Here is a 115343-nt window from a genome sequence, read left to right as displayed (position 1 = left end):
TTTTAGACTATGCGCCTGATTGTCATCTAGTTTTTGTCGACTGAGCACTTGTACGGTAACGGGAGCATCGCTTAATGCTCGCTTTGAACGGGTAGCAGTAACAACAATAGTTTCCAATTCTACCTTTGGTATGTCTAGGTCGAGATTCACCTGCGTAGGGGTCACATTGCCCAAAATTGCTGGTATAGGGCTATTCATTGCAGGGCTACCAGATACTAAGGGGGCCGCATTCGCTGATAATGGCACCAGCGTAGTAAATGCTAAGGCAATCCCGAGCGCTAATGGATGCCGATATAATGGGGGGTATAGGATAGATTCTGCCGTACTAGCGGGGCTTTTGGGGAGCTTTAATAGGAGAGTCAGCATGAATAAAAAACCAAGTAATAGGTGAAAGTTAGGGAAGGATATTTATTAAATATTAGCTTTGACTCATCAGTCTTATATAAAAAACGATGCAGAAGAAATAGGTTACAGAACTGGATATAGTGAGTAACAATCAGCAATATAATAATGCAAATGATAACTATTATCAATATATAAATAATAATAATTATCATTTGCATTTATAAAAAATACGGTCATAATATGACTTAAGTTAAGTGCATTACGGCTGTGCCTACAGAAATAGCAGCTATTATTATTAAAAGATTAATAAATTATTCTAAACTACAGTCGTATGTATACACCGCTGACTCTTATAAAATACAAAGATAGTTCATCATCTCTTTCACGTAAAATCTTTCACTCAAATTATAGTTATTGAATTTTTATGGATAATCCTATGAGCAACCCCTTACCCCAAGTATCTACAGTTACCCTGTCATTGTCCAAAAAAGACAATGCCCTTTGGCAAGCTTATCAAGATAAAAAATCGCAAACCTCAATGCTATTTCCAACCGAAGGTGCGTTCAGTTTAGGGGTAAGTGAATTTGAGCTGATGTCGGCATCGCCTAATAGTGAGTATATGGGCGACCAATGCAAAGCGGTACTGGAGCAATTGGAGACCTTTAGCCAAGTCGAGAGTATCGTAAGAAACGAGTTAGCAGTACACGAAAAACAAGGCCAGTATCATAACCTCAAGCTCGGTGAAAAGATGGGCATAGCCCTTAATATTGGCGGTCTGGATTTGCGTTTTTTTATGTGGCGTTGGCGCTACATGCTAGCCGTGAGTGATACCAGCCGCGCAGACAAACCCTCTTATAGTATCCAGTTTTATAATGAGCAAGGTGACGCTATTGATAAGGTCTACTTACGGGATATGTCACAAGATGCGGTTATGCGCTGGCAAGATATGGTTGAGCAGCAGATTGCCACCGTCACTGATCGTGAGCTAACTTTAGAAGTAAAAGATGAGCTTGAAGAGTGGCAATACAAAGTACTATCTGCTGATAAGCGTGATGAGTTACAGCGCAGATGGCGCAAAATGACAGATGTCCATCAATTTTATTATTTACTAAACAAGTTACAGATTGATCGTGCTAGCAGCTATCGACAAGCTCCTGAGCACAGTGCCTATCCGCTAAGTATCGACGCCGTCGTTGCTACTTTTGAGCAAGCGCGTGATAGTGCGTGTCCGATTATGATTTTCGTCGGTAATAGCGGTATGGTACAGATTCAGACTGGGACAGTGCATACGCTAAAACGTATTGGTGACTGGTTTAATGTCCTTGATAAAAGCCATAATAATTTTACTTTGCACCTTAAAGACCAAGCCTTGGGGCAAGTATGGTGCGTTAAACGTCCAACTAAAGACGGTGTCGTAACTTGTATTGAGGGCTTCGATAATAAGGGGGTTAGTATCTTCAGTTTATTTGGTCAACGTATTGAGGGTACGCCTGAGCTTGAAGCATGGCGAACCATCACCGCAAACATTGTTGCCAAGTATGCGCAATCCTCAACTACGCAGGATTCAAACGCACTGAAACTTGCTATTGAGAGTGCGCTGCTATGTCCTTAGTTCCATTCAGTACAGATCACCAGCCTATGCCAAAATCTGATTTTTATCTTAAACGCCCGCTAATAGCGGTGCTACTAGTTAGTGCTTTTACGCTACCGACCTTGTCAGCTCAAGCTTATGATCGCATTGTGGCCATGAGTCCTGACGTCGCCGATGTGATTGTCGCCTTAGGCAATACCAGCAAAATAGTCGGTAAAGATGCTACTAATAGCAATCCGGCCTTAAACAAGGTTCCAGCAGTTGGTATGCATCGCAACATCACTGCTGAGTCTGTATTGGCTGTCGAGCCCGACTTAGTGCTTGGTAGTTACATGGTACAGCCAGTTAGTGTCTATCAACGCTTGAATGGTCTCAATGTTAAAGCGGTAAACGTCGCCCCTAAAGAAGGCGTAGATTACTTCGCTAGCAGTATCAAAGCTATTGGGATCTACATCGGCAAAAAGTCCCAAGGTGCTACGCTTGCTAACAGCTGGAGCAAAGGTATGAGTCCAATGAAGCACACAGGCAAGCGTTATTTACTTAGCTATGACGGTCGTATTGTAGCGGGTAAAGGTACAGTCGGCGATGAGCTAATTCGACGCGCAGGGGGGATCAATGCAGCCAATGTCTCAGGATTAAAGCCGATGTCGCGCGAAGGGTGGCTAGCGGCCAAACCTGATGTCATTATTATTGCCGATCATAACCGAGCAGTAGTTGGCGGAGTTAATAAATTTAGTCATCGTCCGGAGATTGCCGCTAGTGCAGCTGGTCAAAGTGGCGGGGTACATTTTTGGCCAGCCGATGAGTTTTTGCGTTACAGCTTAGACTCACCGCAAGTGCTCAAAAAGCTTAACGCTACTGGCAAGTAACCAACTTAACGCTCAATCATTAGGATTTCGGCACAGTCTATGGATTTAATACTGCACTTTTAGTCGGTTATTGCTATTGGTTGCGCTAAAACGACTCTTCTACAACAGTTTCTAGTGAATCTAGTGAATCTAGTGAATTGGGCATGGCGTTGATTTCGCGGTTATAAATTCCATTATTGCAGCATTTTATTTCTACTTTCAAATAAGACGATAGCTAGTATGGCAAATACACTAACCACAACTACTCCTGTGTCAGCCACAAAATACAAATACAGAATCTATTACCTGATTGCCGCTTTAGGCTCGGTGCTGCTGATTTGGTTAGCGCTAGGTATTGGCTTTGGTAAATGGTCGAGCCCGACTGGCCTTGATGAGACCATTTGGCACTTACGTTATCCCCGTGTGGCGACCGCTCTGCTGGTGGGGATGGCGTTGTCAGTTAGTGGGGCAGCGCTGCAAGCTTTGTTCGAGAATCCACTAGCAGACCCTAGTCTTATCGGTACTTCGGGTGGGGCGGCGCTGGGGGTAGTACTAGTTCTAGCATTAGGCTACGGTGGTGTCGGTATACCGTTGGCGGCCTTTACAGGCAGCGTGTTGGTTTGCTTATTCATTCTTGCCTGTCATCGCTGGTTAGGGGGCGGTCAAATGGGGCTATTAATCTTAGGGTTTGTCATCAGTGCATTTTGTGCCGCCGTGGTCAGTCTGATTTTATTTATGTCAGATGATATGGTTCTTAGAAGTGCTACCAATTGGCTATCTGGAAGTATGGCGGAGGCAGGCTTCGTGCCCCTGCGCTATTCAATCTTTTCTATGATATTGGGTTTGGTTATCTTGTTGCCATTAGGTCGTCAGCTTGATGGGTTAATGCTTGGTGAAATGGCCGCAAAATCTTTGGGTATCAAAGTAGGGTTAACGCGTTGTATGGTGGTTATTGCTTCGGCGTTATTGACGGGCGCAGCAGTATCTTTGGCAGGAGTAATTGGATTCATTGGTATGATGGTGCCAAATCTTTTGGCTATTTTGTTCGGTGGCGGCCGCATGCGGTTAATGATTTGGTCAGGGTGGTTAGGGGCTATGCTGCTACTGATTATCGATGGTATGGCGCGGCACGTTGCTTATCCGATCGATGTCCCTGTAGGTGTTGTATTGGCGCTGCTTGGTGGCCCCTTCTTTATTTGGCTGTTCGTACGTAGTAGCCGTCGCTGACGCAGGATAGTGAGTTATGTTTAAGTCGTTTTTTACCCCTTTAAAACCTAAAGCTTTGGTAAGTTGCGAGTCCAGTGCGCTGTTAACTATGCAAGATATTCGTATTACTCATGGCAAAAAAATACTGTTAAGTGTCGATAAGTTGACGCTTCCTAGTCAAAAGCTAATCGCTTTTATAGGGCCTAATGGCGCGGGTAAAAGTACCTTGTTACACGCTATTTTGGGTCAACATACGGGCTCTGGACTAACCAATGATGGGCAGATTAGGGTGCAAGGCCAGTCGATCACTGAGGTGATGCATCAGGGGCATATTGCTTGGGTGGGGCAGCATGAGCGTTTTGAGCTACCCTTGACCGTGCTCGATTATGTATTATTAGGAGTGTCGCCCAACCTCGCTTGGTATCAGCAGCCAAAATCTCAGCACATCAGTCATGCCAAAAATTTACTACAAGACTTTGAGCTCAATAACCTAATAACTTCTCGGGTACAGACTTTATCAGGTGGTGAAAAGCAACGCTTAGCTATTGTGCGTGCGCTAATGCAAGATACTCAAGTTATGATGTTCGATGAGCCTACCAATCACTTAGATATCCGTCATCAGCGCTTTTTATTAAAATATCTGCACGGCTTAGTACGTCATCAGCGTAAAAGCATCTTAGTGGTATTGCATGATCTGACCCATGCGCATCGTTATACTGACGAGGTAGTGCTACTGAACGAGGGTAAGGTAGTCGCACAAGGGTCTCCCGATACCGTAATGAGTCGAGCGCAGTTAAGTCAGGTTTATAACGTCGATATCAAAGCGCACTATACCGAAGATGGCTTAGTCTTTGTCTAAGACTTACTAGGCTACTATGGTGGCCTGACAAGAGGCGCTAGATCACGGTATGAATTTAGCAGGTTTTATAGTGGGGTAAATAAAAAACCTCCTAATCACTGGAGATTAGGAGGTTTTTAATAGCTTAACGCACAAACTAACTGCTGGTCATTACTGATTGTTTATTTGGTTTTGCATCATTGACTAATGATTATGCTGTGGCTGTAGGAGAGTGTAAAGTAAATAAGTTTAGCATCGGTATAAGTTCAAGTGAGTGTAGGCGTGCTGCTTGATCATAAATATTAGCCGTGACAATCAACTCGTCAGGCTGATATTTGGCTATAAAATCAGCAAGCTTAGGCTGTACAGTTGCCACTGAACCGACAAAGGATACTGATAACGCACTATCTACCATTGCTTTTTCACTTGGATTCCAAATGCTATCCATGTCGTATACTGGCTTGGGCATTTGCCCACGCTCATTGCGACGTAAGCGTACAAAGCTTTGCTGCGCTGAGCTAAAGTGATAGTTCGCAGTAGCGTCATCATCAGCTAGTAATACATTGGCCGCTAGCATTACATAAGGCTTATTAAGATAAGCTGAGGGTTTGAACTGTTCACGATAAGCGGTGATAGCATGCTCTAGCATTTGCGGGGCAAAATGTGAGGCAAAAACGTACGGTAGTCCTAAATGCGCGGCTAAAGTTGCGCCAAATAATGATGAGCCCAAAATCCAGAGCGGTATATTCGATTTAGCACCAGGAAAGGCTTGTACTGGACTGTCATCAGTATCGTCGCCTAGTAGATATAATAATTCTTGAACGTCATTAGGGAAACGCTCAGCATCGCTCATCTGCCGACGTAATGCTTGAAAAGTAGCGCCGTCAGTACCAGGTGCCCGGCCCAGACCTAAATCGATACGATCACCATATAGTGCTTTTAGAGTGCCGAACTGTTCGGCGACTACTAAGGGTGCATGGTTTGGCAGCATGATACCGCCGGAGCCAATGCGAATACTTTGTGTTTGGCTACCAATGTGCGATAGCAAGACTGAAGTTGCCGCACTAGCAATACCAGCCATATTATGGTGTTCTGCCATCCAATAACGGTTTAAGCCAACCTGCTCAGATTTTTTGGCAATTTCAACGGTTTGCGCTATACCGTCAGCGATGGTGCTACCCGTTGGCACAGGGGCTAAATCTAAAAAGGATAAAGGGATAGTAGTGTTCATAACTTACCTATTTTTATAATGTCAGTTTCCACCAGATAATAGTGATGACATTGCTATGGGATTAAAAGCGTTTCCTAGCTTATTGTGGCGGTCTTTGATATACCGTCTATTGAGAGCTTTGAGCGCTTAACCCTTAACATAATGGGGCAGTTATTATAGATATAAAGGACAGGGTTCATTATGATAACAATTCTTAATAAGATTTAATAAATTAGTAGGCTGCAGTGACTAATTTAAGCGACTTTTACCTTAAGGTTTTACAGTGTACAGCTTATAAATATCAAAAAAAGGTCTCACTATCAACAAATAGCGAGACCTTAATTTTTAACATTAGCCGCTTATAGTCCATCAACCGCTACCCAAATAGCAGCTATTAAATTTCACCTTTATGATCAAACTGCTTTTGACAGAGCTCTATAAAAGCACGTCCATATTGACGAATTTCGGCATCATCACGTACCGCCATCCAACTAGTAAAGCGGCCAAAGTGATCAACTGGAATAGCAGTGAGGTTATGGTAATGACTAGGCTCAAAGGCCATTTCAGCGATAATACCAATCCCCAAGCCCAGTCCTACATAAGTACTAATCACGTCTGCGTCGAGCGCCGCTAGTACAATATCAGGCTCTAGACCAGCTGCTTCAAAAGTTTTATCAATAGCTCCGCGACCGGTAAATCCACCATGATAAGTGACGATCGGATAACTGGCAAGCGTCGGTAAGTCAATACTCTCGGCACCTGCAAGCTCATGGTCACTAGGCAAAATAATACGATGTGACCAATCATAATAACGATAGCAGCGTAGATAATTATTATGTAGTAAGGATTCAGTAGCGATACCAATATCAGCTTGGCCACGAATAACCATTTGGGCGATAGTCTCGGGATCTGCTTGTTGTAGTATTAGGTTTACCTTTGGAAAGCGCGCTTTAAACTCTTTGACCACTTGCGGTAATACATAGCGTGCTTGGGTATGAGTAGTGGCAATCGTTAAAGTACCCGTATTAGGGTTATTAAAATCAAGGCTTAAGTTCTCAATGGTACGTATTTCAGCAAATATGGCTTCAATATGGGGTAGCAGGGCAGTACCCATAGTGGTCAGGCCAGTAAGCCGTTTGCCTTGACGAACGAATACTTCAGTTTTGAGTTGGTTTTCCAGCGCAGCAATATGCTTAGATAAGCTCGATTGACTGGTGTGCAGCACTATCGCTGCTTGGCTTAAATTATAACCATTTATGACCGTATGCCATACCGTCTCCAACTGCTTAAGTTGAATCTGTAGATGCCGCTGATTGACTACTACATCGATTGCCATGTTACTTCCTATTAATTAGTGCTTGTTGATTATTTCTTATAAAATAGTGTTTGTTAATTAGTGCTTATTAAATGCGTTAGTAGCTATTTATGCTTATCAGCAACTATGGATATCATTCAGTAGGTTGAGGGTCGACTGTGGCATACCCTTTAACTCAAACGCAACCAGCGCCTAGTGTAAAACAAAGTTATTATTCTTGTATATAATAAAAAGATATCTGCTTATATTATTTTGGAATATATAATTTTAACAAGGATGAGCTGTTAAGAAGGCTAATGTTTTAAGCTAAGCAGTACTAAGAGAAGTTTTTTAATAAAAAAACAGCCACCTTAAGTAAGGTGGCTGTTTTAGTTAACGTTAAGTAGTAACGGAGTGCTATCGATTAAAAGCGATCTGCATTCATTACTTTGTTCCAAGCTTTAGTGAAGTCATTGACAAATTTTCCTAAGTTGTCGTCTTGGGCATATAACTCAGCGTAAGAACGCAAGATAGAGTTAGATCCAAACACTAAGTCGACACGAGTAGCTTGCCATTTAACTTTACCAGTACCGCGCTCGCGTATTTCATACAAGTTGGCCGTATGCCCTGCGTCACCATTGTTATTGAGGGGGTGCCAAGTAAGATTCATATCCGTTAAGTTAACGAAGAAATCATTGCTAAGCACGCCAGCACGGTCAGTGAAGACCCCATGCTGCTCATGATCATAGTTAGTATCTAGGACACGCATACCACCGATGAGGACGGTCATTTCAGGAGCAGTGAGTCCCATCAACTGAGTACGATCAAGTAACATCTCTTCAGGTGACACAGCATAGTTTTCTTTTACCCAGTTGCGGTAGCCATCATGGCGGGGCTCAAGGTCGTCAAATGACTCACTATCAGTCATTTCATCAGTTGCATCGCCACGCCAAGCACTGAAGGGTATGCTAGTCTCTACTCCAGCTTCAGCAGCTGCTTGCTCAATAGCAGTGTTACCGGCTAATACGATAAGGTCAGCTAAACTGACTTCTTTGCTAAAAGCAGTCTGAATGTTAGTCAAAGCCGCAAGTACACGTTGCAATTGCTCAGGCTCATTAGCGACCCAGTCTTTTTGGGGTGCTAAGCTAATTCGAGCACCATTAGCACCGCCACGAATGTCAGAACCACGGAAAGTACGAGCGCTATCCCAAGCCGTGATGATTAGTTCACGACGACTAAAAGTGTCATTGTCGATATTTGCCAAAATTTCTGCTTTTAGGTTGGCGATATCGTCAGCGCTCAAGTCAGCGTTGCTTGCTGGGATAGGATCTTGCCAAATAAAATCTTCAGCTGGGACGTCAGCCCCTAAATAACGTGATTTTGGCCCTAAGTCACGGTGAGTCAATTTGAACCAAGCTTTAGCAAATACTTCATCGAAGTATTCTGGGTTTTGATGAAAGTTCTCTGAAATCTTACGATAAGCAGGATCTTTAATCATCGCCATATCGGCATCAGTCATGATAGGGTTGCGGCGTATGCTAGGATCATGAGCATCTAAAGGTTTGTCTTCTTCTTTAATATCAGTAGGTTCCCATTGCCATGCGCCTGCTGGACTCTTAGTTAGCTCCCAGTTATGATTGAATAGCAGTTCAAAGTACTCATAATCCCATTGGGTAGGATGAGTCGTCCAAGCGCCCTCGATACCACTAGAAACGGTATCGCCTGCGTTGCCACTACCGTTAGGGTTACGCCAGCCTAGACCTTGCTCATTGATACCAGCAGCTTCAGGCTCATCTTCTAGAACAGTGGCATCGCCGTTACCATGACATTTACCAACGGTGTGACCACCAGCAGTTAAAGCCACAGTCTCTTCATCATTCATCGACATACGCGCAAATGTAGTGCGAATATCTTGGGCAGTTTTTAGGGGATCAGGGTTACCATCAACACCTTCAGGGTTAACATAAATTAGACCCATTTGTACCGCAGCTAGTGGGTTTTCGAGTGAGGTACGCACAGTATCATCGTCATAGCGATTTTTAGTTGCAGCGAGCCATTCACGTTCAGAACCCCAATAGATATCTTTTTCTGGATGCCAGATATCAGCACGACCACCAGCGAAACCTAAAGTTTTGAAGCCCATTGACTCATAAGCCATGTTACCAGCTAAAATCATAAGATCGGCCCAAGACAACTTATTACCATATTTTTTCTTCATTGGCCAAAGCAAACGACGAGCTTTATCTAAATTGACGTTATCCGGCCAGCTGTTAAGGGGGGCAAAACGCTGATTACCAGTGCTCGCACCACCGCGACCATCTGAGTTACGATAAGTACCAGCTGAATGCCAAGCCATACGAATCATTAGACCACCGTAATGCCCCCAATCTGCTGGCCACCACTGTTGTGAGTCAGTCATTAAATCTTTGAGGTCTTGTTTAACGGCTTCTAGATCTAACTGTTTAAAAGCTTCAGCATAATCAAAATCAGCACCCATTGGGTCTGTTTTGTGATCTTGCTGATGTAAGATATCTAAATTTAGAGCATTAGGCCACCAGTCTGTCGCTGTAGAGGCATGAGTAGTATGGGCTTGATGCATAACTGGACAGCCACCCATGCTAGGGCGTTGCGGAGCTTGTGATTGATCAACGTTTTCACTATGTATGGTCGGACCTTGGCCATCGCCAAGATTGTAGGCGGTATTGCTGCTAGTATCGTTAGAGGTCGAATTACTCATCTGCCTTCTCCTTTGTGAAAATTAAATAGGCTACTTTAATAAAAAATAGCCTGAGTCGCTATCGTTATCGATCACTACATATTATAGAGTTATTTCGATTTATAAAACTAATATATAATAATTATATGTTTTAAATTATCAATCGTTGTTTAGAGGATAGTTATTGTCTGAAGTAGTGGCTTGTGTGTTACCTCGAAATAGAGCGAGATGAAATGTGACTATCAACATTGGCGCAAGTTTATGCTACATGGTGTTACGGCTATGATAGATAAAACACAAATAGAGCTCCTATAAGCTTGCTAGTGCAAATATATCGCTATAAAGTCTAGTCAAAATAAGCGTTCTCAAGTACCATAATTCAATTTTGTCATAAGTCCTGTTTTTTTAGTGCAGCGTCAGTTGTTTTATCATTAGTATAACCATCTCATAGATAATGAGTAGATGATAAAAGTTACGTCCTGTTGTGTTCTTTGTTGCAAATTTTAGCGAGTCATTATGTCTGCTGTTCAATCTACTCCGCCAGTTGCTAAAAAATCTTGGTCTGACGCGTTTAAGTCTTTTTCAGATATTCGGGTCATGATCATACTATTTCTTGGCTTTTCAGCAGGCGTACCTATTCTATTAGTTTTTTCAAGCTTATCATTATGGCTTAGTGAAGCGGGCCTTGAAACCGGTGTCATAACCATGTTTGGTTGGGCAGGACTGGGTTATTCTTTTAAGTTTATTTGGGCACCTCTAATAGACTCTATGCCATTGCCATTTTTGACCAAATGGTTAGGTAGGCGTCGGGCGTGGATGTTTGTCTCACAGCTGATGATATTGGTTGCTATTTTTATTATGGCTAGTGTCGATCCTGTGGTTGAGAATGTACTTTGGGTTATGGCGCTGGGTGCAGTTTTACTAGGTTTTTCATCAGCCACTCAAGACATCGTAGTTGACTCTTATCGTATTGAGTTAGCAGAGGCTGAATTACAAGCCACCTTATCCTCAGTGTACGTGGCCGGCTATCGTATTGGTATGATCGTTGCAGGAGCAGGCGCACTATATTTGGCCAGTTATTTTGGCTCATCTGAGCAGCTTTACAACTATGAGGCTTGGCGCAATACTTACTATACGATGATGGCTGTAATGTCAGTTGGGCTACTAACTACTTTTGCTATTTACGAGCCAACTGCCGAAACGTTGCAACTAAATAAGCAAAAAAGAAACCTAAAGGCCTTTTCTATCTATGCTGCTTTTTTGCTCATTCCAGGGATTATTTATGGACTACCAGTATTTATAAGTACCTTTTCTACTAGGTTATTGAATAGACCTCTAACCTTAATACCGGATGAATTTTTGCCTGCTATAAATACGTACTTCTTAATTGTGACCGCATGTGCACCCTTTTTATTGATATATTTTCTGTTAAACCAACCTAAAATAGTTAACAAAGTGGCCTCAGTTGTACAGTCTCGTAATGATAATATTAGAATATTATTTCTATTTATCTTATCGGTTGTGGCGTTTATAGCTGCTTTTGTAGTGATAGGTAAAGTATTTGACGAAGCTGAAGGGGTGTTTCTAAAGTTCTTAATAGAAGTGGTGAGATTGCTAGGTAGTTTGGCTGTAGCTACTGCTGTTGGGTATGCGCTTATAGCGGTTGGACTAGCCAAAAAAGAAGTCGCAAAACGCTTATGGGTAGACCCTATCGCTGATTTCTTTCGACGTTATGGCAAGCAAGCAATACTACTATTATTACTGATAGGTTTTTACCGAGTGTCAGATATTGTAGCGGGTAATCTATCGAACGTTTTCTACGCCAAAATGGGCTTCACTAAGATTCAGATCGCTGATGCGGTCAAGTTCTTAGGCTTGTTTATGACGATTGGAGGTGGTTTTTTAGGCGGTCTGGTCGCTCAAAAAATGAAAATGATGCATGTAATGCTCATTGGTGCCATAGCATCGAGTACCACTAATTTGTTATTTATTTTATTAACCTATCATCCAGGGGACATGAATTATATGTACTTGGCAGTGGTTGTTGATAACTTAGCGGCAGGCTTTGCTACTGCAGTGTTTATTGCCTTTTTATCCGCATTAACTTCTGTTAAGTTTACGGCTGTGCAATACGCTATATTTTCGTCATTAATGACGCTGTTTCCAAAAGTGCTAGGCGGCTATTCTGGTGGTATTTCAGATAATGTGGGCTTTGCTAACTTCTTCTTAATTACTTTTTTAATTGGTATACCTGTTTTGATACTGATTTATTTAGTTGATAAACATGTCGTCATTGGCGATAACGATGATATTTATGATAATGACGACTCTTTATTGACCAAAACTAATGAGCTACCGCGCGCATCAGAGTAGCTCATTATTGCTATAGATATTAATATGGATATTAACCTAGATATCTACATGAATATTAACAGCAATATTAAGAGAAATATCAACATTAACTGTTCAGTAGTTAAGAGCCAACTATGACTATGACTATGCTTAGCGTTCAGCAAATCAAACAGCAGGCAGCAACCACGGCTAAAGCGTTAGCCGTGCCAGCGTTTTGGTTTACTGATTGGCTGCTTTATGTCATCGATAAGCCAGCGTTATTTTTGATCACTGATGAACACTATCACCTCACAGTTAGCGAGCTTGCCCAATTTAATGCTGGCGTGACTAAGATGGAGCAGGGCATACCACTAGCTTATCTAACTGGTCAGCAGGAGTTTTGGTCGCTTAGCTTCCAAGTTAATGAGCATACCCTTATCCCGAGACCAGATACTGAGGTTTTGGTTGAGCAAGTGCTTGACTGGATAAATGCTCAGCACAAGATTAACTCTGCAAATACGCAAGCCCATACAGTAATACCGAAACGACTACTTGATTTAGGTACGGGTTCAGGGTGTATTGCTATTAGCCTGGCTCACGAATTAAAGCGAGCCAACTTTCAAGTTGTGGCCGTTGATCTTTCGCTAGAGGCACTAAAAGTAGCTACTGCTAATGCTCAGCTAAACAGTATTGACAATATTAAGTTTGTGCCTAGTCGTTGGTATAGTGAACTGTCTACTGATGCCAGCCAGCTGTTTGATATTATCGTCTCTAACCCCCCTTATATAGATGAAGCCGATGAGCATTTAGCCCGCTTACAAGCAGAACCAATCAGTGCTTTGAGTGCGGCCAACAAGGGTTTGGCAGATATAGAGCATATAGTACAACAGGCCCCGCAATATCTACAACTCGGTGGCCTACTAGCTATCGAGCATGGTTTTGATCAAGGATTAGCTGTGCGCCAATTGTTGGTTGATAGCGGTTTTGATAGCGTGCAAACCGTTAAGGATTTTGGCGGTAACGATAGGGTAACGCTTGGGCAGCTTGTTCCTTAACTGCTTTTTTGAAAAATCCCTTTTAACGACAAGCTTTAAGCTTATTTTTGCAGCACAGTTTTTTAGTCAAGCTTCTAAGCTTAGTTCTTCTATTATTAGCTTTGGTACTCAATATGATGCAGTCAACAGATAATCAGTCGCTAACCGATGATGAGCTACTTCGCTATACTCGGCAAATATTGCTCGATGGTTGGGATATTGACGCTCAGCTGCGTCTAAAGTCTGCACGTATCGTGATGATTGGCGCTGGTGGCCTTGGCTGCCCAGCTTCAGAAACTTTAGTACGGGCAGGTCTTGGGCAACTGCATCTAATAGATGACGATGTGATTGAGGCCAGCAACTTACAACGTCAGACTTTGTTTTTGCCAGAAGATATTGGTCAAGCCAAAGCGTTGACTGCAGCGAAGATGTTAAACACTATTAACCCGTTGATAAAGGCTTGTGGAACCGTTGCGCGTCTCAGCATAGACAATGCTTATGAGCTACTTGATATGGCTTCAGGCTTACCTGATCTGTTATTAGACTGCACTGATAATTTCGCTACTCGTGATATCATTAATCGCATTAGTGTGCGCTATAAAATTCCGTTATTATCTGCCTCAGCCATAGCGATGGAGGGACAGTTGGCACTGTTCGAGCCGCAATTAAATACCGGCTGTTACCATTGTGTATTTGGTGATGCTACGGTTGCTAATGCAGCCGCTAGTAATCAAGATGAACAGACAGCAGATGAGCGAACTTGTGCCAATTCAGGGGTGTTAGCTAGTACTACTGTAATTATGGGTAGCCTACAGGCTAATGCTGCCTTACAATATTTAGGCTTGAGTAAAAACCCGCTAGCAGGCAAGCTGTTATTATGGGATGGTAGCCGCATGCAGCAACGGCTGATGGGTTATCGACTCGATGAGCACTGTGCGGTGTGCCGTGAGTTAACTTAGTGTTAGCTACGTCTACTAAGCTTAAGCTCGGATTTTTAAGATATGTTTTTAAGCTTATATTTTTGAACTATGTTTTAAACTAAGTTCTTTAAGCTATGTTTGCTACTAGCCTTTTTTATCGATTATTATCATAGTTTTATCAATAGCGATTATGACCGCCTAACTCATTGAGCAGTCATTCTATTATCTCTCTTATTAATAAAGTTGTCCTTTATGAAAATTCATCGCCCCCACTTATTAAAACACACCTTTAATGTGATGAATCGTATTCGTCAGACCGCCAGCGTAGCAGGACTATCTGCGTTCCGAGTCGCTACTGGTGAAAAACCTGATGCGCAATTATTAAAAGAAACTTTTGAACAGTTAGGCACCACTTATATCAAAATAGGTCAGTTTATTGCCAGTACGCCCTCGTTATTTCCGCGTGAATATGTCGAAGCTTTTCAAAGCTGTTTAGATCAGACTACGCCACTGTCTTATGCTTATATCGAGCAAGTATTAACCGCAGAGCTAGCCGTCTATGGTCAAACGCTAGCCGATCAGTTCGCGTATATCGATAAAGAACCCCTTGCATCGGCTTCTATTGCCCAAGTTCATGCGGCACGGCTGCATAACGGTGATGAAGTAGTATTAAAGGTGCAAAAGCCTGATGTCGAAACTATTATGCAGACTGACTTAGGGGTGCTGCATGCAGTGACTAAAATGCTTGAGCTTATGATGCCTTCGATGAAGTTCGCTAGTATTGCGCCGATTATTGATGAGATTCGTTTGCGCATGTTGGCGGAAACCGACTTTATTGCCGAAGCGCAAAACATTCGCGACTTTCAGCAGTTTTTGGCGGTGTCAGGTAATACACGAGTTATTGCGCCAAAAGTCTATGATGAATTCACTACTAAGCGCGTATTAACTATGAGCCGCTTGCGTGGCATCTCTATGGTCGATGAAACAGCCATGCGTCAGTATTGCAGTGATCCTGCGCAAGTGATGGCCGATACTCTCAATACTTGGTTTGCCAGTTTGATGCTATGCAATAGTTTCCACGCCGATTTACATGCTGGTAATCTAATGCTGTTAACTGATGGCCGTATTGGCTTTTTGGATTTCGGTATTGTTGGTAAATTAAAGGCTGAGAGCTGGCGTGCTTGTATGGGCATGATGCAAGCTTTACAAACTAACGATTATCAGGCTATGGCTCAGCACATGATCGATATGGAGATGACTCATAAACATAAACAAGTAGATGTGTCTGCTTTAGCGGAAGACTTGCAGCGAATGATGAAGACTATTATGGCGGAAGATATTAGCTTCACTAATGGTGTGCCTATTAATGTAAAAGAGCAAGCGGATGAGCTCAATAAAATGATGCTTGAGATCGTCGATGTCGGTAAACGTCATGGTATCCATTTCCCACGTGACTTTGCGCTATTGACTAAGCAGCTGTTATATTTTGACCGTTTTATGCGTACTTTAGCTCCAGATATGGATATGTTTAGCGATAATCGGGTAGCGATGTTAGGACAAAATGACTCAGTAATGACTGCGTCGAAATTTATTGCTTCTTAGTCAAAGGGTGGTCCTATCGAAGTGTTGGCAATATCAATGCTAAGGTATTGATACTAAACTACTAATAGCAAGTTATCAGTACTAAGATATTGATACTAAATTATTCAAAACCAAGATACTGCGCTGATTGCTGTGAGTTGGAATAAACTGGGTCTATCATGACGACTATATCTCGCCGCTCTATCATACCAACTATTACTAACCAAACCGCCATTGCTTGGATAGGACTATACTGTCTGGCTGTGGCGATGGGTTATGGTCGCTTCTTATTTACCGCCACTTTGCCCGATATTATGACTCAGCTAACGCTGTCGACTACTATTGCAGGCTGGCTAGCATCGATCAATTATATCGGCTACTTTATCGGGGCGCTGATTGCGATGTTTGTACCGCAGCGCCTTACTTGGCAAGCGTTAATGATGGGTATGATTGTCAGTATAGTCTCTACGACACTGCTGGTGACACCGCATCTGCCCTTGAGCTTATGGTATATTATTCGTCTGCTAGCAGGCATTGCTAGTGGCATCGGTCTGATATTGGGCTCGTCTTTTATAATTCAAAAGTTCAGTCCAGCACGACGCTCTTTGCTATCAACGGTGCATTATGCTGGGATCGGTACAGGAATCAGCGCCTCTGCTATCTTGACTTGGTGGCTATTGACGTTGGGCTACCATTTCAATGTGATCTGGCTAGTTGCTGGGATAACTAGTCTGCCGCTATTAGTATTGTTATATGCAATACGCCCTATAAAGACAGACGCAACTAAGTTAACCGCTGATATTAAATACCCTTCTATAAAACAAACCTATTTTAATTTTAAGCGCTCATTATACGAGGCAGTAGTAGGGCATACTAAAGCTATTGCTCTATTAGCTGGTAGCTATGTGCTGGCTGGGTTCGGTTATATTACTTCAGCGACCTTTTTGCCAGTCATGGCGACGCAACAGCTCGCTAATCAAACTTACGCTGGGCTACTCATTTGGCTGATAGTAGGTATCTTTGCGATGCTCTCTAATCCACTTTGGGGTGCACTTGCCAAACGCATTGGCGAGATTAACACCTTGATTGGTCTGACCGTACTGCAAGCTATCGGTATGTTCATCCCTTCATTATTCGATGGGGCGCTAGGGTTATATAGCAATGCGGTTATCTTGGGCTTGAGCTTCGCCGGTATGGTATCGATGACCCTTAATATTATTAAGAATATCAATCCTGCCTTTTCAAATTTACTGATGGGAATGGCGACTTTAGCTTATGCGGCAGGTCAGTTTGTCGGGCCCTTAGTGACTGTAGCGTTGGCAGGAAAGGATGATAACTTTAATGCAGGTTTACTAGTTGCTGGTGTCGGCTTAGTGATAGGTGTAGTGTTGCTGCTATTATTTCGTCGCCAGCCGCAGCGTATAGAGCAAGACTGATTGCTGACGCCTTATACCGCTAGTTGCTAGCTGACAATACCACGCTGTCATCGATAAGTTTATCTAGCGGATTGCAATTTACTTTGTAAACTCTGCAAAGTTAGTTCGCGCTGACTATACTTCTAGTGAATATCTCACGTAGCTCAAAACTAGTATGTACTTGTGCGACTCCTTCAATGCGATTGAGTCTATGCAATAAAAACTCTTCATAATGGGCCATGTCGCGTACGCGTACTTTAATCAAATAGTCTTCGCTACGCCCAGTAACGATACTACAGCTAATCACTTCATCGAAGCTTTTTACCTTGCTTTCGAACTGCTCAAAGCGCTCTGCGGTATGACGATCCATACTAACAGAGATAAAAATAGCTAGGGGATAACCGAGCTTTTGCGCATCAGTCTGCAAGTGATAGCCGGTAATAATACCGCTGTCTTCTAAGCGCTTAACTCGTCTTGCACAAGGAGTAGCGGACAGGTTGACTTGTTCGGCAAGCTCAGTGATACTCATTCTTGCGTCAGTCTGTAATAAACGCAATAACTGCTTATCAGTCTCATCAATAATTATAGATAGTTGGCTGCTTTTATCATTACTTTGCATTACGAGACTTAATTTTAGCGGATTTAGCTAATTATAATGCTTAAGTCGATGTTTATCACTAATATGGTGCTATATTAAGTCAAATTAAGCAGTTTTTCACTTAATAAACTTTGCTATTATAATCGTATAAACTTTTATTATCTCGTATGATAGCCTCACTATTTAAATTACAACGGTAGTAAAACCTACGCAACTTGCTACCTTATCTAAGGATTGATTATGTCTCAACAAGCCCCACATCATGCTAAATCTACTTCTGCAAAGATCAGCCCAAAACATGCGGCTTTTGATTTTCAAAAATATCGTCCATTCGCTTTTACGCCTTCATTACCAGATCGCACTTGGCCGAGTAAAACCCTTGAAAAGTCGCCAATCTGGGCAAGCGTAGATCTGCGTGACGGTAACCAAGCTTTGATTGATCCGATGACTATCGAACAAAAAATGCGTTTCTTTAAGACATTAGTTGGTGTTGGTTTTAAAGAGATTGAAATTGGTTTTCCGTCGGCGGCGCAAGTGGAGTTTGATTTTGCTCGAAAGTTGATCGAAGAGAACCATGTTCCTGAAGATGTAACTTTGCAAGTATTAGTGCAAGCCCGTGAGCATTTGATCGCTCGCACTTTTGAATCCTTAGCTGGTGCTAAGCGTGCTATCGTCCATGTTTATAATTCCACTTGTCGTATCCAGCGTGAAAAAGTCTACGGCAAAGATAAGGCTGAGATTAAAGAAATTGCTATAGCAGGTGCTAATCTATTAGTACAATATGCGGCCAAATATCCTGAAACTGAGTGGGTATTTCAGTATTCGCCTGAGAGCTTTAGCCAAACCGAAACTGAGTATGCAGTAGAAGTTTGTGATGCGGTTTGTGAAGTTTGGAAACCTGAAACTGGTCAAGAGGTGATTTTGAACTTGCCAGCGACGGTTGAGGCTTCTATGCCTAACGTCTTCGCCGATCAAGTTGAATACTTCTGTCGCCACCTTGCCAAACGCGAGCACGTGACTATCAGTCTCCATACTCATAATGACCGTGGCTGTGCAGTAGCTGCCGCTGAGCTTGGTGTACTTGCTGGTGCTGATCGTATCGAGGGCACACTATTAGGTAATGGTGAGCGTACTGGTAATATGGATATCATGGTCATGGCTATGAACTTATTTAGCCAAGGCATAGATCCAGAGCTGGATTTCAGTGACATGAGTGAGATCGTGCAAGTGGTGAGCGAGTGTAATAACTTGCCAGTGCACCCACGCCATCCGTATGTTGGTGAGCTAGTATTTACCGCCTTTAGCGGCTCGCATCAGGACGCTATCAAGAAATCTCTTGATTATAATGAGCAGCATAAAGAGCAAACGGATAACGTTTGGGACGTCGCTTATCTACCAATAGATCCTGCACACATAGGTCGCAGCTATCAAGATGTAGTGCGTATTAACAGCCAATCAGGTAAAGGCGGCGTGGCTTATATTTTACAGCGCAATTACGGCTTTAACTTGCCACGCTGGATGCAAATCGACTTTAGTGGTGTCGTGCAAAAGCAAGCAGAAAGCACCGCGCGCGAGTTGCAAAATGATGAGATCTTGCAGACTTTCGAAAACACTTATTTGCAGCAAGGTGATTTTGATTTACTGGATTACAGCGTTAATAATAAAGCCGGTGAAGTGTTCTTTAACGGTCAAGTACAGATGAACAGTGAGACCATCACTATTGAAGGCACTGGTAATGGGCCTCTATCCTCATTTATTAATGGCTTAGCCCAGCACACTGGTAAGTCGTTACACATCATCAACTATGCAGAGCATGCGATTAATCCGCAGCATAGTGCCAGCAATGGTAATAGCATTGATGATGACAACAATAGCGATAACAAAACCAATGCTAATGCCGCAGCTTATATCCAGCTTAATGTAGATGGCGACGTCTACTCAGGTATCGGCACTTGTAGCAGCACAGTATCCGCTATGCTAAAAGGCGCCTTATCAGCCTTTGCACAAGCAACTAGCAAAGCGGCCGCTTAAAGTAAAATATTAACTTTTAGCTAGTGTTCTAGTTGCTTTCAACTAGCAATACAGTTAAAAGCGTCGTTAAAAGTATAGCCATTACTGTAGTTACGGTAATAGCTATAAATATAACGCTCTATCGCAAGCCTTAAACCCGCTTAAGATGGGGCGTTATTTTTTTGTCTTAAGCCAGCCAAGTTTATGTCTGTAGACTGATTTTGGCTAAGGTTGCTATACCTAGTAAAGGCAAGCTTAAAGCTGTAGTTTACCGCTAGTGGCTAATAGCATAATGTTACTTGTGTTTTTGTGGTGTAGGACTTACGCTATTAAGCGGATGATCTCTTAGTATAAATAAAAAGGTTAATTATGGAACCGCTCTCTTTTGCTTCTTTTACCTTAGCTGGTATCTTGTCAACTTTTCCAACTGCCGGTGAGCAAGTCAGCCAAGCAGTGATTACTACTCATATTAGTCCCGCAATTGCTGGGCAGTGGGAGATTGATCTAGAGAGGACGCAGGCGATGAGCGAGCGAGTAGCAAATATAGCAAAAGCTGCTGAGAAGCCAGAGCTGAGCGCTGGCAAAGCGCTTGGTAGCGAATCAACCAACGAGGTAGCCGAGGGGGTATTTGACCGCAGTGAGCGTCGTATCGTCAAACCTACGCCTGATGGCATGCTCATAAGTGATAACGCTAAGATCATAGCTAGCCAAAACATCAAAGCGGCTTCAGTACGCAATAATCAATGCCGCGAGTTATATAATTTCGGTGCAGACAATGAGATGTTAGCCGTTAGCGGTAAAGAGCTTACTTATGGCCGCTATCTAATTACCCATCGCGAAGAGGGCTTGCCTATTATCGCTATGAAAACTACCTATGATAATAATCAGCCCGACTGTTCGGGCAATCAAGTGGATCAAACTAACGATGCTTTGATAGCTTTTTTAAAGCATGATGGTAATAATATGCAGTGGTGTGCAGATTCTGAAGGTGAGGAATGTTTTATGGACTTTTATAGAGTACTGCCTTAAGTGTTCTAATAAACAGCTTAACTTGTATAACCAGAGTAATTTTTCATAGCAAAGTAATTTTTAAAAGCAAAGCATTTTCTATAAGTAAGTTAATATTAATGGCCATAATAAGGCTATGATTCCTTACAATAGTAAAGTTAAAATTTAGTAGTTCAAACAATATGCCAGACAATAAAAAACCGCTATCTACTAGAGATAGTGGTTTTTTTATTTAAAGCCTATTAATCAACAGTATCTACTTATGAATTTTCGACACTACCTAATCAACAGGTAATTAAGCCGTTTTTTTAGGTTCTTTTGGCTTCAATAGTTCTTTTTCTAAATAATGAATATTCTGCGCTCTTTCAACAAAATTTTCGTCAGATAAAATAACATCACGATGCAGAGGAACGTTGGTTTTGATCCCTTCGATGATTAACTCATCTAGAGCATGTAAGGTCTTGGCTATAGCTTGTTGACGAGTCTGACCATGGCAAATAAGCTTGCCAATCAACGAGTCATAATAGCTAGGAATCTCATAGCCTGGGTATAGATGAGAGTCAAAACGCACGCCGGCTCCGCTAGGGGCAAACAACTGAGTAACTGTACCTGGTGAAGGAGCAAAAGTAGTAGCATCTTCAGCATTGATACGACATTCAATAGCGTGGCCTTGAATCTCAATATCACTCTGGCGATAAGATAATCCATAACCCGCTGCAATTTTCAGCTGTTCAACGACTACATCAATACCTGTAATCATCTCAGTGATAGGATGCTCGACCTGAACCCGAGTATTCATTTCAATAAAGAAAAATTGATCATTCTCAAATAAGAATTCAAAAGTACCAGCACCGCGATATTTAACTAACTCACAAGCTTTGACACAAGCATCTAAGATAGGCTGACGTACATCATCAGGGATATCAGGAGCAGGGGCTTCTTCTAGTACTTTTTGATGGCGACGCTGTAGTGAACAATCACGATCATACAGATGGATAGCATTACCGTTACCATCCCCCAGCACTTGGATTTCGACGTGACGTGGGTTTTGTAGATAGCGTTCCATATAGACTGTGTCGTCACCGAACCAGAGCTCTGCTTCTTGCTTGGCGGCTTGTACTTGACTGACTACCTCGTCAAAACGTTCAACAACACGCATACCACGACCACCGCCGCCAGAGGCTGCTTTGATCAATAGTGGAAAACCGATGTTACGGGCTTGCTCTTCAGCATTATGTATAGTAACCGCACCCACTGAACCGGGTACGGTAGGCACGCCAGCTTTTTTCATGGCATTGATAGCTGAGACCTTATTGCCCATTAGGCGAATATGATCAGCATTAGGACCGACAAAGGTTAACCCTGCTTCCTCAACACGCTCAGCAAATTCAGCACTTTCGGCTAAAAAACCATAGCCGGGATGGACAGCATCCGCACCAGAGATTTCAGCAGCAGTCAAAATAGTACTGATATCGAGATAGCTCTGATTGGCATTAGGTTTACCAATACATATGGCTTCGTCAACGAAACGTAGATGCATTAGATTTTCGTCAGCAGTAGAGTAGACGCCTACAGTTTCGATACCAAGCGCTTTACAAGCGCGAACGATACGTAGGGCAATCTCACCTCGGTTGGCGATGAGCAGTTTTTTTATCATGGGGTCATCCTTGTCAAAGCGGAGTTGACTGATACGGTTGTCACTGGTTGCCAGTCACAGTGTACAGGGGCCATGAGACCCTAGCGTTTAACACAGCAACCTCGGTAACACCTTATCAATCATAAAGGTAGAGTCGGGCAGGTACTATTTGGCTTATCTATAGACTTAGGGTTAATAACTAGTATTAACCCAAGGCACTAAAGCTTAAGCTTTATAGCGTACAACGGGCTGACCAAACTGTACAACCTCAGAGTTATCCACTAAGATTTCATCGATGATACCGCTCTGAGTAGCTTCAAGTGGGTTCATGATTTTCATAGCTTCGATGATACCAATAGTGTCACCAGCTTTAACCTGCTGACCAACCTTTACAAACGGTGGATCATTAGGAGTAGGAGCTGAATAAAACACACCGACCATTGGCGAGTTTTCAACCTTACCCGCTTTAGCAGCAGGTTTTGTAGTAGCCGCTACTGGTGCTACACCAGCAGTAGGTGCAGCCATCATGGTTGGAGCAGGGGCCTCATAATGACGAGTTAAACTGATATGCTCATCGTCTGAACTAACTTCTAGATTGACTAGTTCGTTCTCTTCCATGAGCGCTATTAGGGTGCGTATTTTTTCAATATCCATAGTTTTTATAAGACCTTATACTGAGGTTAAAAAGATTATAAGAAAAAACAAAGGTGATTACTTAAAAAAGCGATTTAAAAAGGCTGCTAATTAACAACTTCGTCATCAAAAGAGCAATGGGCTCAATAGTGTAACAAGATATAGTTTAAGCAATTGCTCATGATACCTATATTCGTCTCAATGAGCAATCAATGTACAGTTGTTAACTGGGTTTTTTACATAATTTTAACGACCGCTTAACTATTGCTAGAATTTAGCTTAGTGTTGTAGCATTTTTAAAGCTCTAGATGTAGGCGTGTGTCAAAACACATCGCTCAGCTCCGTAACTTAAGACCATCAACATCTCTGCATTTATCATAGTCTAACTGACTGAGTAGCGCTAGCATTGATTAGCAGCTGTTTTACTGAGACTGATAGCCTAGTAAGAAATCTATTTTACAGTCACTGCTAAAAAAAGCCGCTGCACCCCATGGCACAACGACTTTTATTTACAATAGTTGACTATTTACAACTTCAGGACTCTATGATTGCCATAGATGTCGATAAGGGTCATCTGCGCTCTAAGCCCATTGGCTTTGTAAGCGTTTTTGTTGATAGCGTAAACGTAGCGTCAGTAGAATTGAAGATAAAAATAGACCAGTAATTAGTGCCATCCAAAAGCCTTGCGCCCCTATATTAGTATAGCGTACTAAATAAATACCTAATGGCAACGCCACTATCCAATAGCAAAACAGCGTCACCCACATAGGGACAGTAGTGTCTTGCATGCCACGTAGGATGCCGGCGATATTAACCTGCCAGCCATCAAACAACTGATAAGCTAGGGCAAAGATTAATAGGTGCATCGCTTGCGCCCGTACTTGTGGGTTGTCAGTGAAGGCAGCTGCTAAATAAGGTCTAAATAACCAAATTCCTAGCATACAAGTGAGAGCGATAAGGATAGTCCAGATAAGCCCGGTAGTTTGGACATGGCGTAGCGCCAGCAGGTTCTTCCCACCGAAGCGATTAGAGACCATGATAGTTAGGGCCATAGCTACGGAAATAGGTATCATAAACAGCTGACCGGTCACCGATAGCGCCACTTGGTGCGAGGCAGTAGCTATCTCCCCTAAGGGACTGATAATGATTGCTCCTAAGCTAAAAAGACTAGCTTCAAAGAAGATAGAAATACCAATAGGTATCCCTAACTTAAGTAGCTTAGTGATCTGCACACGATTAGGCGCCGTAAAGTTTTGAAAGAACCGGGTTTTGGCAAATTGCTGACGTTTAGTAAAGGCAGTATAAGCGGCTAATAGTAATACGGTTATCCATAACACAATAGCCGTGGCAATCCCGCAACCAGCGCCGCCCATCTCAGGCATGCCATAAAGTCCATGAATAAAAATATAGTTGAGTGGGATATCTGCTAATAAGCCAATTATACTGATAACGGTCACTGGCTCCGGACGACCAAGCGCCTCGCAGTAGCTGCGTAGCACGGCATACACTGCCATAGCAGGGAAACCAAAGGACACGCCATGTAAGTATTGTGCGGCTATAGGTTGGATGTTTTCTGGGACGCCCATAAGCGCCAGTACATTGGGCATGAGATTGACAATAATAAAACCAACAATACCGATTACTGCCGCTGTCCATAAGGATTGCTGGGTAATGTGCGGGACTTGATGTTGGTTGTTTTGGCCTATTGCCTCGCCAATAAGTGGGGTCGTGGCAATCAAAATTCCGGTTGCTAGGAGAAATAGCGGCAGCCAAATACCTGAGCCGACAGCGACTGCAGCCAAATCAAGGGCAGAGACTTGTCCAGCCATGATAGCGTCGACGACACCAAGTGCGGCTTGGCAAAACTGGGTAACTAAGATAGGTAGCGCTAGTACGCCTAAGCGTAAGCTATAGCTCTTAAAATCGGTAAAGGATATCGGCAAAGCCATGGTTAGCAACTTTTCATTATTTACGATGGTTATAGATGGTTAATATTAAGGTTTGACCTTAAAAGTCGAGTACAGTCACTGCTGGCACGCTATAACAGTGAGTATAATAGAAACAGTATCAGTAATTTTATAGCATTAACTACCAAGTACCAAAACTGCTAGTCACTAAAATAAAAATAACCCGTCAATTCAAAGAGTGAATTGACAGGTCGAAAGCTAACAGATCATCAAAATGATAACTAGGCACGATGGTAAACAAGCTACGCTATGATGTCAACGTTTTCAACAAAGCTTTGCAAAGTGAGCCTGCTTGCTTATCTTTTAAGCTACCTGCAAAAGTGGTTTATAGTCTCAATTCCTGAGTCATTAAGGTATTTAATATCAAAAAACTCTAAATTATCTAGACTGCCACTAACTTTACCAACAATATAGTAGTCTACTTTAATAGCAGAGTTAACACCTATCGAGTGGTTAATAAGTTTGCCTGCACTCTGAGCTATTGCCAATCAGGACTTGATAAAGTGACTATAATTATTATTAAGTTATACCTTAATAGTAAAATAATTAAATGATAATGAGTCTATCGTTAGAACTTTTTTGTTTATTCACTAATAGTATTATCACTGAATATTAACTGTGGACGTATCAAGGTCGCGCCTGATCTGTTTCAGACATAAATTGCCGCAATTTTGTGACCATGATTTTTGGCATGCTGCTCTTTGGTTGACGCTCATAAATAAGCTCCAATAAACATAAACGCTTAAAATAGTCTGTTATAAGTAGTTCCACTATAGGAGTCTATTTTAAGTGGTTGATTAACTCAAGTAACGATCTTATTTGTCGGTACTACTGGGGTATACCTTAACAACTCGAGATATGCATGCCAACACTCTAAAAACGCAGTTCCTAAATAAAGAATTACCTAAACAGCAAGACTGTATAATAAAAAAGGTCTCGCTCCTGTATTTATAGTAGCGAGACCTTTTAATTAGATAGCATTGATATCAATACTTATATTTTACGGTTGACGCTATATATCTGACCGTTTGCCATGCTTAAGCTCATGACACCATAGTCCGCTTTAGCCTGCCAGTCATAGCTCACCTTAGGGTCAGTACTATTAACATAACGTGCGCCAGAAGCAGACACTGCTTGATTTAAGGTGATTTTTTTATTGTTTATACCAACTTTAGGCAAAGTCACGTTTAGGTTGGCAACTTGACCATTAGCTGAATAGGCCGCCATAACTTGACCATTATCTTGACAAGACATAGTAGTCGTTTGAGCAGTGCTAGTCATAGGTGCGTTAGTAGCACAAGCAGCTAGTAATAACATAACAGGGGCCGTAGCGAGTAGTTTTTTCATAACAATCCTCATGGATAAATATTCGGTTAGAAGTCAAATAATTAAAGAAAGTTATGATATCGAAAACTAAAATTGTCGTTGTTAAATTTTGCTGTAAATGGTTATATTTAAGCTATATCTAGCACTTGCCATTGCTTATTATCTTGATGAAAGTACCACGTCATTATTATAGGCGGGAGCAGGCTTAGCCAAATACTATAAGTGATCGATAGCCCTTGCGCTACTACGGTATGGCTCAGAAAAATAATACAGGTGGCAAAAATAAGAGCGGTCATATTGTGACTTGATTTTCGGCACATCAAGGTTCGAAGTAAGGTTAGGGTCACTAAAAAGCCAAATAGCATTATCATCAATAATCCCATAGCATAAGGCTGGGTGACCGTACGATTCAGAGTATCTGCCCAAGCATCGGTCACTAAATTAAGCGCGCTGCCTAACGCTGCAAGCGTAGCGAAAAAAAAGTGCCCATAGCCAAATAAGAATAAATCATAACGACGACGCTCATTGTCCAAAATAGTACCAAACGGGATCGTAAAATAGAGCCACCATAAGGCAAAAACCAATGCCACAAGGCTTGAACCTAATAATATAATAGCGCTAGCAGCAGAATCGGAGTTGACTAAAAAGGTTCGAATGCTGTTACTGACCCCTAGCACGCCTTCGCCTAAAACAATAATGGTCAACAGACCATAACGTTCCGCCATGTGATGAGGATGCCAATTGATGTTCTGTGAGGCACGCGCCCATATTGGCATCAATAATTCAGCGGCTATAAATAAAAATAACGCAGGCGTTTGTATCGAAGCAGGTAGAAACAACCAAAGTATCCAAACACTTTGTAGCGTTAGTAAGCCAATAATACTGCGACCAGCCACCCGTTTGTGACCTTCTACTTGTCGATAGACACGCGCCACCACTGGCTACAGCTGGCCAATCGCATGATCGCGTAACCAGTGACTCCTGTCCATGTTAGTCCTTGCTCAAAAAACTGATTGATGTTGGCTGCGATCATTAATGAGCCAAACATTTGCATCATCACGGAAAGACGATAATACCAATCATCAGGATCATACCCTGAGGCAAACCAAGTAAAGCTTGTCCAAGCATTCCATAAAATAAAGAAAGCTATGATAAAAGTCAAAAACCCTAAAAAGTCATGCTCAAGCAAGCGCTGGTAAAGGCCGCTTGCTGCTGCTGAAACAGCAATCACATAAACTAAATCAAACAATAACTCTAGCGTAGTTGAGGGTCGATTGGGTTCATTGGGATCGCGGGCGCTTATTGTATTAATGGCAGGTATAGTAATCATTTAAGCTTGTCTATTAAGTGTCGAGCCGTAAATGCTTATCAAAACTTATCCCAGTACGGATTATCACCAAAACGTTCAGCGATAAAATCAATCAAATAACGACAACGCTGCGATAAAAAGCGATTTTTAGGATAGACCGCATAAGCGTTTAAAGTGGGTAATTGATATTGCTGCAGGATCGGCACAAGCTCACCACTGGTTAAGGCTTTATAAGTAATAAAAGTTGGCAGAAAAGCAATACCATGACCTTTGACTGCCATTTCACGCAAAAAGTCCCCATTATTGGCTTTTATTTTACCGTTTACGGCTACTTGATGCTTCTTACCTTGCTCATCTATCAGTTCTATCGTGCTAGATTTGCTCATACCATATTGTACAAACTCATGTTCTGTCAGATCGTCAAAAGTCTTTGGCGTACCCATTCTCTCTAAATATTCGGGACTGGCGCATAATACATAATGAATCAGTGCTAGACGTTTGGCTTGATAACTGGAATCTTGCAACTCTCTAATACGAATCGCTAACTCAAATCCCTCCTCAATCAAATCAGTATGTCGATCAGAAAAATCCAGTTCAAAATTTAACTCAGGATGCTGATTGGCGTATTCATCAATAACATCGTTTAAATGCATCAGACCAAAGGACAACGGTGCAGTCATCTTTAATGTTCCTTCGATACGCGTCGGAGTACCACTTGTCTCTTCATTCAGCGCATCCACTTCACTGAGTATATGGTTCACCTTTTGATAATACTGCTCACCGGCTTGGGTTAAGTTTGATTGACGCGTGGTTCGGCTAATCAATTGACTACCCAAGCGCGTCTCTAACTCCTTTAAACGACGGCTTACCGCAGATTTTGCGATATTCAGTTGCTCGGCAGCCTTGGTAATACTGCCTGCTTCGACAATACGCACAAACATTGCCATATCTTCTAATTGTCCCATGTAAACCACCTCTTGATTGTTCTTTAAATAAGAACTTATATTTGTAATCATCACGGTTTATCTAGTTATAAGCAACGAATACAATAGTACCGTCGCATAATCAAATAAAAGCTTAAAAAAACATTCTATTACTGGAGAAAACCCATGGACAAACTGCAAGCGTTAAGTGCGCCAATTGGACGCCTTTTTTTATCAATGATTTTTATCTTTTCAGGCTTTACTAAAATTACTAGCTACGCGGCCACTCAAGGTTATATGGAATCAATGGGTGTGCCTGGGATGCTGTTACCTTTGGTTATCGCGGTTGAACTTTTCGGCGGCCTTGCTATTCTCTTTGGTTTCAAAGCGCGTTTCGTTGCTATTTTACTGGTTGGATTCAATATTATATCAGCGCTGCTTTTCCATCAATTCTGGATAGATGAATCACAGATGAACCCTTTCATGAAAAACATTGCGATGGCGGGTGGTTTCTTGATGATATTTGCTCATGGAGCAGGTGCTTATTCAATTGATAACAGTAATCATCGCAGAATATAGTAGAGTAAATGGCTTATAAAATATCGTTTTATCATCATAATCAAGGAGCCGCTATGAGCGCAGCCATAAACATCGCCTTAATTATTGGCAGCTTGCGAAAAGAATCTATCAATCGTAAATTTGCAGAATATATGGTGTCGCAGATGCCTGAAAGCGTGACTATAAAAGAAGTCTATATCGCAGATTTACCCCTTTACAATCAGGATTATGATGATACAGCTATCGATAGCTATGAGCGTGTGCGTCAGCAGCTGACAGGCGCTGATGCCGTATTAATTGTCACACCAGAGCATAACCGCACTATGCCTGCCGCCTTGAAAAATGTCGTAGATATTGCCTCACGTCCTTATAAAGAAAGCGTGTGGACCCATAAAAAACTTGCGGTAGTGACGGCCTCGTCAGGCAGTTTTGGCGGTATTAATAGTGGCCTTGATGTCAGAAAAAGTATGCAAATGCTCTCGGCAAAAATGATGATTGATCCTGAAATTCATTTAAGTCGTGCAACTGACAGCTTAAATGACGATGGTAGTGTTAGCCCGCGCACACAGAAATTCTTACAGCGCTTTGTGACTGATTTCGTGGATTTTGCAGGAAATACCAGTGCCTAAAGCTGTCGCTGATAACAACACTCTAGATCGTAAGACACCAAGCTTTTGGCAACGCTATCAAGCGCCTATACTATTAACGATAGTTGGTGGGGCGATTGATACCATTGGCTTTATCACTTTATTTGGCTTTTTTACCGCTCATGTCACGGGTAACTTAGTACTGGCTGGTAGCGGTTTGGTTAAAGGTGAAGATGGCTTGTGGATCAAGCTGGCATCGGTGCCACTTTTTATAATAACGGTAGTTATTACCAAAATATATATTGATAAAAGTCAGAGGCAAACGTTAGTACTTAGTCATTTGTTCTTGGCAGAAGCGCTATTTTTGAGCGCATTTATGATAGCAGGATTGTCCTTTCAACCTTTCACTAAAGCAGGCGATATAACCGTCGCCATCACTGGTGGCTTAGGTTTAACCGCACTTGCTATTCGTAATACGGCTAGTAAAACAGTCATCAAACATATGAGTCCTACGGTATTAATGACGGGTAATACGACTCAACTGGGTATTGGTCTGTCAGATTATATTGCCAACCGTAGCGCTGATAATGCCAAAAAATTGGGGCATAGCGCGGCATTGGTTATCAGCTTTGTGATTGGCGCGCTACTCGGTGCGGTGCTGTACGTGAATCTCAGTTATTGGGCAGTCGGTTTGTTTGTCATTCCTGTGTTGTACTTATCACTACTAGCACGTAATTCAGAGTTCTTACAGCATATTAGTTAATAAAAGTTCTACCGTTACTGAGTAATGCCATTAATCGTAAAAAGCCATGATGATTTATCATGGCTTTTTTTATGCATATTGTCTTAGGCTTTCGCACCATGAAACACCGAATCGGCTTGGTATTCTGGATGCTTATCAATGTAAGACTTCACATAAGGACAAGTTGGCTTTACGCGCAGTTTTCTAGCGGCTGCACAATCTAAGATAACCTTAACTAAGTAGCCTGCAATACCGCGACCACTAAGCGCTTCTGGTAATAAAGTGTGCTTATATTCAATACCCTTCTCACCTTATGAGGTGGTAAAAAACTCATAGTCTTCAAAGGCAATTTGATCATCAATATGAATCTCAAAGCGATTTTGGCTTTTATTGTCGATCACATCGTAATGCGTTGTATGCTGATTTGACATTGTTATTCTCTCTTTGTAATTAATATTTTTGCACCTGTCTATTGGTACTAATGGGTGACGCGAATTATGGCGTGACTATTATATTAGGTTAATTCCAAGCATCTATTGTTCTATAAATAAGAATAGTCATTTGCAACAATCATTGTTTATCTATATGTAGTCAACAATTATAATAGACCCATAGCTTAAATAAGCAACCAATTATAAAGGATAACTTATGAAAACACTTTATCATGCCGCCGACTCTCGTGGCAACGCTGATCACGGTTGGCTTAAAAGCCGTCATACTTTTAGCTTCGCCAACTATCTTAATCCAGAGCGTATGGGCTTTGGTGCGCTACGAGTCATTAACGATGATTTTGTAATTGGTGGTCAAGGCTTTGGTCAGCACTCACATCGCGATATGGAGATTATCAGTATTCCCCTATCTGGCAAGCTTGGTCATGGCGATAATATCGGTCACGAAGGTATTATCGAAACTGGTGAGATTCAGGTCATGTCAGCGGGCACAGGTATTACTCATAGTGAGATGAATGGTGATGCCAACGAGCCAGTCAAGTTCCTACAAATCTGGGTGATACCTAACAAAATGGGTGTGACACCGCGTTATCAGCAAGTGCGTATGGATGAGCACATGAAAGCTAATGAGTTCAACCAAGTGCTATCGCCAAACGCAGACGACGCTGGGGTTTGGATTCATCAGAACGCTTGGTTCCATATGGGTAATTTCGACAAAGGCGTTACCGAAACTTATGACCTGAAAGATGCTAATAATGGTGTCTACGTGTTAGTACTAGAAGGTAGTGTCACGATTAACGGTAACACTTTAGCTACTCGCGATGGTTTAGGCGTTTGGGATACTAAAAGCTTCATAATGGATGCTACTGAGGACTCTAGAGTATTGTTAATGGAAGTACCGATGCAGTAAAGATAGGGCCTAAGGCTAGATGCTGGGTTAAAAACCCAGCCTACTTTAAACAATTAATAATCGATAACAAGAGGTAGATAATGAGTATTCAAACCCTAGAGCCAAGGCTTGCTGATGTTGGCGGTATTCTGATTGCGCGCCTGCTCCCTAATAAAGGCAAAGAACCTATCGGTGCTTGGTGCTTTTTAGATCATGCAGGCCCCGCTGAGTTTGGTGAGCAAGAGCCAGGATTACAGGTAGGTCGTCATCCACATACTAACTTGCAGACCTTTACCTGGATGTTAGAAGGCGAAGTATTGCACAAAGATAGCTTAGGTAATGAGAAAGTGATTACTAAAAACGAAGTCAATCTAATGACGGCTGGAACAGGTCTGACCCAAGGTATTAGTCATACTGAGCAGAGCGTCTTTCCAGAAAACGGTGGCTCAGATGAGGCAGCACGTGCTCTACATGCCGTGCAATTATGGATTGCACTACCGACTGATCAGCAGATTGAACGCAGCTTTCATCATTATCCTGAGCTGCCAACGTGGACCGAAAATGACGTCAAATTGACTTTGACTACGGGTAGCTATACTAATACGGCAAGAGAGACTTATACCGCGCCAACCCTGCAATACTCAAAGCTAGTCGGTATCGATGTTGATTTTATACAAGACAGTGAGGTGACCCTTAACTTGTATAAAGGCTTTGAGCACGGCATATTAGTCGTCGTCGGTGAGGTTGCGCTTAAAGACAAAACCTATCAGCAAGATGAGCTCATTCGCTTTGATGAGGCTGATATTACCGATAAGCGTAACGTGAAAATTAGCGCTAAAAAAGGCACACGCGTCATGTTTTTAGGCGGTGAGCCTTTAGATCAAAAAGTACTGCTATGGTGGAACTTCGTCGCTGATAGTAAGGAAGAGATCGAGCAATCAATTATCGATTGGAACAACGGTCATGAGCGCTTTGGTGAAGTGGACTCAGATATGAAACGCTTACCAGCGCCTGAATTACCTCAAGGCTTTAAAGGTTAAAGTCTAAGGGTTAATACTTTTATCATTTAATAAATTTTAATTTAAACCTAACGGAGAAAACTATGTCAAATTTAAAAGACTTACAACAACTAGCCGAAAAGCGTCGTTCTATCTATGCACTAAGCGATCAGCTACCCGTTTCTAATGATGAAGTGGTTAAGCTGGTTGAGCATGCAGTCTTGCACACGCCATCCGCTTTTAACTCACAGTCCGCGCGTATCGTGGTGTTATTCGGTGAAGATCATAAAAAATTATGGGACATCACTGAAGAGACACTTAAGGTTATCGTCGGTGATGACGAGAAGTTCCAAGGTACTAAAGATAAAATCGTAGGCTTTAGAGCGGGTGCGGGGACAGTATTGTTCTTCGAGGACAAAGGCGTCGTGAGAAACATGCAAGAAGCAGCACCTCTATATGCGGATAAGTTCCCAATTTGGGCACATCAGACCAGTGCTATGCATCAATATGTGATTTGGACAGCATTAGCGAGCTTAGATATCGGCGCTAACTTGCAGCATTATAATCCAGTCATCGATCAGAGAGTTGCTGATGCATGGAATATCGCTGATGATTGGGAGTTGAACGCTCAAATGGTATTCGGTTCTATTGATCAGCCAGCAGGCGAAAAAGCGTTTCAGCCTGTAGAAGAGCGTATGAAAGTATTTGGCTAATATATTAGCTTTGAATACAATATAACCAATGAAGCTGCTATGAATATATCTGAGCGGTTTTATTGGTTTTTTTATATTTATAGACTGGAGTAATACAATGGATGTTTTTGATGCCCAAGCGCTGCAAAAAAAGTATGAGCGTTGGCACGAGCTAAATGAACAGATGCAAGATGCTCAGGAAAAATGGCTAGAAGCCAGTACATTATTATCTGAGCTTCAAACTTACTATCAGAGTGAGCAGTGGAGAGACGATCATGAAAACAAGGTGATGGTTGAGTGTACAGATAATAGGTATTCCATCACTAGTGAAGACGCTCTTTGGAGTGCGTTAACCGATCATCAAGAACAGGCAATTCGTTGGATGAGGCTAGGACTCAATGTTATAGACCGTTGATTTTAAACCTTGTTTTTCAAAGCAATATATATTAACCGTCTCTTCTATACTGAAAATAGTGTAATAGGAGTTAAAAACAAGAAGCTTATGTTTTCTAAGGTTTTCTATTGCTTCAATATTGAGTGTTCTATTTAAGCGGTAATCAGACTCAAGCACATATAAGTAAGATGACTGCTCGCAAACCCATCTCCAAAAAGTTCATTATTTCCATAAAATACTATTCCCATAACAGCGCTTATGGTAAATAAAAATAATGATCCAAAAGCTCACTAAATTTACACCACAAATTACACTGTGGCTATCTCAGCGAGTTAAAACATTGATACTATTCGCCTATAGTCAAAGGTTCAAGCCCTCACTAAGGAACCGAACCAGTAAGAAAATCTGATTGATTCTTATAGCTATATCTTATTCATAGTCCTCTAACAACTCTAAGCTTTCAGCCATATCCATTATCGCTTGCCAGTGCTTAGGTTCAAGGGGAATAACCGTCAATTGCTGACAGCCTTTTCTAAGTAATAAAGAATCTTCAAGAGCCGGTATGAATTTAATAGCAGATAAGGGTAAGGTTTCTATCAAGGCCTGCTCAAAAGTAACCTCCACCATATACCAGCGTGGCTGTTCTTCGGTCGCTATAGGGTCATAATGGCGATGTTCAGGATGGAACTGACTGGGATCAGGGTAGCCCGCCTTACTGATAGTCATGATTCCAGCGACACCAGAGGGTTTGGCGCTTGAATGATAAAAAATCACTTGATCACCGACTTTCATATCATCACGCATAAAATTTCGGGCACGATAGTTACGTACGCCGTCCCAAGTATCAGTCCCCATGCGGCGCAGGTCGTCAATACCAAAAAACTTAGGATTAGATTTCATTAACCAATACGCCATGCTTGATGTCCTTTTTTCACTGTTGTTAGAATATTATCAATATCTGCCAACCATTTTGCCTATAAGTGTAGACGGTTAGTATTAGCGTTTGTTACTGGTTATGTTATCAATATAGCCTATTTCAGCTCTTATCTTTATCACTCATTGTTTTTTTAGCAGACAACCACTATTAATCAAATATCATCAAAGCTTTGCTTTTATTGGTTTAGCCGTTACTCTAGCCAGCCACATCTACTGCTCAATGCAGTCTTGCAACTATAAGTTTATCCTATGTCAATATCTCAACCTGATACTAATAACAATATTCATAAAGCTGAGGCTAAGCAAGATAATGCAAGCTTGCCTATTATAAAAGCGTTAGATATTCCGCTAGCGCTGTACATTCATATTCCATGGTGCGTAAAAAAGTGCCCTTATTGTGACTTTAATTCACATGAGTTACCAGTGGATAGTGAGCAGGCGCTGGATGAGAGATATGATGAGTATGTAGATGCGCTACTGCTAGATGCAAAACTGCAGCAGCCCTTGACTCAAGGACGTCAGGTCAGCTCAATATTTATTGGTGGGGGCACGCCGTCGTTATTGCCTATTTTGCAATATCAGCGCCTATTTGCTGGATTACGTCAGATCTTTGACTTTGCTGATGATATCGAAATTACTATGGAAGCTAATCCCGGAACCTTAGAGCACGCGCCGTTTGCTGAATATCTAAAGGTAGGAATTAATCGATTGTCCATAGGAGTACAAAGCTTCTCTGCGGAGAAGCTAGTAACGCTTGGGCGTATCCATGATCCTATGCAAGCTGTAACGGCCATTAAAGCTGCACGCGAAGCTGGCTTTACCCGAGTCAATGTAGACTTGATGCATGGCTTACCGCAGCAAACCCTCGTTGAGGCGCTACATGACATCCAAACCGCCCATGATACGGGTGCCACGCATATCTCATGGTATCAGCTAACTATCGAGCCTAATACAGTATTTTATCGAAGTCAGCCCATCTTGCCCGATGAGGATGACTTGGCAGATATTGAGCAGGCAGGCAATGCGCTACTACAAAGTTTAGGCTATAGCAATTATGAAGTATCGGCATGGGCGGGGAGGTTAGATCAGCCTTGTCGTCATAATGTGAATTACTGGCAATTTGGTGATTACTTGGCGATTGGAGCGGGGGCGCACGGCAAAGTGACGGTTAGTGATGATCAGTCAAAACGCTTAGCAAATATACTATCAGGCTCGATATTAAAGGGTGCATCATCGCTACAGCCCGATATTTATCGCTTTAGTAAATCACGACTACCGAAAGATTATGTTGCTTATCAACACTTATCAGACCTGACTGTAGATAGCTCTTTTATAGCGGATACAAGCAAGAAAAGTGCGCCTAAAATGGTTGACTGGCATACGATTGCTAGTGACGAATTAGTTAGTGAGTTTATGCTCAATGCCTTACGCTTGCATACTGGGGTAAGTTGGCAATTATTTACTCAGCGCACTGGCTTGGCTTATAGAAACATTGCAGCGAAAGTAGATAAGCTGGTGAACCAAGGCTTGTTGGTCGCTAGTACAGATAGACTGCAACCGACTAAGCTGGGTCAGCGCTATCTCAATCAAATCCTGCGAGAGTTTCTGTGATTACCAAATCACATAGTGGGGCCTAAGCCGTATCTTTAAGCAAAAAAAGGCTTACCAAATGGTAAGCCTTTTATAACTTCTAAGTAGCAGTAGCTTAGATTTTTTTCTGTACTTCTTTAGCAGTACCAGTTACGGCATCGCCAGCGCTTGATACGTCTTGGCCAAAACCTTTGAATGTGTTACAACCAGTCAATACAAACATAGCAGCTAAAGATGCGATAATTACTTTTTTCATAATATTTTCCTCAAAATGGATGGATAGTGCAGGTAAAACAAATGACGCTAAGCGCTTTGCTTGAGCATTATTTATCAAATATTGAATAGGTAGTTCTATGAAGAGATTAAATATCAATCTTAACATATGCTTGCTATCCGACACAGACATCATAATAAAAGTTAAAAAATATGCAAAGTATCAAAGTGTAATTATTACTAATAAACTGTAACTTTTGATTACCGTGATCAGCTTTAAATCGCTATCTCTGTAAATTTCTATAGACAGTTACTGAGCTTGCAACATCATAAAATATATTTTTGCATTATACTACAGCTGTCAATTTTTGGTCTTTTTTTAATTTATGGAAACTCTATGACCATTCATATCGTGCTAGTAGCACCAAAGATGCCTAGCAATACTGGTAACATCATTCGATTATGTGCTAATAGTGGTGCGCAACTACATTTAGTGCAGCCGCTAGGTTTTGAGCTAGATGACAAAAAGTTGCGTCGAGCAGGGCTTGATTATCATGAATATGCTCAGTTGCAAGTTCATGATAATTGGGCAGCCGCTAAGCAGGCTCTAATCGCTTCTGACTGTCACATTATTACTGCCTTGACTACTAAACTTAGCAAGCCCTTCTACGATTATAGCTTTACTGAACAGGCTGATGCTGCTCAAGCTAATGTTAGCAATGTCGCTTTAGTATTTGGCTCTGAAACAGCTGGGTTAGTTGATGAGATACGAGAAGACATTGGTGTTAATAATTGGCTAAGACTACCAATGCTGCCTGATTCGCGCAGCTTAAATCTGTCTAACAGCGTAGCAATATGTCTCTATGAAGTATGGCGACAGCAGGGCTTCAATGGTGACAACGGTCGCAGCACTGGTTATGATACTTTGACTGTCTATGATGCCAAATAGCGAGTTTAACTGAGCTGGCTTAAAAAAAGCCAGTTCAACGATGAGTTAACTACGCTGAGAGCTGAATCTAGAGAAGCTGAAAAAGTATATATAAAATGCTGCTAACTACTAACTATTAATTACTAACTATAAACAGTTTGGTGGTTTAGGTAGACCAGCTAAGCGATTGACATGACGCGCCACCAATCCAGTGTTAAATAGCTGCTGTAGCTTTTGGTTACTGATGTCGTGCTCAGGTAAGGTCTGCTGTAGCCATTTGATCAGTGGACGAGTAGCAGGAGCATGATTGAATTTATCAAAAAATTTGCGAACTTGCTGTAAAACGGCTAAATGCTCGCCACTTAGCTCAACCTCTAAAGTATCGGCGAGTTGCTGGGCGATAGCTGCTGTCCAAATATTATGATTACAGAGATGGCCGTCTTCGTCCAATACTAAGGGGGTGGCGTTACTAAGCTCAGCATCACTTTTATTACAGTCCCTATTATACGCGCTACAAGCCGTGCCAGTTACCTCAGCATTTAAGGTTTTATCGGTCATAAGGCAATAGTCACTACTTTATCGAACGGCTGACTGTCAGCATAATCACCTAGAGTCAAAGCCACCCATTCACTATCGGTCAATATAGCGGTGAGCTTGCTATCAAGATTGAGTCGAACTGCGGTATCACTACTAAGTTGCGCCACATCATCAGCTAAGGCATAGATGGCTTTGATATCTACTATATCGGCATCATCGAGATAAGCGGTTAACCATGCAACAAAAGCCACTGTTGAACCGAGCAAGATAATACTGTCACCGTCCTGCCAAGTAAGAGCCATCTCACTAGTACAGCTTCTTAGGGTATCCATCGTGCTATGTAATTGATATAGAGTTGCCATGCAAGTGTCCGTTTTTACAAAATAGAGAGGCTAAAAGCGCTTGGGATAAGGTTTGCAATAACCCCTAAAAGGTTAATATTTGCTCGAAGTCTTGGCTATTAACTACTTCAGGAATGAGCGTTAACTGGCTAGCTAAGTCGATAGGCACCATACCTGTCAGCCAACCGCTAAAGACATCATTAGGTAGCCAAGCTGCTGGCATGTCATATAATTCTAGCGATTGAATCATGCCGTGCAAGCGTGATTTAGGCTGCATCAATAAGCCAAACACTGGCGCATCTAAATAAAGCTGCACTTGATGACCAAAAGTCGCTAAGGTTAAGGCCAGTGCGCAGCCCTCATAGCTTGCCATCTCAGTCGGAGTACGCAGCTGAATCAGTAACTTCATTATTTATCCTTACTTAGGCTTTGATGTGGCTTGCCATTGTTATGGTTATTGCTTGATTGCCATTTTTGCTAAAACTGTATTAGACGGCAGTCACTTTGCATCATCATAGCCAGATCACTTAAGCCGACTAAGTCAAAACCTTGAGCGACATTATTACCCTGTAATTGATGACGGGCGCTATTATCGCTATCACTAACACCACGACTAAGGGCAGTGCTGACACAGACAGCTAAGGGTAACTTATAGCGCTGCGCAAGTGCTTGCCACTGTTGGGTTAGATTGGCTTGATCGGCAGATTGCCAACGTAGGCGATTGGCTATATGGGCGGCATCCGCATAAAAGAAAAGCTTTAAGGGTGTACAAGCGACCTCACTGCTGTCAGAGATCTGAGTTTGATTACTAGTATTTACTTCAGCCGCTTGTTCAACGAAAGCACGAGCGTAGCGCAATGCTAGCTCAGCGAGTGGATGGCTAGGATCTTTGGTAATTAACAATAGCGGAGTAACAGTAGTCATAAGCGTAGCATCACAAGTTGTCGGGTTTTATGGTTGTTCATTGTTATTAATAGTCACTGAAGAATATTATTAAGTCATTTTTAACGTTATTGAGTCTATTATGACAAAGATAGATGCCCAAGCAAAGCGCAGTGTCGCCTCATAGAGTGATGTGGTTATTTTATTGGGTATCGACTGGAGCATTAGTGTCGACATCAGCAACTTTCACCATTTGCTTGCCGATATTCTCACCTTCGAATAAGCCAATAAAGGCTGAAGGTATATTTTCAAAACCTTTTATCAGGTTTTCTCTGTAGGTCATTTTACCTTCATTATACCATTGACTAAGCTGCTGTTTAGCAGCATCGAATTCATCGGCAAAATCATAAACCACAAAGCCTTCCATACGAGCGCTTTTTTTGATCAAATGATGCATAGGGCGTGGGCCTTGTGGTACTTCACCGTGGTTATAATCAGCGATTTGCCCACAGATAGCGATGCGGGCATGCTCATTAATATTAGCGAATACAGCATCGAATAGCTCACCACCGACATTATCAAAGAACACATCGACACCATCCGGACAGGCTTGTTTGATAGCCGCTTGCATATCAGTAGTTTGATGATAATCAATAGCTTTATCTACGCCTAAGTCATCTTGTAGATAGTCTATCTTTTTAGCAGAGCCAGCAATGCCGATAACTCTACAGCCTTTAATGCGTGCAATCTGTACGGCGATACTGCCTACTGAGCCTGCGGCACCAGATACTACTACGGTTTCACCTTGTTTAATCTGGCCAATTTTTAGCATACCGAAATAAGCCGCTAAGCCTGGTATGCCAAGCATGCTTACTGCGGTTGAAATCGGTGCGATATCCGGATCTACTTTTTCAAGAGTATCTACAGCAAAGCTCTGATACTTTTTCCAAGCTAAGCGACCATGAACGATATCGCCTTTCTTAAAATCTTCACTAGCACTATCGATGACTTGTGCCACACTTCTACTAGTAATAGCCTTATCAATCGGAAATTTGTTACCCGCATTATCGCTATCGCCTTTATCCATGAAGCCGCGCATACCCGGATCAACGGATACATAGATACTTTTTAGCAGTACCTCGCCAGCTTGGCAGTCAGGCATATCGATATCTTCAAGTCTAAAAGTCTGTTGATTCACTTGATCTTTAGGATGCTGAGCCAAGACGATCTGTTTATTTTGTTGTGAATTATTCATTTTAATATCCTTTGTTTTATGTTTTATGTTTTATGTTTTTCTAAAGCTTTACTATGATGGGCAATTGTTCAATAATTATTTATTAACTAAACATCGCCTATAATAAAAACTGTTGGTTTTGATGAGCTTTTAATATTAGCTAGCATTTATTAGAGCAGGTTGCTAAGAGCTATTAAGAGCAGCTAGCCTATTTAAGGCTTTATTAAAGCTCGCATCTAAAGTATGGCTCTACCTTGATAATAAACCGCTTCACGTTTGGGTAGACGGGCGACCGCTTCCGCTGAACAAGAGGCTTTGACTAATATAAAATTAGCATCGGCACCTACATAAGGCCAAACTTGCTGGCCTTGATCATCTAAGGGTAAAGTTTGCTTATTATTAGTAGCCATCTGTAAGGCACGATTTAGACAATATTCGTCAGTCCAACCATAAAGTTGCGCGCATAAATTGGCCTTTTGTAGCATGTCACCTAAGCCAAAGGGCGAAAAATTATCCATCAAGTTATCGGTACCGGTTAGCACTTTAACGTGATGTTTCAATAAAGTAGGAATAGGTAGCGCATTTTGACCTATAGGCACACTAGTGACAATACCGATACCATATTCTGCGAACTCAGCGGCTAGATGCTCAAGCTCTAGTGGCGGTAGCATTGCCAGAGCATAAGCATGAGTGATAAAGGTTTTACCTTGTAGAGCTTTGTTTTCTTTAACCCGTTTTATCATGTGCTCCATGACCGCTTTGCCAGAGGGTAAGTCTTCATGCAGATGTATATCAACGCCTTTGTCATAATCTAAGGCGATATCGAACATGATATCTAAAGACTTTTTCGCATCGTCATCTACAATCGTCGGATCAAGACCACCGATAAAGTCGATGTCCATCTGGGCCGCTTCTCGTAATAAGCTCTCAGATTTTGAATAGAGAATACCGTGCTGCGGAAAAGCCACAATTTCCCAGTTAAAACTGTCTTTATAATGGTCTAAGGCTAATAGCAAGTGCTCTAAGCTTTTGAGACCGCTGACTGGGTCTACATTGCAATGACAGCGTGCAAAAGTAGAGCCGTGACTTTGCATTAGTTGGATAGCGAGCTCAGCTCTGTGTTGCGAGTTAGGTAATAACTTAGGAATTAGTTTTTCTTCCAAGCTAATCATATCTTTGATACTGCCAGTCCACGGCGCTGCTTGCCAAGCACCACCATAATATGTTTTATCGATATGGATGTGCATATCTTGAAAAGTAGGTAGCATCAACAAACCGTTAGCATCAACGTTGTCTGAATAGTTCTGTAAATCGTCATTCGAATTACTAGGTAAGCTGGCAGAGCTTATGGCTGGTTTTTTAGTTATCTGTTGAATAGTGCCGTTGGTGACTATAATATCAAAAATAGCCGTTTGGGTAGCGATGACTTGTTGCTGGTCATCATAAATAAAGCCGGTTTCTAAGCGGACATTACTTAGCAAAAAATCATTATTGGTTATAGAGTTAAGCCTAGTAGGCGACATAGAATACTCACTTAGAATCATGGCATGGATTATTTTAAGATAGCGTTGCAAAATATTTAACCAAGTTACGGCTAAGTATTTTTATGGACCCTCAGACAACGGCTAGATCGGTCATGCTCAGGGTATTTATGCTACCATAAAGCTGGTTCAATCCAAGAGTGTCAACGTTGTTAAAAGTAATTTTATGCTAAGCACTGTTGCTGTAGATGTCTTTATAATTTTCTAGGAATAATTTTAGGTCATTATAGGCTTAGACACTTACCACTACGATTAGTAGGTTTTGTTCAGTTAACATAATGCTTGCTGCGGTCACTAATATTTAAATAAAAATTAGTGCCACTACTGGTCAAAGCTCAGCTTTAACTATGGTTTTAATGATTTTAAATCTCAATATTCTCAACTATCTCGCCAGGAGTTTGTGTCACTATGTCCTCTGCTACATCCAGTCATAAAGACTACCAGCCAACACCTGAGCAGCTACAAGTTTTGCAAACCGCCAGTGAGTTCGCTTATCAAATATGGGACAGTCGGACCATATCCTGTCAGACATTTTTACGCAGCTACCCATTAGAGCAGACGCTTACTCGCCAGCAGATCGACGATTTGATTCAAGATTATACTCTAGATGAGAATTATCAGCTGGCTGATGAGAGTAAGGTGATGAGTGGCTTACGCCATTTACGTATGCTGATGATGATGCGTTGGATTTGGCAAGATGCTTTGGCTCTCATTAAGCTTGAACAATTAACGGATGAGCTCTCTGACTTCGCTGATGGCTGTCTGTTATTTGCCAAGAGTTATACTTATCAGCAGTTAGTATCTAAGTATGGTCAACCCACTTTTATCAATGCGCAAGGCAAGCCACAAGTCGATGATATGGCTATTATGGCGATGGGAAAATTAGGCGCGCAAGAGCTTAATTTGTCCAGTGATATTGATCTGATTTTTATCCATCAAGGTCGCGGCGAGACTGATGGGGATAAATTAAAAGGCACGCGTAGTATTGATAATAAGCGCTTTATGACTCGTCTAGGTCAAGGGGTCATTAGGCTGCTTGATAATAATACGGCTGACGGTTTTGTGTTTCGAGTAGACATGCGCTTGCGTCCTTGGGGCGACGGTAGTGACTTGGCGATTCATCTGTCAGCATTACAGAAATATTTTAGCAATCATGGTCGTGCATGGGAGCGTTTTGCTTGGTTGAAGGCGCGAGTAGTGGGTCAAATTGAATCACCGTTTTATGATGAAATACAGGCAATGATAAAGCCCTTTGTTTTTCGTTATTATGTGGATTACAGTGCGTTTTCAGCACTGCGTGAAATGAAATCCTTGATTCAAAATCAAGTGGCGCAGCGTGAGGATTTGGATAATATTAAGCTGGGTGCTGGTGGTATTCGTGATATTGAATTTATTGTGCAAGCCTTTCAGCTTATTTACGGTGGACGTCAGCCGCAGTTACAGGTCAAGTCTTGTCTACAAGCTATGCAAGCTTTGTATGAGCTTGAATACTTCGAGCCGCTGACTTATGAGAAACTGCAAGCCGCTTATCGATTTTTGCGTCGTCTTGAGCACGCTATTCAGGCTATTAATGATCAGCAGACCCAGCGACTACCTCATGATGAGTTTTGGCAGCATAACCTAGCGTTAACTTTAGGCTTTGCCGACTGGTCGGCCTTGTTAGTAACCTTAAATGATCATCGAGAAGATGTTAACGCGCCATTCGAGCGTATGGTGACGGAACGGCAAATGCCAACGCAAGAAGACAGTACCCTTGAGCCTGCTAATATTGCTCAGCAAATCGCCCAACTTGATACCGTGCTGACGGAACAGAGCCGAGCGCAGTTAGATGCTTTTTGGCAGTCAAAAATGGTGGCAAACCTCAGTGATGAAGCCAGATCCCGTTTGGATGCAGCTTATCCTGTAGTGTTGCATGCCTTGCTTGCTCATCAACAACAGCAACAGCTAGCCAATACCGCCTTGCCCCGATTGATCACTTTATTAGAAGCTATTTGTCGGCGTTCTATCTACTTAGTCATGCTGGCTGAAAATCCCAATGCGACCGTCGAGCTGATTCCCATGCTATCGGCAAGCCCCTGGATTGCTAATGAGCTGGCGCTATACCCGGTATTGCTCGACACCTTTCTACAGCAGCGCTATCGCCACTTACCGGATAAGCCTGAGCTGCGTGATATATTGCGTCAACGCCTGCTGCGCGTAGAGCGTGATGACGAAGAGGAGCTGCTAAGCGTACTACGGCTGTTTAAAAAGAATCAAGTGTTAGCGGTAGCGGCCAGCGATGTACTGGCGGAAAGACCGATCATGAAAGTATCTGACTCGTTGACTTTTATTGCCGCTGTGGTATTAGAAGCGGCGCTTGAGCGTGGTTTTTCTGAGCTAGTTAGACGTTATGGTTATCCTATTGGTCAAGACGGAGATCCAGTAACAGAGGCCGATTGCGGCTTTGCTATTATCGGCTATGGCAAACTTGGCGGGCTTGAGCTTTCTTATTCTTCTGATTTAGACTTAGTGTTTTTGCACAAGATAAAAGAGCAGGGCATGACGACTGGTGAGACTTCCGTTAGTGGTATGAAGTTTGCCGCTCGTTTGGCACAAAAGTTAATGACTTATCTAAACACTCAGACTCGAGATGGTCGCGCTTATGAGATAGATATGCGCCTACGACCATCTGGCAATGCGGGGATGATGGTAGTCTCCTGTCATGCGTTTGAGACTTATCAGTTGAGTAAAGCTTGGTCTTGGGAGCATCAAGCGCTAGTTCGTGCACGGGCAATATGTGGTGATAAAAGGGTGATGGCACGCTTTTGTGATATTCGCCGTGAAGTACTAGCGCTGCCACGCACCTTAGATGAAGTGCGCATAGAAGTGACTAGTATGCGTATAAAAATGCAAAAGCATTTAGGCACTAGCCAGTGGGAACAACAAGAAGGTAAGTTTCATTTAAAACAAGATGCAGGCGGTATCGTTGATATCGAGTTCTTAGCGCAGTTTGCAGTATTGGCTTATTCTCATGACTATCCTAGCTTGACCAAATGGAGTGATAACGTACGTATCTTTGAGGAAATGGCATTACTGGGTATTTGGAGCACTGGGATCTGTCAAGACTTGACTGATGCTTATCTGCGTATTCGTGCTGCCAGCCATCAGTTAGCACTCTCCGAACAATCACTGCTAGTAGATGAAGGATTATGGGTGGAAACGCGCACTTTAGTACAAGGTCAGTGGCAGCGTTTGATGGGTGTTTAGCATAAATAAAAGCCCTGTAAGGGTAAACTAAAAGATTTCATTTGCGATAGCTGCTGGTGATATAATCTCTCGCAGCTTGCAACAATAACTCGCTTAACTGTTATAGCACTCAAGCAATCGAGCAGTAAACTAGATAATAAAATCACGATAAAAATTAAAACTTAACATAAAACTCAACATACAAGTTAGACGTTAGCGCTAGCATAAGGAATATCGAATGAACATGGCAACACAAGACGGCAAGCTTTGGATGAATGGCACGATGATCGATCAGCCCGATGCCAAAATTCATGTACTTACTCATAGTTTGCACTATGGTATCGCCGTATTTGAAGGGGTTCGTGCTTATCAAACTGCTGATAAGCGTACGGCTGTATTTCGTCTAAAAGATCATGTAGATCGTCTGTTAGGCTCAGCAAAAATCTTCCAAATGCAAGTGCCTTTTGATGCTGCAACTCTTGAGCAAGCACACAAAGATGTAGTCAAACAGAATAACTTAGCAGAAGCCTATATCCGTCCATTAATATGGATTGGCGCTGAGAAATTGGGCTTAGCAGCTCATGATAATAGTATCAATGCTATGGTTGCTGCTTGGCATTGGGGCGCTTATCTTGGTGAGGAGGGCATCCAAAATGGTATCCGAGTCAAGACTTCCTCTTATACTCATCATCTGCCAAATGTCACCATGTGTAAGGCCAAAGCCTCAAGTAACTATCCGGTGTCTATCATGGCTAACCGTGAAGTGACTCGTAACGGCTATGATGAAGCGATCATGATGGATTCACAAGGCTATGTATGCCAAGGGTCAGGTGAGAACTTATTCTTAGTCAAAGATGGTGAGCTACATACACCAGATCTAGCAGGCGGAGCCTTAGATGGTATTACTCGTCGTAGTATCATTCAATTCGCTAACGATTTAGGCATTAAAGTCACTGAGCGTCGTATCACTCGTGACGAGTTTTACTTAGCCGATGAAATATTTATGACAGGTACTGCTGCTGAAGTCACTCCTATTCGTGAATACGATGACCGCACTATTGGTAACGGTGGTCGTGGCCCATTGACTGAAAAACTGCAAACCTTGTACTTCGATGTGGTTCATGGCCGCAACGAGCAATATATGGACTGGTTAAGCTTTATTGACTAAGCTTTAGTAACTAGGTTTGTTAAGCTAGAGTTTTTTAATTAAAGCTTTTTAGCTAAGAAGAGCGCCAATAAAAAGCCAAGACTTGTTACGAGTCTTGGCTTTTTATTGGGCTAAAGTAAAAAAATAATTATAGTCTACATAGCTACGATATCAGACCAACGCACCAACCTAACTTGCTGTTGCTGTAATAAGTCTTCAAATTGATTGCTCATCAACCAGGCAAATTCGCGCTCACGTGCCCCCTTAATTTCATCTTGCCAGCTATTATCAGGGACAGCAGGATGGCACATTAGTAAAGTAGTCGTTACATCACGTGGTAAAGACAACGGTACAGAATGAATAGGCGGGGTGGTCGACCCATACTGAGCATAAGTCCCCGAAGACTCAAAAGTAAAAGACTCGATATATAAACCTGGCTGCAGATATCTAGTCCGTGGAGCTGCACTCAGCCATTTGTCCCATAGGGCTGCTAGCTGCTGGCTAGTAACATCAAAACCATAAACCCCACCGAATTTATCATTAGTAGCGATATTATGCTGCCGACATAGTTTATTCCATACTCGACCGCCAAGAGAATAGATAACCCAAGACTTAAAGTCGTTAACAAGAGGAGTGGTCACGCGCGCGCTAATAGCATGATGCGAGCTTTTATTTGCCTTATCATTGCTACTACCATAACGGCTAGTTAACTCTTGGATCAAACGCTCGCGTATGATCGGGAACTGATGAATGTGCTGATGACCATCAATAAATGCTGGCGCACGATTGAATTTATCTTCAAAACTATCTAACTGATGCTGGATAACCTCAGTCACTTGCATGGGTTTTAATCGACGTAAATAGCTAGCTATAATCAAAGACTTAAGCGTAGCACTTAGCGTTGATGGGTAGACACCAGTCAAATCTAAATGGAGACCAATATCGACATTCATTTCAGCCAGCTTAGTGATATCGCTATCACTGATATTGCCGCCGACCATATAGCTACTAGCACCAATAATTCCGCGCTCAGCCAAACGTATTACCGCCTTATTGACAGCGTGTGATAGTCCTAAGTCATCAACGTTAATGATGACCGCGCGGGCGTTATTAGGAGGAGAGCTCACGTTATTTTGAGCCTTATTATTTTGAGAGGTGTTATTCATGATTTAAATGCCCAAAGTTTACCTAATGCAAAAGTCATCACGGTGATAATACCAGTGACTACCAACCATATTATTATGTAATAACGCTCACCGAACCAGCTTAGTCCTAAGACAAATAAACTCTGATTGGCTATAAAACCCAGTAATGAACTGGCAAACCATTTTAGTAGTATTGGTAATGAAAGGCGCCAAGATGAAGGTGCTTTGTTAGCGTTGGCACGACGATTTTTTTTATAGTCATAGTTATTGCCATTATAATTATTACCATCATAGTCATCGTTATTAAAACTATGTTTATCAGTACTATTGTTGGACTGACTAAAAGTAAGATAAAAATGGCCAAAAAAACTAACAATAAAAGCTATTAAAAAGGCGACAACATTAGCCCATGCCGGACCAACAGTAGTAAAGTTTACAACGCTTATAAGTATCAAAAAATGCACTAAAGCTGCACTAGCACCAACAGCTAAAAACCATAATGCTTGCTGCGATGCTGACTGAGTTATAGCAATTTTATTCATTATTGTTCGTTGTTTTGTTTGGTTAAAGAAGTGGATATCTCATAGCTATTAATGCTGATGTCACGAGTTATGCCATTATTGTTATCGGTGCTACTAATAGCTTCATCAATTAAGTATAAAGGGCGCTGTTTTACTTCTTCGTAGAGACGACCGACATATTCGCCAATGACTCCAATGCAGACTAGCTGAATACCAGTGGAGAACATAATGCCAGCGGCAACAGTGGCCCAGCCAGCGACGTCACTGCCAAACAATAAGGTTTCGATAACGATGTAAAGACCATATAAAAAAGCTAGTGCTGACACTATAAAGCCCATACGTGATATCAAGCGTAAAGGTTTTTGCGAAAAAGAAGTAATACCTACTAAGGCCAACTCAAATAGACTACCAAAGTTAAACTTACTCTCGCCAGTATCGCGATTATCAGCAGTGAAGGGCAAATAAACCGTATTGAAACCTACCCAAGCATATAAGCCTTTCATAAAACGTTGACGCTCAGGCAATGAGCGCAGCGCCATTACTACCTTACGATTCATCACTCGAAAGTCGCCAGCATTGGGGCGAATCTCGTAACGCTGACGGTCTTGGATAAACAAGTAAAAACTACGCTTTAAAGTTTTAGCCAGTTTGCTCTCATGAGGACGGTTAGCCTGAATACCGGCAACCATGTCAATATTAGACTGCTCAATCATGCTAAGCATTTGGGCTAATACTGGCAAAGGATGTTGGCCATCGGCATCTATCATTGCTACTAACTCACCTTCTGCTCGGGCAAGCCCAGCACTCAGCGCTGGCTCTTTACCAAAGTTACGTGATAAACGTAATAAAATCAGCTCAGTGTTATTAGGCCGACTCGGCATTAAAGTTGTCACTACTTCTAATAGATGATCACTACTACCATCGTCAACGATGATGATCTCACAGCTTAGGCGCTTATGGTTATTTTTATCAGCAGTATCGTCGGCTTTAGGCGTAGCTAATGCTGCGGCAAACTCAAATACTTGTGGTAAGAACGCCTGTAACGCTTCAGCATCATTGTAGGCTGGCATAATGATAGACAAGTACGGTAAGTAACTATAATCCTGCGACATGAAAAACTCGTTAAGGTTACAAAGAGGATTGAGGGTTTATTATTAGGGTGTGATGGTTCTAATTAGTAACTACTTAATATAATAGATGGATAGCCTTTGATTACAGGCTATCTAGGATATATAGGCTACTTAGCACAGTTGCTGGGAATATAAGCAACCCAGTTTATGGCTAACGGCTCAGTGATATTTGTATCTCGCCAAGCCATTCTCCATTGACCTTGTTGCTTAGTCAATAAATTAGAGTTGGTTGCACTTTCTTGCTGATTAGCCGTACTTACAGCTACTTCCTCTAGCAAAGGCAAAACGATATCGTCTTGTTTATAACTATTAGTATTAGCACCAGTTTCCTGCCAGATTACTAGAGTACCGTTTTGTTGTAAGCGCTCAGTATTCATCCATGGTGAATGGCTAGCAGGGCCTGATATCATTTGTGAGGGAAAACCGTTATTCATAGCCACTAAAGCACCAAGCCAGCGATCACCTGATACACTGTCTAATGGACAATTACTCAAAGACTGCCAAGTAGCTTGTGCTTGTGCCGCAAGTGCCTGTTCTGGCCATTGCATCCTTGATGGCTTATCGCGTATCTTATCACCAAACCCTACGTATATCACTGTCAATACCGTAGCGAGTATCAACCAAATAATAAGCGCCTTAGTTATCTTGATCGTAGTTAGCTTTTGGCTGGCAGGGGTGATAAAGGAGGCCGCAAGAAGTCCTGATAGCGCCCACATCGGCATACCCCACATATCACGCAGACCTATGCCAAATACTAAGCTCAATATGATTAGTACCCCTATAGGAGCCAGCCAAAGATACCAAAGCAAAGAGGCACCCTTTGGCAAGCTATGCTTATAGTCGCTAATAGCCAATAAGCGTTTACGATTAAATAATAATATCAGCAGTAACGGAATATGAGCCACTAGTTGGGCGACGATAAAGCTTAGCCAACTAAAATGACGCTTAATGTTATCGGCAGCTTCACCCACATCATGGGCGCGGCCACTGGCATAACCGAAGGGCAGCCAGTCATGGCTTACTAGCCAATATAAGTGCGGTGCAAATATAGCCAGCATAATAAAGGCTGCTAACCAAGGCTGTGGCTGTTTTAATAGCGGCCACTGTCTTGGCAGAATCAAGTATAGCGCCATCGGTAGCAGCAAAAATACTACGCTGTACTTAGTGAGCATACCAAGGCCACCCAACACCCCTAGTAATAGCCAGTCGGTTAGACGGTTGCGAGTTAAGGCTTGATAAAAAGCTAAATACAATCCGGCCCAAATAGGAAATTGAGCTACATTATGATTAAACTCAAGGCTAGGGTAAGTATAATAAACTACTGCCAAAGTCAGCACGCTGCCCAACAGTGCAATAGCTTGTGACCAAATTTGCTTGCCCAGCTGATAAACTAAAAAAAGCGTTAATATTACATAGAGCTGGCTGAGTAAGTAGGGGCCAACATGACCAAAAATTTTATAGAAGCTGTATAATACCCAAGATGAAAATGGGGGATGCTTGTAATAACCCCATTGCCATTCGCTGCCCCAGTTGATACCTTCACTGACATCGAATGGTACGCTACTAGCAAGAAAGACTGGGGCGATTGACCAAATCAGGAAATAAACCAATAACAATAGACCAAATCTTTGCCATTGCTGTAAGTTACTTTTGCCAGTATTGCTACTATCTTTAAAATCACCATCTTTAGAAGTAGAACTGGAGAGAAGTTCGTTATCAGGGGTCATATTTGAACTCTTCTTATCATGCAAAGGTTTGGAGTCATTTTGAGGTTGCTCGACATAACACTATGTCATGAGCGACTCTAAATAGTTTGGATGATAGTATAAAGTCTATTGCTAGTAAGTCATAGTCAGAGTTATCATTCTATCTAAATTTATAGATATAGCTAAATTCAATTATTGACTAAATAATTGCGCCGTCTGTAAAAGCATGATGTGATAATTTTTTGTTTTCTAATATCGTTATAAACTTATGAGAACGTCTTATGAACAATGACACTATCCGAATATTTGTTGGTTGTGATCCTAATAACTGTGATTTAGAACAAATGATGGTATTGGACTACAGTATTCATAAACATACTAGTGCGCCTGTTGAAATCGTATGGATGCAGCTATCACGTGATCCTCAGAGCTACTGGTACTCTAACCCTGAAACGGGTGAGGGCTGGAATACTACTAAATGGGCCACCCCTTTTTCAGGATTTCGTTGGGCAGTTCCGGAGTATTGTAACTACTCTGGAAGAGCAATATATATGGATGCCGACGTTATTGTTTTAGGCGATTTAGCCAAATTATGGCAGCATCCTATTGCTGGGCAAGCTATCGTTGCAGCCAAAACAAAAGCTGATATGACACGTTTATGTACTTGTATCTGGGATTGTAGTAAAGCACAAAATGTTATCCTGCCTATGGAACAGCTTAAGATGGATGCTGACGGTCATCAAAAAATGATGGACTTACTAAAAGAAAAAGCGCAATTGGTGCAACCGTATCAAGACAGCTATAACTGTGTCGATGGAGAAGAGCTGGCAATCGAAGATATCAAAATACTGCATTACTCAGATATGGGCACTCAGTTTAGCCATAAATATGCGTTAGCAAGAGTTGAGAAGGAAGGCTTTGAGCATTGGTTTGATGGCAAAGTAATACCGCACCCTAGATCAGAGCTTATTGAATTGTTCGATAGCTATTATAACGATGCCCTTGCTGCTGGTTACCAGTTAGATAACTATAGAGTGCAACCTTTTGGCAGCTTTCCAAAAAAGACTCATAAGCGCTATAAAGGTAATAAAGTAACTCGGGCAAATGAGTCTAAGTCGTTTCTATCACGTTTATTTAATCGTTAAACTACCAATGAAGCTACTAATAATGGTTAAAAGAAGGTAGCATGCGAAATTAGTAATCTAATATAACTTAATTTAATGAGTGCCAGATGTCTGCTATCTTATCAAAAAAAGATAAAATCGTTTTGTCTATCAACTCTTTACAAGGCGCAGGTGCCGAGCGTTTTGTATTAACTATAGGGGCAGCTTTTCATCAATTAGGATTTGATGTCCACGTATTAACCTTTAATTCTAAAGTTGAGTTTACCTTAAATGAAAACTTAACTTACCATTTAATTGACTATGAGCGCTATAGGTGGCTACCTAAAGGTAAGATTCGCAATTCGGTCATTGCTCGAACCGTTGATCAATACATAGGCAAAAAAATTGGTCATCCTATCCTAGTTTTATCGAATCTTGAACGCTCGGATGGTATTTTTTCTTATAGTAAATTGCCCAATATTGTTTACGTCATTCATAATACTTTGTCATTATATTATAGGTTTTCTCAAGCGGATAATCTTCAGCAATTGAAGTCAAAATTGATAGCTACTTATTCTAAGCATCCTTGTGTCTGTGTCAGTGCTGGGGTTAAGGAAGATTTTATAACCCAGTTTGGGGATATTACTCCAATAGCAGCTATCCATAATCCGATAGATAGATACGAGATTCAAAAGTTAGCCGATGCCTTTGTCCCAGAGTATCAAAACTATATCATTCACGTGGGTAGCTTTAAAGAAGCTAAGCGCCACGATATACTGCTGAAAGCTTATGCACAAACTGATCAGTCTTTACCGTTACTGCTACTAGGCCAAGGAAAGCTACAAAAAGATATAGAGCAATTAGTTACCCAGTTGGGACTGACGGATAAGGTAGTATTCTTAGGTTTCTGCGAAAACCCTTATCCTTATATCAAGCACGCAAAGTTTAAGGTGCTAGCCTCAGATTGGGAAGGATTTGCTCTAGTAATAGCAGAAGCTCTAGCGCTTGGCGTACCTGTTATTAGCACCGACTGTCCATCTGGCCCAAGAGAGCTTTTACCGGAGAACAATTTGATGCCAAAAGCTGATATCAGCGCCATCTCTAAAAAGCTAAGTCAGGCAATGCAAGATCCACAGCAGTTTTATGCTGACTTTGATGAAGCACTGTTACCTACTACTATAGCTGAGAAGTACTTGGCATTTATACAAAGCTAACTGATGCTGAATGTGCACAGGGCTAATTTTTAGAACCATTGGAAATAAAAACACGCAAGCACAAGTGGGGAGATTTTTAGCCGTTCTGCAAAGTAGTATAGCTGAATATTGAGCTACAATTCTTATCAGCTATACCCATTGAGACGGGTATTATTTTATCTATTACCGATTATAAAAGTTACTTCACTTCATTATCAAATAGCTAGCAATCGCTATTATAACTAACAGTGCGACGCCACCAATAATCCGATTACGGATTCTAATGTTTTGACGTTTGAGCTTAGTTTGACCACGGCTAGCCTGAAACTGCTCAATGTATATCTCTCCGTCATAGTCTTTATCAAAAATCTTTATGTAGCCCGGATTAAGAGGCTCGACGGATAGGGTATCAGCAAGCTTTTCCATAGCAGTATCTAGGCTGTCTTGATCAACTTGCGTGCGCTTGCCATCTACTTGTTCCTCTATCCACTGCTCAACTAGCCTTATAGTATTAAGGGTGTTGCTAAAGTACATAGTGCTGGCTAAATAATCATGAGACATGCCTGGCATACCTTTAGTTTTGTAAAAGGCAACGTCAGTAGTGATATGATTAAAATAATCTAAAGGCTTTTTGACTAAAGCATCGGCATCTAAATACAGAATGTTTTTATTTGGAAACTGTTGTAAGCATTGCAAAATAAAATGCGGCTTGATGCGAGTGTTGGCTTCCCAATAACCAGCGTCATCAACTTGCTTAAAGTAATAATTTAAGCCAAAGTCGTCCAAAGATTGTTTTAAGGCTAGAGCATGGTTGAGATAGCTATCAGTATAAAAACAACAAACAACAAAGCTATCTGTAGCTTCCATATTGGTGAAAGATAAAGGTTGAGATGTTGTAGACATTTGATACTCTATAAATTTAGATAAGGATAAAGTGCATTAGTATAGGTTTGAGATAGGTTTTTAAAGCTATAAGCTAATTCAAACCTATTTAACTGATAAACTCAATCTAGCCACCATTGAGACTTTTCGTCTGTGTGTAGAGCTCTTAGAGTAGCAAACGCACTGTTATTGCTTTGAAGTTTATCAAAAACGAATAGTAGCATAGTTGTCGCCATTTTATCGACTGCATAAAACTTTTCATAACGACTGCGCATATTTTTTAGACTGTCATCAGTACCGATACGGAAATAAGCGAGTCCGTCATATAAAGGTAGATGGGTGTGGTAAAGCGCATTGACTTTATCTGTTAGTAGTGGGGTTTGCTCGATAGTATCGTTTAGTTGCAAAAACTGCTTAGTCTCATAAACTTTTAAAGTATTTACCAAAGTAACGACATTCAATAAAATAGTAGCTCTGTTATTATTGTCTGAATAATCAATAAACGTATCACAAGCAGAGACAATCCAGCGCAGCGACAAATGCTTTAATAGGTAATCAAACTCACTTTCCCACAAGGCTTGAAATTCAGCAAAGATATCTGTTGTTTTATAATTGCGACGTAGCAGTACCACCAGTGTTGCATGGTAAAAACACAGTTCTGATTGTCCAATAAACTGATGTTTTAAATTATCTAAATGAGCGATTAAGTCTTTAGTTCGTGGCTTATCAGACAGCGCATCAGTGTTACATACGGCTTCTGTAATAATAGTTTCTTTCATCTCGGCAATCGTTTTTTTAGTGAATTCACTAACGATTGCCTGAGCATTGAAAGTTCTTTCACTCTTGAATAGTAAAATAAGTTTACTTTGCCATTTTGAAAGTGCTGTCATTTCATTGAAGCCTTACTCAGAAATACAATGTTAAATTATCGAACAGGTACATTTTGACAAATAGTACCTCATTAAGCTATATCCAAGCCGCGATTTTATAGCTACTTATGCCATAGTTGTAGCAACTTGATAGCATTATAATAAACAATATCACTCTATAGTTGAATAATAATCAACTCAAACTGGCAAGCTCTGTATCTCATCACTTTAAAAACTTCATATATAAAGGCCTCTATGACCAAACCTATTATTCTACTACTATTAAAAGCCTTAGAAGGTCGCGGTGCGGAGCGTATGGTGACTACCCTAGCACGTGCTTATGCAGATAGGGATTATGATGTTCATGTACTTTGTCTAGAAGACACTCAAAAAATGCCACTAGATCCGCGGGTTAATTATCATATCGTGCCATATAATGAACCACTTTTGCCGCAACACTCAGAACAAGCCACTGCTTATAAATCAGTTGCCAAGCGTATCGATCATTATGTGCTTGGTAATATAGGTAAGCCTAATCTAATACTAGTCAATATCTATAAGCTCAATTGGATAATGGCTTATAGTCAATTGCCCAATATTATTAACGTATTACACACGGCGCTCTCTAAACAGTTCGCTGACAAGCTGATAGCCGAACCTGTGCAAACGATTGCTCATTTAAAAATGGTGTATGGGGCATATCCGTGTAGCTGCGTTAGTGAAGGGGCCCGTCAAGATTTATTAGCGTTAATAGGTAATATTAATAGAACCAAGACAATTTACAATCCGTGTGATGTGAAGGCCATTAAGCAAGCAGCAGCACAACCGCCAGATATCAATCATTTTGGTCTGAGCATTAATGGATATATCATTCATGTGGCATCATTCGATATTATGAAAGGTCATCAAGATTTACTACAAGCTTATGCTAAAACAGATCGCAAAATTCCTTTGGTATTAGTAGGCAGTGGCAAACTTGAAGAACAAATAAAGCAGCTAGCTAAGCAGCTAGGTATTGATGGTTGTGTCAAGTTTTTAGGATTTCAAGCAAATCCTTACCCGTTAATAGCAGGGGCAGCACTGCTAGTTCTTACCTCTAAATTTGAAGGGTTTGGTTATGTCATCGTCGAGGCTCAAGCATTAACTGTAGCGGTAATCAGTACCGACTGTCCGTTTGGTCCAAGAGAGTTATTGCCTAAGCAAAGCTTAGTAGCGGTAGGGGATATCGAGGGGTTAGCCAAGTTAATCAGTGCAGCATTGATTAGTCCTGTACGTTATAAAGCACCATTTGATCAGCAGCTACTGCCTAATAATATTGCTGATCAGTATCTAAAATTTTCTGGGAGGTTATAGCAGCGATTTGGGTATATAAGGGGTCGTTAATCAAAGCTATTAGTCAAAACTATTAAATAAATTTTTAGAAATAGCAGAGTGATTGACAATAGGGACGCCGTGTTCTTTATAAACTTTACCTAGTAGGTTGAATGATGGCACGATACGGTCTGTAATAGCTTTATCAAGCTTGCTTGGCGCACTATTGTCTTTATTTTCATAAAATCTAGGCTCAGCACTGTTTAGTAAATCGATACCATATAAATTGATGATAGACACAGACCTAGAAAAAGCCAATTGCGCTGCAACATAAGCTACCGTACCGGCTTCTACAAATCCATAAGTCACATCTAATGAAACGCCGATAGGAGCAGGTTTATGGCTACTATCAATAACAAAGTTAGGATCATTAACAAAGTAGGATAAGGGCTTCTTTTTATTTAGTAATTTTTTCTTAAAAGTTAGTTTGCTAAACCAAAGCCTATTTGATTTAACACCCCAAGGCCTATCTACTGGGTATAAGATACGCATTGAACTATGATAGCTGTGCATAATATCAGGATGAGCAGCTGCTAAAGCCTCAAACACGGCTAAGGTTGCATATAGAGACTGACCTGTGTAATGGTTTTTAAGAATCTCTGGCTGATGATTAATAAAGCGGGCATCACTGATTACCCAGCCGACGACTTGGGTAAAATCGTGCTGAGCAAGTAAACTAATACTACCATTGACAAAAATAGTCGGTATCTCTATCAGTTCTGAGAATGCCAAGTTTGCAGCAGAGGGACCTGAAGCAATAATGTTGACCGCTTGGTTATTCAGACTTTGTTTGGCTTCACTGCTATTAAAAGCGTGAATAGTGATAGGCTGATCGTCAATGTTAAATACAACAGTAGGCGGTAGTTCCAAATTAAGCTCCATTTTATCTTTAAATAATTACTCTAGTTTTTATAGCCAATGGTCTTGCAACCAAGGACTAGGCTTAACGTGTCGATACCATTTTCCACCACCACCATTGATAGCTTCTGGCGGGTTTATCTCACCGTGAAAGATCACAATTTTTGCGTCTTTTGGCAGCTTTGGTGGGCGTAAAAAGTTAAAAGGTACAGGAGCCATGCATTGGTATTTAAAGCTGACACACCAAGTTTTGTCCCAATACTCTAAATGATGATGCTCACGCAAATAATTGGATAAATAAGCTTGTTCATGACGTACTTGTTGGCGGATAGTGTCAAAATTACGCTCAAAATTGCTTAGTAAGTCAGGATACGTATTCATGCCAACGTTAAAACGATAGACTGAGCTATTACCAATCATTCGCCAAGGCTTTTTCCAATCACGGATAATGACTACGCTATCTTCATGCTGGGCTTGGTAAGTAAAGAAGCCATCGATATTATTAACAATAACAATATCGATATCTAAAAAAAGCGCTACACCTTTTAAGTCATATAAATCAGTTTTAAAAGTGGTCAGCTTTTTCCAGCCTCGTTCAGGTCCTGCTGGTAAGTTAAGATCAGGAATAGGATAGCAGCGGATAGCAGCATCGATACCGCTAGTATCATCAGTGAGACAAATCATTTGAAAGTTTAAAGTTAAATGACGGCTGACCATATTGTATAGGCGATTGACATATTCAGCACCATACTTATCACCCCATTTCATACAGATAACGTAACGCTGATCAGCTGAGCTATTGTCAGTAGCAGTTTCGATGATGGAAGAGGTTTTGGAGCTGTTGATAGTCATAAAGAACTCGTCAGTGAAACACATAGAACGGGTAACTAGTTGTTTAAATCCATAGGGGGATTTAGGTCAACAGTACTGTTACGCTTAGTAAGCACATAAGCAGCGATTGTTTTTTTATCACTATTATAGGGATTACCTAAAATAGGTATATGCTTAAAACGTCGATAGCCCCACATATAATGGCTACAGTGTGGTCTGATCATTCGCTCCATAGCCTGATTAAGAGCATAGGTAGAGACCGCAGAATCGCGGCTATATAATGCTGGATCATCGAATTTATAACAATGAATATCAAAGCCATGACCATCGCTACGACGAATACAAGACAGGCCTACTAAAGCACAGTTGGTTTTGTTGGCCAGTTTGGAAGCTAAAGTGCTAGTTAAAGTTTCCACCCCAAAGAAAGGAACGATTACACCACCTGAAGGTTCAGGAACATGATCAGGCAGTACCATACTAAAGCCGCCCTGTTTTAGCGTTTTAAAAACCGCCTTAACCCCACTACCGTCAGTAGGGACTAAAGTAGCATTGAGACGCTGGCGACCTTGCAGTACAAACTCATTAATGAGTTTGCCCTTAACAGGCTTATACATAATAGTGGGGGAACCGAATTGATTCAGCCAAGCATTCATCATCTCCCAAGTGCCTAAGTGTGGCAAGATAGCAAGCATCCCATTATGGTTGGCCAGTCCTTGCAACAAAATATCTTTATTATAGACATTTCGAATCTGTTCAATACTCCATTTAGGAGGCATTGCCCAGCTTTTTACAGACTCAACGCTACTAAGACATTGATTGACAACGATAGCTTTAGTCAACTTTTGCTTTTGTGATTCAGATAAATCGAAATCTGCCAATGTTATATTGGTTTTAATAGTACGTACCAAACTTGCGTCTGACATACGCATGATAATCCAAGCAACAATATGTGCTAGCCCCTGTAATAGAGGCAAAGGCACATATTTGAACAGGTGATAAGGGTTCATGACCAATCACAAGCTATTAGATGAGACTGTAAAACACAATAGTGCATAATCAGATTATCTATTCAGCAGATTTAGTAGCGTCAGCTTGTACTTTTTCTCGTACACGGATGCCTAAATCACGAAGCTGTTTGCTGTCTACTTCAGCAGGAGCTTGAGTTAGGGGACACTCAGCAGTTTTGGTTTTTGGGAAAGCAATGACATCACGGATAGAGCTGGCACCTACCATCAGCATAATCAAGCGATCTAAACCAAAAGCTAAACCACCATGCGGCGGTGCGCCGAATTTTAGGGCATCAAGTAAGAAGCCAAATTTGTCTTCAGCTTCTTGCTCGCCGATACCTAGAGCTTCAAGCACGGCTTGCTGCATATCAAAGGTATTGATACGTAAGCTACCACCACCGACTTCTGTACCATTCACTACCATATCATAAGCTATAGATAGGGCGGTTGCTGGGTTGTCTTTTAGCTCTTGAACAGACCCTTTAGGCTTAGTAAATGGATGATGCATTGAAGTCCATTTGCCATCGTCAGTTTCTTCAAACATTGGGAAATCAGTCACCCAAAGTGGCGCCCACTCACAAGTAGTCATCTGCAGATCTAAGCCGATCTTTTGGCGTAGCGCGCCTATAGCGTCATTAACGATACTAGCTTTATCCGCACCAAAGAAAATGATATCGCCATCTTCTGCTTGGGTACGTTCAATCAAGCTAGCTAGTACTTCATCCGTCATGTTTTTGATGATTGGTGATTGTAGGCCAGACTCTTTATCAACGCCGTTATTGATATTGCTAGCATCGTTGACTTTGATATAAGCCAAACCACGCGCGCCATAGATAGCAACGAACTTAGTGTATTCATCGATTTGCTTACGGCTTATCGAAGCACCCTTAGGGATACGTAAGGCGGCAACACGACCTTTAGGATCATTAGCAGGACCAGCAAATACTTTAAAATCAACGCTTTGCATTAGATCAGCGACATCGACTAATTTTAATGGAATGCGTAAGTCAGGCTTATCTGAAGCATAGTCGCGCATAGCCTCTGCATAAGTCATACGAGGGAACTGTTCAAACTCAACGTCTAACATAGTCTTAAATAGGTGCTTGATCAGGCCTTCGTTAATGGCCATGATGCCCTCTTCATCTAAGAAAGAGGTTTCGATATCGACTTGGGTAAATTCAGGCTGACGATCAGCACGCAAATCTTCATCACGGAAACATTTAGCGATTTGATAATAGCGATCAAATCCAGATATCATTAATAGCTGTTTAAACAGCTGTGGCGACTGCGGTAAAGCAAAGAAGTTACCTGGACGCGTACGTGAAGGTACTAAATAATCGCGAGCACCTTCAGGAGTAGCACGGGTCAAAATAGGGGTTTCGACGTCTAAGAAACCATGGTCGTCCAAGTAGCGACGAATAGTTGAAGTAGCTTTGGCACGGAATACCATGCGTTCTTGCATTTGTGGGCGGCGCATATCTAAGTAGCGATATTTCAAACGCAAATCTTCTGATACCGTAGTGTTTTCATCATTTAATGGAAAAGGCGGAGTTTCAGATTTTGCTAATACTTCAATTTCTTTACCCAATAACTCAATTTGACCACTAGTCATCGTAGCGTTTTCGGTACCTTCATAACGACGACGTACACGGCCAGTTATTTTTAGTACATATTCAGGGCGTACAGCATCAGCAGTAGCAAAAGCTTCTGGGGTATCTGGATCAACGACCACTTGTAGAATACCAGCACGGTCACGCATGTCTAAAAAGATAACCCCACCATGATCGCGACGACGATGTACCCAACCGACGATAGTAATGGTTTGCTCTAATAGATTTTCGGTTACTGCACCACAATATTCATCACGGTAACCGCTATGTACACTCATCTCACTTTCTGTGGCGAGTTGAGTTTGGTTTATAATGCTGTTGGTTGTGATAGGGTCGGTCATAATAATAGTTATCCAGTTGTCTGCTCGATTCAAAGAACAATAATGCAGCCATCGTTAGTAGATTTCAACCCACTCAAATTAACTGGCGCTGTAGATTAGGGCCAGTTAATTGAAGAGTTAGTTGCTTGTAAGCGTTGCAATTTTAGCGATAATAAGCGCTAGCCGTTATATAGACAATTGCCATTAGCAAAAAAACACCATATCAGCAAACTCATAACAATGGAGTGCATAAAAATAAGTGTAAACGCATATTATGCCTAATGTGCTTTTGTTATACAACTCTACTGATAGAATCCTCTGGTAGGGATAGGCTGTATCTGCCCATTTTGTAACTCCTGACTACTAAATAATGCCTGTAAAATATTTTAGCTTTCAATAATCGCTGAGCGACTTGAAAAGTTTTAATATAGGGCTCATATCATGCTGACACTAAAAATATTACTGTTTTAACTTGGCAGCTCCTTGTCATTTAACCTATTAATTAAGGAATACTATCGATGTTATTTCATCCGCCTAAAAATCCTGTCGAACTAAAAGTAATGCATCTTAATGAATCTCAAAAACAGCATCGTGAGGATTTGGTTGAGGCCACTCAAGGTAAAGCGGCGCTCAAACTACTCAAAAAAGGGCTCGCCAAAAAAGCTAAGCAAGCATTAAAAGCTAAAAATAAAAGTAAGAATAAAACCCCAAGTGCGCAAGTTTTTGTCCTTGATTTCGATGGTGATATGAAAGCTTCCGCCGTCAAGCATTTACGTGAAGAGATTAGCACGTTAATTAGTACTGCTAATAAAGGTGATGAAGTCGTCATACGCTTAGAGTCACCAGGTGGCATAGTCCATGGTTATGGTCTAGCAGCAGCACAATTGGTTCGTCTTAGAGACGCGGGCTTAAAGTTAACCGTATGCGTGGATAAAGTGGCGGCTAGCGGTGGCTATATGATGGCTTGTGTTGCGGACAAAATCGTAGCAGCTCCCTTTGCAGTTGTTGGTTCTATCGGCGTGGTTTCGCAGTTACCAAACTTCCATAAGTGGTTAAAGAACCACGATGTAGATTATGAGCAGTTCACTGCTGGTGACTATAAGCGCACCGTAACTGTCTTTGGTGAAAATGACGATGAAGATCGTGCCAAATATCAGCAAGAGCTAGAGCAGACTCATGAGCTATTTAAGCATTTCGTAAACCGTTATCGCTCAATGCTAGATTTAGATAAAGTGGCTACTGGTGAGCATTGGTATGGCGAAGATGCGCTACATCTTAACTTAGTGGACAGCTTGCAGACGTCAGACAGCTATATTTTAGAGCTAATGGAAGATTATGAAGTTTATGCTTTGCACTCACGTCAAAAACCAACCTTTGCTGAAAAGATAGGACTGGCACAAGCAGCAGAGGCCACATTGAGTATAGTAGTCGATAAGTTACCAGAGGCCTTAGCCCGTTTTGACTTTAACAGTCGTCTCAATATCTTAAAGTAAGAATTGATTACAGAAGGTGTTTTTAGCTTAAACTTTAAACTCACTAAAAATTGCCTTTATTAGTGCTAGTTTTTAATAGCCCCAGTGTTTGTATTTTGTAAGGGCGTGACCTAACTAGTCGCGCCTTTTTTGCTGTTTAATGATAATCGCTATGTTATAACTGGATTGAGCAACCACAGTAAGCGCCTGTATACCTTATTATTCAAATGGCTTTTAATAGCTACTGCTACCCAACCTCCCAGCAACCTTCAATAAGATAATTAATCTAGAATAAAAGGAAGTTATTCATGTCTACTAATGATTTGATGTTCACTACTAGTGAGCACGGCCAAGCTATTTACCAGCAAGTAAAAGATTTTATCGCGACCCAAATCGAGCCAATAGAGGCCCAGTTTTGGCAGCAGTGTCATGAGCTCAATCCTGATGGCAACTGGAAGAGTTGGCAATGGCCAGCAGCGTATGAGCAGTTACGTCAGCAAGCACGTGAAGCAGGTCTTTGGAATTTGTTCTTGCCTGATGATATTTTGGGAGCTGGTCTTTCAGTGACCGATTACGCTCCTATTGCCGAGTTGACGGGGCGTAGTTTATTGGCCCCACACATCTTTAATTGTAATGCTCCTGATAGTGGCAATATGGAGCTATTATGGCGTTACGGCAGTAGCATTCAGCAGGACAGATGGTTAACGCCATTGTTAGCAGGCAAGACACGCTCAGTATTCTGCATGACAGAGCCCTCGGTAGCGTCAAGTGATGCCACTAACATGCAAGCAACAGCAGTAGTAGAAGGTGATGAGATTATCATTAATGGTAGCAAATGGTGGTCATCTGGTTTGGGAGATCCTGCCGTTGATTTATTGATCGTTATGGCGCATACCCCTAGCGAAGATAAAGATCGTCATCATCAGCACTCTATGGTATTAGTGCCCGTCAATACTGCTGGTGTCATTATAGAGCGGATGCTAAAAGTATTCGGTGATTATGATGCGCCGCACGGTCATGGCGAGGTAAGCTTTGTTGATGTACGTGTGCCGCTAGATAGCTTTATTGGTGGGCCAGGTATGGGTTTTGAGATTGCGCAAGGTCGCTTAGGGCCAGGTCGGATTCATCATTGTATGCGCTGTGTTGGCGCTGCTGAAAAGTCATTAGAGCTGGCTGTCGGGCGTGGTATGACGCGTACAGCTTTTGGTAAGCCATTACTACAATTGGGGGGCAATCTCGAGCGTATCGCTGAGGCGCGTATCAAAATTGATCAGGCGCGTCTGCTAACCTTATATGCTGCGCAAAAGATGGACAGCCAAGGCACCAAAGCGGCGTTAACTGAGATATCAGCGATCAAAGTAGTAGCACCAACGATGTTGCAAGAAGTAGTCGATATGGCGATTCAAATATACGGCGGTATGGGAGTCTGTCAAGATACTATGCTACCGGGTTTCTTTGCGCAAGCAAGAGCACTACGACTGGCGGATGGCCCTGATGAAGTGCATAAAACTATGATTGCTAAATTGGAGCTTAAGCGTCAAGGCTTTAGCTCTAAGCGCAAGTAGTAAAGCGAAATATAGGCTGATGGCGCTATCAAGACTAGCTAAATAATAGCAACTTGATAGCCGCTACAACCTTACGATGAGCCAGTAAGAACTCATGCAAAATAGCCTAAGTAAATAATAGGATTTCATTGGCCCTTATTAGATTTCGTTTTTTTTAATAAAAATTTGCAGTTAGCTTAGCATCGAGGTAAGGATTATCACATGTCAGACAATAATAACAATCTGCAAAGTAGCCGCTCAAATAACAATGGCAATAACGGTAGCGAAAACCTAGCTACCGACAGCCATACTAGGCAAAAATCCAATAGCACCGATAAATCATTGACCTATAAAGTACTAGATAAAGGCGGTGAGGTGCGTGCAGGCGAGGAGCTTGATGCGCAAGCAGTAACTATATGGCTACGCGAGCAGGGCGTAGAGGTAGTAGGAGAGCCTGTCGTTACTCAGTTCTCAGGTGGGGCATCAAACTGGACTTATCGTCTACAATATGCCAATCAAGACCTTATTCTACGTCGTCCCCCTAAAGGCACTAAAGCCAAATCAGCGCATGACATGGTACGGGAATATACAGTACAAAAAGCGCTAGTAGAGGTCTATCCTTACGTGCCAAAGATGATTGCTCTGTGTACTGACGAGGCGGTTATCGGTGCCGACTTTTATGTGATGGAGCGCATGGAAGGTATTATTCCTCGTGCTAATTTGCCTAAAGAAATAGATTTTGATGCTAGTCAAACTCATGAGCTATGCACTAACGTCATTGATGCCTTAATTAAGCTGCATCAAGTTGATTATCAGCAGCACCCTGAGCTAGTAGCCTTAGGCCGCGGTGAGGGTTACTGTGAGCGTCAAGTCAGTGGTTGGGATAAGCGCTATGTCAAAGCCAAGACCCCGAATGTACCTAGTTTCGCTGTAGTGAGACAATGGCTAGCTAACCATACCCCTAAAGACAGTAACACTTGCGTCATCCACAATGATTGGCGCTTCGATAATGTCATCTTGGCCGCTGACGATCCCACCCAAGTGATAGGGGTCCTCGATTGGGAAATGGCTACTTTAGGCGATCCATTAATGGATTTAGGCAGTGCCTTGGCGTATTGGATTGAGGCCGATGACAATATTATTATGCAGCAGTCGCGTCGACAGCCCACTCATCTTGCCGGTATGATGACTCGTGATGAAGTGGTTGAGTATTATCTTGCCCAGACGGGCCTAGAGCTAGACAATTGGACCTTTTATGAAGTGTTTGGCTTGTTCCGCTTAGCTGGTATAGTGCAGCAGATCTATTATCGTTTTTACCATAAACAAACTAGCAATCCGGCTTTTAAGAACTTTTGGATTATTGTCCATGTCTTGCATGCCAAATGCCTTAAACTGATCGCTAAGTATGAAGGCGATGCGCTGTTTATGAGTTATGTGCAGCCACACTTAGCAGATAGAGGTATTGATGCTACTACTATTGAACAGCTTCCTGGCCCGCTACAAGCGGTAATCAAAAGTGTATTACCTAAAGCTTATTTTGCGCCAGCATCGTCTATCTCAGCGACGGCTAAACACAGTTCTAAAGCAGTTGATGAATAATCGCTTAAGAGTGCTAAGTTTCCTCTAAAAATATAATTACTATAGGCCCTACTTTATGACAACCCTCCTTTTAGCTCGTCACGGCCAAGCCTCATTTGGACAAGAGAATTATGATCAGCTCTCAGAGCTTGGGACACTCCAAGCTAAGATGCTTGGTCAGCATTATGGCAATAGTCAGCGGCGTATAGATGCCATCTTTAGTGGCAGCTTAGTGCGTCAACGTGATTCAGCACAGCACTTTTGGCAATCATATCAGCCAGCCCAAGCCAACATTGATTATCAGGGTTCTACTGCTATTTTAGATCTAGCGAACCCTGAAAGTTATGTATTGCCTCTATTCGATGAATTCAATCACGAGGATGTATTCGTCAAGTCGAATTCGACGCTGTCTACGCAAGCTCAGATTGCCGCTGAACTTAAGCAAGAAAATAAGCCGTTGTCTCGATTGGGTGAGCTGTTTGGGATCGCTATGCAACGCTGGCATGCTGGTGATCATGATGAAGATTACTTGGAGAGCTGGCCACAATTTAGCCAACGTGCACAGCAAGCGCTACAGCAGCTAAGTGGGCAAGTAGACCATCTAGCGCATCTTAATCAAGACAGTACGGTATTAGTATTTACCTCAGGTGGGGTGATTGCAGCCATTACTGCGCATCTATTGCAGCAGCATAGTGCAACTGCCTATCAATTGACTCAGAGCTCAGTCAACACTGGGGTTACTGCTATAAGTATTAACCAACGAAAGCCACAACTACTCTCGTATAACGAGCACAGCCATCTGTTCAGTGCCGGTAATAGTTTTGTGACTAAACATTAGTATTAATTAGTAACTGCTTAGTACTAAGCCTCCAATATCAAGCAATCAGTACTAAGCCTCCAATATCAAGCAATCAGTACTAAGTACTATTTTCCAGCCGTAGGATAACTGGGGTTTTTATCAAAAACAGCTAGCCCAATAATTAGAGGCCTGGCTATACCTGCATAACTACACAACTAGCATTCATTGTTTCGATGATAAGCCTTATAATGTCCGGTTTAACTCAACATTTTTAGGCTTTATCTGCCTACAGACATAGCAAGGATTGCCCATGCAGCATAAACTATTGAACTTGGTTACCCAAGCGGCAAAACAAACTAAGGATCAAGCGTTTGGTGCCATTCAACCTGCCCGTTATCTAGCTACTCTTAACAAAAAGCAAGTCGGAAAAGACCAAACAGTGTTGATTACTGGTGCCAGCTCAGGCTTAGGTGAGGGTATGGCAAGATTGTTTGCCAAATTGGGCTATAACTTAGCGATTTGTGCACGGCGTACTGAGCGCTTAGAGCAGCTTAAAGGGGAGTTGAAAACTAACTATCCTAATATACGAGTTGAGTATCGAGAGCTTGATGTCAGTGATTATGCTGCTATATTCGAAGTGTTCGACAGCTTTGCTAGCGACTTTGGCCAGATAAATCGGGTAGTCGTTAATGCTGGTATTGGTGAGAGTCGCCGGATCGGTAAAGGTCGGTTTGAAACCAATCGCCGTACTGCTGAAATCAACTTTATCTCAGCTTTGGCCCAGTGTGAAGCGGCTATGCAAATATTTCGTGCACAAAATAACGGTCATCTAGTAGTGATATCGAGTATGTCCGCTATGCGTGGACTGCCTAAGCACATGACCACTTATGGGGCTAGTAAGGCGGGCTTGGCACATTTAGCAGAAGGGATTCGTGCTGATATGCTGCTCACCAAGCTCCCAATTAAAGTCTCGACGATTTATCCGGGTTATATCCGCACTGAAATCAATACTAATGCTAAGCCATTACCTTTTCAAGTTGATGCCGATACTGGCACTAAAGCTATAGTAGCGGCGATTGAGTCTGGAGTTGATGAGGCTTGTGTGCCAAGCTTGCCATGGTCTATAGTTGGTCAAGCAATGAAACATCTTCCCTTAAATGTGGTCAATAAAATAAGCTGATGTCGGTAGCATTGTGGTGTTAGTTTTGATTAACAGCAAGCAAAAGCTCTGTAAGTTATTTATTATCAATAAGTAGCTTGCAGGGCTTTTTTATTAATTTTTTATATTTACCATTCAGTAAGGTGAGGAGGCTTTGTAATGTTGGTCCTCACAGTCAAGCGTTTACAAGTATTTAGAAAATCATAGAAAAACGTAACTTCAAATAATTTAAATAATTTAAACAAGTTAAATAAAAATCGGATAACAGTAGTTAAGGAAGAACAAATTGCTTATCGGCATTAAAGAATCGGCGATAAGTGAGTAGCGCGCTCAAAGTGCAGCCAAGAGTACTACTGGCACAAATCAAAAACATAGTCACAATTTGATAGCGTACCGCTTGGCTTGGATCAGCACCCGCAAGTATTTGACCGGTCATCATTCCCGGTAAACTAACAATACCGACCACCAGCATGGAGTTCAAAGTAGGGGTCATACCGCTGATAATAGCGGCTCGCATCGGAGTGTGTATCGCCTCATAAGGGGTGGCGGATAAGGATAGCATCATCTCAATTCGTGGCTGCTGACTATAAAAAGCCTCGACAAGCTGATTGCTAGTCAAAGAGATAGCGGTAAGCGAATTGCCCAGTATGAGACCTAGAATCGGAATAATGAACTGCGGGGTGTACCAAGGACTAACTTGCAATATTATCGTGATAGCAATAGTAGTTACTAGGACTGCTGATAAACTAACGGCAAGCAAAGTATCCGTAAACAAGCCTTTATACACCCGCTGGACTCGGTTTTTGGCAGCAATACCGGCGATCAAAGTCATCATCGTTAGAATCAATAGCACTTCATACCATTGCTCACGGGCAAACACCCAAGCTAGTATCAGCCCTATAAAGCTCAGCTGTACAATAGTACGTACCGCTGCTATCAGCAAAGTAGAGCCTAAGTGCAAACGTAAGCGCCAAGATACCAACATGACTAGCAAAATTAAGCTGCTGGCCAAAGCTATATCAGTAGTGGTTAGCAAGATTTGCAGCTCATTAGTGTTAGTCATAGGGGCTTATCATCAAAAGTGTTTGCCATTTTTATCAGGGCGAGTTTAAGCTGTAAAATACATTTAATCGTAGATCTGATTTAGGCCAGCTTAGTCAGCTGCCCCGCTTGCATCTGCCAATGACTATCAGCAAACGGCATAATGCTATCGATATCATGAGTTATCCATAGTAGCGCACGATTTGAGTCATCATGCAGCCACTTAAGCAACAGTCTAATCAAGTCTGCTGCGGTCTGTGGGTCTAAAGCGGTCGTGGGCTCATCTAATAGCAGTACTTGGGGGTCTAATTGTAATAATCGCAGGATATTTACTAATTGTCGTTCACCACCTGATAGGTAGGCAGTTGACTGATATAATAACTGCTCGTTGCGCTGCAAATAGCTCAGCTGTTTAAGATGCCATTGCTTATCAAACTGCTGATTATGATGAGCATCTAGAGTATAAGGCAGCTGTAGATTGTCAAGGACGCTGCCTTCTATTAGCTGTGGATGCTGACTGAGCAACGCCACTCGAGCTCGCCAGTAGATAGGCGACGAATCAAAAATACTAATCCCATTAAGATCAATGTCGCCTGTACTGATTGAGGTTAGGCCGGCAAGCAAGCGTAGCAGTACCGACTTGCCACTGCCTGAGGGCCCAGTTAAGACTGTCAATTGTCCTGCTAATAGCTGACCATTCGCACCGTCAAGTAGTAAGGGCCGCTGAGTCTCTAAGGGTAGCTGGGTCGATAGTGATTGGCGCCATAAACTGCCAAACCAGCTTTTAACTGCTTTATAAATGCTAGCTAAGTTATAAGGTTTAGATGCTTTGGCAGCGTTAGTGCCAGTTTTAGCAACAGCGTTACTAGTCCCGATACTACTGTCAGTATGAGATCCTAGGGAAGCTGTGCCCCGCGCACTGAGCTCACTAAAGCTCAATAAGGGCTGGTTATTAATAGCAGCAGGAATTGGCAACGGCTATTGACCTTGTGCATGCTGAATCATGGCTTGCTCAATGAGATGATGCAGCTTTTTGGGTACTCGAATCGGTCTAATAGGCGCGGCACTAGGGGCAGCTGCTGGTGCTTGAGTCGCTGCTTGGTTATCCGCTGAGTTTTCAATTGGCGAAGGCGTTTCACTTTTGATTTGATTTTGTACACAAGCGATGACAATTCTAGCGCTACTTAACAGGCTGCTACTAGGACTGGTAGTGGCTAGTGAATCAGCTACTGCTGATTGGCGGTGAATGCTTTGATAAAATATAATGCTGGCTGGTTTTAGGTCAACTTTATCGATTTGCACAGTGATAATTTCATCGAGAAAGATAGCTTTACGGTATTGCAGCTCAGCTTGACTGACTACAAAATGTTGGATTTGACCATCATCAGCTTGCAAAAAATAGGTATTAAGTCCAATCTTAGTAAACCAGTCACGACGGCAGTTCTCAAAAAACACTAAATGATTGGCATGATAGACTATGCCGCCAGCATCGGTATGATTGATATAGATATGGTAATCGGTGGCGAATAGAGGCGTGGTTTGTAGTAATAGATTGGCAGTACTGCTTATTTTTTGATTAGTCATAAAGTGTCTCAATAGATATTAATGATTAGGCGTGTCTACTAGTGTTTTTAGCGTATTATTGGCTATCAGACTAGCATTATAGAAGACAATAGCGGTAGTCATAGTACTTATAACAGCCATAATATTTATACTTTAGCTTAACCACTAGAGCCAAGCAAAGTTTATGTCAGTAGCTCATTAAAATTATATATTTTTTAAAGTAAAACGCTGTTAATAAACCCACTAAAAAGAATAGGATTATGCATGACTTGTTTTGTCAGTTTTAATGTTAATGGTATTCGTGCCCGCCCACATCAGCTAGAGGCTTTACGCGATATAATCGACCCTGATGTCATAGGTCTACAAGAGACCAAAGTACATGATGATCAGTTCCCTATTGATGATGTAGAAGGTCTTGGTTATCACGTAGAGTACTTTGGACAAAAGGGTCATTATGGCGTGGCGTTGATGTCTAAAGAGCCACCTATCTTTGTGCAAAAAGGCTTTCCTGGTGAAGATGAAGAGGCGCAAAAGCGTTTTATTCATGGCCGTTATCTATTACAGGGCCGTGAGATAGATGTGCTTAATGGCTATTTTCCACAAGGTGAGAGTCAAGATCATCCGACTAAATACCCTATGAAACGTGCTTATTATGCTGATTTGATGGCGTATATTGATACGCTAAAAGCTGAAGGACGCTCATTAATAGTCATGGGTGATATGAATATTGCTCCTGAAGATATCGATATTGGTATTGGTGAAGTAAATGCTAAGCGTTGGCTCAAAAATGGTAAAACTTCATTTTTGCCAGAGGAGCGCGAATGGTATGCAGCACTAATGTCACGTGATCTTATCGACACTTATCGTCAGCATTATCCAGAAAGCAATGAGCTATATAGCTGGTTTGATTATCGTAGCCGTGGCTTTAATGACGAGCCTAAACGTGGTATGCGAATTGATCATATTTTATGTACCCCAGATCTCACTGAGCAATGTCTAGACTCTGGTATAAGCTATGAGCTACGTGCTATGGAAAAGCCTTCTGATCATGCTCCTATTTGGTCAAAGTTTGACTTAAGCAAATCTTAATTGTTACCTTATCGACATAAAGTTCAAGGTCAGTTAGTTATAGTAGCTAGTGCTGTTAGACGTCAACTCTAAACAGCACTTTTGATCGCCTCCTGTTAATAATTACTGCTTATATCTACTCTTAGCTATAGCTACGCGCAGTTATATCTATAAATAGTTAGACCTACTAATGAGCGACCACTAAAAATAATTTATTAATCATAATTTATTAATAACAATCTACCAATAATAAGGAGTCACTATGGCTGTTGGCAATGTTGCAGTACCAAATACTATTTATACTATCGATGGCATTACTTTAAGTGCTACTGCCGCTGGGGTACGTTACCAAGACCGCAATGATTTAGTGGTAATAGAGATTGCGCAAGGCGCTAATACCGCAGTGGTCACTACCAAAAATGCATTTTGTGCAGCGCCAGTACGAGTATTGCGTGAGCATTTTGCTGCTAATAGTCCCCGTTATCTAGTGACTAATACGGGTAACGCCAATGCCGGTACTGGTGCTGATGGTAAACGCCGTGCACTGGATATTTGCCAAGCGTTAGCCAGTAAAGCTGGAGTTGATACGACAATGGTATTACCATTCTCAACAGGGGTCATTGGTGAGCCATTAAACAGCGAGGCTATAGTAGCGGGACTAGATACAGCATTGTCTCAGCTAGGCGCGGACAATTGGTTAGCCGCTGCTGACGGTATCCGTACTACTGATACTATACCCAAAGTAGCCAGCCAAAAAGTAGAGATAACTAGTGGTGATAGTAGTATCAGCTACCATATCACTGGGATGTCTAAAGGCTCAGGAATGATTCGTCCCAACATGGCGACTATGCTTGGCTATGTTGCTACTGATGCCAACATCGCAGCTGATCTATTACAAGAGATGCTCACTGCCATTAATGAGCAGTCCTTTAATCGTATTACCGTAGATGGCGACACATCGACTAATGACTGTTGTGTACTAATTGCCACCGGTAAAGCCAGCGCTGAGGTTATTGATAGTCCAGAACATCCTCATTACCAAGCGTTATTTAGCGCATTAACGGCTGTCTTTGTGCGCTTAGCCCAACTGATTGTGCGTGATGGAGAAGGGGCTACTAAGTTTATAACGGTTAAAGTTACGAGTGGTAAGACTACTAAAGAGTGCTGTGATGTGGCGTATGCCGTTGCCCATTCGCCCCTCGTTAAGACTGCATTTTTTGCTAGTGACGCCAACTGGGGACGGATATTAGCAGCAGTCGGTTACGCTGGCGTTGAAGATTTAGATACAGAACAAGTCGATGTATGGTTGAACGAAGTGATGATCTGTCAGAATGGCGTAGTAGCACCTAGTTATAACGAACAAGCAGGTAATGAGGTCATGAGTCGTCCTGAGATTACTATTCATATTGATTTGGCACGAGGCAGTGCTAGTGATACGGTTTATACTTGTGATTTATCTTATGAGTACGTGAAGATTAATGCTGATTATCGCAGCTGATCAGGGTGTTTTAGATAAGTAACCCCAGTGCTTATTCAGGGTTTAACAGAAACTGCTATTGCACCAGTTTAAGGGTATAAATATAAGACTGAGATCGAATGCTGTTGCAAACTTTGACGTTTAATTACAAAGCAGTTATAGAGTACAAGGTTTTAAGCGGTCTATACTTATCGCAGCAAAAAAATAAGATACATAGCTTTTGACGAGGTAAAGGCTTATTGCCAATTGTTTTGGCAATAGCAAGCATTCTAAAAGATCATGTAGATAATTTAACAGTCATAAAACATTTATTAACTGAGGAATAGCATAATGAAAAAATTAGTATTAGCAGCATTAGCATCAACTTTCGTATTAGCGGGTTGTTCTACTATGGGCTTGGATAACGAGCGCACTATGGTTGTTGAAGGCCAGTCTGTAAACGTTAAAGTCGTTAACATTCCAAGCTTTAAAGTAGAGATTGCCCCACGTAAGGCTATCTGTGAATATACTGCTAATGATGGCAATGTTGTTGAAGCTGAATGTATTCAGTATCGTCAAACTTATCAAAAGAACTACAATACTTTGAATGGTAACATCCAAGGGTTCACTTATGAGCCAAACTATCGCTATATCCTAGACTTACGTCAAGAAGCGGTAGCTGACGAAGCGGCTGGTACGGTTAAGCCTATGTGGATCTTGAATGAAGTGGTTTCAAAGACTGCAGAGTAATCATTGCCTAAGTTGGGTTATTATTTGATTAGATAGCTGTTTGATTTATAAGTTTTTAATTTGATAACTGTTTAATCTGATAGCTATAATATTTGACAGCAATGCTCAATAGAAAAAGCCTCTAATTCGTTAGAGGCTTTTTTTGCTTATCTTGTGATATTAAAATACTGTTAGTATTTGGAAAATATACAAAGTATTAGCATTGACTGTATTTGACACTGACCCCTTGAGAGACAGTAGGAATACGATTATCGGCATAAACTGCCAGACCACCACGTGAAGTCTCTTTATAATTATCTAGCATGTCAGCGCCAGTTTGTTTCATAGTTTCGACTACTTTATCGAAAGAGACAAAATGCTCTCCATTGCCTCGGCAGGCTAGACGTGCAGCGTTGATGGCTTTGACCGCGCCCATAGCATTACGTTCAATGCAAGGTACTTGTACTAAGCCACCGACAGGGTCACAAGTTAGACCTAGGTTATGTTCAATACCAATCTCAGCAGCGTTTAAGCACTTGGCAGGATCGCCGCCCATAATCTCAGCTAGACCAGAAGCCGCCATAGCGCAAGCAGAACCAACTTCACCTTGACAGCCAACTTCCGCACCAGAAATAGAAGCGTTTTGCTTAATTAGGCTACCAATAGCAGTAGAGTTTAATAAAAATTTACGCGCGCCATCATTACTATAGCTGGCGATAAAATCACGATAGTAATGCATGACTGCTGGGATAATACCAGCAGCACCATTAGTCGGAGCAGTCACTACGTTGCCCCCATTAGCGTTTTCTTCATTAACCGCCAAGGCATATAAATCTACCCAATCCATCGCTGCTAATTTATCACTTTTAGTAGCAGGAAGATCTTTTTCGGCACAAAGTTGCAAATGCAGAGCTTGCGCCCGACGCCTAACGTTTAAGCCACCTGGTAAGATACCACCATTTTCACAACCTCTAGTGACACAGTCCTGCATCGCCTCCCAAATCGAATCTAGATAAGCATAAACCTCATCTTTATGGCGATAGTGACACTCATTGGCTAATACTAGTTCGCTAACCGTTAAGTTATGCAGGTGGCATTGTTCAAGTAGCTCTGCGGCGCTATCAAAGGGATAAGGAATGCGACCAATAGTTGGCGCAGCACTATCTTGCTCAGGATCGTTGGCATCTTCTTCATTGATGACGAAGCCACCACCTACGGAGTAATAAGTCTGCTGATAGCGAGTGCCGTCAGCTAATACAGCGCAAATAGTCATAGCGTTAGGGTGATAAGGCAATACCGTGTCACCGTACCAGCGAATATCGCGTTCAATATCAAAGCCGACGCTATGCTCACCTGATAAGTTCAATTGCTGCTCAGAAAATATCGGCGTTAGATACTGGTCTGTTAAGCGGGTGTCAATAGTACTTGGCTTATGTCCAAGTAAACCTAACAGTATGGCAGTATCGGTAGCGTGACCTTTACCAGTTGCCGCTAAAGAGCCGTACAACTCAATCTCAATAGCGGTTACATCAGTCAGTTTTGCTTGCTTGAGTAGGGAGACTAAAAATAAATTAGCTGCTACCATTGGGCCTACCGTATGTGAGCTTGATGGACCAATACCAATTTTAAATAAATCAAATACACTAATCATAGTCAATTACCAAAGAGAAGTTAAAGGGAGTCAATGTGGTGATGATACACCGCTTTATATTGAAAAATTATTTATTTTTTATCTGGTTTTTCGGGCAGTTTTAGAGTTTAGCTGAGGGGCTCATCAGCCAGTAATTAGCTAGCAAATATAACGATCAATAGCAGCATAACTGTTAACTTAACTATTAACATAGCTATCAGTATAAGCACTAGCATAAATACCAAAGTAAATAGCATCGATAACAGTCGCTTGTAAGGCAGGCAAAAAGATAAGTTAGTGCTAGGGTCTATAGAAATTTTTAAACGTAAGAGTACGTGAGACACGTGAATAATAGCTGTTGTTTATTATTGAATTCCGTTATGATGCTCGGCATCTATGATTATGTAACATCCTGTAAATATGGCAGTGCCGAAAAATATGCTTACCTTGTGAAGACTCAACCTAGTGGAGTTAGTTAAGCATATCCAATCGTTGACAGCTAGCAAAATACGCTAGTGTCATACAATATAGGTAATATAGTGGCTAGTCAGTCCAGCCCAATACTGTTACCAGCCAATTTTATCCAGTTATCTTTTGATGTCAGTTAAGGATATCGCTTTATAATATCAAGCCTTAAAGGAAAAGCGCGCATGACACCTCCCTCAGAGCATTCATCCTCATCTAAAGCTGTAGATAGTCATTCATCTAATGGGCCATCTAATAATGAGCCTAACGCTTTGCAAAATGCTGGTATTAGCAGCGCAAAGAGGCAATATACTGACAATCCAGATTTTGAAAATGGCCGTTGGTTCCCTACTTGGCGACCGTTCAAAGGTGATATAGATCGTAATCCGGTAGGTATCAATGAGTATCTACCGCCCTCTAAGAGTTTGCTACTAGGCGTGCAACATACTTTTGCTATGTTCGGCTCGACGGTGCTAGCTCCATTACTGATGGGTTTTGATCCCAACTTAGCTATCTTAATGTCAGGTATCTGTACCGTGATGTTCTTTATCATCACCGGTGGACGTATGCCCAGTTACTTAGGGTCTAGTTTTGCCTTTATTGGACCAGTGATAGCGGTTACTGCCTATGCAGGCGTCGGCTTCAATAACAACTTAGATGTCGCCTTAGGCGGTATTATGGTCTGTGGTATTATTTATGCCTTAGTCGGCTTGCTAGTGATGAAAACGGGGACTGGCTGGATTGAGCGCTTGATGCCGCCTATCGTTACTGGGGCGATTGTGATGATCATTGGTCTTAACTTAGCGCCGGTGACTATTCAAGGGGTATCTGCCAACCAATTTGATGCTTGGATGGCAGCTTTTACGGTGCTGTTGATTAGTGGCGTGGCGGTATTTACTCGCGGTATGCTCAGACGCCTACTATTACTAGTCGGCCTAATACTGTCTTATATCACCTATTATATCGTCAGCAACCTAATGGGATTTGGGGTGCCGATTGAGTTTAGTGGGGTTGCTACAGCTTCATGGTTTGGCTTGCCTAGTATTCATACCCCACGCTTTGAGCTTAGCGCTATCATATTAATAGCACCCGTCGCCTTTATTCTTATTGCCGAAAACCTTGGACATTTCAAAGCGGTTGAAGGCATGACTAAAACTCGCGTAACCCCTCATATGGGCAAAGCGTTCTTTGCAGATGGGTTAGCGACTACTTTTTCCGCAGGTTTTGGCGGTACAGGGGTGACTACTTACGCTGAAAACATCGGGGTAATGGCAGTCACTAAAGTCTACAGTACTACTATATTTGTGATAGCTGGGGTAGTGGCTATTCTGTTAGGATTATCACCGAAGTTTGGTGCTGTCATTCAGACTATTCCAGCAGCATTATTAGGCGGTGCTTCTATTGTAGTCTTCGGTCTGATCGCTATCGCTGGTGCTAAAATATGGATAGACAGCCATATCGACTTTAGTAAGAATAGCAATCTTATTATTGCCGCCGTGACAGTAATTATGGGTACAGGTAACTTTAGCTTGCATCTAGGCAGCTTCGATTTGGGTGGCATCGGTACAGCAACTTTGACCGCTATCATCCTAAACGCTTTATTTAATCGCCAAAAAGGCTAAGAGTTATAAAGCTGATTCATCACTAAGACTTGTAGCCGTTATAAAAGAAAAAAGCTTGAATCTGATTAGATTCAAGCTTTTTTTTATTACCGATAAGGTTAACAGGGATGTTGTGCCTAACCCTATTATTTATAGTTACGCTTATAGAACTTTGCAAAGAAGCGATAACGTCTTAGGGCCCGAGGTTTGGGCTTGAGTGAGCCCAAAAAAATAGCAAACATAGTTAGTAGAGCGCCGGCCCACTGTAAGCTATTAATCGGTTTATCAAGCCAGCTATAGTCTATAACCAAAGCGGCAATCGGCTCAGTGAGCAGTAGCAAGCCGACTAAGGTTAGTGAGAGCTTAGGAATAGAATAAGCAATCAGGCCCCAAGCTAAGCACTGCATTACTGTGCCATAGACCAATACCCAAGCAAGCTCAGACCAACTATTAGGTAATATATTACCTTGATCAAATAATAACATCGGTACTATCATCGCCAGTACCCCACCAATACTAATTAGCTGCATCAGTACAAATATCGGTGTCGGCTCGGTATCGTGAGTCTTACGAATAAAAGTCATCGAGGCCGCTAACATCGCGCCTGAAACAATGCCAGTGACAAACCCCCAAGTGGCAGCTGAGTTTTGCGCAAATTCAGGGCTGCCAATCATCGCCACTCCTAGCATAGCTAGGCAGAGGCTGAGTAGCTGCAAAATAGACTGGCGTTCGCTGAAATAGACAAAGCCAATAGCCGCTAAAAAGAAGATTTGTAAGCTGTTGAGTAAGGTTGAGATACCTGGTCCAACAGCATGAATACTCTCATGCCAAAGCGCTAAATCGAATCCAAGAAATGCGCCAGATAACAAACTATAAACGATAGCTCGTCGAGAGGCGGGTAGCCGTTGGCCGGCCACTTTTGCTAAGATAGCAAAAACCACACCGGAGATAGCCAGTCGCCAAAACGCCATTGCCCAGCCACCGATATCGACATGAGCGACAATTAAGCTGCCTAAGCCAAAAATAATACAGCCAATGACTAAGCCGATAGAAGCAGAGCGTGAAGCAGAATCGGCCATAAGTTGCCCTCGTGTGAATCCGCTATTATCAATAAGCGATATAAAAAATCCTATGGTAAACCTTTTCGGCTAAAAGCTAAAGACGGCTAGTATTAATAGGCCTCGATATGGCTCAATAAGGTCGAGCGCTTTTGTTCAAGCAACCCGCTCAATTAGCGACAAATAGCTAACCGTTTCTAAAGCCTAGGGTCACACCCTTACAGAATACAAGTGGGTACTGAGGTCTACATTTGTTAAGCTTGTAATATTTAAAAGGGTTACACTGATTATTACATTGCCTATAAACCTTACCAGCACTACACTCCGCTTAGGTTCTATTATGTCTCGATGCTATACCTTAAAGCCTACAAAAAACCCCAGATTATCCATGCCTGCTTTAGCACTCAAAGCAACAGTAGGATGGCTGCTCAGTAGTTCGCTGCTGTTAGTGCTTACTTTGCCAACAGCACAAGCTGCGAGCTGCAAAACACCTAAAAGTTATTATAAAAACGTCGCTTGTACTTCTATGAACGGTTATTTTTTGGCCAGTAAAGATTATGGTGCACCAGTAGCTCTTATCGATAGTAAAGGCAAGCCGGTAGTTGATTTATCAGCGTATCAAAAAGTGGCTGCCGACAAAATAGCTGCTGGGTTAATACCAGTACAGCGTAGTGGCCGTATTGGTTATGTCAATATGCAAGGTCAAACCGTTATCCCGCTGATATACGATGTGTTAGGAGAGTCTAGGGGCTGGGCACGAGCAGCTTCCGAGGGACGTATTGTAGTCAAAAAAGGCGGTAACTATGGGGTGATCGACAATAGCAATCAAACTATTGTGCCTTTCTCCTCAGCCTTTAGTGATATTGATAACTATAGTAATGGTGTCGCCAAAGCCCGTAAGAATAAAGTCAATATCAAGCTGGATAGCAAAGGCAATACTATTAGCGAGCCTAGTAGTATTAATGCTAACAATACTAATGCTAATGCCAATAGTAATAATACTAAGGCGGGGTCTGCGCAAGCATCGGCATTGGCATCTGCAATAGACAAACCACTAGCAAGCTCCACCGTAGTAACATCCAAAACTTTTACCACTTTAAAAGCCGATCAGCAAGACGGTAAATGGGGCTTTGTTGATGAGCAAAAAACCATAATGATTACTTATTCGTTCAATGAAGTAAGACCTTTCTCTGAAGGACTGGCTGGGGTACGTATTAATAATAAATGGGGGTTCTTAAATTTAGGTGGTGAGTTGGTTATTCCGTTTAACTTTAGCAATAGTGAGGAGACTCAAAATGCTGAGAACGCCTCGATGTTTGTTTTTAACCAAGATAAAGCTTGGATCGGTACTCTAAAGAACGGCACTAAGATCTGTATAGGCACACAAGGCAACGTTGTCGATTGCGATTAACCACTAAGGTTAGCTCTATAATAGTATTTTTAACAGCAAAAAAAAGGGTGAGACTTATAGATTGTTTATAAGTCTCACCCTTTTTTAATTTGCAGCATCTATTAAGCAATTAGTACAGTAAATGCTTGCTTATCAAATCAACTAAATATGGCTGATAGTAGGCAGGGATATCATGAGCCATACCATCAATCAGATGAAAGCTGGCTTTAGGAATAGTCTTAGCTACTACCCGACCTTGCGAGGAGGGCAATAGACCATCAGCACTACCATGAATGACGATAGTCGGGGCTTTGACTTGCTTACTAAAACGCGCAATAGAGCCCGATGATAAGATAGCATTGAGTTGCTGTACGGTTCCTAAAGGATGAAAGTTGCGCTGATAACGTAACTTGGCAATCTCACGTACAGTACGGACATTGACATGACCGGGCGTCCCTACAGTCTTCATGAACCAGACGCTGTGCCGAACAATATCACGTTCAGAATGGCTTTCCGGTCTATTAATCAAAGTATAGAGCTGCTTAGGTCGTGGTGGCTTTAAAAATGCCCGATTGGTAGTAGTAAACATCAATACCATACGATCTATTAAGCTGGGATAGCGAGCAGCGACAATCTGGGCAATCATACCACCCATCGACGCTCCTAATAAATGCGTTCTTTTTAGTTGTAACACCTTTATCAGACGTACCGTATCCTCTGCCATATCGGTCAAATTATAAGCGACTTGTGCTGATTTATTAGATAGACCTGTCTGCAAGCGTAGCATCATTTTGAGTTGGCTGATTCGTGGCAATCCTTCGATTTGAACTTTAGAGGATAAGCCGATATCACGATTATCAAAACGAATCACAAAAAATCCAGCATTAATCAGACGCTTGATAAAATCATCTGGCCAAAAGATCATTTGTGAGCCTAGACCCATCACCATCAATAATGGGGGATGGTCTGGATTACCACCGGCTTCGACACACAGCTCAATATTATCGCCGATATCGATCATGGCCTGATAAAGGTGCTCACTTAAGTCAGAGGTACGCCAATTATGCGCACCGAACTTCTCCCATGCAGGATTTGGATAGTAAGCTGTTCCTGTCGCCACATCGGCAACCTTATCTTGGCTTGATTTATTCGAATGGATCATGATATCTCCCGCTTAGCATGTCATCTACTTAGATTTCCATCATTTCAAAATCTAACTTGCCAACACCACACTCAGGACAAGTCCAATCATCAGGAATATCTTCCCATTTAGTTCCAGGGGCGATGCCTTCTTCGGAGCAACCTAGTTCTTCATCATAGATCCAGCCACAGACAATACATTCATAACGTTTCATACACCGTCCTATCAATAATTACTATTATGCTTTAAAAGCGTTACTTGCTAAATTTACACCATAAAAACGCCCACAGTTTAGCATATAACCGTGCTATATAAAGTTAAGTTTACAGTTGTATATTGGAACTGCAGAGTACTCATTAAAATGTTTTTATATCTGTATTGGGCTATAGTTTCGTGCCAGCTAGGCTTAGAGCGTATTTATTCTCAAGTATTAGCTAGCGCTATCCGTCAAAAAAAGCCGCAAGATTATGCTATTATATCCAGCGTTAATTTTTATCTTTTATAAGAGATTGTCTTATGTAAGATGAATCTTAAATTATTCAAGCCGTCCAAGTTAAGGGTTATTATGAGTGTTACTACTACTGACAAGCAAGCGAAAACCATATCTGAGTCGTCGACTAATCGTAACACCGATAATCTCAATACTGATCATCCGTTTTGGCAAGTCATTCGTACTGTAGCTAACTTCCCTAAAGCGGGCATTGATTTTTATGATATCACTCCATTACTACGTAACCACGTTGAGGCAGTTATCGATGCTATGCTGGCGTCGCTACCTGCAGGATTAATGGAGGAGGTGGATTGTCTAGGGGCTGTTGAAGCCCGTGGATTTGTGTTTGCAAGCTTGCTGGCAGGACGATTGGGAAAAGGCATTATACTGCTACGTAAGGCGGGTAAGCTACCGCCACCAGTGGCAAACAAGGCCTACGCACTAGAGTATGGTAAAGATACGCTAGAGATGCAAAACAATTTGCCCCCTGAGCGTGTACTGTTGGTCGATGATATTTTGGCAACTGGTGGCACTTTGACTACGGCTTATGAGCTGTGCAAATCCGCTGGTCATACAGTAGTAGGGGCATTAGTGTTATTAGATTTAGTGGCGCTACACGGCGAATTTCCAGTACCTGTTTATACGGTTCTAAAGATTTAAAACAGTCTTTTATAACTACCATTTCAAAAGCTTGAGCTGGTAATGGTAGTAGCTCAAGGTATTTCATAAGTACTAAAGCAAAAAAAGCGCCTTGATTATAAAGTCAGGGCGCTTTTTTATTATAAATCTACTGTTTTTAAATCATTGTCTTAGCAGTAATATGCTTAGAGCCATGACTTTACAAAAGATCTATATAGGGGTTCTATAATACCACTGATGACAAGCCAGCATACTCTGTACCTTTAGACAGTACATAACGCTTGTTGGTTTCGCCATCGGTCAAGAACCCACCAAAAGTCTGTGATACAGCACTGAACAAAATGATACTTACCGCGCTCAAAGCTTCTTCGGCTAGAACTTCAGTATGTAATAACTCTTTCGCTTTGGCTACACTGATTACCGCACAGCTCTCGTTTTCACTTAAGCGTGGATTGGCTTCTTCGTTATAGTTTTTGTAACAAAAGGCGATTGAGATATACTCATCAGAACCCGCTAACTCAGCTAGATACTGTTGATCAATGTGGCCTGTTGCTTGGATACACTTAACCGCTGGCTGCTTTTTTAAAGGCTTTAGGCGCTTACTGTGAACGATGTGGATAAAAACTTCTTGTGGTTGTTTTTTGGAGGTAGACTTTAGCATGGAACATCCTTATTAATTAAAACAGAACCAAATCAATAGTTCAGTCCTGTGAGTAAGTATTACTCGAGTATGATAATACATTGGCTAGCAAAGTGGGTACTAAGTTTTGCTTATAGTGGATTAAAAGTGCTATTTTATTGAGCTTATCGTGTTGTAATTACATTAAGATGAAATAATGGCTGATAAAGGCAGTTTATAGTTAGTCTATAATCAGCTAATCATAGTTGAAATATAGACTAAGTACAGACTTTATAAATACTTTTAGCTAGGCCAATAGGGGCACTTTCTGATTTATAAGAAAGCCTGTTTAGCTTATAGTTAAAGTCCATGCTGATTAACTAGCGCATAGCCGCTAAAGTCTGCGCCAACTCATCATGTGCACTGATAAAACCATCGATACCTTTAGGTAATAAATCTTGGGTGACTTTGTCTTGCTGATAGGCTTGGCTGAACTGCTCATGGGTCAAGCTTACCTTATTCATAATAGCCATATCAGTTGATATAGTAGGGGATAGCTGACGACCAACCTCAATATCCATTGCTGCTAGCTCATCGATTAAGTTCGGTGCGATAGTCAATAAGTCACAACCGGCTAGCGCTAGAATTTGCTCAGCAGAACGGAAGCTGGCCCCCATAACTTGAGTTTTGTAGCCATGCTGTTTGTAATACTGATAGATAAGCTTGACCGACTGTACACCCATATCATCAGAAGCGGGTACATTTTGACGATTCTGTTGGCGTTTTTGCCAGTCTAGAATACGGCCAACAAATGGCGATATCAAAGTCACTCCAGCATCAGCACAAGCAATCGCTTGATGTTGCCCAAAGAGCAAAGTCAAATTGCAATGGATATTTTGGGTCTCCAGATAACGCGCCGCCTCAATACCTTGCCAAGTCGCCGCCATTTTAATCAATACTCGCTCAGAGTCGATACCGGCTCTATCATAAGCGGCCATAAAATCTAAAGCTTTGTTGATAGTAGCCTGAGTATCATAAGAGAGTCTAGCATCCACCTCAGTGGATACTCGCCCTTCGATCAACTGTAGAATATCGCAACCAATTTGAATGGTTAGTGCATCAATAACCGCATCGACATTACCCTGATGACGATTCATCATATCTGCTAGCATTGCATGGTTATCAGGCTGCAGCAGTGCTTTGGTAATCAAACTGGGATTAGTAGTAGCGTCGATAGGTTTTAGGCGTGCAATAGCGGCAATATCGCCAGTATCAGCAACAATAGTAGTCATAGTGCGAAGCTGCTGTAGTGAGCTCATTGGGAATCCTTAACGTATAATTAATTCAGTGTTTTAGCAGTGTTGCTTTTTTGCTTGCTATTAAGTTTGCGCTGTTAGAAAAATTGCTTTGACAGGCAATAGTTTGAAACTTTAACATAGTTTAGACTTTAATTTATCTACCAATAGAGTACTGAGCGCTAAAGCGTCTGATTTTAAGCTGTTTACCGCATTTAGCCTATTTACCCGTGGGCACTATGCACAGTTTTTGTTATAGTAGGGGCGACAAGTAAGTTATGCTTTAAGGTCAGGTGATTATATGTTAATAGCTAAACACAGTAGTCTCTTGCAAGCTAATAATCGTTAACAGAAATAATAAAGGATATGCGCTAATGAGCGAGCAGTCAGCAGAGCAAAATAATAATTCAAATCCAAGCGTTGAAGACTCTAACAATATTTCAACTGAGCAAATGTTTCTTAATCGTCTGCGCCAAGATATCGACGCGGTAGACTGTGAAATTCATACGTTGATTAATGATCGTGCAAAGCTGGCTCAACAAGTAGCGACCGTCAAAAAATCTCAAGTTGCTAACAGCGATGACCCTTCAGCTCGTGATCCTATTTTTTACCGTCCTGAGCGTGAAGCGCAAGTATTAAAGGCGGTAATGGCGCGTAATATCGGCCCAATAGCGGATGAAAAAATGGCTCGTTTGTTTCGAGAAATTATGTCAGTCTGTCTCGATTTAGAAGCGCCGCAGCGTATTGCCTTTTTAGGGCCTTTAGGAACCTTTACCCACGCCGCTGCTCTAAAGCACTTTGGCAAAGCGGCTGATACTTTGCCCCTTAGTACTATTACTGACGTCTTTCGCGAAGTAGAAGCGGGCACAGCTATGTACGGGGTAGTACCCGTTGAGAACTCTTCTGAAGGCGTAGTCAATCATACTTTGGATGGCTTCTTATCCTCAACTCTAAAGATAATTGGTGAAGTCGAGTTACCTATTCATCAGAATTTTTTAGTTGCTGAACATACTAAAATAGATGGTATTAGCCGTATTTATTCACATCAGCAGTCGCTGGCGCAGTGTCGCCATTGGTTAGATGTCAATTATCCTAATGTCGAGCGTGTCGCAGTTTCTAGTAATGGCGAGGCGGCCCGACGTCTAAAAAATGAATGGCATTCAGCCGCTATTGCTGGCGATGTTGCCGCAGCAGAATATGACCTACATAAGTTGTATGCCAATATTGAAGATAACCCTAGCAACACCACCCGATTCTTAATCATTGGTCATGAGTCAATTGCTCCTTCTGGGCAAGATAAGACTTCTATCGTAGTATCAGCTCATGACAAAGCTGGGGCACTGATCGAAATATTGAAGCCGTTATCGTATCATGGGGTATCGATGACTAGTATCGAGACTCGTCCTGAGCGTCCGAATAAATGGGCTTATGTCTTCTTTATCGATATGGATGGTCATATTCAAGACCCTAACGTGAGTGCCGCTATCGCTGATATTCGCCCACTAGTAAAAGATGTGCGCATTTTAGGCTCCTATCCAAAAGCCGTGCTATAAGCGCTAGCTTAAAACGGTGTAATGCTGGAAAATATAATAAATAGTGCTAGTAATTGATAGCCAGTCATAGATGGATATACTATCTAAGGATAACTTATGCAGTCCTCGAAAGATTTTGATCAGCCTTCAACACGTCCAGCGCCCGCTTATGACAGCATTCTAGAGCTGGCAGCTTATCAAACGGGCAAGCCTGTTGAAGAGTTGACACGTGAATATGGGGTCTCAGATGTGGTAAAGCTTGCCAGTAATGAGAATCCGACTGGCTGCTCACCTTACGTGACGTTAGCGATTACTGAACAATTGTCTAATCTGGCTCGTTATCCAGATGGCAAGGGCTACTATCTCAAGCAAGCATTGTCCGATTTTAATAACGTTGCTATTGAATGTATTACTTTGGGTAATGGTTCTAACGATTTGCTCGATATTTTAGCACGCAGTTTCGTCGGTACTAATGACGCTATTGTCTATAGTCAATATGCCTTTGTGGTGTATTCAATGTTGGCTAAAATGCAGGGCGCAACTGGTATTGAAGTGCCAGCACAGCGTTTCGGTCATGATCTAAAAGCTATGCGTCAGGCGGTAGAAGACAATCCCAATACTAAAGTTGTGTTCATTGCGAATCCTAACAACCCTACTGGTACCCAGCTAGATCGTGATGAGCTGTACCAGTTTGTTGCTAGCTTGCCGACCTCAGTACTAGTAGTATTAGATGAGGCTTATATCGAATATAGCCCTGAAAGTAATAATAGAGCGCTATTGGATGAGTTCGATAATGTGATTATCGTGCGTACTTTTTCTAAAGCTTACGGGCTGGCAGGATTACGTATTGGTTATGCACTCAGCTCAGCAGCAGTAGCAGATCTATTGAACCGTATTCGCCAACCCTTTAACGTCAGTCGTTTGGGATTAGCCGCTGCTGCTGCCGCGTTATCTGATCAGGATTTTATCACAGAAGTACGCCGAATCAATGATGGGCAGATGCGTTGGCTAAAAAAACAATTCGATGCGTTAGGCTTAGGCTTTGTTAAATCGCATGCCAATTTTATCATGGTAGAAATAGAAGATGCCGCCGTTATCAACCAAGCTTTGCTCGAGCAAGGTGTTATTGTGCGTCCGCTAATAGGCTATGGCTTGGAGAACTGGTTGCGTATTACCGTCGGTTCAGCCGAAGATAACACCCGTCTGATTGATACCTTGCGGTCTATATTGGTTAACGATTAATTCGCTAATACAGTGACTAATAGCTGGCAAGACTTTTTATCTTAGTGATTCTCAATTATAAGATAACGTCTAGGGTTTTGCTGGCGGTAGCTTTTTACTGCCATTTATACTTACTACTTACTACTTACTACTTACTACTTACTACTTAGTATTTAAACGGGTAGTTGAACTTATAACTAAGCTTACAGAGGTGAGTTTGAATAACGGGAACAACCGTGAACAGTCAGCATAGTATTAATAACGACATTGAGCACAACCTACAGAATAATAATGATAAACCGTCCATAGCGGTCGCGGCGCTAGTCAATAAAAAACGCCAGCTAGACAATGCGCCTATGTTTCAACAAGTATGCATTATAGGTTTAGGTTTGATTGGTGCTAGTGTGGCGCAAGCGATAAGAGACCAGCAGCTGAGCGCACGAATAGTAGCAGTCGATAGAGACCAGCTCAGTCTGACTGAAGCCATAGAGCAAGGACTGCTAGATGCTGGAAGTACTGAGTTAAGTGCAGTGGCATCTAGTAGCGATTTGATCATCATTGCCATACCAGTACAAGCGGTATCAGCGGTATTTATCGATATAAAAGCGCTGATAGACAGCGGTCGATTGGCAGCTGATTGTATCATCAGTGATGTGTGCTCTACTAAGCTCAATGTGGTCGAGGCCGCTCAAAGCGTATTTGCCTCATTGCCTATAGGTTTAGTACCTGCGCATCCGATTGCGGGTGCTGAGAATTCAGGATATCATGCTCGGCGCAGCGATTTATTCGTCAATCACAGCGTCATTATCTGTGAGCTACCAACGACTAGTCGTACAGCCATCTTTAAGCTACGACAGCTGTGGGAGGCTATTGGCGCGACAGTAATGGCTATGGATGCTGAACACCATGATTCGATACTGGCGCATACTAGTCATTTGCCGCATTTATTAGCGTTCAATCTAGTCGACCAATTGGCTAGTCATGACGACAATTTAAATATGTTTCGCTACGCTGCAGGAGGCTTTCGTGACTTTACTCGTATTGCCGCCAGCGATCCTAAGATGTGGCACGATATATTCTTTGCCAATCAAACTTCGATAGTTAGTGCTCTTGATGAATACAGTAGTTACCTGAAGAATATACGTCAGCTTATTATCGATAAAGATTCAACCGCCCTGATGGGACTTTTGGGCCGCGCGCAAGCCGCGCGGCGACATTTTGGCCATATGTTAGCCAGCACTCCTTATACGGATATCTCTACCATGTCAGCATCTTACATTATCTCGCCCAGTCATACGGTCACTGGCACTATCGCCATTCCTGGTGATAAGTCCATCTCTCATCGCAGTATTATGCTAGGTAGCCTTGCTGAAGGCGTCACCCAAGTTACTGGTTTTCTAGAAGGCGAAGACGCTCTGGCCACTTTGCAAGCCTTTCGCGATATGGGGGTCACTATTGAAGGGCCTGACAAAGGCAAGTTGACTATCCATGGCGTTGGTATGAATGGCTTAAAGCCTAGCAAAACTCCTATCTACATGGGCAACTCTGGGACTAGTATGCGCCTGCTAGCAGGTATTCTAGCAGCACAAAGCTTCGATAGTGTATTGACTGGTGATACTAGCTTAAACAAGCGTCCGATGGAGCGGGTGGCTGCGCCTTTACGCCAAATGGGTGCAGTAGTGCAAAGCACTGGTACTAGCGGCACTTCGCCATTGAGCATCACGGGTCGGGCGAAGGTCGGTGAACCGCTACAAGGCATTGAATATAATATGCCAGTAGCCTCAGCACAGATTAAATCTTGCTTACTATTAGCAGGGTTGTGGGCGCAAGGGACGACTACGGTTACTCAACCAGAAGTTAGCCGTGACCATACTGAGCGTATGCTAGCCGCCTTTGGTTATGAGGTAAAAGTACAAGGCAATCGCATTAGTGTTGAAGGCGGTGGTAAGCTTATAGGTGGTGATATTGCAGTACCTGCAGATATCTCCTCGGCAGCGTTCTTTATGGTGGCAGCAGCTATCAGCAAAGGTAGCACCCTGACCTTGACCCAAGTAGGTATCAATCCAACTCGTACTGGTATTATCGATATTCTTAAGCTCATGAATGCTGATATCAGCTTGAGTAATGAGACTCACGTTGGTGGTGAGCCAGTGGCTGACATCACTATTCGTAGCTCTAATCTAGTTGGCATTGAGATACCAGAGTCGCTAGTGCCGTTGGCTATCGATGAGTTCCCAGTATTATTCATTGCTGCTAGTTGTGCTCAAGGTCGTACCGTGTTGACTGGTGCCAAAGAGCTAAGAGTCAAAGAGTCAGATCGCATTGCGGTGATGGCAGAGGGATTACAAACTCTTGGTATTGATTGCACAGTTACCGAAGATGGTCTGATCATTGAAGGGCAAGGGCAAGGGCAAGGGCAAGGGGTAGAGGGCAGTGACAGTCAAGTGGTAAATAATAGCCACCCAGTATTTGGTGGTGGTCATATTACCTCACATCACGACCATCGTATCGCTATGAGCTTTACAGTTGCTAGCTTGCGTGCTTCTAAACAGATCGTCATCGAAGGGGTGGAGACCGTTAACACTAGCTTCCCAGGTTTCGCAGAGCTTGCCAATCAAATCGGTATGGCAGTCGAAGTGGATAGGGGTGCTGACGCCGATGCTGATAATCATGCTGATGCGGATTGATTTGCTGACAACAGTACTAATGTCAGTACTAATAACAGTGCCAATAAATAACAGCCCTGTCAGCCATTAACTATCAATTATTGAGTATTGTTCGAACCGTAATATCTTTGTTAGCAATGTGTTGATGTCTATATTGGCATTAGCACATTGCTTTTTATTTTTCATTTCATCAATAGTAATCCAGCGTTTTTATAGCTGATTCCTAATCATTTTTTGAATCAGATGCGCGCTTTGCTCTAAGAAGTTGTTTTTTATTATGACCACCCAAAATGTTGTCAAAAAACCAGTTGCTCCTATCAAGACCACTCAACGTGGCATAATCACTGCGCTAATAGCTTTTTCTATTTGGGGCGCCTTTCCTTTATACTTCAAGCAATTGGCTGCTTATAACGCTACTGAGATTATCGGTCATCGTATTGTTTGGACGTTCCTTTGTCTGCTAGTAGTATTGGTGGTCACTAAGCGCTGGCAATGGATTGCCGTGTTAAAGCAAAATCCAAAATGGATTGCGCTTACTTTTGTATCCGGAATAATTATTGCCATCAACTGGCTCACTTATGTATGGGCAGTCAATAACGATCAGATACTAGAAGCCAGTCTGGGATATTTCATCGGGCCATTAGTTGGGGTCGCGCTATCGATGATTTTATTTAAAGAGCGTATGCGTACTCTGCAATGGGTAGCTATTGGCTTTGCGCTGTTATCAGTAGTGATTCAAGTTGTCATGCTCGGCAGTGTGCCTTGGATATCGTTGATCTTAGCCTTTAGCTTTAGTACTTACGGTACTATTCAGCGCCAAACGCCACTGACCGCTGTCGATGCTATGTTTGTTGAGACTACTATGCTATTGCCTATATGCTTATGGTGGTTTTGGCAGGCCGATGTAGCGAGCAGTCAACTCGGCTTTTGGTTCAGCTCGAATATTTGGCTATTAATGCTGGCAGGTCCGATTACTTTAATACCCTTATTATTGTTTAATAAATCTACTAAGCAAGTGGCTTATAGTATTCTCAGTTTTATGAACTATCTGACCCCGACCTTTATTTTCTTCTTAGCGGTATTCTATTATAAAGAAGATTTTGATTTACATCGCTTAGCGGTATTTGGTCTAATTTGGTTAGGTCTGTTATTATTCAGCATTGATTTGTGGCGTCATCGCCCGAGTAAAATGTTAAAAACAGCAGCCTTAAATAATGAAGCACTATAAAAGCATAATAAGATAAAAGTTAGTAAGTCACTAATAAGGATAAAAATATGTTCCATACTGAAGCTGATGTGGTGTTTGTAAAAGGTTTAAAAGTAGAAGCAGTAATAGGAGTTTTCGATTGGGAGCGCACTATTGATCAGCCAATCTTGATCGATATTGCCTTAGAGACAGATATTCGTAATGCGGCGCTCTCAGATGAGGTAAAAGATGCTTTGAGCTATAAAGAGGTCTGCGATGATGTCACGGTTTGGTGTCAAGAAATCAAAGCCCAGTTGCTTGAGCACTTAGCTGCGCAACTGGTAGATAGGCTGTTCGCTCGCTATGACTGTCAAAAAATTACTTTGAGTGTTGCTAAGCCTACTGCTATACAACAAGCAGACGCAGTTGGGGTGCAGATTACCCGCTATGCAAAAGCTGCTGAAGATAAGTCTGCTGATGATAAATCTGATAATGCATAAAGATATAGACCAAGTGTCTTTAGAATTAGCGCTAGCTAAACTAAAAAGACAGTCGTCTGAGCAGCTGCAAATGCAGACAGTGACCGCAGTGTTGTTAGCGTTGGGTAGCAATCATGACTCTGAACAGCATTTAATGACCGTTCGTAAAAACCTTACCGAACTCGGTGAAATAAAACTGTCTAGTGCTTTGCAAAATCCTGATTTTACCGCCAGTTTGGAGCAAGCAAAACCCGATTATATCAATCAGTGTGTTTATCTAATTCTAAGCTCGCCGATGAGTTTGCACAAATTACAGCAGCTATTTAAACAGCTAGAGGGTAACTGTAATAGGTGTCGTCAACACCCAGCATCAGCCATAAGGCAAGTGACGATGGACATTGATATTTTGTTAGTGAAATTAGAACTAGAAAATGATACTGATGACTGGATAGTGATCTCAGATCGTTATCCTTTTAAAGCGCATGAGCGTGCAGGATTTGAAGAATTGGCTGTGGTTAGCTTATAGACTATCAGCGATAGTCCATAAGTTAGGCGCGCCCTATAACTAGTTTTTAAAATTTTTCAAAGTTTCTTTAAATGACTGATCGACAAGGTTACCAGTAGCTGGGTTAAATTCTTTACCGCTGAAAGTGGTTGAAATAGTAATATCACCACTGACAATTTTAGCAGCCAAATTGTCTAATTTTGCTTTTACTTCCGGCGATACATCATCAGCTAAAGCCAATTTAACTACGTCACCTTGACCTAGACCGATTTCTTGTATTTGATTAGGTTGCCATTTACCTGTCGTTAGATCTTGCGCCGCATTAAGAATAGCAACGCTAGCATCGGCTACCGCTGATCCGACAAAACTATCATCCACTTGAGTCCAGTCAGATACATTACCGATGTGACGCACTTTGCCGTCATGAGTTTTGATTTCATCAATTGCGCCTTGACGACCCGCATTGAGCATAGTGTAAATAACATCTGCCCCTTTATAAATCTCTGCTGAGGCTGCTGCTGAATTGATGTCAGTATTATCTAAATCGCCGGTGAACCACGTCAGAAACTTGGCATTAGGATTTACGTATTTTAGACCATCATAAAAGGCAGCACGACCCATCAAACCAGGCTTAGGCCAAGCACCAGAGATATGACCAACAATATTAGATTTGGTGGTCAAGCCAGCGAGTGCACCCGCTAACCAAGCTGAATCTTCTTGGCGTACGACATAGCTCGACAGATTGTTTCCTTGTACATGACCTTGAATGACTACAAATTTAATATCGGGAAACTCTTTGCTCACTGTTTCTGCCGGACCATTACACTGACCGCCATGAGCGATAATCATGTCGGGGCTTTGTTGAGCCAGTTTACGCATAGCGTCAGTTAACAGTACTGGATCTGAAGTTGCAGATATATTAGAGACATAACTGGCATCAACATCCAGCTCATTTTTAATCTTCTCATAACCCCGATAGGCGGATTCCATAAAGCCGTTGTCATTATGTTTGCCAGGAATTAATACAGCAATACTTTGACGTTCAGCAGCTATCGCTTGGATTAGAGGGGTTAAAATAAGACCTACAGCAAGCAGTAAGGCGCTTCCAAATTTGAGCATCGTATCATCCTTAATATTACTCATATGAATTTGTATTTTATAAGTGTTGCTAGCTTCGACTATATCTTATAAATCCTCATAAATGACTAAATAAATGATTAATGAGGGTAATATTTGATCGAATAACGACAGCGAACTGTTTTAGTCGTTGTAAGCATTAGCCCAGCACTAGCTTATTTAAAAAGCTAACTAGTTATTTGATCAATGCGCAGTGATACCACCGTCAACGATAAACTCTGAGCCAGTAGCATAGCTTGAATCATCTGAAGCTAAAAACAGTACTATGCCACTCACTTCTTCCGGCTCTGCGACACGCTGCATGGGAATAGTTTTGGCAAAAGCTTCTACAGCTGCTTTGGTATCTCCTTGCATAATCATAGGTGTCGCAATTACCCCTGGATGTACTGAGTTGACACGGATACCAAAAGGCGCACACTCCAAAGCAACTGCTTTAGTCATACCACGTACGGCGAACTTAGAGTCGGTATAGCCAATGGCACCGCCAACTAAGCCATTGATAGATGAGATGTTGATGATCGAGCCTTGCTTGGTTTTTTGCATTGAGGGGATGACAGCTTTCATACCTAAGAATACAGAGACTTGATTGATATCAATAATGCGGCGGTAGTCATCAATTGAAGTGTCTAAGATAGATTTAGAGCTGGTAATACCAGCGTTGTTTACTAGTACATTAATGGGTCCAAAGGTCTCTTCGGTTTTAAGGATAACTTGGGCCCAGTCCTGCTCATTAGTAACATCGTGCTTAATAAATAAAGCGTTGTTCCCCAACTCATCGGCTAACTGTTGACCCTTATCCGCTTGTTGGTCGGTCAATACAACTTTAGCCCCTGCTGCAATGCATAAACGGGCATGAATCGCACCCATACCTTGAGCAGCCCCAGTAATAATAATAACTTTATCTTGTAGACGGTTTTGATAACGAGACATGACATTTCCTAGTTAGAGTATAGGCACAGGTTCTAGAGCTACTAGCTTTAGTGACCAGCGTTAATTCACATTAATAGGTGCTTTATTGATAGCAAAAAAATAGGCTGAGCATTTAGCCCAGCCTCTTATAAACGTTCAAGTTACTTCTGCTTAGCATCGGCTGCCGCCATATCGCTTTGACCGATCACATCTAAATCCTGTAAGCACAGCTTGTCATATTCTTTTTTGCAAAAGTTAGGATCAATCTTGCACATAGCATCTTGCAGCTGATCAAGACGGTTCTCAGACTGTTGGATATGCTCAAGCATCTTAGCAAAAGCTTCGGCCACTGGGTCTTGTGAAGATTGATCGATACCATAAGCTTGAAAAGTAGTGGCTCGTGCTGCGCTTTGATGGCGAGCTTGCGTTTGATCGCTACTAGCATCTTGAGCATTATCTTCGGTAGTATTCACTTGGGCAGCAGCTTCTTGTTGCTTGATATCATTACCCTTTTTGACGATAGGATTACCCTTTTCGTCATGATGCTCAGATATCATTCTTGCGGCACTGCCAACCATAGTGGCGCCAGCAGGCACTGGCTTGACTACTACGGCATTCGAGCCAATTTTAGCGCCTTTACCGACCGTGAATGGTCCTAATACTTTTGCCCCAGCACCGACGATGACCCCATCTTCTAAAGTGGGATGACGTTTACCATTATTCCATGACACTCCCCCTAAAGTGACGCCATGGTATAAGGTGACATCGTTGCCAATCTCAGCAGTCTCACCGATCACTACGCCGACGCCATGATCGATAAAGAAGCGTTTGCCGATTTTGGCAGCAGGGTGAATTTCAATACTAGTTAGAATACGTGAACCGTAGGAGATGACCCGAGCAGAGAGCTTATGATCATGTTGCCATAAATAATGGGCGCCGCGATGTAGAATCAGCGCATGAATGCCAGGGTAGGTGAGTACCACCTCCAAGCTATTGCGTGCAGCAGGATCGCGAGTAAACACTGCATCGATATCTTCTTTGAGATCTTTTTTTATGCGAGCAAATGATTTGAACAAGGCGGTTGGCGATAACATAACGCGTCCTATCGTATTTTTGATTACAGTTTTTTAGTTATAGCAGCTTTGCATCATTAAATACAGCTATGAATTATTAATTAGCAGCAATTGAAGAGTGATACAAAGTGAAAATCAGGGTAGAGGTCTGTTGATTGTATAATAAATAGGTAGGGTTGCTAGATATTAATTACGCCAAGCTCTATGGCCAATAAGGTAGAAACTTAGTAATGTAGTTGCTTATGCTAGGATCGAAGAGTGAAAAACTTTATAGTTTCCCCTGCTGTTTTTTATACTTAGCTTTCATCTAAAGGCAGTTGCTGTTTGTCAGGGATACTAGTGCCTAACTGACAAACAGCGTGCGCTTACGCTACTTATTAATGATCACTAGTAGTATATTTTAGCAGTTCAACCACTTGCTCAGGGGTTTGCGCCCATGCCATTGCGGCTGCATCAACTTCTTTTAGCGGATGGATAATATCCTCAGCATGCAAAGTGATATAAGGCTTGCCTAGAGCTGCGCAACAGCCAGCGTCGAATGCTGCATTCCATTGCTTGTATTTATCACCAAAACGAATGATAGCAATATCACATTTTTGGATTAAGTTTTTGGTACGAATCGAATTAACCTTTGATGACTTATGATCGCGCCAGAACGAGTTCTCGTCTTTACCCAATACATCACCGGCGGCATCGCTGGCTTCGTGTTCAGTCACTGCTGAGGTGAAATCAATATTGAGGCCATGTTCTTTAGCACCTTGCATAATTTTTTGACGCCAGTCGCTGTGAATTTCTCCAGATAAATAGACTGTCCACTTCATAGTTAACTCCGTTTTATTATTAAATGAGGTACAACTGCTAGTAATCTAACAATTGCACAGTGCCGCCAGTATTAACCGGCCATGCTGACAATATCAACCCTTTACAGTGCTGATCAAAAAATTGGTAAGCATTAGCTTATATAAGCGCTAGCCTTTTAGAAGTTTTGCCATCAAGGCACTTAGTAGTTGATACTCTTTTTGATCAAGTTGAATACGTGAACCTAAACGAGATAAGCGTGAGGGTAGTGATCTCAAATGATCGCTATTAGCAAGACCATGCGCAACCATAAGCTCAGTAGTACTCTGAGTCAGCTGCTGTAACTGCTGTTGAGTAATGGCAGGCTCATCCCATTGTTGGCGTATATAAGTATCTAGCATGGGCTGTTTTGACTGATCGTCTAGCGCAGCTGCTTCAGCGTTAGAAGCGCTGTGATGGCTGCTATTATTAACATGACTCTGAATGTAAGTAAAGATAAAGCTAGCAATGACTTGTACTGCAGAAGCGACATTGAGTACTGGATATTCAGGGTTAGCATCAATCTGAATATGATAGTCAGCGTAAGCCAGCTCTTCGTTGGTTAGACCACGATCCTCACGACCAAATAAAATGGCGATGTTTGGCTTAACGGTACTGAGGTCTGTTTGCTCACTACTTACAGAGCTATCGATAGCATTTTGCTTATCTATAAAGTCCAGCATGATTTTAGCCGCTTGGCTAGGTGTCACTACAGGCCGTGGTAAGTGTCGACTGCGACTACTAGCAGCAAAAACCAACTGACAATCGCTAATAGCGGCCTCTAAAGTGGTAGTAATAGTGGCTGCTGCTAAGATCTTACTACCACCTGCGGCGTGAGAGATACTAGTCTCATCAATCGGGAGCTTAGGATCAACTACCGTCAGTCGAGATAAACCCATAGTATGCATGGCTCGTGCTGCTGAGCCGATATTAGCTGGTAATGTGGTATTGACCATTACCACTTGCAAGCAAGACAGATAGTCGCTAACTGTGAACGTAGATGAGGGGGTAGCTGCTACAGAAGTACTAATCATAAGTATTACAAACCCAAACGGTGGTTAATTTCTTGTTCAGTATCTCGCAAGGCTACTGATATTTGCTCGATAAGGGCGGCTTGCTCACCAAGTTTCTGCTCACGACAAAGCTGTTGTAGCTGACCACATAATAACTCTAACCGCTTAGCGCCTAATGTAGCACTGGCTCCTTTTAGCGCATGAGCCGCCTCAAAACCATCAGCATTGTCATTGCTAGCTTGCGCTAAATGCATAAGCTTAATACGTTGCAGACTGTCTATAAAATAAGTCCGCAGCAAGTCGGCGAAGTCCTCTTCAAGTAGCTCACGCATATCTGCAAACTGCTCTTCATCTAGGAGCTGATAGCTATCTGCCAGCAGTTGATCCTCTACTAAAGGCTTATTAAAGGCATTGCTAAGTTGAGACTCGAACATGGTATACCACCTTAAAAAATAACTAATAACTAATAGCTAACAACTAGCGGCTAATAAACTCTTTTAGTATAGTCAATTTAAAATAATACATAGGCAAGTATAATAAAACAGAGTCATTGATAATACTGTGCTACTAGCAGCAGTATCATCGGTTACTTATTAAGGGCTGATGAGGGCTACAACAGATTTAATATTTAGCCATTATTTAACTATAGGTCGACAGCGATTTAACTAGTCATTATTGGATAGTCATTTAAAGGCTATTAACTATAATGAAAGTGCAAATTATCTTCACTAATCAGCTCCTTGAGCTTCTGCAAATTGTCATCATTAGGATATACCCGCCAATGCTCAGACAATGCCACATTGGCAATGCCATAATCAGCGTAGACGCTCAAGCCGAGCATAGTGCAGTTATCATTGATCGGAGCATCGTTAGTGGCAAAGTTAGGTTCAGATAATTCGTGATTACCTTGCGCTGGATTTGGCGCTTGTGCCATCAAGTCGTTACCGGCTTCATCGTATACGCTACCACCTAAAGATGGGTCAAAGAAGGTATTAGCCTGATCCTCTTGATCTTGGTCATAAGCTAAGCGTGGAGCTGGAATGATACTCGCTTGCGAGGCTTTTAGTAATGGTTGTAACTGTGTCAATAACTCAAGATCATTACCATGAATTTTTATACTGATTTTTTTTAACCAGCGTAAGCGGGCATCGATCATAGTCATGGCGTTATCAAGACGGGCGAATAGGCGTCCATCACGCTCACGTATACTGCCTTTTATGATCACTACTTCATCAACTTTTAGTTGCTCTTTGACTCGATTGAAGCGCTCGGCATAGCAGCTGACTTCTAATCTTGAAGTACCATCATCTAAGGTAATCACATTACGATTACCGAAGTTTGCCATATCGATGACCAACCCAGCGAAGTAGCAGCTACCGTTATAGCCAGTATCCGTTAGCTTGTTTAAGCGTAACCCTGAAGTGTAGTGCTTAAGCTCTTCTAAATACTCATTAATAGGATGACCAGTTAAGTACAGTCCTAAAGTGTTTTTTTCAGCTTTTAGTCGGTGCTTATCGCCCCAGATTAGATCACTGGTCATCACTAACGGTGGGGCGGCGACTACGCCATCCATCTCACCGAATAGATCCATCATGCCGATCTCACGATTCTGGCGATCCTGTTCAGCTGCTTGTACGGCGCTAGGCAGTTGACTCATCAGCGCCCCTCGAATCTCGTAGGCTTCCTCTGCTGGCAAGTCTGGGCGTAAGGTCGCTGCAAAATCATCAAAACAGCCAGCACTTACTAAAGCTTCAAGGGTACGTTTATTAACTTTTTTGATATCAACTCGTCGGCAGAAATCATACAAATCTTTAAAATAACCCTCGCGGCGGCGAGCTTCCACAATAGAGTCAACTGCCCCTTCTCCAACGCCTTTGATAGCGCCTAAACCGTAAATAATGTTGGTCGGAGTATCAGCAACAAAGTGCCATTCACTACGGTTAACCGAAGGGTTAACTACAGTAAGATTGAAGTTCTCGCGGCAGTCATTGATAAAGAACACTACGTTGTCAGTGTTGTTCATATCTGAAGTCAATACCGCTGCCATAAACTCGGCAGGGTAGTATTGCTTGAGATAAGCAGTCTGATAAGCCAGTACCCCATAAGCAGCAGAATGCGAGCGGTTAAAACCGTAGCCGGCAAACTTCTCCATTAGGTCAAACACCCCACCTGAGGTCACCTCATCGATACCTTGTGCGGTAGCGCCCGTTAAGAAGATATCACGCTGCTTGGCCATCTCTTCAGGTTTTTTCTTACCCATCGCTCGGCGTAACATATCAGCACCGCCTAAGCTATAGCCCGCCATGACTTGCGATATTTGCATTACTTGTTCTTGATAGACGATAACGCCGTTAGTATTCTCTAAAATAGGCTCTAGATTAGGATGATCATAGATGACCTCTTCGCGGCCATGCTTACGATCAATATACATGTCAACCATACCGGCATCTAGTGGGCCGGGACGATAAAGCGCACACATGGCGATTACGTCTTCGATGTTAGTCGGCTGCAATTTAGCTAAGTACTTTTTCATGCCCATACTTTCTAACTGGAATACGGCCGTAGTTTTGGCATCTTGCAGTAGTTTGTAAGCTTTACTGTCATCTAGCGGCAAGTCCTCTAGGATCAGCTCCTCTAAGCCTTCATTGACTCGGCGCTTGTTAATATTTTTAACAGCAGCGTCGATTACTGTTAAGTTACGTAGCCCTAAAAAGTCGAATTTTACTAAGCCTACAGCCTCAACATCATCTTTGTCGAATTGGCTAACCCGTGATCCGTCATCATCACAGTAGATAGCGCTAAAATCGGTTATTTTATTTGGCGCAATAAGGACCCCACCAGCATGCTTACCAACGTTACGGCAGATACCTTCAAGCTTAATGGCCATTTCCCAAATTTCAATAGCGTCTTCATAATCCATATTGTCTGGATTGGAGATAAGGTCTTTTAGCTGTGGCTCTTGCTCTAAAGCTTGACTGAGAGTGATACCTGGGGTTTTAGGTATTAGCTTGGACATTTTGCTGGCTAGAAAATAGGACTTGCTTTGCGCCCGCGCCACATCACGAACTACCGCTTTGGCCGCCATAGTACCGAAAGTAATGATCTGCGAAACCGCGTCACGACCATAAGTTTGAGCGACATAATCAATCACTCGATCACGCCCATCAATACAAAAGTCAATATCGAAATCGGGCATAGATACCCGTTCAGGATTCAAAAAGCGCTCGAATAATAAATCGTAATGGATCGGATCAAGATCGGTAATATTCAGCGCATACGCCACTAACGAGCCAGCACCAGAACCTCGGCCAGGGCCTACTGGGACACCGTTGGCTTTTGCCCAACGAATAAAGTCCATAACGATCAAGAAATAACCGGGGAAGCCCATCGATAAAATGACATCCAGCTCATATTCTAAGCGCTCATCGTATTTTTGTTTAATATTATCCCAAGTATCACTGCGGGCCTCAACTGGAAACAGCTTAGCTAAGCGCTGAGTAAGACCACGCTGCGATTCAGCTCTAAAAAACGATTCAGTAGTCTCGCCTTCAGGCACTGGAAACTCAGGGAGTACGTTAATGCCTAATACTAGCGTCACGTTACAGCGAGTCGCTAATTGCAAAGTATTGTCAATCACTTGCGGAATATCTGCAAATAATTGCTGCATTTGCTCTTGCGTCTTTAGATACTGCTCATCTGAATAAGTCTGCGGGCGATTAAGATCGGCCAACACATAAGAGCCAGCGATACAGACACGAGCTTCATGGGCATCGAAGTCATCTTGCTCTAAAAAGCGCACATCATTATGGGCAATAATAGGAATATGATGTTTAGCACCAGCATGAATAGTCGCTTGGATAAAAGTATCTTCACCGCTACGGTTAGTCCGTTTAATCGCAAAATATAAGCGATCCGCAAACGCCGCTTGCCAGTCTATTAATAGCTCATCCGCTCTTTCTGGCATGGAGCCTACTAAAGCTTGTCCGACATCTGACTTTTCGGTAAACAGCACGATGACCCCAGCAGCGTACTTGATAACCTCACTACGTTTAACAATAGGGGTGCCGTGATTGGCAGGGTCAGCACGACCTTCAGTAAAACCCGAGGATACAATGCGAGTAATATTCTGATAGCCTTCATCGTTCATCGCTAATAGCACCAGACGCGACTCTTCATCGTCCATAATGATTTCGCTACCGATGATCGGCTTAATACCAGCACTCAAGCAAGCGCGATAGAATTTAACAGTCGCATACAAGTTTGATAAATCAGTCAAGGCTAATGCTAGCTGATTATCGGCGGCTGCCGCTTTGACTAACGGCTTGATACGTACGATAGAATCGGTAATCGAATATTCACTGTGAATGCCAAGGTGTACAAATGCCATAGAATACTCTTGCTAAAGGGTTAAAAAAGGCTAAAGTTAATGACTGCTATCAGCTTTATACTAACTGCAAATAAAGGCTATTTATCAGTGTTTTAGCTGTCTGTAAAGACCGCTATACGCTAATAATAGCCTTAGTCGTTCTGATTGATGTTGCTCGATAACGGGCTTAATCTTAGCGGCTAATAATAGCATTATTTGCGCCTAACAGCCACCAATTCAAGGCACTCAGTGTCAGATCAGCAAGCTCAATCTTAGCTTAAGAATCGGCTTAAGTATCAGCTTAAGAATCGGCTTAAGTATCAGCTTAAGTATCGGCCTAAGTATCAGCCTAAGTATCAGCCTGAATATTAGTACCGATATGACGTTGAGGTAATGCAGGTAGTGGATTGGCTAATGCGACTTTGCTGCTAGAGTAATAGAGTAATAGTGATGTCTATTATCTGCTTTACGGCTAGTAGTCCATTAGTGATTTGATAGTGATTTGATAGTAAGCTAATGTTGATAAACTGTTTTTAACGATGATAGAGAGTAGTCAATAACACTGGGAGTAAAAAATGTTTACTATTCGCCAAGCAAATAGCAGCGATAGCCTTGCTATTGCCAAAGTACAGTTAGTTAGCTGGAGTGCTGCTTATGGCGAGCTGTTGCCAAGCGCTTATATCAAGGAGCAAGATAGCTTAGCAGCCAAAGTGGAGATGTGGCAAAAAGTCATAGCGCATCCTGAAGCGAGCACTTGGGTAGCTCAAGATAAAAATGATGAAGATTGTGAGCATGTCGTAGGGTTTATCAGTTGTTTTAACAAAGATAGTGAGTGGGAAATAACCACTCTATACATCTTACCTGACTATCAAGGCCAAGGCATGGGTAGCAAATTAATGAACAGCGCTTTAGACCATATCTTAGCGGCTAATAGTCGAGCTAAGCTGTATTTATGGGTGCTAGCAACTAACGTTAAGGCTATCAGTTTTTATCAACAGCATGGCTTTGTAGCTAGTGCACAGAGTAGCGAAGAATGGTATGAGGGCAGTAAAATAGTAGATATAAAAATGGTTAGATCATTGCCTAATAGCGAATCTTGAAAGCCTTTAGTTAATTGCCGTGATAGCTTTTGTTAGTACTAGCTACAAAAAAGCCCTCGCTATCATCATAATATCGAGGGCTTAAATAGCAACGATAGCTTATCTAGGAAGCCCTACTGCGGATCTAACAATTCAATCCAATGCTTCACTGGTACCGAAGACTTCGTGCCTAAGTGTAGCTGACAACCAATATTAGCAGTGACTATCTGCTCAGGATTGCCAACAGTCAAGTCTCGTAACTTATTAGAGAGTAGTTGCTGGCTCATCTCAGGCTGTAGGATCGAGTAAGTACCGGCAGAACCGCAGCATAAATGTCCATTTTGGGTGCGGGTCAGCTCAACACCGGCTTGCTGCAAAATTTGCTCGACTAAGCCGCCTAACTGCTGAGCATGTTGCAGTGAGCAAGGGCAGTGTACGGCTGTTTTACGGCCTAAGCCTTGTAACTGCAGCTGGCTTAAATCTTCTTTTACTAATACCTCGCCTAGATCTTTGGCCAGCTCGCCTACTCGCTGTGCTTTGGCAGCATAAGCACTGTCGTGGCTTAGTTTTTCGCCATACTCTTTGACCATCGAGCCGCAGCCAGAAGCGCTGATGACAATGGCTTCTACTCCTGCCTCAATATAAGGCCACCAAGCGTCAATATTACGGCGCATAAAGGCCAGCCCTTCTTCATGAGCGGACAGATGATAACTCACCGCACCGCAGCAGCCAGCTTCAGGGGCAGTGAGTAAGCTGATGCCTAATTTATCTAGCACTCGTGCGGCTACAATATTGGTGTTCGGAGTGGCTACAGGTTGAGCGCAGCCTGCTAATACTAACATTTGGCGAGTGTGCTGTTGTACGGGTAAGGACAGCTTAAGCTGTCGCTCTGGTACTTTGGTTTTTAAACTACGGGGCAAGAATGCTCGCAGCATCTGACCAATTCGTAGGAAGAACCCAAAGCGATTGGGGTAGGGCAGAACTTTACGAATCAGCCAACGCAGCGCCTTTTGATCCATCGGTCGCGGCAGCTGATCTTCCATAATGTCACGACCTATTTCAGCTAAGCGACCGTATTTCACCCCAGAAGGACAAGTAGTCTCGCAACTACGGCAGCTTAAACAGCGGTCTAAATGGGTCTGGGTTTTTTCACTGACCTCACCAGTTTCTAGCATTTGTTTGATCAAATAAATACGTCCACGGGGACCATCGCGCTCATCACCTAGCTCTTGATAAGTAGGGCAAGTGGCATTACAAAATCCACAGTGTACGCAGCTACGCAAAATGGAGTCGGCTTGTTGGATGTCTGGATGCTCTAGGTACTTCACATTAATTTGGGTACGCATGATGTCCTCTTATGCTATTTAGCTATTACACTTAACGAGTAGGTTAATTTATTACATCCAACTATAGAGACGACCGGGATTAAAAATACCACTCGGATCGAAGGCTTGTTTCAGGCGCTGGTGTAGCTTACGTAGTGCTTCGGGCTGAGTATGAAAGACCTCTTGCAAGCGATCACCACCCCGATAAACACTGACTTGCCCACCAGCACGGTTAGCTAATGCTTCTAACTCTGCAGCTACAAAATCCCCACGCAGCCAACGCTGACTGCCACCCCAATCAATTAGCCAATCTTCCTTGGGCAATAGGTGCTCGGCATTACTATTAACTGAAAACCGCCATAAAGGCTTGTCACCAGCGAAGTAACTCAATTGCTGCTCACGTAACTGAGTCCATAGATCATCGCTGTCTTCTAGTTCAGTGCCCTGCCATTGACTAACAGTACTGGCAACGGCACTGCTTGCCCCTTCTAAGCGTAAATATAACTGGCCGTCAATCCAACAAGCTGCTGTTAGCGGCTTAGATTGACCTGCCAAGCGATTCATCTCGGTAATGGCTTGTGCAGCATCCATTTCGCGTTTAAGGGTTACAGTAGCGGCGGGCTTAGGCATCACTTTTAGACTGACCTCACTAATAACCCCTAAAGTACCCATAGCCCCAGCCTGCAGGCGTGACACATCATATCCGGCGACGTTTTTCATCACTTGCCCGCCAAAGCGTAGCTCTTCTGCACGGCCATTGATTAAGCGAATACCTAAGACATGATCTCTTACTGAGCCGTTCCAAGGTCGTCCTGGGCCGGATAAATGGCAAGCTAAGGTACCGCCTAAAGTAGCTCGTCCATCAAAGGTAGGCGGCTCAAATGCCAGTCGTTGGTTATGCTCAGCTAAAGCGGCATTAATCTCCACTAACGGTGTACCTGCACGCGCTGTAAGCACCAGCTCAATCGGCTCGTAGCTGACAATACCGCTATGTCCGGCTAGACTAAGTGGCTCACCTTGAGACTGACGACCCATAAAATCCTTACTGCCACCGCCAGTGATGGTTAACGGAGTGCGATTAGCACTAGCTTGTTTAACTTGCTCTATTAGCTGCTGACTGATATCACTCATGCTGGCGCTCCCTGTGATTGATGCTGATGCGCTGGCTCGTTTTTATCTCTATCGAGTGCTCGATACTCTTGACAATGTTTAAGCACAGGAATACCTTTACCTGGATTAAGAGTGCCAATAGGATCGAAGGCATGTTTGATAGCATGAAACTGGATTAACTCTTGCTCGTTGAACTGTACTCTCATCTGGCGAATCTTTTCTATGCCAACGCCATGTTCACCAGTAATACAGCCCCCCACAGCTACGCATAGCTCTAGGATACGACCGCCAAACTCTTCGGTTTTTTCAAAATCACCAGGTACATTGGCATCGAATAAGATTAATGGGTGTAAATTACCATCGCCGGCATGAAAGACGTTGGCCACTCGTAAGCCATAGTGTTCTGACATTTTTTGCATTTCAGTCAATACATGAGCAAGTTGGCTGCGGGGAATGGTGCCATCCATGCAGTAGTAATCGGCTGATATTCGTCCTACGGCTGGGAAAGCCGATTTGCGACCTTTCCATAATAAAGCACGCTCCGCCTCACTTTGAGACACTCGAGTTGAGGTGGCACCAAGCTCAATAAATAGCTGCTCGACTTCGTTTATTTGCTCAGCAACTTCAGCGGCGCTACCATCCAACTCGCATAGCAGCAGCGCTTTGGATTCAGTAGGGTAGCCGGCATGTACAAAAGCCTCGGCAGCTATAATAGCTAAGCTGTCCATCATCTCAAGTCCCGCCGGAATAATACCTTTGGCAATTACGCTACCTACGGCGTCCCCTGCAGTCTGCACGTTATCAAAAGCGGCCATAATCACTTGCGCTTTTTCGGGGCTAGGTAATAGCTTGACGGTGACTTCAGTAACTATTCCTAATAGTCCCTCAGAACCAGTAATCAGAGCCATCAGATCGAAGCCATTACTGTCCAAACCTTCACTACCAATAGTGATTAAATCGCCTTCAACGGTGACCATTTCTACTTTTAATAAGTTATGAACGGTTAGTCCATATTTAAGGCAATGGACCCCGCCAGAGTTTTCGGCCACATTACCACCTATAGTACAAGCGATTTGTGAAGAAGGGTCTGGACCATAGTACAAGCCAAAAGCGCTTGCAGCTTCGCTAATAGCTAAGTTACGTACGCCTGGTTGCAAACGTGCGCTACGGGCAAGAGGGTCGATACCGAGAATATGCTTAAAGCGAGATAGTACTAGCAGCACCCCATCAGGGTTAGGCATCGCTCCAGCACAAAGGCCAGTGCCAGCACCACGGGCTACCACTGGAATCTGATAGCGATAGCAAAGTCGCATCACTTGCTGTATCTGCTCGACGGTATCTGGTAACACTACTATTAACGGCATATCGCAATAAACAGACAAGCCATCACATTCAAAAGGCCGCTGGGTTTCTTCGTCGCTGATCACATATTCAGGGTTAATAAAGGCACTAAACATCTGTACTAATTCGGCTTTATTAGGTCTTTCGCTCTGGTTCATACTGCTCTCCCTAGCTTATGTTAACTGGGTTGATGATAATTATTTTGCGGTCTGGCATTCGTGGTCTTGCCCTTAACCGAGCTTAGATTGCTGGTCAACAAAAATACTTCTAGCTGTCATTTATTGTTAACTGAAAATCGACCAAAAACCAAGCGTTTTTAGTCGATAATACAAATTTACCTAGAAGCACATTACGTACGATTAATAGCCAACTACTGCCGCATCAACAATACGAGGATCTGATGAGCCGTAAATACCTGTTGGGGTCAGCATAATAGATTGAGTAGAGCCCATAGCTTGTTGCGCACTAACTTTATGTCCCATCGACTGCAGCTTATTTATAGTATCGACATTAAGCGCTTTTTCGATACGAATTTCATCGGGTAGCCATTGGTCATGAATACGCGGGGCATGAGTGGCTTCAGCGATATTCATATCATGGTCGATGACATTAGAGATGATTTGAGTAACAGTAGTAATAATACGACTGCCACCAGGGCTACCGGTGACGATATAAGGTTTGCTGTCTTTGAATACTAAAGTAGGACTCATAGAAGACAAGGGACGCTTGCCAGCTTCAACGCTATTGGCCTCACCACCAATCAATCCATAAGCATTCGGCACCCCAGACTTGGCAGAGAAATCATCCATCTCGTTATTCAACAAAATCCCTGTACCTTCAGCGACTAAACCGGTGCCATAAGAGAAGTTAAGGGTATAAGTATTGGCTACCGCATTGCCGTCTTTATCAACGACAGAGAAATGGGTTGTCTGATCGCTCTCATAAGGGAGCGGATTATTGGCCTTAATAGTTGCTGCTGGCGTGGCTTTATTGGGATCGATTAACTGGCGTAACTTATCGGCATAAGGTCTAGCGGTAAGACCACTGCTAGGAACATCAATAAAGTCAGAATCGCCTAAATACTCTGAGCGATCGGCATAAGCTAACTGCATTGCTTCGGCCATTAAATGGATAGTTTGGGCACTATTTTGCCCATAGTCTTTTAGGGGATAACCCTCTAAAATATTTAAGATCTGCACGATGTGAATACCGCCAGAGGAGGGTGGTGGCATAGAGACAATATCATAACCGCGATAGTTGCCTGTGACCGGCTGGCGAGCGATGGCTTGATAATCTGCTAAGTCTTGCAAGCTCATGCTACCCCCTGCCTCATTGACTGCCTTGACGAGCTTACGGGCGGTATCGCCTTTATAAAAGCCATCATTGCCTTGTGCCGCAATGAGTTTGAGAGACTGAGCTAACTCCGGCTGACGCAAACGCTCACCGGGCTGATAAGGGCTACCATCAGGTTTAAAGAATATCTTGCTAGTGCTTGGCCACTTTTGCATCCGATCTTTTAGGGCCTCTAGAGATTCGGATAAGCCGGGGGTCACTTCAATACCATTGGCTGCCAAGGCAATCGCTGGTGCCATCACTTTTCCGCGGCTCATAGTGCCGTGATCCTCTAATGCTTTTAGTAGCCCAGCCACGGTTCCTGGGACACCTACTGCTAGTCCATGATAGCGGGACAAGTCGCTGACCGCATTACCGTCTTTATCCAAATACATATCACGGGTAGCACTACTAGGTGCTTTTTCACGGTAATCAAGCGCTATAGTTTTGCCCTGCTTGGCATCATAAATCATCATAAAGCCCCCACCGCCGATATTGCCAGCACGAGGCAGAGTTACCGCTAACGCAAAGCCTACGGCTACTGCAGCATCAACGGCATTACCGCCTTGTTTGAGTATCTGTAAGCCAATATCAGAGGCTAAGGCTTCTTGGCTGGCGACCATACCGTTCTTAGCCCAAAGCGGATGCTCGATAGCATCGTTTGAATAAATAGCTTGGTCCGCTTTAGCGGTAGCTGGTCTGGTGACAGGCATAGTCTTGAGGCTATTAGGAGCGGCACGTGTGACACGCTTAGTCTCGGACACTAACGTCGGAGCCTCAGTCATAATAGCTAGGTTAATAGCACTAGTATTTATAGCGCTGTTGTTTATAGTGCTATGGCTTGGCACAGCAGCATTAGCTGATACTGATATTAAAAAAGAGCTACTGATAACAAAAATAGCCGCTTTTATGGAGGCTAGATTCTGTTGAGACTGTAAGCTTGGTTTTTGCATCGCAAAGTCCTTTTTACGAGAGGGATAGGCAGGTCAATTTATCTGCTAGAGTTGTCCGTTATATATAACCAGCTTAACACTTCAAAAGCTAGTGGTTTAATAGTAATATTAATGAGTGAAAGCTTAGACTATAGTTTGTTATAAAATTTTATCCTGGTCGTCACCTTATTAATACTATCTGGAGATTATTATGAAAAAACTATTCGCAACCGCTATGGGTTTAGCCGTTATGTTTAGCGTAACCCAAGTACGAGCCGCCCCTTCAATTGAAGAATTCATACAAGAAGAAGCCCCAGCTTCTAGTTATTATAATTGTGCTTATAAGATGCAGATTGCCAATAAAAAGTGTCTAGTAACTTTAACTAATGTCAAGTCATCGATAGATAGTCGAGCGAAAAAGATTTTTGGTAGCCGCGCAGATTTAGAGCTGCTGACTATTAAGTGGCCAGATGGTGATGTTGGTCGCTATTTAGATATCGGCGGTGATGAGGTTTATAAGTTAATTAATCTAGGCGATAGTAGGAGCTATCATTACAAAACTGATAATAATGATGGGTTTAGTTTAAATTTTTATAACGGTCTAGTTATTCAAGACCAAAATAATAAAGAGCACATTCGCTTATGGTGAGTGACTCCTATGAGCTCATGGCAGTCAAAGCTAACACGGCCTAACAAAAAGCATTGTCTAGTAAAGATTATGCTTTTTTTATGGATAGAAGTTTATACATCAGACTATTTACCTCTATAAGCTCAATAATTGGCTGCGTTTATCCACCATGAAAACCCTAGTTCAGCTAGTTGCAATGCGGCTTGCCATGTTCCTTGCTGTACCACTGGTAATAGCAGTCAATATATAAGTATTTTTGTATTGCTTATTAATTACTAATATGTAATTTTATGTGTTATATATAGCAATATAGACGCTATTTTTATTAATTTTTACCAATGCCCAGCTCATTAGTGAGCATTGAATGTTCGACCTTATTAAGCAAAAATAGCAAGCAAAAACAGTAGTCAAAAACAGTAATCAAAAATAGCTATCAGCATGAATAAAGGGATTTTTATGTCATTGCCTACGCATTACCTCCAGCGTCGTTATAAGGGGCAGCTCAGGAAGTCAGCTGACCCTCATAATAAAAAACCTGCAGTAATAACCGCCGCCTATCTGTTAGTGTTCGGTAGCGCCGCTGTAGTGCTGTCAGGTTGTCAGACTAGCCCAACGCCATCGAAAAACGCTAGTCAAGCGATGATTGATTTTAATAAAGTCGATAGCGCACAAGGAAGCGCATTTAATGCTCAGCTGTTAGCCAATGATCAACGCTATCAGCAGTTATTTGATCAGACTAAATACCCTAATAGCGAATCCCAAGCCAAATCACGTTTGCTTAGCGCCATCCGCCAGCATCTAGCAGGCGAACAAGTGGCGGTAGCGCAAGCCCATTATCAGGTAGTACCTTTTACCAAAGCCGACAGCATCGATGCTGGATCTAGTAGTTTACTGCGAACCATGATCGAGCTTTATGCTTATAAAAACCAAAACTCAGCTGACTATAGTGATAGTGATAGTGATACTGATGCACAAGTCGCTGAGGCTAGGGCAGAGCTAGAGGCAGCGCAATCAAATAGCTGTAATGACAATAGTAACGATGACGCTTATGAAGTCTGTGTTGTAGACTCTGATATTGACTATGCAGCAGAGGCTTATACTGACGATGAAGCGGTAGAAGCAGCACAAGCAGCTGTCGCTGCTGCGGTAGCGGCAATAAATAGTGATGAAGCAGAGTCATACGATGCTGATGGTTTTAACCAATATGGCTATGACCAAGACGGTTACGATCGAGAGGGTTATGACCAAGATGGCTACAATACAGACGGTTATGATTATCAAGGTTATGACTACGATGGCTATGATGTAAATGGTTTTGACAATCGCGGCTTGGATGAGTACGGCTATGATAAAAACGGCGTTTATGGCGATAACTCAGACGAGGAGGACAGCAGTGCCAGCTCGTCAAGACTAGGGAGGCTAAATCCAAAGGGTCTGCTAAGAGATTATGAGGCGATGCAAAACCAGAAACAGCAAGCGGCTACGCAAGGTGGCGCTGCTGCGTACGATCCATTCGCTGGCATGATCGGCATAGCTTTAGGTATGTTGCAACGTACGCCAGAGCAAGTAGAGGCGATGAATGCATATCAGTATAAGCATTTAGCCTTCAATAGTGTTAGCCACTATCAGCCTAAGCAAAAACAGCTGCAAAGTGTTTATAGCTATGACTATAGCACCCCAACGCTTAGCTCCTCAGTGCAGATACCATTAGCGATCGATTTTAACAACAGCCGTATCACTATTGACCCCTCAGCTCTACTGCCTTTAGTAGCCTTAGTCAACCCTGAACATACGCCTTTGCCTGAACAGATGAGCAGCCATACTGTGAATTTTGGCTTACCGGAAACTATTACCTCACAGTTACCTTCTGCAGTGATTTATGATGCTGTGATCGCTGCTATACCAGATAGTATGGCTGAGTTGTCGGCCGAAAACTTCAGTGCGGTCGATATCCGTGACGATGCTTTTGCTAAAGAAGTCGGGGCTGAACGCGCCGTAAAAGTCTATTTCGGTAGTCAACAAAGCGGTGAGATGATCGGTAAGATGCTCAAATATGTCAGCCGCTCTTTAGCCCGCTATGTCGAGGCTAACCCTGATAAATATACTGATGATGCGGCGCTGAAAAAAGCCATTAATAAAATCCAACTCTATAATAAGGGCTACCAAAGCGCTGATGTTGGCGCCTTACTACAGCTGATAGAAGCTATAGGTCCTATCTCCTTTAATCAGGTCAACTATTACTATTTAGACCGGGCAGATCGACTATTGGCCAAACAGCAGACTATAAACATCGGCGGCGACTTGATGGGTGCACGCACTGCGGTCCTCAATCAAATTCGCTATGACCAAGCTAGCTTTAACCAACATGCCTTAACGCCATTATTAGCCCAGTCGTTTGGCCCCAACTCGCAACCAGCTATGGATGGTAATGCTTGGTTAACTAGCCAGCGCCAACGCACAGAGCAACTGAGACAAGCGCGCTATGCTCGCTATAGCTATGATGACGACAGTACCTATGAAACTACCCAAGACTATATAGACGCTGTTGATGCCGTAAAGACTGAAGATGCGGATATCTCTCTTGATAGTCAATGATTCTAACTAGCAAAGGTAGGGGCTACCTAATTAACGGCAGCTCCCCGTCATCTGTTACGTCTAACACTATGCTTTAAGGATAAAAAATGAACATAGCACCTGCATCTACTCTAGCTCGTTTGCAATCAATTAAAACCACTAGCCTAGTGCTAACAGGAGCATTAGTAAGCGCCGGCTTGTTATTGGCAGGGTGCCAGTCCACTGCTTTGAGCCAAGCTAATATAGCCACTAATAACACGCCCAGCGCTGCAAAAACGGCTCTAGCAACGGCGCTACAGCAGCAGCGTCGCCAGTCTTTTAGCTATCATAGCAATGTCGAAATAAGTAATGAGGCGCAATTTAGCGCTGGCAATACAACGCCAGCGGCTATACAACCCTTAGCGAAAACAGGCTATATCGATGACTACTGTGAGGATACTCATGACCAAGCTTATGCCGATCTATTAGTGCAAGCTGAAGCGCAGCAGTTAGATATTTCTACTAGCGCTTATGAATCTCAGCGCCAAGCGCTAAAGCAGAACTATTTAGCTTGTAATGAGGCTTATTTGGCTTGGGATGCCAATCAGTATCCTGAAGATGATAGCAGTTATGGCGATTATAGTGATGAAGGTGAAAGCACAGCCTATAGCATAGATAATCGTGACGCAGCAGTAGCGCTAAAAGCGGGTGCTAAGCTTAACAGCGAAACCTCTGGCGCGGCTGGCGCGACTATCGTTGAGACTAGCCGTATTAAGGGCGCTAAAAATCAAGTTACAAGCAGTAGCAGCACTATTGCTGCAGCTAGTGCTAGCCGAGGCGCAGTAGTATCGCCTTATTATCAGCAGCTGTTCGATAACTACGAGGATATGGCCTCAGTAACGGATAATAAAAAAGCGCAACTACTAGATGCCTATTTACTCAAACCGTTATCGATTAACGCTCAAGGCGTCTATCAGCCATTAGCTGGCAGATTCACTATGCTCGGCAGTGTGCAGTATCAAGGGCGCAATAATCAAACTAGTATGAATCAGCCGGTTTATATCGATTTTAAGGGCGGCAATATCTATCTTTGGGCTGATAATTTTGCGCTGTTTAATTCAGAGCTGTTGGATAATAAATTAGGCACTAAATGGCAGAACAAATGGTTGAAGTTAGCGCTGGACGATGGCAGTTTGCCCAAAGGTTTTGGCAGTGCGGTTATCAAAGCGCATCTCAAGGCTTTGGATAATAACTACGCCAATGCTGACGCTAGCCAGTTCGACTTTATAGCGCCGAATAGTTTGACGGCTTTATCCCCTAAATTATCTGCCCAGCAACTGACCCCGATGCTACAAAGCGCTCAAATTATTAGGCGCACCCGTAGTCTTGACAGCTATAAACAGTCTTATAGCGACTATGCCGAGAGCTTTTATCATGATATCACTCAACAGTATCCGCAACTAATCACCCCAAGCCAAGATGATGAGCTGAGTAATGCATCAGCAGAGGATCAGACCTTTACTAGTAAGGTGCTAGTTGAGCAGCTATTGGCACTGATGAAAAAAGCTAGCAATGAGCCAGAGCAACAACAGCCAGTGGAGTCAGAGACACTAGTAAGCTTGCCAATACAAGACCTGTATGGCCTCGATAATCGCGGTCAGTTGCAGTGGCATCATAACCGTAGCTATGCGCCAGTGGATAGTCAAGCTAAGCTTGGCAGTCAGATCAGCACTGACATTCTACAGCGCTATCTGCCATTAAGAGGCCAAGAGCCTATGTTTCCAAACTTGCCCGCTGATGCGCAGTTACCTAATGCTAGTAACAGCGTTGATATAAGACAATATAGTACTGAGCTTGCTGACTATTACCGTAACGGTGGCGGTACTACGATAGGGAAGATGCTATTTAGCGCCTTGCCAATGTATAAGAGTATCTATGCGACAAAAGCTGAGGGACTAAATGCTGAATAAAGCTTAGGAGCTATACAGGAGCAATAGAGGTAACAATGCTGATAGGAACACGGACAGGAAGAGGAACAGGAACAGGAACAGGAACAGCGGGGATGACACTGTCAACAGTAGCAGGCCCCCAAACTATTTAACAATAAGGGTGTAGCTTAAAGGCTTATCTTGCAGATCATAACTCTTGATAGCTTGTATTTTAAAGGCATTACGGTCGTAAAAGTCTATCTCTTGCGCGGCTCTTAATTCCAGCATGTCCATCATGGCATTGTAATTGCCACCAACCGGGTTACCGAACAACTTCTTGGCAATATAGCCTAAGTAAGATTTGTTATAACCTGATATTTCAAACTTAGTGTAGTAAGGGTCTATAGAGCGATCGATCAGCAAGTTATCGCTGATCGCAATGGTTGAGGGGCAGTTAAAGCAACCCGGAATAAACTGAATATTTTCAACATCGACTTGGCTAAGTAAGTCTTTGGTTGTATTGGTCTTACTGTTATAAGTGACATTTGACTTAGTTATATAACGACAACTTGCGCTATTGATGATCCTAATGGAGCGGATTTTGTTACCTTTAGTGACTTCAACATCCAGCTGGCAAGCACCAGCGCCAGCATTACTGTAGCCATTCCAATTTTGCTTCTTTAGACCCAGCTTATACTGACTATTTAAGACTTCTACATCTTTACCTAAAGAGCTGGGAGCAATAAAACTACTATAGTTTGCCGCATAGACAGGGACAGCTGCTACTGTGCTAGTGATGACTAGTAATACAATTTTTTTCATAATGCATGCTCAGTAGTAAAATTATTAGCGTCTCATTCATTAATGCTCGATAGGTTCTAATACTTAACGTGTCCTAACGCTCAACACACGCTAATATTGCTATAGAAATAAGCTGTGAAAAATAAGGGTTCAAAAGCAATAGCATAGCGTTAAAAAAAATTATAAAATTGTTGTAATCAACAGTTGTTGAGAGCATAATTTCGCTATTATATCTATGGTGAACGTATGTACACAATAACCTTTAATCCCAAAATAAGCCACTATAAGCACAATTGCAATAATAAAACAACCGCTGCTTGGCATTACTTGGTTCTCAGCATAGCCAGTGTTGGGGTCAGTATAAGTGCTCAGGCTATCACTCCTGAGCAGTATCAACAGCAACGCACTGAGGCCTTGAAGCAGCAGCAGTTGAGCACTCCTACTGTTACTATTGACACTCGGCCTTTTGAAGTTACCTCACCACTAGCCGCTACCAATGAGCAAAATACTGACTTAGCAGCTATGCCATGTTTTGATATTAATAATATCTATTTGATTGGTGAATTAAGCGAAAAATTCACTTTTGCATTAACCCCTTTTACGACAGGCAAGGCTTCTATAATAGGCAGTTGTCTGGCCTTAAATGATATCAATCAGCTAGTCACTAAGGTACAAAACCGTATCATTGAGCAGGGTTATGTCACTACTCGGGTGCTAATTGATAACCAAAATCTTAAATCCGGTAATCTATATCTGACAGTTATCCCTGGTCGTATTGATCAAATAACGCCGATAGATGTCAAAGCCAGTCGACTAATATATATCGATAATAGCGGTAATCCTGCTAACTTTGCTCCAGCTATGCCGATGCAATCTGGCGATCTATTAAACGTGCGGGATATTGAACAGGCGCTGGAGAACTTTAAGCGGGTACCGACTGCCGATGCTGATTTTTCTATTAGTCCTAGCAGCCGTATAAGTACACCGGGCTATAGTGATATTCAAGTCAAATGGCAACAAAATAAGCGCTGGCGCTTATCTGCAACTGTCGATGACTCCGGTCAAGAGAGCACTGGCATCTATCAAGGTAACGTTACTTTGTCACTAGACAACCCAACTTGGCACAACGACTTGTTATATCTGTCTTATAACCATGATCTTGATGGTGGGAACGACAAGAATGATGGTAGTTGGGGTTATAACGTCGGATATGTATTACCCATTGATAATACTCAACTGACGCTCACACACAGCGGTTATAACTATGATCAGACGGTTGCCGGTGCCAATCAAGATTATGTCTACAGCGGTGAGTCTTATAACACGGAAGCATTAGTCAGCCAGCTAGTACACCGTGACAGTCACAGTAAGACTTATCTAAAAGCGGGCGGCTTCGCCAAGCAACAAAACAACTATATTGATGATACCGAAGTTGAAGTACAACGCCGCCGTACTGCAGGCTATAAGCTGGGGGTAGGTTATGAA

Annotated in this window: 99 protein-coding genes (2 of these 99 only partly in view); 47 read left to right on the top strand and 52 right to left on the bottom strand. The window is 42.4% G+C overall.

Annotated elements, in window-relative coordinates; translation table 11 throughout:
* Nucleotides 1-366, bottom strand: the 5' end (the start) of a protein-coding gene (locus KPY62_RS02190) for a TonB-dependent receptor plug domain-containing protein (protein ID WP_216580628.1). Its footprint begins 1872 nt before the window's first position; 366 of the gene's 2238 nt are visible here — the first part of the coding sequence; it begins with the start codon at nucleotides 364-366; the stop codon falls past the left edge of the window.
* Between the two features lie 415 nt (nucleotides 367-781).
* Between KPY62_RS02190 and KPY62_RS02185 the strand changes: the two genes are divergently transcribed.
* The 4 genes from KPY62_RS02185 to KPY62_RS02170 all read left to right on the top strand — a co-directional run bounded on the left by KPY62_RS02185 (nucleotide 782) and on the right by KPY62_RS02170 (nucleotide 4849).
* Nucleotides 782-1957: a ChuX/HutX family heme-like substrate-binding protein gene (locus KPY62_RS02185; protein WP_216580627.1), complete on the top strand. Its 1176-nt coding sequence runs from the start codon at nucleotides 782-784 to the stop codon at nucleotides 1955-1957.
* Nucleotides 1948-2805: a heme/hemin ABC transporter substrate-binding protein gene (locus KPY62_RS02180; protein WP_228730528.1), complete on the top strand. Its 858-nt coding sequence runs from the start codon at nucleotides 1948-1950 to the stop codon at nucleotides 2803-2805. The genes KPY62_RS02185 and KPY62_RS02180 overlap by 10 nt, the downstream gene beginning before the upstream one ends.
* A 219-nt stretch (nucleotides 2806-3024) precedes the next feature.
* Complete coding sequence (locus tag KPY62_RS02175; protein WP_216580626.1) at nucleotides 3025-4011, top strand: FecCD family ABC transporter permease; 987 nt, start codon at nucleotides 3025-3027, stop codon at nucleotides 4009-4011.
* Between the two features lie 16 nt (nucleotides 4012-4027).
* On the top strand, nucleotides 4028-4849 hold the full coding sequence (locus KPY62_RS02170) for an ABC transporter ATP-binding protein (protein WP_216580625.1): 822 nt from the start codon (nucleotides 4028-4030) through the stop codon (nucleotides 4847-4849).
* 190 nt (nucleotides 4850-5039) lie between these two features.
* Here the strand turns inward: KPY62_RS02170 and KPY62_RS02165 are convergent, their stop codons facing one another.
* From KPY62_RS02165 to katG, 3 genes are all read right to left on the bottom strand, one after another.
* Complete coding sequence (locus tag KPY62_RS02165) at nucleotides 5040-6059, bottom strand: LLM class flavin-dependent oxidoreductase (RefSeq protein ID WP_216580624.1); 1020 nt, start codon at nucleotides 6057-6059, stop codon at nucleotides 5040-5042.
* A gap of 373 nt (nucleotides 6060-6432) precedes the next feature.
* Nucleotides 6433-7374, bottom strand: a complete 942-nt coding sequence (locus tag KPY62_RS02160; protein WP_216580623.1) for a LysR substrate-binding domain-containing protein — start codon at nucleotides 7372-7374, stop codon at nucleotides 6433-6435.
* A 382-nt stretch (nucleotides 7375-7756) separates the two neighbouring features.
* Complete coding sequence (katG, locus tag KPY62_RS02155) at nucleotides 7757-9949, bottom strand: catalase/peroxidase HPI (RefSeq protein ID WP_228730714.1); 2193 nt, start codon at nucleotides 9947-9949, stop codon at nucleotides 7757-7759.
* 615 nt (nucleotides 9950-10564) lie between these two features.
* Here katG and KPY62_RS02150 point away from each other — a divergent pair.
* From KPY62_RS02150 to KPY62_RS02130, 5 genes are all read left to right on the top strand, one after another.
* Nucleotides 10565-12421, top strand: a complete 1857-nt coding sequence (locus KPY62_RS02150; protein ID WP_216580621.1) for an AmpG family muropeptide MFS transporter — start codon at nucleotides 10565-10567, stop codon at nucleotides 12419-12421.
* Between the two features lie 113 nt (nucleotides 12422-12534).
* Complete coding sequence (gene prmC / locus KPY62_RS02145; protein ID WP_416384022.1) at nucleotides 12535-13434, top strand: peptide chain release factor N(5)-glutamine methyltransferase; 900 nt, start codon at nucleotides 12535-12537, stop codon at nucleotides 13432-13434.
* Nucleotides 13435-13547: 113 nt separating this feature from the next.
* Nucleotides 13548-14372: a HesA/MoeB/ThiF family protein gene (locus KPY62_RS02140; RefSeq protein ID WP_416384021.1), complete on the top strand. Its 825-nt coding sequence runs from the start codon at nucleotides 13548-13550 to the stop codon at nucleotides 14370-14372.
* A gap of 213 nt (nucleotides 14373-14585) precedes the next feature.
* On the top strand, nucleotides 14586-15935 hold the full coding sequence (locus tag KPY62_RS02135; protein WP_216580620.1) for an ABC1 kinase family protein: 1350 nt from the start codon (nucleotides 14586-14588) through the stop codon (nucleotides 15933-15935).
* A 158-nt stretch (nucleotides 15936-16093) separates the two neighbouring features.
* Entirely contained in the window at nucleotides 16094-17350 is a 1257-nt protein-coding gene (locus KPY62_RS02130) for a YbfB/YjiJ family MFS transporter (protein WP_216580619.1), read from the top strand.
* Between the two features lie 100 nt (nucleotides 17351-17450).
* Here the strand turns inward: KPY62_RS02130 and KPY62_RS02125 are convergent, their stop codons facing one another.
* Nucleotides 17451-17948 (bottom strand): Lrp/AsnC family transcriptional regulator, encoded by a 498-nt coding sequence (locus tag KPY62_RS02125; protein WP_216580618.1) that lies wholly within the window; start codon nucleotides 17946-17948, stop codon nucleotides 17451-17453.
* Nucleotides 17949-18167: 219 nt separating this feature from the next.
* On the opposite strand from KPY62_RS02125, the gene leuA reads away from it, so the two are divergent.
* Nucleotides 18168-19958 carry a 2-isopropylmalate synthase gene (gene leuA, locus KPY62_RS02120; RefSeq protein WP_216580617.1) on the top strand — a complete coding sequence of 597 codons (1791 nt, stop codon included), beginning with the start codon at nucleotides 18168-18170 and terminating at the stop codon, nucleotides 19956-19958.
* A 348-nt stretch (nucleotides 19959-20306) separates the two neighbouring features.
* Nucleotides 20307-20966 (top strand): hypothetical protein, encoded by a 660-nt coding sequence (locus tag KPY62_RS02115; RefSeq protein WP_216580616.1) that lies wholly within the window; start codon nucleotides 20307-20309, stop codon nucleotides 20964-20966.
* Nucleotides 20967-21240: 274 nt separating this feature from the next.
* On the opposite strand, the gene accC is transcribed toward KPY62_RS02115, so the two are convergent.
* The 7 genes from accC to KPY62_RS02085 all read right to left on the bottom strand — a co-directional run bounded on the left by accC (nucleotide 21241) and on the right by KPY62_RS02085 (nucleotide 28781).
* Nucleotides 21241-22602, bottom strand: coding sequence for an acetyl-CoA carboxylase biotin carboxylase subunit (gene accC, locus KPY62_RS02110; RefSeq protein ID WP_216580615.1), 1362 nt, complete (start codon nucleotides 22600-22602; stop codon nucleotides 21241-21243).
* Nucleotides 22603-22806: 204 nt separating this feature from the next.
* Nucleotides 22807-23235 (bottom strand): acetyl-CoA carboxylase biotin carboxyl carrier protein, encoded by a 429-nt coding sequence (accB, locus tag KPY62_RS02105; RefSeq protein WP_216580614.1) that lies wholly within the window; start codon nucleotides 23233-23235, stop codon nucleotides 22807-22809.
* Nucleotides 23236-23795: 560 nt separating this feature from the next.
* On the bottom strand, nucleotides 23796-25163 hold the full coding sequence (locus KPY62_RS02100; protein WP_216580613.1) for an MATE family efflux transporter: 1368 nt from the start codon (nucleotides 25161-25163) through the stop codon (nucleotides 23796-23798).
* A gap of 1011 nt (nucleotides 25164-26174) precedes the next feature.
* Entirely contained in the window at nucleotides 26175-26528 is a 354-nt protein-coding gene (locus KPY62_RS02095) for an MliC family protein (RefSeq protein WP_216580612.1), read from the bottom strand.
* 107 nt (nucleotides 26529-26635) lie between these two features.
* Nucleotides 26636-27442, bottom strand: a complete 807-nt coding sequence (locus KPY62_RS13870; protein WP_324033727.1) for a low temperature requirement protein A — start codon at nucleotides 27440-27442, stop codon at nucleotides 26636-26638.
* Nucleotides 27418-27837 carry a low temperature requirement protein A gene (locus KPY62_RS13865; protein ID WP_267459605.1) on the bottom strand — a complete coding sequence of 140 codons (420 nt, stop codon included), beginning with the start codon at nucleotides 27835-27837 and terminating at the stop codon, nucleotides 27418-27420. Before KPY62_RS13865 ends, KPY62_RS13870 begins: the two co-directional genes overlap by 25 nt.
* Before the next feature lie 38 nt (nucleotides 27838-27875).
* Nucleotides 27876-28781 carry a LysR family transcriptional regulator gene (locus KPY62_RS02085; protein WP_216580611.1) on the bottom strand — a complete coding sequence of 302 codons (906 nt, stop codon included), beginning with the start codon at nucleotides 28779-28781 and terminating at the stop codon, nucleotides 27876-27878.
* Nucleotides 28782-28925: 144 nt separating this feature from the next.
* Between KPY62_RS02085 and KPY62_RS02080 the strand changes: the two genes are divergently transcribed.
* The 3 genes from KPY62_RS02080 to KPY62_RS02070 are packed head-to-tail and all read left to right on the top strand — an operon-like array spanning nucleotide 28926 to nucleotide 30647.
* Nucleotides 28926-29318: a DoxX family protein gene (locus KPY62_RS02080; protein ID WP_216580610.1), complete on the top strand. Its 393-nt coding sequence runs from the start codon at nucleotides 28926-28928 to the stop codon at nucleotides 29316-29318.
* A 53-nt stretch (nucleotides 29319-29371) separates the two neighbouring features.
* On the top strand, nucleotides 29372-29926 hold the full coding sequence (locus tag KPY62_RS02075) for an NADPH-dependent FMN reductase (RefSeq protein WP_216580609.1): 555 nt from the start codon (nucleotides 29372-29374) through the stop codon (nucleotides 29924-29926).
* Complete coding sequence (locus KPY62_RS02070) at nucleotides 29919-30647, top strand: YoaK family protein (protein WP_216580608.1); 729 nt, start codon at nucleotides 29919-29921, stop codon at nucleotides 30645-30647. The genes KPY62_RS02075 and KPY62_RS02070 overlap by 8 nt, the downstream gene beginning before the upstream one ends.
* Nucleotides 30648-30730: 83 nt before the next feature.
* Here the strand turns inward: KPY62_RS02070 and KPY62_RS13645 are convergent, their stop codons facing one another.
* A complete protein-coding gene (locus tag KPY62_RS13645; RefSeq protein WP_324033931.1) occupies nucleotides 30731-30925 on the bottom strand; it encodes a GNAT family N-acetyltransferase in 195 nt (64 codons plus the stop codon).
* A 349-nt stretch (nucleotides 30926-31274) separates the two neighbouring features.
* Between KPY62_RS13645 and KPY62_RS02060 the strand changes: the two genes are divergently transcribed.
* From KPY62_RS02060 to KPY62_RS02045, 4 genes are all read left to right on the top strand, one after another.
* The gene (locus KPY62_RS02060; protein WP_216580607.1) at nucleotides 31275-31985 is read left to right on the top strand and encodes a pirin family protein; all 711 of its coding nucleotides are present in this window, start codon (nucleotides 31275-31277) and stop codon (nucleotides 31983-31985) included.
* 80 nt (nucleotides 31986-32065) lie between these two features.
* Nucleotides 32066-33004, top strand: a complete 939-nt coding sequence (locus KPY62_RS02055; protein ID WP_216580606.1) for a pirin family protein — start codon at nucleotides 32066-32068, stop codon at nucleotides 33002-33004.
* A gap of 62 nt (nucleotides 33005-33066) precedes the next feature.
* Entirely contained in the window at nucleotides 33067-33675 is a 609-nt protein-coding gene (locus KPY62_RS02050; RefSeq protein ID WP_216580605.1) for a nitroreductase family protein, read from the top strand.
* A gap of 97 nt (nucleotides 33676-33772) precedes the next feature.
* Nucleotides 33773-34069: a DUF4298 domain-containing protein gene (locus tag KPY62_RS02045; RefSeq protein ID WP_216580604.1), complete on the top strand. Its 297-nt coding sequence runs from the start codon at nucleotides 33773-33775 to the stop codon at nucleotides 34067-34069.
* 408 nt (nucleotides 34070-34477) lie between these two features.
* On the opposite strand, the gene KPY62_RS02040 is transcribed toward KPY62_RS02045, so the two are convergent.
* Entirely contained in the window at nucleotides 34478-34963 is a 486-nt protein-coding gene (locus KPY62_RS02040) for an EVE domain-containing protein (protein ID WP_216580603.1), read from the bottom strand.
* 339 nt (nucleotides 34964-35302) lie between these two features.
* Between KPY62_RS02040 and hemW the strand changes: the two genes are divergently transcribed.
* Entirely contained in the window at nucleotides 35303-36595 is a 1293-nt protein-coding gene (gene hemW, locus KPY62_RS02035) for a radical SAM family heme chaperone HemW (RefSeq protein ID WP_416384048.1), read from the top strand.
* 94 nt (nucleotides 36596-36689) lie between these two features.
* On the opposite strand, the gene KPY62_RS02030 is transcribed toward hemW, so the two are convergent.
* Complete coding sequence (locus KPY62_RS02030; protein ID WP_216580601.1) at nucleotides 36690-36830, bottom strand: entericidin A/B family lipoprotein; 141 nt, start codon at nucleotides 36828-36830, stop codon at nucleotides 36690-36692.
* 354 nt (nucleotides 36831-37184) lie between these two features.
* Here KPY62_RS02030 and KPY62_RS02025 point away from each other — a divergent pair, with 354 nt between their 5' ends.
* Nucleotides 37185-37736 (top strand): tRNA (cytidine(34)-2'-O)-methyltransferase, encoded by a 552-nt coding sequence (locus KPY62_RS02025; RefSeq protein WP_216580600.1) that lies wholly within the window; start codon nucleotides 37185-37187, stop codon nucleotides 37734-37736.
* A 126-nt stretch (nucleotides 37737-37862) separates the two neighbouring features.
* Here KPY62_RS02025 and KPY62_RS02020 read toward each other — a convergent pair whose 3' ends face one another.
* The 6 genes from KPY62_RS02020 to KPY62_RS01995 all read right to left on the bottom strand — a co-directional run bounded on the left by KPY62_RS02020 (nucleotide 37863) and on the right by KPY62_RS01995 (nucleotide 42232).
* Nucleotides 37863-38165 (bottom strand): TusE/DsrC/DsvC family sulfur relay protein, encoded by a 303-nt coding sequence (locus KPY62_RS02020; RefSeq protein WP_228730713.1) that lies wholly within the window; start codon nucleotides 38163-38165, stop codon nucleotides 37863-37865.
* Between the two features lie 104 nt (nucleotides 38166-38269).
* Nucleotides 38270-38614 carry a hypothetical protein gene (locus tag KPY62_RS02015; protein ID WP_216580598.1) on the bottom strand — a complete coding sequence of 115 codons (345 nt, stop codon included), beginning with the start codon at nucleotides 38612-38614 and terminating at the stop codon, nucleotides 38270-38272.
* 64 nt (nucleotides 38615-38678) lie between these two features.
* Complete coding sequence (locus tag KPY62_RS02010) at nucleotides 38679-39002, bottom strand: hypothetical protein (RefSeq protein ID WP_216580597.1); 324 nt, start codon at nucleotides 39000-39002, stop codon at nucleotides 38679-38681.
* Nucleotides 39003-39070: 68 nt separating this feature from the next.
* Nucleotides 39071-39517 (bottom strand): sulfurtransferase complex subunit TusD, encoded by a 447-nt coding sequence (gene tusD, locus KPY62_RS02005; RefSeq protein ID WP_216580596.1) that lies wholly within the window; start codon nucleotides 39515-39517, stop codon nucleotides 39071-39073.
* A gap of 160 nt (nucleotides 39518-39677) precedes the next feature.
* On the bottom strand, nucleotides 39678-40730 hold the full coding sequence (locus KPY62_RS02000; RefSeq protein ID WP_216580595.1) for an NADP-dependent oxidoreductase: 1053 nt from the start codon (nucleotides 40728-40730) through the stop codon (nucleotides 39678-39680).
* A 215-nt stretch (nucleotides 40731-40945) separates the two neighbouring features.
* Nucleotides 40946-42232, bottom strand: a complete 1287-nt coding sequence (locus tag KPY62_RS01995; RefSeq protein ID WP_216580594.1) for an amidohydrolase — start codon at nucleotides 42230-42232, stop codon at nucleotides 40946-40948.
* 426 nt (nucleotides 42233-42658) lie between these two features.
* Here KPY62_RS01995 and glnE point away from each other — a divergent pair, with 426 nt between their 5' ends.
* Together glnE and KPY62_RS01985 are read left to right on the top strand one after the other, a co-directional pair.
* The gene (glnE, locus tag KPY62_RS01990; protein WP_216580593.1) at nucleotides 42659-45496 is read left to right on the top strand and encodes a bifunctional [glutamate--ammonia ligase]-adenylyl-L-tyrosine phosphorylase/[glutamate--ammonia-ligase] adenylyltransferase; all 2838 of its coding nucleotides are present in this window, start codon (nucleotides 42659-42661) and stop codon (nucleotides 45494-45496) included.
* Nucleotides 45497-45713: 217 nt separating this feature from the next.
* Entirely contained in the window at nucleotides 45714-46643 is a 930-nt protein-coding gene (locus tag KPY62_RS01985) for a branched-chain amino acid transaminase (RefSeq protein ID WP_216580592.1), read from the top strand.
* A 134-nt stretch (nucleotides 46644-46777) separates the two neighbouring features.
* On the opposite strand, the gene KPY62_RS01980 is transcribed toward KPY62_RS01985, so the two are convergent.
* The 4 genes from KPY62_RS01980 to KPY62_RS01965 form a co-directional block, all read right to left on the bottom strand.
* Nucleotides 46778-47788, bottom strand: a complete 1011-nt coding sequence (locus tag KPY62_RS01980; RefSeq protein WP_216580591.1) for a ChbG/HpnK family deacetylase — start codon at nucleotides 47786-47788, stop codon at nucleotides 46778-46780.
* Nucleotides 47785-48309, bottom strand: a complete 525-nt coding sequence (locus KPY62_RS01975) for a GtrA family protein (RefSeq protein WP_216580590.1) — start codon at nucleotides 48307-48309, stop codon at nucleotides 47785-47787. Before KPY62_RS01975 ends, KPY62_RS01980 begins: the two co-directional genes overlap by 4 nt.
* On the bottom strand, nucleotides 48309-49400 hold the full coding sequence (locus KPY62_RS01970; protein WP_216580589.1) for a glycosyltransferase family 2 protein: 1092 nt from the start codon (nucleotides 49398-49400) through the stop codon (nucleotides 48309-48311). Before KPY62_RS01970 ends, KPY62_RS01975 begins: the two co-directional genes overlap by 1 nt.
* Nucleotides 49401-49525: 125 nt before the next feature.
* Nucleotides 49526-51145 carry a glycosyltransferase family 39 protein gene (locus KPY62_RS01965; protein ID WP_216580588.1) on the bottom strand — a complete coding sequence of 540 codons (1620 nt, stop codon included), beginning with the start codon at nucleotides 51143-51145 and terminating at the stop codon, nucleotides 49526-49528.
* A 260-nt stretch (nucleotides 51146-51405) separates the two neighbouring features.
* On the opposite strand from KPY62_RS01965, the gene KPY62_RS01960 reads away from it, so the two are divergent.
* A complete protein-coding gene (locus tag KPY62_RS01960; RefSeq protein ID WP_216580587.1) occupies nucleotides 51406-52269 on the top strand; it encodes a glycosyltransferase in 864 nt (287 codons plus the stop codon).
* 86 nt (nucleotides 52270-52355) lie between these two features.
* On the top strand, nucleotides 52356-53441 hold the full coding sequence (locus tag KPY62_RS01955; RefSeq protein WP_216580586.1) for a glycosyltransferase: 1086 nt from the start codon (nucleotides 52356-52358) through the stop codon (nucleotides 53439-53441).
* A 183-nt stretch (nucleotides 53442-53624) separates the two neighbouring features.
* Here the strand turns inward: KPY62_RS01955 and KPY62_RS01950 are convergent, their stop codons facing one another.
* Nucleotides 53625-54323 (bottom strand): putative nucleotide-diphospho-sugar transferase, encoded by a 699-nt coding sequence (locus tag KPY62_RS01950; protein WP_216580585.1) that lies wholly within the window; start codon nucleotides 54321-54323, stop codon nucleotides 53625-53627.
* 101 nt (nucleotides 54324-54424) lie between these two features.
* Nucleotides 54425-55192 carry a hypothetical protein gene (locus KPY62_RS01945; RefSeq protein ID WP_216580584.1) on the bottom strand — a complete coding sequence of 256 codons (768 nt, stop codon included), beginning with the start codon at nucleotides 55190-55192 and terminating at the stop codon, nucleotides 54425-54427.
* A gap of 234 nt (nucleotides 55193-55426) precedes the next feature.
* Here KPY62_RS01945 and KPY62_RS01940 point away from each other — a divergent pair, with 234 nt between their 5' ends.
* Nucleotides 55427-56524, top strand: coding sequence for a glycosyltransferase (locus KPY62_RS01940; RefSeq protein ID WP_216580583.1), 1098 nt, complete (start codon nucleotides 55427-55429; stop codon nucleotides 56522-56524).
* 39 nt (nucleotides 56525-56563) lie between these two features.
* Here the strand turns inward: KPY62_RS01940 and KPY62_RS01935 are convergent, their stop codons facing one another.
* The 4 genes from KPY62_RS01935 to aspS are packed head-to-tail and all read right to left on the bottom strand — an operon-like array spanning nucleotide 56564 to nucleotide 61126.
* Nucleotides 56564-57412 carry a hypothetical protein gene (locus KPY62_RS01935; RefSeq protein ID WP_228730527.1) on the bottom strand — a complete coding sequence of 283 codons (849 nt, stop codon included), beginning with the start codon at nucleotides 57410-57412 and terminating at the stop codon, nucleotides 56564-56566.
* Nucleotides 57413-57451: 39 nt separating this feature from the next.
* Nucleotides 57452-58252, bottom strand: a complete 801-nt coding sequence (locus KPY62_RS01930; RefSeq protein WP_216580581.1) for a glycosyltransferase — start codon at nucleotides 58250-58252, stop codon at nucleotides 57452-57454.
* Nucleotides 58253-58287: 35 nt separating this feature from the next.
* A complete protein-coding gene (locus tag KPY62_RS01925; protein ID WP_216580580.1) occupies nucleotides 58288-59238 on the bottom strand; it encodes a lysophospholipid acyltransferase family protein in 951 nt (316 codons plus the stop codon).
* 58 nt (nucleotides 59239-59296) lie between these two features.
* Entirely contained in the window at nucleotides 59297-61126 is a 1830-nt protein-coding gene (aspS, locus tag KPY62_RS01920) for an aspartate--tRNA ligase (protein WP_216583034.1), read from the bottom strand.
* 560 nt (nucleotides 61127-61686) lie between these two features.
* On the opposite strand from aspS, the gene sohB reads away from it, so the two are divergent.
* The 5 genes from sohB (at nucleotide 61687) to KPY62_RS01895 (ending at nucleotide 67741) form a co-directional block, all read left to right on the top strand.
* Nucleotides 61687-62661 (top strand): protease SohB, encoded by a 975-nt coding sequence (gene sohB / locus KPY62_RS01915; protein WP_216580579.1) that lies wholly within the window; start codon nucleotides 61687-61689, stop codon nucleotides 62659-62661.
* Nucleotides 62662-62966: 305 nt separating this feature from the next.
* Nucleotides 62967-64205, top strand: a complete 1239-nt coding sequence (locus tag KPY62_RS01910) for an acyl-CoA dehydrogenase family protein (protein WP_216583032.1) — start codon at nucleotides 62967-62969, stop codon at nucleotides 64203-64205.
* 201 nt (nucleotides 64206-64406) lie between these two features.
* The gene (locus KPY62_RS01905; protein WP_216580578.1) at nucleotides 64407-65783 is read left to right on the top strand and encodes a phosphotransferase family protein; all 1377 of its coding nucleotides are present in this window, start codon (nucleotides 64407-64409) and stop codon (nucleotides 65781-65783) included.
* Between the two features lie 55 nt (nucleotides 65784-65838).
* Nucleotides 65839-66600 (top strand): histidine phosphatase family protein, encoded by a 762-nt coding sequence (locus tag KPY62_RS01900; RefSeq protein WP_216580577.1) that lies wholly within the window; start codon nucleotides 65839-65841, stop codon nucleotides 66598-66600.
* A gap of 271 nt (nucleotides 66601-66871) precedes the next feature.
* Nucleotides 66872-67741 (top strand): SDR family oxidoreductase, encoded by an 870-nt coding sequence (locus KPY62_RS01895; RefSeq protein WP_216580576.1) that lies wholly within the window; start codon nucleotides 66872-66874, stop codon nucleotides 67739-67741.
* A 250-nt stretch (nucleotides 67742-67991) separates the two neighbouring features.
* Here KPY62_RS01895 and KPY62_RS01890 read toward each other — a convergent pair whose 3' ends face one another.
* From KPY62_RS01890 to KPY62_RS01880, 3 genes are all read right to left on the bottom strand, one after another.
* Complete coding sequence (locus tag KPY62_RS01890) at nucleotides 67992-68783, bottom strand: ABC transporter permease (protein ID WP_216580575.1); 792 nt, start codon at nucleotides 68781-68783, stop codon at nucleotides 67992-67994.
* Between the two features lie 80 nt (nucleotides 68784-68863).
* A complete protein-coding gene (locus KPY62_RS01885) occupies nucleotides 68864-69736 on the bottom strand; it encodes an ABC transporter ATP-binding protein (protein ID WP_216580574.1) in 873 nt (290 codons plus the stop codon).
* A 3-nt stretch (nucleotides 69737-69739) separates the two neighbouring features.
* Nucleotides 69740-70345, bottom strand: a complete 606-nt coding sequence (locus KPY62_RS01880; RefSeq protein ID WP_216580573.1) for a thioesterase family protein — start codon at nucleotides 70343-70345, stop codon at nucleotides 69740-69742.
* Nucleotides 70346-70588: 243 nt separating this feature from the next.
* On the opposite strand from KPY62_RS01880, the gene xthA reads away from it, so the two are divergent.
* The 3 genes from xthA (at nucleotide 70589) to KPY62_RS01865 (ending at nucleotide 73598) form a co-directional block, all read left to right on the top strand.
* Nucleotides 70589-71413, top strand: a complete 825-nt coding sequence (gene xthA, locus KPY62_RS01875; protein ID WP_216580572.1) for an exodeoxyribonuclease III — start codon at nucleotides 70589-70591, stop codon at nucleotides 71411-71413.
* A gap of 241 nt (nucleotides 71414-71654) precedes the next feature.
* The gene (gene argJ, locus KPY62_RS01870; protein WP_216580571.1) at nucleotides 71655-72890 is read left to right on the top strand and encodes a bifunctional glutamate N-acetyltransferase/amino-acid acetyltransferase ArgJ; all 1236 of its coding nucleotides are present in this window, start codon (nucleotides 71655-71657) and stop codon (nucleotides 72888-72890) included.
* A gap of 309 nt (nucleotides 72891-73199) precedes the next feature.
* A complete protein-coding gene (locus KPY62_RS01865; RefSeq protein ID WP_201622836.1) occupies nucleotides 73200-73598 on the top strand; it encodes a DUF4377 domain-containing protein in 399 nt (132 codons plus the stop codon).
* A 196-nt stretch (nucleotides 73599-73794) separates the two neighbouring features.
* Here the strand turns inward: KPY62_RS01865 and KPY62_RS01860 are convergent, their stop codons facing one another.
* Nucleotides 73795-75228: an L-serine ammonia-lyase gene (locus tag KPY62_RS01860; RefSeq protein WP_201622837.1), complete on the bottom strand. Its 1434-nt coding sequence runs from the start codon at nucleotides 75226-75228 to the stop codon at nucleotides 73795-73797.
* Nucleotides 75229-75857: 629 nt separating this feature from the next.
* Between KPY62_RS01860 and KPY62_RS01855 the strand changes: the two genes are divergently transcribed.
* Nucleotides 75858-77294, top strand: a complete 1437-nt coding sequence (locus KPY62_RS01855; protein ID WP_216580570.1) for a solute carrier family 23 protein — start codon at nucleotides 75858-75860, stop codon at nucleotides 77292-77294.
* Nucleotides 77295-77419: 125 nt separating this feature from the next.
* Here the strand turns inward: KPY62_RS01855 and KPY62_RS01850 are convergent, their stop codons facing one another.
* On the bottom strand, nucleotides 77420-78352 hold the full coding sequence (locus KPY62_RS01850; protein ID WP_216580569.1) for a DMT family transporter: 933 nt from the start codon (nucleotides 78350-78352) through the stop codon (nucleotides 77420-77422).
* A 367-nt stretch (nucleotides 78353-78719) separates the two neighbouring features.
* Here KPY62_RS01850 and KPY62_RS01845 point away from each other — a divergent pair, with 367 nt between their 5' ends.
* Nucleotides 78720-79742 carry a WG repeat-containing protein gene (locus KPY62_RS01845; protein WP_216580568.1) on the top strand — a complete coding sequence of 341 codons (1023 nt, stop codon included), beginning with the start codon at nucleotides 78720-78722 and terminating at the stop codon, nucleotides 79740-79742.
* A 109-nt stretch (nucleotides 79743-79851) separates the two neighbouring features.
* Here KPY62_RS01845 and KPY62_RS01840 read toward each other — a convergent pair whose 3' ends face one another.
* Both KPY62_RS01840 and KPY62_RS01835 read right to left on the bottom strand, forming a co-directional pair.
* On the bottom strand, nucleotides 79852-80883 hold the full coding sequence (locus KPY62_RS01840; protein WP_216580567.1) for an alpha/beta fold hydrolase: 1032 nt from the start codon (nucleotides 80881-80883) through the stop codon (nucleotides 79852-79854).
* A 28-nt stretch (nucleotides 80884-80911) separates the two neighbouring features.
* The gene (locus KPY62_RS01835) at nucleotides 80912-81076 is read right to left on the bottom strand and encodes a rubredoxin (RefSeq protein ID WP_201622842.1); all 165 of its coding nucleotides are present in this window, start codon (nucleotides 81074-81076) and stop codon (nucleotides 80912-80914) included.
* 351 nt (nucleotides 81077-81427) lie between these two features.
* Here KPY62_RS01835 and KPY62_RS01830 point away from each other — a divergent pair, with 351 nt between their 5' ends.
* The gene (locus KPY62_RS01830; RefSeq protein WP_216580566.1) at nucleotides 81428-82012 is read left to right on the top strand and encodes an adenine phosphoribosyltransferase; all 585 of its coding nucleotides are present in this window, start codon (nucleotides 81428-81430) and stop codon (nucleotides 82010-82012) included.
* Nucleotides 82013-82214: 202 nt separating this feature from the next.
* Here the strand turns inward: KPY62_RS01830 and KPY62_RS01825 are convergent, their stop codons facing one another.
* Both KPY62_RS01825 and KPY62_RS01820 read right to left on the bottom strand, forming a co-directional pair.
* Nucleotides 82215-82652: a hypothetical protein gene (locus tag KPY62_RS01825; RefSeq protein ID WP_216580565.1), complete on the bottom strand. Its 438-nt coding sequence runs from the start codon at nucleotides 82650-82652 to the stop codon at nucleotides 82215-82217.
* 338 nt (nucleotides 82653-82990) lie between these two features.
* On the bottom strand, nucleotides 82991-83929 hold the full coding sequence (locus tag KPY62_RS01820; protein WP_216580564.1) for a transaldolase: 939 nt from the start codon (nucleotides 83927-83929) through the stop codon (nucleotides 82991-82993).
* A gap of 428 nt (nucleotides 83930-84357) precedes the next feature.
* On the opposite strand from KPY62_RS01820, the gene pheA reads away from it, so the two are divergent.
* The 6 genes from pheA to KPY62_RS01790 all read left to right on the top strand — a co-directional run bounded on the left by pheA (nucleotide 84358) and on the right by KPY62_RS01790 (nucleotide 91515).
* Nucleotides 84358-85458, top strand: coding sequence for a prephenate dehydratase (pheA, locus tag KPY62_RS01815; protein ID WP_416384047.1), 1101 nt, complete (start codon nucleotides 84358-84360; stop codon nucleotides 85456-85458).
* 96 nt (nucleotides 85459-85554) lie between these two features.
* On the top strand, nucleotides 85555-86679 hold the full coding sequence (gene hisC / locus KPY62_RS01810; RefSeq protein WP_216580562.1) for a histidinol-phosphate transaminase: 1125 nt from the start codon (nucleotides 85555-85557) through the stop codon (nucleotides 86677-86679).
* Between the two features lie 335 nt (nucleotides 86680-87014).
* Nucleotides 87015-89345 carry a bifunctional prephenate dehydrogenase/3-phosphoshikimate 1-carboxyvinyltransferase gene (locus KPY62_RS01805; RefSeq protein ID WP_216583030.1) on the top strand — a complete coding sequence of 777 codons (2331 nt, stop codon included), beginning with the start codon at nucleotides 87015-87017 and terminating at the stop codon, nucleotides 89343-89345.
* 256 nt (nucleotides 89346-89601) lie between these two features.
* Nucleotides 89602-90552 (top strand): EamA family transporter RarD, encoded by a 951-nt coding sequence (gene rarD / locus KPY62_RS01800; protein WP_216580561.1) that lies wholly within the window; start codon nucleotides 89602-89604, stop codon nucleotides 90550-90552.
* Nucleotides 90553-90599: 47 nt separating this feature from the next.
* A complete protein-coding gene (gene folB, locus KPY62_RS01795) occupies nucleotides 90600-91010 on the top strand; it encodes a dihydroneopterin aldolase (protein WP_216580560.1) in 411 nt (136 codons plus the stop codon).
* Nucleotides 91003-91515 (top strand): 2-amino-4-hydroxy-6-hydroxymethyldihydropteridine diphosphokinase, encoded by a 513-nt coding sequence (locus KPY62_RS01790; protein WP_216580559.1) that lies wholly within the window; start codon nucleotides 91003-91005, stop codon nucleotides 91513-91515. Before folB ends, KPY62_RS01790 begins: the two co-directional genes overlap by 8 nt.
* Nucleotides 91516-91554: 39 nt before the next feature.
* Here the strand turns inward: KPY62_RS01790 and KPY62_RS01785 are convergent, their stop codons facing one another.
* The 7 genes from KPY62_RS01785 to dnaE form a co-directional block, all read right to left on the bottom strand.
* The gene (locus KPY62_RS01785) at nucleotides 91555-92613 is read right to left on the bottom strand and encodes a BMP family protein (RefSeq protein ID WP_216580558.1); all 1059 of its coding nucleotides are present in this window, start codon (nucleotides 92611-92613) and stop codon (nucleotides 91555-91557) included.
* A 201-nt stretch (nucleotides 92614-92814) separates the two neighbouring features.
* A complete protein-coding gene (locus KPY62_RS01780) occupies nucleotides 92815-93561 on the bottom strand; it encodes a glucose 1-dehydrogenase (RefSeq protein WP_216580557.1) in 747 nt (248 codons plus the stop codon).
* A 140-nt stretch (nucleotides 93562-93701) separates the two neighbouring features.
* On the bottom strand, nucleotides 93702-94634 hold the full coding sequence (cysE, locus tag KPY62_RS01775; RefSeq protein ID WP_216580556.1) for a serine O-acetyltransferase: 933 nt from the start codon (nucleotides 94632-94634) through the stop codon (nucleotides 93702-93704).
* 356 nt (nucleotides 94635-94990) lie between these two features.
* Nucleotides 94991-95434, bottom strand: coding sequence for a YtoQ family protein (locus KPY62_RS01770; RefSeq protein ID WP_201622854.1), 444 nt, complete (start codon nucleotides 95432-95434; stop codon nucleotides 94991-94993).
* Nucleotides 95435-95581: 147 nt separating this feature from the next.
* A complete protein-coding gene (locus tag KPY62_RS01765; RefSeq protein ID WP_216580555.1) occupies nucleotides 95582-96484 on the bottom strand; it encodes an RNA methyltransferase in 903 nt (300 codons plus the stop codon).
* A 5-nt stretch (nucleotides 96485-96489) separates the two neighbouring features.
* Nucleotides 96490-96897: an Hpt domain-containing protein gene (locus KPY62_RS01760; protein WP_201622856.1), complete on the bottom strand. Its 408-nt coding sequence runs from the start codon at nucleotides 96895-96897 to the stop codon at nucleotides 96490-96492.
* Between the two features lie 263 nt (nucleotides 96898-97160).
* Nucleotides 97161-100850 carry a DNA polymerase III subunit alpha gene (gene dnaE, locus KPY62_RS01755; protein WP_216580554.1) on the bottom strand — a complete coding sequence of 1230 codons (3690 nt, stop codon included), beginning with the start codon at nucleotides 100848-100850 and terminating at the stop codon, nucleotides 97161-97163.
* 554 nt (nucleotides 100851-101404) lie between these two features.
* Here dnaE and KPY62_RS01750 point away from each other — a divergent pair.
* Nucleotides 101405-101929 carry a GNAT family N-acetyltransferase gene (locus KPY62_RS01750; protein WP_216580553.1) on the top strand — a complete coding sequence of 175 codons (525 nt, stop codon included), beginning with the start codon at nucleotides 101405-101407 and terminating at the stop codon, nucleotides 101927-101929.
* Nucleotides 101930-102042: 113 nt separating this feature from the next.
* Here KPY62_RS01750 and glcF read toward each other — a convergent pair whose 3' ends face one another.
* The 4 genes from glcF to ggt all read right to left on the bottom strand — a co-directional run bounded on the left by glcF (nucleotide 102043) and on the right by ggt (nucleotide 107969).
* The gene (gene glcF, locus KPY62_RS01745) at nucleotides 102043-103254 is read right to left on the bottom strand and encodes a glycolate oxidase subunit GlcF (protein ID WP_216580552.1); all 1212 of its coding nucleotides are present in this window, start codon (nucleotides 103252-103254) and stop codon (nucleotides 102043-102045) included.
* A 51-nt stretch (nucleotides 103255-103305) separates the two neighbouring features.
* Nucleotides 103306-104364, bottom strand: coding sequence for a glycolate oxidase subunit GlcE (gene glcE / locus KPY62_RS01740; protein ID WP_216580551.1), 1059 nt, complete (start codon nucleotides 104362-104364; stop codon nucleotides 103306-103308).
* Entirely contained in the window at nucleotides 104361-105842 is a 1482-nt protein-coding gene (locus KPY62_RS01735) for an FAD-linked oxidase C-terminal domain-containing protein (protein ID WP_216580550.1), read from the bottom strand. The genes glcE and KPY62_RS01735 overlap by 4 nt, the downstream gene beginning before the upstream one ends.
* 201 nt (nucleotides 105843-106043) lie before the next feature.
* Complete coding sequence (gene ggt, locus KPY62_RS01730; protein ID WP_216580549.1) at nucleotides 106044-107969, bottom strand: gamma-glutamyltransferase; 1926 nt, start codon at nucleotides 107967-107969, stop codon at nucleotides 106044-106046.
* A gap of 190 nt (nucleotides 107970-108159) precedes the next feature.
* Between ggt and KPY62_RS01725 the strand changes: the two genes are divergently transcribed.
* From KPY62_RS01725 to KPY62_RS01715, 3 genes are all read left to right on the top strand, one after another.
* A complete protein-coding gene (locus KPY62_RS01725; protein ID WP_216580548.1) occupies nucleotides 108160-108597 on the top strand; it encodes a hypothetical protein in 438 nt (145 codons plus the stop codon).
* A gap of 435 nt (nucleotides 108598-109032) precedes the next feature.
* Complete coding sequence (locus KPY62_RS01720; RefSeq protein ID WP_216580547.1) at nucleotides 109033-111171, top strand: hypothetical protein; 2139 nt, start codon at nucleotides 109033-109035, stop codon at nucleotides 111169-111171.
* 86 nt (nucleotides 111172-111257) lie between these two features.
* Nucleotides 111258-113099, top strand: coding sequence for a hypothetical protein (locus tag KPY62_RS01715; protein WP_216580546.1), 1842 nt, complete (start codon nucleotides 111258-111260; stop codon nucleotides 113097-113099).
* Nucleotides 113100-113222: 123 nt separating this feature from the next.
* Here the strand turns inward: KPY62_RS01715 and KPY62_RS01710 are convergent, their stop codons facing one another.
* Nucleotides 113223-113879, bottom strand: coding sequence for a hypothetical protein (locus KPY62_RS01710; RefSeq protein ID WP_216580545.1), 657 nt, complete (start codon nucleotides 113877-113879; stop codon nucleotides 113223-113225).
* A 225-nt stretch (nucleotides 113880-114104) separates the two neighbouring features.
* Between KPY62_RS01710 and KPY62_RS01705 the strand changes: the two genes are divergently transcribed.
* A protein-coding gene (locus tag KPY62_RS01705; protein ID WP_216580544.1) for a ShlB/FhaC/HecB family hemolysin secretion/activation protein crosses the window boundary here: on the top strand, nucleotides 114105-115343 show its 5' portion. It continues 576 nt past the right edge of the window; the window shows 1239 of its 1815 coding nt (coding positions 1-1239); its start codon is at nucleotides 114105-114107; its stop codon lies off the right edge, out of view.

The sequence above is a fragment of the Psychrobacter sp. TAE2020 genome, from assembly GCF_018919485.1.
Lineage (GTDB): Bacteria > Pseudomonadota > Gammaproteobacteria > Pseudomonadales > Moraxellaceae > Psychrobacter.
The sequence above is the reverse complement of the archived record's forward strand: the minus strand, read 5'-3'. Positions and strand labels throughout refer to the sequence as shown.

Coding starts and splice junctions, on each gene's coding strand:
- KPY62_RS02185 (WP_216580627.1), top strand. CDS start 782: ATGAGCAACCCCTTACCCCAAGTATCTACAGTTACCCTGTCATTGTCC.
- KPY62_RS02180 (WP_228730528.1), top strand. CDS start 1,948: ATGTCCTTAGTTCCATTCAGTACAGATCACCAGCCTATGCCAAAATCT.
- KPY62_RS02175 (WP_216580626.1), top strand. CDS start 3,025: ATGGCAAATACACTAACCACAACTACTCCTGTGTCAGCCACAAAATAC.
- KPY62_RS02170 (WP_216580625.1), top strand. CDS start 4,028: ATGTTTAAGTCGTTTTTTACCCCTTTAAAACCTAAAGCTTTGGTAAGT.
- KPY62_RS02165 (WP_216580624.1), bottom strand. CDS start 6,059: ATGAACACTACTATCCCTTTATCCTTTTTAGATTTAGCCCCTGTGCCA.
- KPY62_RS02160 (WP_216580623.1), bottom strand. CDS start 7,374: ATGGCAATCGATGTAGTAGTCAATCAGCGGCATCTACAGATTCAACTT.
- katG (WP_228730714.1), bottom strand. CDS start 9,949: ATGGGTGGCTGTCCAGTTATGCATCAAGCCCATACTACTCATGCCTCT.
- KPY62_RS02150 (WP_216580621.1), top strand. CDS start 10,565: ATGTCTGCTGTTCAATCTACTCCGCCAGTTGCTAAAAAATCTTGGTCT.
- prmC (WP_416384022.1), top strand. CDS start 12,535: ATGACTATGACTATGCTTAGCGTTCAGCAAATCAAACAGCAGGCAGCA.
- KPY62_RS02140 (WP_416384021.1), top strand. CDS start 13,548: ATGATGCAGTCAACAGATAATCAGTCGCTAACCGATGATGAGCTACTT.
- KPY62_RS02135 (WP_216580620.1), top strand. CDS start 14,586: ATGAAAATTCATCGCCCCCACTTATTAAAACACACCTTTAATGTGATG.
- KPY62_RS02130 (WP_216580619.1), top strand. CDS start 16,094: ATGACGACTATATCTCGCCGCTCTATCATACCAACTATTACTAACCAA.
- KPY62_RS02125 (WP_216580618.1), bottom strand. CDS start 17,948: ATGCAAAGTAATGATAAAAGCAGCCAACTATCTATAATTATTGATGAG.
- leuA (WP_216580617.1), top strand. CDS start 18,168: ATGTCTCAACAAGCCCCACATCATGCTAAATCTACTTCTGCAAAGATC.
- KPY62_RS02115 (WP_216580616.1), top strand. CDS start 20,307: ATGGAACCGCTCTCTTTTGCTTCTTTTACCTTAGCTGGTATCTTGTCA.
- accC (WP_216580615.1), bottom strand. CDS start 22,602: ATGATAAAAAAACTGCTCATCGCCAACCGAGGTGAGATTGCCCTACGT.
- accB (WP_216580614.1), bottom strand. CDS start 23,235: ATGGATATTGAAAAAATACGCACCCTAATAGCGCTCATGGAAGAGAAC.
- KPY62_RS02100 (WP_216580613.1), bottom strand. CDS start 25,163: ATGGCTTTGCCGATATCCTTTACCGATTTTAAGAGCTATAGCTTACGC.
- KPY62_RS02095 (WP_216580612.1), bottom strand. CDS start 26,528: ATGAAAAAACTACTCGCTACGGCCCCTGTTATGTTATTACTAGCTGCT.
- KPY62_RS13865 (WP_267459605.1), bottom strand. CDS start 27,837: ATGATTACTATACCTGCCATTAATACAATAAGCGCCCGCGATCCCAAT.
- KPY62_RS02085 (WP_216580611.1), bottom strand. CDS start 28,781: ATGGGACAATTAGAAGATATGGCAATGTTTGTGCGTATTGTCGAAGCA.
- KPY62_RS02080 (WP_216580610.1), top strand. CDS start 28,926: ATGGACAAACTGCAAGCGTTAAGTGCGCCAATTGGACGCCTTTTTTTA.
- KPY62_RS02075 (WP_216580609.1), top strand. CDS start 29,372: ATGAGCGCAGCCATAAACATCGCCTTAATTATTGGCAGCTTGCGAAAA.
- KPY62_RS02060 (WP_216580607.1), top strand. CDS start 31,275: ATGAAAACACTTTATCATGCCGCCGACTCTCGTGGCAACGCTGATCAC.
- KPY62_RS02055 (WP_216580606.1), top strand. CDS start 32,066: ATGAGTATTCAAACCCTAGAGCCAAGGCTTGCTGATGTTGGCGGTATT.
- KPY62_RS02050 (WP_216580605.1), top strand. CDS start 33,067: ATGTCAAATTTAAAAGACTTACAACAACTAGCCGAAAAGCGTCGTTCT.
- KPY62_RS02045 (WP_216580604.1), top strand. CDS start 33,773: ATGGATGTTTTTGATGCCCAAGCGCTGCAAAAAAAGTATGAGCGTTGG.
- KPY62_RS02040 (WP_216580603.1), bottom strand. CDS start 34,963: ATGGCGTATTGGTTAATGAAATCTAATCCTAAGTTTTTTGGTATTGAC.
- KPY62_RS02030 (WP_216580601.1), bottom strand. CDS start 36,830: ATGAAAAAAGTAATTATCGCATCTTTAGCTGCTATGTTTGTATTGACT.
- KPY62_RS02025 (WP_216580600.1), top strand. CDS start 37,185: ATGACCATTCATATCGTGCTAGTAGCACCAAAGATGCCTAGCAATACT.
- KPY62_RS02015 (WP_216580598.1), bottom strand. CDS start 38,614: ATGGCAACTCTATATCAATTACATAGCACGATGGATACCCTAAGAAGC.
- KPY62_RS02010 (WP_216580597.1), bottom strand. CDS start 39,002: ATGAAGTTACTGATTCAGCTGCGTACTCCGACTGAGATGGCAAGCTAT.
- tusD (WP_216580596.1), bottom strand. CDS start 39,517: ATGACTACTGTTACTCCGCTATTGTTAATTACCAAAGATCCTAGCCAT.
- KPY62_RS02000 (WP_216580595.1), bottom strand. CDS start 40,730: ATGAATAATTCACAACAAAATAAACAGATCGTCTTGGCTCAGCATCCT.
- KPY62_RS01995 (WP_216580594.1), bottom strand. CDS start 42,232: ATGTCGCCTACTAGGCTTAACTCTATAACCAATAATGATTTTTTGCTA.
- glnE (WP_216580593.1), top strand. CDS start 42,659: ATGTCCTCTGCTACATCCAGTCATAAAGACTACCAGCCAACACCTGAG.
- KPY62_RS01985 (WP_216580592.1), top strand. CDS start 45,714: ATGAACATGGCAACACAAGACGGCAAGCTTTGGATGAATGGCACGATG.
- KPY62_RS01980 (WP_216580591.1), bottom strand. CDS start 47,788: ATGAATAACACCTCTCAAAATAATAAGGCTCAAAATAACGTGAGCTCT.
- KPY62_RS01975 (WP_216580590.1), bottom strand. CDS start 48,309: ATGAATAAAATTGCTATAACTCAGTCAGCATCGCAGCAAGCATTATGG.
- KPY62_RS01970 (WP_216580589.1), bottom strand. CDS start 49,400: ATGTCGCAGGATTATAGTTACTTACCGTACTTGTCTATCATTATGCCA.
- KPY62_RS01965 (WP_216580588.1), bottom strand. CDS start 51,145: ATGACCCCTGATAACGAACTTCTCTCCAGTTCTACTTCTAAAGATGGT.
- KPY62_RS01960 (WP_216580587.1), top strand. CDS start 51,406: ATGAACAATGACACTATCCGAATATTTGTTGGTTGTGATCCTAATAAC.
- KPY62_RS01955 (WP_216580586.1), top strand. CDS start 52,356: ATGTCTGCTATCTTATCAAAAAAAGATAAAATCGTTTTGTCTATCAAC.
- KPY62_RS01950 (WP_216580585.1), bottom strand. CDS start 54,323: ATGTCTACAACATCTCAACCTTTATCTTTCACCAATATGGAAGCTACA.
- KPY62_RS01945 (WP_216580584.1), bottom strand. CDS start 55,192: ATGACAGCACTTTCAAAATGGCAAAGTAAACTTATTTTACTATTCAAG.
- KPY62_RS01940 (WP_216580583.1), top strand. CDS start 55,427: ATGACCAAACCTATTATTCTACTACTATTAAAAGCCTTAGAAGGTCGC.
- KPY62_RS01930 (WP_216580581.1), bottom strand. CDS start 58,252: ATGACTATCAACAGCTCCAAAACCTCTTCCATCATCGAAACTGCTACT.
- KPY62_RS01925 (WP_216580580.1), bottom strand. CDS start 59,238: ATGAACCCTTATCACCTGTTCAAATATGTGCCTTTGCCTCTATTACAG.
- aspS (WP_216583034.1), bottom strand. CDS start 61,126: ATGAGTGTACATAGCGGTTACCGTGATGAATATTGTGGTGCAGTAACC.
- sohB (WP_216580579.1), top strand. CDS start 61,687: ATGTTATTTCATCCGCCTAAAAATCCTGTCGAACTAAAAGTAATGCAT.
- KPY62_RS01910 (WP_216583032.1), top strand. CDS start 62,967: ATGTTCACTACTAGTGAGCACGGCCAAGCTATTTACCAGCAAGTAAAA.
- KPY62_RS01905 (WP_216580578.1), top strand. CDS start 64,407: ATGTCAGACAATAATAACAATCTGCAAAGTAGCCGCTCAAATAACAAT.
- KPY62_RS01900 (WP_216580577.1), top strand. CDS start 65,839: ATGACAACCCTCCTTTTAGCTCGTCACGGCCAAGCCTCATTTGGACAA.
- KPY62_RS01895 (WP_216580576.1), top strand. CDS start 66,872: ATGCAGCATAAACTATTGAACTTGGTTACCCAAGCGGCAAAACAAACT.
- KPY62_RS01890 (WP_216580575.1), bottom strand. CDS start 68,783: ATGACTAACACTAATGAGCTGCAAATCTTGCTAACCACTACTGATATA.
- KPY62_RS01880 (WP_216580573.1), bottom strand. CDS start 70,345: ATGACTAATCAAAAAATAAGCAGTACTGCCAATCTATTACTACAAACC.
- xthA (WP_216580572.1), top strand. CDS start 70,589: ATGACTTGTTTTGTCAGTTTTAATGTTAATGGTATTCGTGCCCGCCCA.
- argJ (WP_216580571.1), top strand. CDS start 71,655: ATGGCTGTTGGCAATGTTGCAGTACCAAATACTATTTATACTATCGAT.
- KPY62_RS01865 (WP_201622836.1), top strand. CDS start 73,200: ATGAAAAAATTAGTATTAGCAGCATTAGCATCAACTTTCGTATTAGCG.
- KPY62_RS01860 (WP_201622837.1), bottom strand. CDS start 75,228: ATGATTAGTGTATTTGATTTATTTAAAATTGGTATTGGTCCATCAAGC.
- KPY62_RS01855 (WP_216580570.1), top strand. CDS start 75,858: ATGACACCTCCCTCAGAGCATTCATCCTCATCTAAAGCTGTAGATAGT.
- KPY62_RS01850 (WP_216580569.1), bottom strand. CDS start 78,352: ATGGCCGATTCTGCTTCACGCTCTGCTTCTATCGGCTTAGTCATTGGC.
- KPY62_RS01845 (WP_216580568.1), top strand. CDS start 78,720: ATGCCTGCTTTAGCACTCAAAGCAACAGTAGGATGGCTGCTCAGTAGT.
- KPY62_RS01840 (WP_216580567.1), bottom strand. CDS start 80,883: ATGATCCATTCGAATAAATCAAGCCAAGATAAGGTTGCCGATGTGGCG.
- KPY62_RS01835 (WP_201622842.1), bottom strand. CDS start 81,076: ATGAAACGTTATGAATGTATTGTCTGTGGCTGGATCTATGATGAAGAA.
- KPY62_RS01830 (WP_216580566.1), top strand. CDS start 81,428: ATGAGTGTTACTACTACTGACAAGCAAGCGAAAACCATATCTGAGTCG.
- KPY62_RS01825 (WP_216580565.1), bottom strand. CDS start 82,652: ATGCTAAAGTCTACCTCCAAAAAACAACCACAAGAAGTTTTTATCCAC.
- KPY62_RS01820 (WP_216580564.1), bottom strand. CDS start 83,929: ATGAGCTCACTACAGCAGCTTCGCACTATGACTACTATTGTTGCTGAT.
- pheA (WP_416384047.1), top strand. CDS start 84,358: ATGTTTCTTAATCGTCTGCGCCAAGATATCGACGCGGTAGACTGTGAA.
- hisC (WP_216580562.1), top strand. CDS start 85,555: ATGCAGTCCTCGAAAGATTTTGATCAGCCTTCAACACGTCCAGCGCCC.
- KPY62_RS01805 (WP_216583030.1), top strand. CDS start 87,015: ATGTTTCAACAAGTATGCATTATAGGTTTAGGTTTGATTGGTGCTAGT.
- rarD (WP_216580561.1), top strand. CDS start 89,602: ATGACCACCCAAAATGTTGTCAAAAAACCAGTTGCTCCTATCAAGACC.
- folB (WP_216580560.1), top strand. CDS start 90,600: ATGTTCCATACTGAAGCTGATGTGGTGTTTGTAAAAGGTTTAAAAGTA.
- KPY62_RS01790 (WP_216580559.1), top strand. CDS start 91,003: ATGCATAAAGATATAGACCAAGTGTCTTTAGAATTAGCGCTAGCTAAA.
- KPY62_RS01785 (WP_216580558.1), bottom strand. CDS start 92,613: ATGCTCAAATTTGGAAGCGCCTTACTGCTTGCTGTAGGTCTTATTTTA.
- KPY62_RS01780 (WP_216580557.1), bottom strand. CDS start 93,561: ATGTCTCGTTATCAAAACCGTCTACAAGATAAAGTTATTATTATTACT.
- cysE (WP_216580556.1), bottom strand. CDS start 94,634: ATGTTATCGCCAACCGCCTTGTTCAAATCATTTGCTCGCATAAAAAAA.
- KPY62_RS01770 (WP_201622854.1), bottom strand. CDS start 95,434: ATGAAGTGGACAGTCTATTTATCTGGAGAAATTCACAGCGACTGGCGT.
- KPY62_RS01765 (WP_216580555.1), bottom strand. CDS start 96,484: ATGATTAGTACTTCTGTAGCAGCTACCCCCTCATCTACGTTCACAGTT.
- KPY62_RS01760 (WP_201622856.1), bottom strand. CDS start 96,897: ATGTTCGAGTCTCAACTTAGCAATGCCTTTAATAAGCCTTTAGTAGAG.
- dnaE (WP_216580554.1), bottom strand. CDS start 100,850: ATGGCATTTGTACACCTTGGCATTCACAGTGAATATTCGATTACCGAT.
- KPY62_RS01750 (WP_216580553.1), top strand. CDS start 101,405: ATGTTTACTATTCGCCAAGCAAATAGCAGCGATAGCCTTGCTATTGCC.
- glcF (WP_216580552.1), bottom strand. CDS start 103,254: ATGCGTACCCAAATTAATGTGAAGTACCTAGAGCATCCAGACATCCAA.
- glcE (WP_216580551.1), bottom strand. CDS start 104,364: ATGAGTGATATCAGTCAGCAGCTAATAGAGCAAGTTAAACAAGCTAGT.
- KPY62_RS01735 (WP_216580550.1), bottom strand. CDS start 105,842: ATGAACCAGAGCGAAAGACCTAATAAAGCCGAATTAGTACAGATGTTT.
- ggt (WP_216580549.1), bottom strand. CDS start 107,969: ATGCAAAAACCAAGCTTACAGTCTCAACAGAATCTAGCCTCCATAAAA.
- KPY62_RS01725 (WP_216580548.1), top strand. CDS start 108,160: ATGAAAAAACTATTCGCAACCGCTATGGGTTTAGCCGTTATGTTTAGC.
- KPY62_RS01720 (WP_216580547.1), top strand. CDS start 109,033: ATGTCATTGCCTACGCATTACCTCCAGCGTCGTTATAAGGGGCAGCTC.
- KPY62_RS01715 (WP_216580546.1), top strand. CDS start 111,258: ATGAACATAGCACCTGCATCTACTCTAGCTCGTTTGCAATCAATTAAA.
- KPY62_RS01710 (WP_216580545.1), bottom strand. CDS start 113,879: ATGAAAAAAATTGTATTACTAGTCATCACTAGCACAGTAGCAGCTGTC.